The organism is Rhodococcus sp. 4CII, assembly GCF_014256275.1.
GTDB classification, from domain to species: domain Bacteria; phylum Actinomycetota; class Actinomycetes; order Mycobacteriales; family Mycobacteriaceae; genus Rhodococcus_F; species Rhodococcus_F wratislaviensis_A.
Genome location: NZ_JACCFE010000002.1, coordinates 2,971,635 through 3,065,000, shown reverse-complemented (window position 1 = coordinate 3,065,000; position 93,366 = coordinate 2,971,635). Strand labels below are relative to the sequence as shown.

The 93,366-nt window shown below is 66.7% G+C and carries 90 protein-coding genes, 2 rRNA genes, 1 pseudogene and 2 riboswitches (2 of these 95 running past the window's edge); of the genes and pseudogenes, 58 read left to right on the top strand and 35 right to left on the bottom strand.

What is annotated here, in order from left to right; genetic code table 11:
* From H0B43_RS14895 to ehuA, 6 genes are all read left to right on the top strand, one after another.
* Positions 1–2,716 (top strand): 23S ribosomal RNA (locus H0B43_RS14895) (it extends 418 nt beyond the left edge of the window).
* A gap of 123 nt (positions 2,717–2,839) precedes the next feature.
* Positions 2,840–2,956: ribosomal RNA gene (gene rrf / locus H0B43_RS14890) — 5S ribosomal RNA — on the top strand.
* 224 nt (positions 2,957–3,180) lie between these two features.
* The gene (ehuB, locus tag H0B43_RS14885) at positions 3,181–4,065 is read left to right on the top strand and encodes an ectoine/hydroxyectoine ABC transporter substrate-binding protein EhuB (RefSeq protein WP_185727213.1); all 885 of its coding nucleotides are present in this window, start codon (positions 3,181–3,183) and stop codon (positions 4,063–4,065) included.
* A gap of 19 nt (positions 4,066–4,084) precedes the next feature.
* Positions 4,085–4,816 carry an ectoine/hydroxyectoine ABC transporter permease subunit EhuC gene (gene ehuC, locus H0B43_RS14880; protein WP_185727214.1) on the top strand — a complete coding sequence of 244 codons (732 nt, stop codon included), beginning with the start codon at positions 4,085–4,087 and terminating at the stop codon, positions 4,814–4,816.
* On the top strand, positions 4,813–5,457 hold the full coding sequence (ehuD, locus tag H0B43_RS14875) for an ectoine/hydroxyectoine ABC transporter permease subunit EhuD (protein ID WP_185727215.1): 645 nt from the start codon (positions 4,813–4,815) through the stop codon (positions 5,455–5,457). The genes ehuC and ehuD overlap by 4 nt, the downstream gene beginning before the upstream one ends.
* A gap of 19 nt (positions 5,458–5,476) precedes the next feature.
* On the top strand, positions 5,477–6,238 hold the full coding sequence (gene ehuA / locus H0B43_RS14870; RefSeq protein ID WP_185727216.1) for an ectoine/hydroxyectoine ABC transporter ATP-binding protein EhuA: 762 nt from the start codon (positions 5,477–5,479) through the stop codon (positions 6,236–6,238).
* Between the two features lie 7 nt (positions 6,239–6,245).
* On the opposite strand, the gene H0B43_RS14865 is transcribed toward ehuA, so the two are convergent.
* The gene (locus tag H0B43_RS14865; RefSeq protein ID WP_185727217.1) at positions 6,246–7,250 is read right to left on the bottom strand and encodes a bile acid:sodium symporter family protein; all 1,005 of its coding nucleotides are present in this window, start codon (positions 7,248–7,250) and stop codon (positions 6,246–6,248) included.
* An 84-nt stretch (positions 7,251–7,334) separates the two neighbouring features.
* Between H0B43_RS14865 and H0B43_RS14860 the strand changes: the two genes are divergently transcribed.
* The 3 genes from H0B43_RS14860 to H0B43_RS14850 all read left to right on the top strand — a co-directional run bounded on the left by H0B43_RS14860 (position 7,335) and on the right by H0B43_RS14850 (position 10,284).
* Positions 7,335–8,195, top strand: a complete 861-nt coding sequence (locus H0B43_RS14860) for a LysR family transcriptional regulator (protein WP_185727218.1) — start codon at positions 7,335–7,337, stop codon at positions 8,193–8,195.
* 113 nt (positions 8,196–8,308) lie between these two features.
* Positions 8,309–8,956, top strand: a complete 648-nt coding sequence (locus H0B43_RS14855; protein ID WP_185727219.1) for a GntR family transcriptional regulator — start codon at positions 8,309–8,311, stop codon at positions 8,954–8,956.
* Entirely contained in the window at positions 8,953–10,284 is a 1,332-nt protein-coding gene (locus H0B43_RS14850; RefSeq protein WP_185727220.1) for an MFS transporter, read from the top strand. The genes H0B43_RS14855 and H0B43_RS14850 overlap by 4 nt, the downstream gene beginning before the upstream one ends.
* Here the strand turns inward: H0B43_RS14850 and H0B43_RS14845 are convergent.
* Both H0B43_RS14845 and H0B43_RS14840 read right to left on the bottom strand, forming a co-directional pair.
* Complete coding sequence (locus tag H0B43_RS14845) at positions 10,215–11,543, bottom strand: M1 family metallopeptidase (protein ID WP_312033742.1); 1,329 nt, start codon at positions 11,541–11,543, stop codon at positions 10,215–10,217. The genes H0B43_RS14850 and H0B43_RS14845 overlap by 70 nt on opposite strands.
* Positions 11,528–15,418 (bottom strand): Pls/PosA family non-ribosomal peptide synthetase, encoded by a 3,891-nt coding sequence (locus tag H0B43_RS14840; RefSeq protein ID WP_185727221.1) that lies wholly within the window; start codon positions 15,416–15,418, stop codon positions 11,528–11,530. Before H0B43_RS14840 ends, H0B43_RS14845 begins: the two co-directional genes overlap by 16 nt.
* A gap of 219 nt (positions 15,419–15,637) precedes the next feature.
* Here H0B43_RS14840 and H0B43_RS14835 point away from each other — a divergent pair, with 219 nt between their 5' ends.
* Together H0B43_RS14835 and H0B43_RS14830 are read left to right on the top strand one after the other, a co-directional pair.
* A complete protein-coding gene (locus tag H0B43_RS14835) occupies positions 15,638–16,348 on the top strand; it encodes a YciI family protein (protein ID WP_185727222.1) in 711 nt (236 codons plus the stop codon).
* Positions 16,348–17,574: an RNA polymerase sigma factor gene (locus H0B43_RS14830; RefSeq protein WP_185727223.1), complete on the top strand. Its 1,227-nt coding sequence runs from the start codon at positions 16,348–16,350 to the stop codon at positions 17,572–17,574. Before H0B43_RS14835 ends, H0B43_RS14830 begins: the two co-directional genes overlap by 1 nt.
* On the opposite strand, the gene H0B43_RS14825 is transcribed toward H0B43_RS14830, so the two are convergent.
* The 4 genes from H0B43_RS14825 to H0B43_RS14810 are packed head-to-tail and all read right to left on the bottom strand — an operon-like array spanning position 17,571 to position 21,721.
* Positions 17,571–18,596, bottom strand: coding sequence for an agmatine/peptidylarginine deiminase (locus tag H0B43_RS14825; protein ID WP_185727224.1), 1,026 nt, complete (start codon positions 18,594–18,596; stop codon positions 17,571–17,573). The two genes, H0B43_RS14830 and H0B43_RS14825, sit on opposite strands and share 4 nt — an antisense overlap.
* Positions 18,593–19,591, bottom strand: a complete 999-nt coding sequence (locus H0B43_RS14820) for a nitrilase-related carbon-nitrogen hydrolase (protein ID WP_185727225.1) — start codon at positions 19,589–19,591, stop codon at positions 18,593–18,595. The genes H0B43_RS14825 and H0B43_RS14820 overlap by 4 nt, the downstream gene beginning before the upstream one ends.
* On the bottom strand, positions 19,588–20,211 hold the full coding sequence (locus H0B43_RS14815; protein ID WP_185727226.1) for a TetR/AcrR family transcriptional regulator: 624 nt from the start codon (positions 20,209–20,211) through the stop codon (positions 19,588–19,590). The genes H0B43_RS14820 and H0B43_RS14815 overlap by 4 nt, the downstream gene beginning before the upstream one ends.
* A 28-nt stretch (positions 20,212–20,239) precedes the next feature.
* The gene (locus tag H0B43_RS14810; RefSeq protein ID WP_185727227.1) at positions 20,240–21,721 is read right to left on the bottom strand and encodes a cytosine permease; all 1,482 of its coding nucleotides are present in this window, start codon (positions 21,719–21,721) and stop codon (positions 20,240–20,242) included.
* Positions 21,722–22,017: 296 nt separating this feature from the next.
* Here H0B43_RS14810 and H0B43_RS14805 point away from each other — a divergent pair, with 296 nt between their 5' ends.
* From H0B43_RS14805 to H0B43_RS14795, 4 genes are all read left to right on the top strand, one after another.
* Complete coding sequence (locus tag H0B43_RS14805; protein WP_185727228.1) at positions 22,018–23,265, top strand: MlaD family protein; 1,248 nt, start codon at positions 22,018–22,020, stop codon at positions 23,263–23,265.
* A gap of 80 nt (positions 23,266–23,345) precedes the next feature.
* Positions 23,346–23,460, top strand: a riboswitch (SAM riboswitch).
* A gap of 51 nt (positions 23,461–23,511) precedes the next feature.
* Positions 23,512–24,807, top strand: coding sequence for an aminotransferase class V-fold PLP-dependent enzyme (locus H0B43_RS14800; protein ID WP_185727229.1), 1,296 nt, complete (start codon positions 23,512–23,514; stop codon positions 24,805–24,807).
* Positions 24,808–24,811: 4 nt separating this feature from the next.
* Complete coding sequence (locus H0B43_RS43140) at positions 24,812–24,904, top strand: putative leader peptide (protein ID WP_368680942.1); 93 nt, start codon at positions 24,812–24,814, stop codon at positions 24,902–24,904.
* Between the two features lie 49 nt (positions 24,905–24,953).
* Positions 24,954–25,580, top strand: coding sequence for a hypothetical protein (locus H0B43_RS14795; protein WP_185727230.1), 627 nt, complete (start codon positions 24,954–24,956; stop codon positions 25,578–25,580).
* 5 nt (positions 25,581–25,585) lie between these two features.
* On the opposite strand, the gene H0B43_RS14790 is transcribed toward H0B43_RS14795, so the two are convergent.
* From H0B43_RS14790 to H0B43_RS14780, 3 genes are all read right to left on the bottom strand, one after another.
* Positions 25,586–26,095 carry a flavin reductase family protein gene (locus H0B43_RS14790; protein WP_397517513.1) on the bottom strand — a complete coding sequence of 170 codons (510 nt, stop codon included), beginning with the start codon at positions 26,093–26,095 and terminating at the stop codon, positions 25,586–25,588.
* 165 nt (positions 26,096–26,260) lie between these two features.
* Positions 26,261–26,734 carry a YbaK/EbsC family protein gene (locus tag H0B43_RS14785; protein WP_185727232.1) on the bottom strand — a complete coding sequence of 158 codons (474 nt, stop codon included), beginning with the start codon at positions 26,732–26,734 and terminating at the stop codon, positions 26,261–26,263.
* A gap of 34 nt (positions 26,735–26,768) precedes the next feature.
* Positions 26,769–27,860, bottom strand: a complete 1,092-nt coding sequence (locus H0B43_RS14780) for a hypothetical protein (protein WP_185727233.1) — start codon at positions 27,858–27,860, stop codon at positions 26,769–26,771.
* Positions 27,861–27,912: 52 nt separating this feature from the next.
* On the opposite strand from H0B43_RS14780, the gene H0B43_RS14775 reads away from it, so the two are divergent.
* The gene (locus H0B43_RS14775; RefSeq protein ID WP_312033745.1) at positions 27,913–28,563 is read left to right on the top strand and encodes a TetR/AcrR family transcriptional regulator; all 651 of its coding nucleotides are present in this window, start codon (positions 27,913–27,915) and stop codon (positions 28,561–28,563) included.
* On the opposite strand, the gene H0B43_RS14770 is transcribed toward H0B43_RS14775, so the two are convergent.
* Both H0B43_RS14770 and H0B43_RS14765 read right to left on the bottom strand, forming a co-directional pair.
* On the bottom strand, positions 28,494–29,609 hold the full coding sequence (locus tag H0B43_RS14770; RefSeq protein ID WP_185729954.1) for an alpha/beta fold hydrolase: 1,116 nt from the start codon (positions 29,607–29,609) through the stop codon (positions 28,494–28,496). The two genes, H0B43_RS14775 and H0B43_RS14770, sit on opposite strands and share 70 nt — an antisense overlap.
* Before the next feature lie 75 nt (positions 29,610–29,684).
* Positions 29,685–31,001 carry a monooxygenase gene (locus tag H0B43_RS14765; RefSeq protein WP_185727234.1) on the bottom strand — a complete coding sequence of 439 codons (1,317 nt, stop codon included), beginning with the start codon at positions 30,999–31,001 and terminating at the stop codon, positions 29,685–29,687.
* Positions 31,002–31,083: 82 nt separating this feature from the next.
* Here H0B43_RS14765 and H0B43_RS14760 point away from each other — a divergent pair, with 82 nt between their 5' ends.
* Both H0B43_RS14760 and H0B43_RS14755 read left to right on the top strand, forming a co-directional pair.
* Positions 31,084–31,914 (top strand): crotonase/enoyl-CoA hydratase family protein, encoded by an 831-nt coding sequence (locus H0B43_RS14760; protein WP_185727235.1) that lies wholly within the window; start codon positions 31,084–31,086, stop codon positions 31,912–31,914.
* 125 nt (positions 31,915–32,039) lie between these two features.
* Positions 32,040–33,698 carry an MDR family MFS transporter gene (locus H0B43_RS14755; protein WP_185727236.1) on the top strand — a complete coding sequence of 553 codons (1,659 nt, stop codon included), beginning with the start codon at positions 32,040–32,042 and terminating at the stop codon, positions 33,696–33,698.
* Between the two features lie 66 nt (positions 33,699–33,764).
* Here the strand turns inward: H0B43_RS14755 and H0B43_RS14750 are convergent, their stop codons facing one another.
* Positions 33,765–34,256 (bottom strand): inorganic diphosphatase, encoded by a 492-nt coding sequence (locus tag H0B43_RS14750; protein WP_185727237.1) that lies wholly within the window; start codon positions 34,254–34,256, stop codon positions 33,765–33,767.
* Between the two features lie 131 nt (positions 34,257–34,387).
* Between H0B43_RS14750 and dacB the strand changes: the two genes are divergently transcribed.
* The 4 genes from dacB to hpt are packed head-to-tail and all read left to right on the top strand — an operon-like array spanning position 34,388 to position 38,364.
* A complete protein-coding gene (gene dacB / locus H0B43_RS14745; protein WP_185729956.1) occupies positions 34,388–35,773 on the top strand; it encodes a D-alanyl-D-alanine carboxypeptidase/D-alanyl-D-alanine-endopeptidase in 1,386 nt (461 codons plus the stop codon).
* A complete protein-coding gene (locus tag H0B43_RS14740) occupies positions 35,773–36,819 on the top strand; it encodes a zinc-dependent metalloprotease (RefSeq protein WP_185727238.1) in 1,047 nt (348 codons plus the stop codon). Before dacB ends, H0B43_RS14740 begins: the two co-directional genes overlap by 1 nt.
* 8 nt (positions 36,820–36,827) lie before the next feature.
* The gene (tilS, locus tag H0B43_RS14735) at positions 36,828–37,805 is read left to right on the top strand and encodes a tRNA lysidine(34) synthetase TilS (protein WP_185729957.1); all 978 of its coding nucleotides are present in this window, start codon (positions 36,828–36,830) and stop codon (positions 37,803–37,805) included.
* A gap of 4 nt (positions 37,806–37,809) precedes the next feature.
* Positions 37,810–38,364 carry a hypoxanthine phosphoribosyltransferase gene (hpt, locus tag H0B43_RS14730; RefSeq protein WP_005244976.1) on the top strand — a complete coding sequence of 185 codons (555 nt, stop codon included), beginning with the start codon at positions 37,810–37,812 and terminating at the stop codon, positions 38,362–38,364.
* A gap of 10 nt (positions 38,365–38,374) precedes the next feature.
* Here hpt and H0B43_RS14725 read toward each other — a convergent pair whose 3' ends face one another.
* Positions 38,375–40,516: a serine/threonine-protein kinase gene (locus H0B43_RS14725; RefSeq protein ID WP_185727239.1), complete on the bottom strand. Its 2,142-nt coding sequence runs from the start codon at positions 40,514–40,516 to the stop codon at positions 38,375–38,377.
* Positions 40,517–40,679: 163 nt separating this feature from the next.
* Here H0B43_RS14725 and H0B43_RS14720 point away from each other — a divergent pair, with 163 nt between their 5' ends.
* The 18 genes from H0B43_RS14720 to H0B43_RS14635 all read left to right on the top strand — a co-directional run bounded on the left by H0B43_RS14720 (position 40,680) and on the right by H0B43_RS14635 (position 58,986).
* Entirely contained in the window at positions 40,680–42,023 is a 1,344-nt protein-coding gene (locus tag H0B43_RS14720) for an amidase (protein ID WP_185727240.1), read from the top strand.
* 211 nt (positions 42,024–42,234) lie between these two features.
* Complete coding sequence (gene ftsH / locus H0B43_RS14715; protein WP_185727241.1) at positions 42,235–44,550, top strand: ATP-dependent zinc metalloprotease FtsH; 2,316 nt, start codon at positions 42,235–42,237, stop codon at positions 44,548–44,550.
* A 60-nt stretch (positions 44,551–44,610) separates the two neighbouring features.
* Positions 44,611–45,228, top strand: a complete 618-nt coding sequence (folE, locus tag H0B43_RS14710; protein ID WP_043826734.1) for a GTP cyclohydrolase I FolE — start codon at positions 44,611–44,613, stop codon at positions 45,226–45,228.
* Entirely contained in the window at positions 45,225–46,082 is an 858-nt protein-coding gene (folP, locus tag H0B43_RS14705) for a dihydropteroate synthase (protein WP_185727242.1), read from the top strand. Before folE ends, folP begins: the two co-directional genes overlap by 4 nt.
* Positions 46,075–46,437 (top strand): dihydroneopterin aldolase, encoded by a 363-nt coding sequence (gene folB, locus H0B43_RS14700; RefSeq protein WP_185727243.1) that lies wholly within the window; start codon positions 46,075–46,077, stop codon positions 46,435–46,437. Before folP ends, folB begins: the two co-directional genes overlap by 8 nt.
* Positions 46,434–46,946 (top strand): 2-amino-4-hydroxy-6-hydroxymethyldihydropteridine diphosphokinase, encoded by a 513-nt coding sequence (folK, locus tag H0B43_RS14695; protein ID WP_185727244.1) that lies wholly within the window; start codon positions 46,434–46,436, stop codon positions 46,944–46,946. Before folB ends, folK begins: the two co-directional genes overlap by 4 nt.
* Before the next feature lie 20 nt (positions 46,947–46,966).
* The gene (locus H0B43_RS14690) at positions 46,967–47,434 is read left to right on the top strand and encodes a DUF3180 domain-containing protein (protein ID WP_185729958.1); all 468 of its coding nucleotides are present in this window, start codon (positions 46,967–46,969) and stop codon (positions 47,432–47,434) included.
* Between the two features lie 70 nt (positions 47,435–47,504).
* Entirely contained in the window at positions 47,505–48,467 is a 963-nt protein-coding gene (locus tag H0B43_RS14685; RefSeq protein WP_185727245.1) for a DUF6779 domain-containing protein, read from the top strand.
* A gap of 144 nt (positions 48,468–48,611) precedes the next feature.
* Positions 48,612–49,538 (top strand): Rossmann-like and DUF2520 domain-containing protein, encoded by a 927-nt coding sequence (locus H0B43_RS14680; protein ID WP_185727246.1) that lies wholly within the window; start codon positions 48,612–48,614, stop codon positions 49,536–49,538.
* 5 nt (positions 49,539–49,543) lie between these two features.
* A complete protein-coding gene (gene panC, locus H0B43_RS14675; protein ID WP_185727247.1) occupies positions 49,544–50,479 on the top strand; it encodes a pantoate--beta-alanine ligase in 936 nt (311 codons plus the stop codon).
* 18 nt (positions 50,480–50,497) lie between these two features.
* Complete coding sequence (gene panD / locus H0B43_RS14670) at positions 50,498–50,944, top strand: aspartate 1-decarboxylase (protein ID WP_185727248.1); 447 nt, start codon at positions 50,498–50,500, stop codon at positions 50,942–50,944.
* Positions 50,945–50,947: 3 nt separating this feature from the next.
* Positions 50,948–51,763, top strand: a complete 816-nt coding sequence (locus H0B43_RS14665) for a type III pantothenate kinase (protein ID WP_185727249.1) — start codon at positions 50,948–50,950, stop codon at positions 51,761–51,763.
* Between the two features lie 122 nt (positions 51,764–51,885).
* The gene (locus H0B43_RS14660) at positions 51,886–52,419 is read left to right on the top strand and encodes a cysteine dioxygenase family protein (RefSeq protein WP_185727250.1); all 534 of its coding nucleotides are present in this window, start codon (positions 51,886–51,888) and stop codon (positions 52,417–52,419) included.
* Positions 52,416–52,838, top strand: a complete 423-nt coding sequence (locus H0B43_RS14655) for a rhodanese-like domain-containing protein (protein WP_185727251.1) — start codon at positions 52,416–52,418, stop codon at positions 52,836–52,838. Before H0B43_RS14660 ends, H0B43_RS14655 begins: the two co-directional genes overlap by 4 nt.
* Before the next feature lie 63 nt (positions 52,839–52,901).
* Positions 52,902–54,413 (top strand): lysine--tRNA ligase, encoded by a 1,512-nt coding sequence (gene lysS / locus H0B43_RS14650; RefSeq protein ID WP_185727252.1) that lies wholly within the window; start codon positions 52,902–52,904, stop codon positions 54,411–54,413.
* 138 nt (positions 54,414–54,551) lie between these two features.
* Positions 54,552–54,902, top strand: coding sequence for an Lsr2 family protein (locus tag H0B43_RS14645; protein WP_005244957.1), 351 nt, complete (start codon positions 54,552–54,554; stop codon positions 54,900–54,902).
* 100 nt (positions 54,903–55,002) lie between these two features.
* Positions 55,003–55,944 carry a triacylglycerol lipase gene (locus H0B43_RS14640; protein ID WP_185727253.1) on the top strand — a complete coding sequence of 314 codons (942 nt, stop codon included), beginning with the start codon at positions 55,003–55,005 and terminating at the stop codon, positions 55,942–55,944.
* 504 nt (positions 55,945–56,448) lie between these two features.
* Complete coding sequence (locus H0B43_RS14635) at positions 56,449–58,986, top strand: ATP-dependent Clp protease ATP-binding subunit (protein ID WP_185727254.1); 2,538 nt, start codon at positions 56,449–56,451, stop codon at positions 58,984–58,986.
* Positions 58,987–59,053: 67 nt separating this feature from the next.
* On the opposite strand, the gene H0B43_RS14630 is transcribed toward H0B43_RS14635, so the two are convergent.
* Positions 59,054–59,635 (bottom strand): TIGR03086 family metal-binding protein, encoded by a 582-nt coding sequence (locus H0B43_RS14630; RefSeq protein ID WP_185727255.1) that lies wholly within the window; start codon positions 59,633–59,635, stop codon positions 59,054–59,056.
* A 62-nt stretch (positions 59,636–59,697) separates the two neighbouring features.
* Here H0B43_RS14630 and H0B43_RS14625 point away from each other — a divergent pair, with 62 nt between their 5' ends.
* Together H0B43_RS14625 and H0B43_RS14620 are read left to right on the top strand one after the other, a co-directional pair.
* On the top strand, positions 59,698–60,648 hold the full coding sequence (locus tag H0B43_RS14625; protein WP_185727256.1) for a YafY family protein: 951 nt from the start codon (positions 59,698–59,700) through the stop codon (positions 60,646–60,648).
* Between the two features lie 40 nt (positions 60,649–60,688).
* Positions 60,689–61,126 carry an OsmC family protein gene (locus H0B43_RS14620; RefSeq protein WP_005244949.1) on the top strand — a complete coding sequence of 146 codons (438 nt, stop codon included), beginning with the start codon at positions 60,689–60,691 and terminating at the stop codon, positions 61,124–61,126.
* Between the two features lie 10 nt (positions 61,127–61,136).
* Here H0B43_RS14620 and H0B43_RS14615 read toward each other — a convergent pair whose 3' ends face one another.
* The 5 genes from H0B43_RS14615 to H0B43_RS14595 are packed head-to-tail and all read right to left on the bottom strand — an operon-like array spanning position 61,137 to position 63,114.
* Positions 61,137–61,472: an SH3-like domain-containing protein gene (locus tag H0B43_RS14615; protein ID WP_185727257.1), complete on the bottom strand. Its 336-nt coding sequence runs from the start codon at positions 61,470–61,472 to the stop codon at positions 61,137–61,139.
* Entirely contained in the window at positions 61,469–62,158 is a 690-nt protein-coding gene (scnC, locus tag H0B43_RS14610; RefSeq protein ID WP_185727258.1) for a thiocyanate hydrolase subunit gamma, read from the bottom strand. The genes H0B43_RS14615 and scnC overlap by 4 nt, the downstream gene beginning before the upstream one ends.
* A complete protein-coding gene (locus H0B43_RS14605) occupies positions 62,155–62,457 on the bottom strand; it encodes an SH3-like domain-containing protein (protein ID WP_185727259.1) in 303 nt (100 codons plus the stop codon). The genes scnC and H0B43_RS14605 overlap by 4 nt, the downstream gene beginning before the upstream one ends.
* Complete coding sequence (locus H0B43_RS14600) at positions 62,454–62,897, bottom strand: SH3-like domain-containing protein (protein WP_185727260.1); 444 nt, start codon at positions 62,895–62,897, stop codon at positions 62,454–62,456. The genes H0B43_RS14605 and H0B43_RS14600 overlap by 4 nt, the downstream gene beginning before the upstream one ends.
* A gap of 22 nt (positions 62,898–62,919) precedes the next feature.
* Complete coding sequence (locus H0B43_RS14595) at positions 62,920–63,114, bottom strand: CbtB domain-containing protein (RefSeq protein WP_012691521.1); 195 nt, start codon at positions 63,112–63,114, stop codon at positions 62,920–62,922.
* 236 nt (positions 63,115–63,350) lie between these two features.
* Here H0B43_RS14595 and H0B43_RS14590 point away from each other — a divergent pair, with 236 nt between their 5' ends.
* Positions 63,351–64,025 carry a DsbA family oxidoreductase gene (locus tag H0B43_RS14590; protein WP_185727261.1) on the top strand — a complete coding sequence of 225 codons (675 nt, stop codon included), beginning with the start codon at positions 63,351–63,353 and terminating at the stop codon, positions 64,023–64,025.
* Between the two features lie 123 nt (positions 64,026–64,148).
* Positions 64,149–65,090, top strand: coding sequence for a DUF5996 family protein (locus tag H0B43_RS14585; protein ID WP_185727262.1), 942 nt, complete (start codon positions 64,149–64,151; stop codon positions 65,088–65,090).
* An 8-nt stretch (positions 65,091–65,098) separates the two neighbouring features.
* On the opposite strand, the gene H0B43_RS14580 is transcribed toward H0B43_RS14585, so the two are convergent.
* From H0B43_RS14580 to H0B43_RS14570, 3 genes are all read right to left on the bottom strand, one after another.
* A complete protein-coding gene (locus H0B43_RS14580; RefSeq protein ID WP_185727263.1) occupies positions 65,099–65,893 on the bottom strand; it encodes a CbtA family protein in 795 nt (264 codons plus the stop codon).
* Positions 65,884–66,078, bottom strand: coding sequence for a CbtB domain-containing protein (locus H0B43_RS14575; RefSeq protein ID WP_005244930.1), 195 nt, complete (start codon positions 66,076–66,078; stop codon positions 65,884–65,886). Before H0B43_RS14575 ends, H0B43_RS14580 begins: the two co-directional genes overlap by 10 nt.
* Before the next feature lie 22 nt (positions 66,079–66,100).
* A riboswitch (cobalamin riboswitch) is annotated at positions 66,101–66,234 on the bottom strand.
* Positions 66,235–66,285: 51 nt separating this feature from the next.
* Complete coding sequence (locus H0B43_RS14570; RefSeq protein ID WP_185727264.1) at positions 66,286–66,600, bottom strand: antibiotic biosynthesis monooxygenase; 315 nt, start codon at positions 66,598–66,600, stop codon at positions 66,286–66,288.
* Between the two features lie 32 nt (positions 66,601–66,632).
* On the opposite strand from H0B43_RS14570, the gene H0B43_RS14565 reads away from it, so the two are divergent.
* The 4 genes and pseudogenes from H0B43_RS14565 to H0B43_RS14555 all read left to right on the top strand — a co-directional run bounded on the left by H0B43_RS14565 (position 66,633) and on the right by H0B43_RS14555 (position 69,804).
* Positions 66,633–67,397 (top strand): alpha/beta fold hydrolase, encoded by a 765-nt coding sequence (locus tag H0B43_RS14565; protein ID WP_185727265.1) that lies wholly within the window; start codon positions 66,633–66,635, stop codon positions 67,395–67,397.
* Positions 67,398–67,434: 37 nt separating this feature from the next.
* Positions 67,435–67,755 (top strand): annotated as a pseudogene (locus tag H0B43_RS42840) (methyltransferase dimerization domain-containing protein); the annotation flags it as partial.
* Between the two features lie 68 nt (positions 67,756–67,823).
* Positions 67,824–68,555, top strand: coding sequence for a methyltransferase (locus H0B43_RS41540; RefSeq protein WP_312037641.1), 732 nt, complete (start codon positions 67,824–67,826; stop codon positions 68,553–68,555).
* A 55-nt stretch (positions 68,556–68,610) separates the two neighbouring features.
* Positions 68,611–69,804, top strand: coding sequence for an ATP-grasp domain-containing protein (locus tag H0B43_RS14555; RefSeq protein WP_185727266.1), 1,194 nt, complete (start codon positions 68,611–68,613; stop codon positions 69,802–69,804).
* Positions 69,805–69,832: 28 nt separating this feature from the next.
* On the opposite strand, the gene H0B43_RS14550 is transcribed toward H0B43_RS14555, so the two are convergent.
* The 5 genes from H0B43_RS14550 to H0B43_RS14530 all read right to left on the bottom strand — a co-directional run bounded on the left by H0B43_RS14550 (position 69,833) and on the right by H0B43_RS14530 (position 77,439).
* Positions 69,833–71,089, bottom strand: coding sequence for an acetyl-CoA carboxylase biotin carboxylase subunit family protein (locus H0B43_RS14550; protein ID WP_185727267.1), 1,257 nt, complete (start codon positions 71,087–71,089; stop codon positions 69,833–69,835).
* Positions 71,090–71,208: 119 nt separating this feature from the next.
* Positions 71,209–72,063, bottom strand: a complete 855-nt coding sequence (locus H0B43_RS14545) for an aminotransferase class IV (protein ID WP_185727268.1) — start codon at positions 72,061–72,063, stop codon at positions 71,209–71,211.
* Complete coding sequence (locus H0B43_RS14540; protein ID WP_185727269.1) at positions 72,064–72,990, bottom strand: hypothetical protein; 927 nt, start codon at positions 72,988–72,990, stop codon at positions 72,064–72,066.
* A complete protein-coding gene (locus H0B43_RS14535) occupies positions 72,956–76,393 on the bottom strand; it encodes an ATP-binding cassette domain-containing protein (protein WP_185727270.1) in 3,438 nt (1,145 codons plus the stop codon). Before H0B43_RS14535 ends, H0B43_RS14540 begins: the two co-directional genes overlap by 35 nt.
* Complete coding sequence (locus H0B43_RS14530) at positions 76,387–77,439, bottom strand: cupin domain-containing protein (protein WP_185727271.1); 1,053 nt, start codon at positions 77,437–77,439, stop codon at positions 76,387–76,389. The genes H0B43_RS14535 and H0B43_RS14530 overlap by 7 nt, the downstream gene beginning before the upstream one ends.
* A 238-nt stretch (positions 77,440–77,677) precedes the next feature.
* Between H0B43_RS14530 and H0B43_RS14525 the strand changes: the two genes are divergently transcribed.
* Both H0B43_RS14525 and H0B43_RS14520 read left to right on the top strand, forming a co-directional pair.
* Positions 77,678–78,934 (top strand): hypothetical protein, encoded by a 1,257-nt coding sequence (locus H0B43_RS14525; protein WP_185727272.1) that lies wholly within the window; start codon positions 77,678–77,680, stop codon positions 78,932–78,934.
* A 2-nt stretch (positions 78,935–78,936) separates the two neighbouring features.
* The gene (locus H0B43_RS14520; RefSeq protein ID WP_185727273.1) at positions 78,937–79,932 is read left to right on the top strand and encodes a methyltransferase; all 996 of its coding nucleotides are present in this window, start codon (positions 78,937–78,939) and stop codon (positions 79,930–79,932) included.
* A gap of 5 nt (positions 79,933–79,937) precedes the next feature.
* Here H0B43_RS14520 and H0B43_RS14515 read toward each other — a convergent pair whose 3' ends face one another.
* Complete coding sequence (locus H0B43_RS14515; RefSeq protein ID WP_185727274.1) at positions 79,938–80,816, bottom strand: A/G-specific adenine glycosylase; 879 nt, start codon at positions 80,814–80,816, stop codon at positions 79,938–79,940.
* Positions 80,817–80,916: 100 nt separating this feature from the next.
* On the opposite strand from H0B43_RS14515, the gene H0B43_RS14510 reads away from it, so the two are divergent.
* Together H0B43_RS14510 and H0B43_RS14505 are read left to right on the top strand one after the other, a co-directional pair.
* A complete protein-coding gene (locus tag H0B43_RS14510) occupies positions 80,917–81,543 on the top strand; it encodes a carbonic anhydrase (protein ID WP_185727275.1) in 627 nt (208 codons plus the stop codon).
* 59 nt (positions 81,544–81,602) lie between these two features.
* Positions 81,603–82,355 carry a hypothetical protein gene (locus H0B43_RS14505; protein ID WP_185727276.1) on the top strand — a complete coding sequence of 251 codons (753 nt, stop codon included), beginning with the start codon at positions 81,603–81,605 and terminating at the stop codon, positions 82,353–82,355.
* On the opposite strand, the gene H0B43_RS14500 is transcribed toward H0B43_RS14505, so the two are convergent.
* The 3 genes from H0B43_RS14500 to H0B43_RS14490 are packed head-to-tail and all read right to left on the bottom strand — an operon-like array spanning position 82,348 to position 86,213.
* Entirely contained in the window at positions 82,348–83,310 is a 963-nt protein-coding gene (locus H0B43_RS14500; RefSeq protein ID WP_185727277.1) for an asparaginase, read from the bottom strand. The genes H0B43_RS14505 and H0B43_RS14500 overlap by 8 nt on opposite strands.
* 15 nt (positions 83,311–83,325) lie before the next feature.
* Entirely contained in the window at positions 83,326–84,768 is a 1,443-nt protein-coding gene (locus H0B43_RS14495) for an amino acid permease (RefSeq protein ID WP_185727278.1), read from the bottom strand.
* The gene (locus H0B43_RS14490; protein ID WP_185727279.1) at positions 84,765–86,213 is read right to left on the bottom strand and encodes an aspartate ammonia-lyase; all 1,449 of its coding nucleotides are present in this window, start codon (positions 86,211–86,213) and stop codon (positions 84,765–84,767) included. Before H0B43_RS14490 ends, H0B43_RS14495 begins: the two co-directional genes overlap by 4 nt.
* 220 nt (positions 86,214–86,433) lie before the next feature.
* On the opposite strand from H0B43_RS14490, the gene H0B43_RS14485 reads away from it, so the two are divergent.
* On the top strand, positions 86,434–87,153 hold the full coding sequence (locus H0B43_RS14485) for a FadR/GntR family transcriptional regulator (protein ID WP_185727280.1): 720 nt from the start codon (positions 86,434–86,436) through the stop codon (positions 87,151–87,153).
* Entirely contained in the window at positions 87,143–87,994 is an 852-nt protein-coding gene (locus tag H0B43_RS14480) for an HpcH/HpaI aldolase/citrate lyase family protein (RefSeq protein ID WP_397517514.1), read from the top strand. Before H0B43_RS14485 ends, H0B43_RS14480 begins: the two co-directional genes overlap by 11 nt.
* On the opposite strand, the gene disA is transcribed toward H0B43_RS14480, so the two are convergent.
* Positions 87,991–89,076, bottom strand: coding sequence for a DNA integrity scanning diadenylate cyclase DisA (disA, locus tag H0B43_RS14475; protein WP_185727281.1), 1,086 nt, complete (start codon positions 89,074–89,076; stop codon positions 87,991–87,993). The genes H0B43_RS14480 and disA overlap by 4 nt on opposite strands.
* Positions 89,077–89,161: 85 nt before the next feature.
* Here disA and H0B43_RS14470 point away from each other — a divergent pair, with 85 nt between their 5' ends.
* Positions 89,162–89,725 (top strand): PaaI family thioesterase, encoded by a 564-nt coding sequence (locus H0B43_RS14470; protein ID WP_185727282.1) that lies wholly within the window; start codon positions 89,162–89,164, stop codon positions 89,723–89,725.
* Positions 89,726–89,786: 61 nt separating this feature from the next.
* Here H0B43_RS14470 and radA read toward each other — a convergent pair whose 3' ends face one another.
* Both radA and H0B43_RS14460 read right to left on the bottom strand, forming a co-directional pair.
* Positions 89,787–91,169 carry a DNA repair protein RadA gene (gene radA, locus H0B43_RS14465; RefSeq protein WP_185727283.1) on the bottom strand — a complete coding sequence of 461 codons (1,383 nt, stop codon included), beginning with the start codon at positions 91,167–91,169 and terminating at the stop codon, positions 89,787–89,789.
* A 46-nt stretch (positions 91,170–91,215) separates the two neighbouring features.
* On the bottom strand, positions 91,216–91,848 hold the full coding sequence (locus H0B43_RS14460) for a hypothetical protein (protein ID WP_185727284.1): 633 nt from the start codon (positions 91,846–91,848) through the stop codon (positions 91,216–91,218).
* 263 nt (positions 91,849–92,111) lie between these two features.
* On the opposite strand from H0B43_RS14460, the gene carD reads away from it, so the two are divergent.
* The 3 genes in view from carD to ispF are tightly spaced (at most 13 nt apart) and all read left to right on the top strand, a layout consistent with a single transcriptional unit that may run on beyond the window.
* Entirely contained in the window at positions 92,112–92,600 is a 489-nt protein-coding gene (gene carD, locus H0B43_RS14455; protein WP_005262216.1) for an RNA polymerase-binding transcription factor CarD, read from the top strand.
* A gap of 13 nt (positions 92,601–92,613) precedes the next feature.
* On the top strand, positions 92,614–93,294 hold the full coding sequence (ispD, locus tag H0B43_RS14450) for a 2-C-methyl-D-erythritol 4-phosphate cytidylyltransferase (protein WP_185727285.1): 681 nt from the start codon (positions 92,614–92,616) through the stop codon (positions 93,292–93,294).
* Positions 93,294–93,366, top strand: partial view of a 2-C-methyl-D-erythritol 2,4-cyclodiphosphate synthase gene (gene ispF / locus H0B43_RS14445; protein ID WP_185727286.1) — the 5' portion only. Its footprint extends 404 nt past the window's final position; only the first 73 of its 477 coding nucleotides appear in the window; the start codon lies at positions 93,294–93,296; the stop codon falls past the right edge of the window. Before ispD ends, ispF begins: the two co-directional genes overlap by 1 nt.

Sequence of the window (93,366 nt, the reverse complement as noted above, 5' to 3'; positions counted from 1 at the left end):
CCGTACACGAAAATGTGACGACTGTTGTGATGGAAACCCAAGTAGCACCGGGCCCGTGAAATCTGGTGTGAATCTGTCGGGACCACCCGATAAGCCTGAATACTCCCTGGTGACCGATAGCGGACTAGTACCGTGAGGGAAAGGTGAAAAGTACCCCGGGAGGGGAGTGAAATAGTACCTGAAACCGTGCGCTTACAATCCGTCAGAGCCTTTGCACACTTCGGTGTGGGGGGTGATGGCGTGCCTTTTGAAGAATGAGCCTGCGAGTTAGTGGCATGTCGCGAGGTTAACCCGTGTGGGGTAGCCGTAGCGAAAGCGAGTCCGAATAGGGCGTCCGTAGTGGCATGTTCTAGACCCGAAGCGGAGTGATCTACCCATGGCCAGGTTGAAGCGACGGTAAGACGTCGTGGAGGACCGAACCCACTTAGGTTGAAAACTGAGGGGATGAGCTGTGGGTAGGGGTGAAAGGCCAATCAAACTCCGTGATAGCTGGTTCTCCCCGAAATGCATTTAGGTGCAGCGTCGCGTGTTTCTCACCGGAGGTAGAGCTACTGGATGGTCTAGGGGGCCCACAAGCTTACCGAAATCAGCCAAACTCCGAATGCCGGTGAGTGAGAGCGCGGCAGTGAGACTGCGGGCGATAAGGTTCGTAGTCGAGAGGGAAACAGCCCAGATCGCCAGCTAAGGTCCCTAAGCGTGTACTAAGTGGAAAAGGATGTGGGGTCGCGAAGACAACCAGGAGGTTGGCTTAGAAGCAGCCACCCTTGAAAGAGTGCGTAATAGCTCACTGGTCAAGTGATCCTGCGCCGACAATGTAGCGGGGCTCAAGTACACCACCGAAGCTGCGGCATTCACACAATGCACCCCTGCGATTCTGCGGAGTCGTGGGCAGTGGTGTGGATGGGTAGGGGAGCGTCGTGTGGCCATGGAAGCGGCGGGGTGACCCAGCCGTGGAGGCCACACGAGTGAGAATGCAGGCATGAGTAGCGAAAGACGAGTGAGAAACTCGTCCGCCGAATGACCAAGGGTTCCTGGGCCAGGTTAATCCGCCCAGGGTGAGTCGGGACCTAAGACGAGGCCGACAGGCGTAGCCGATGGACAACGGGTTGATATTCCCGTACCCGTGTGAACGCGCCCCTGGTGAATCAGTGATACTAACCATCCTGAAGCGTCCTTACGTCCCTTCGGGGGCCCTGGACGTGGATGCATGGGACCTGATCTGGTAGTAGCCAAGCGATGGGGTGACGCAGGAAGGTAGCTGAGCCAGTCAGTGGTAATACTGGTGTAAGCCTGTAGGGCGAATGGTAGGCAAATCCGCCATTCACACAGCCTGAGAGGTGACGCATAGCCGAATGAGGCGAATTCAGTGATCCTATGCTGCCGAGAAAAGCCTCTAGCGAGCTTTCACACGGCCCGTACCCCAAACCGACACAGGTGGTCAGGTAGAGAATACTAAGGCGATCGAGATAACTATGGTTAAGGAACTCGGCAAAATGCCCCCGTAACTTCGGGAGAAGGGGGGCCTCGTCCGGTGATCACTCTTGCAGTGTGAGCTGGGTGGGGCCGCAGAGACCAGTGAGAAGCGACTGTTTACTAAAAACACAGGTCCGTGCGAAGTCGTAAGACGATGTATACGGACTGACGCCTGCCCGGTGCTGGAAGGTTAAGAGGACCGGTTAGCTCCTCGGAGCGAAGCTGAGAATTTAAGCCCCAGTAAACGGCGGTGGTAACTATAACCATCCTAAGGTAGCGAAATTCCTTGTCGGGTAAGTTCCGACCTGCACGAATGGCGTAACGACTTCTCAGCTGTCTCAACCATAGACTCGGCGAAATTGCATTACGAGTAAAGATGCTCGTTACGCGCGGCAGGACGAAAAGACCCCGGGACCTTCACTACAGCTTGGTATTGGTGTTCGGTTCGGTTTGTGTAGGATAGGTGGGAGACTGTGAAGCGCTCACGCCAGTGAGTGTGGAGTCGTTGTTGAAATACCACTCTGATCGTATTGGACCTCTAACCTCGGACCATGATCTGGTTCAGGGACAGTGCCTGGTGGGTAGTTTAACTGGGGCGGTTGCCTCCCAAAATGTAACGGAGGCGCCCAAAGGTTCCCTCAGCCTGGTTGGCAATCAGGTGTCGAGTGCAAGTGCACAAGGGAGCTTGACTGTGAGACTGACAGGTCGAGCAGGGACGAAAGTCGGGACTAGTGATCCGGCACCGGCAAGTGGAAGCGGTGTCGCTCAACGGATAAAAGGTACCCCGGGGATAACAGGCTGATCTTCCCCAAGAGTCCATATCGACGGGATGGTTTGGCACCTCGATGTCGGCTCGTCGCATCCTGGGGCTGGAGTAGGTCCCAAGGGTTGGGCTGTTCGCCCATTAAAGCGGCACGCGAGCTGGGTTTAGAACGTCGTGAGACAGTTCGGTCTCTATCCGCCGCGCGCGTTAGAAACTTGAGGAAGGCTGTCCCTAGTACGAGAGGACCGGGACGGACGAACCTCTGGTGTGCCAGTTGTTCCACCAGGAGCACCGCTGGTTAGCTACGTTCGGAAGGGATAACCGCTGAAAGCATCTAAGCGGGAAGCCTGTTCCAAGATGAGGTTTCTCACCCCCTCGAGGGGGTAAGGCCCCCGGCAGACCACCGGGTTGATAGGCCAGAACTGGAAGTCCGGTAACGGATGCAGGTGACTGGTACTAATAGGCCGAGGACTTACCACAAAGAAGCTACGCGTCCACTGTGCGGTATCTGAAACAACACACGTTTCGGAGCAGACCACGAAGAACACCACCACCTGGGTGGTGGGATCTTCGCCGATGTTCCGTGTGACAGTTTCATAGAGTTACGGCGGCCATAGCGGAGGGGAAACGCCCGGTCCCATTCCGAACCCGGAAGCTAAGCCCTCCAGCGCCGATGGTACTGCACCCGACAGGGTGTGGGAGAGTAGGACACCGCCGAACATCCGTTACCGAAAGCCCCCCAACACCGTTGGGGGGCTTTCGGCTTTTCTATAGCCCTGTCGGACCTCTGCTTGATAACGCTGAGGTAACGTCCCCACGGTTCGCCTATGGCGAGTCGTTCGCCTGCGTAACGTGGCCCGGGCAGATCCGGTGGGATCGTGCCGAGCGTGCGCACCCGCCCGGATCACCCGAGGTGACGAAGGGAATCTGTGGTGACGAGCGCGATGTCGAAACAAGGTCCGACGGTCAGAGCCGCTGTCGCCCTCGCCGGCCTGATGGTGGCGGCCGGTTCCCTGGCGGGGTGCACGAAGACCGACACGTCCAGCGGCGGGTCACTCCTTCAGCAGCTGCAGGACAGCGGAACGGTGACCGTCGGTTTCGCCGGCGAAGCGCCGTACAGCTTCGAGCAGGACGGACAGCTGACCGGAGCCACCGTGGCGCTGCACCGGGAAATCTTCAAGAACCTGGGCATCGACAATGTCGAAGGCGTCAGCACCGACTTCGGCGCACTCATCCCCGGACTTCAGGCTCGGCGCTTCGACGTCGTCAGTGCCGGCATGTCGATCCTCCCGCAGCGATGCGAACAGGCAGCGTTCAGTGAGCCGGAGTTCAACTACACGACCGCGCTGATGGTCCCCAAAGGCAATCCCGCGAACCTCACGGACATGCAGTCGGTGCAGCAGAGCGGAGTGCGAATGGCAGCGATGACCGGGGCGATCGAATCGGACTATGCGCAGGAACTCGGGATCGACGCGATGCAGGTGGCGTCGCCGCAGGACGGAATGGACGCCGTCGCAAACGGAAGAGCGGATGTCTTCGCGCTTACCGGAATCTCGCTGAACTGGCTGGCGCAGAACAATCCACAGGTGCCGGTGGAGGTCACCAACTCGTTCGTCGCCGTGATCGACGGGGTGCCCCAGGTGGGTGCGGGCGGCACCGTCTTCCGTAAGGAGGACACGGAGTTGCGGGACGCCTACAACGCCGAACTGGCGAAGATCACCTCTGACAAGGACAAGTACCTGTCCATCGTCGGACCGTTCGGATTCACCGCGGAGGAACTGCCCGACCCGAATCTGACGACGGCCAAACTGTGCGGCGGGGCCGGCTGAGCGCCTTGGTCCACTGCCTGTGAAGGAGAACATCGACGCGCTGCTGGATGCGTGGCCGAGCATCCAGGAAGGCATCGTCGTCACGCTCGAACTGACGGCGGGTGGTGCGCTCCTGGCCTTCGTCCTTGCGCTGGCCCTCGGGCTGGCGGCACGTGCGCACAACATCGTGATCAGAGGCTCGGCGCGTGCATTCATCGAATTCTTCCGAGGCACTTCGCTGTTGGTGCAGCTGTTCTGGTTGTTCTACGTGGTCCCGCTGTTCGGCTATCTCCTCGATCCGGTGCTGTGCGGGATCCTCGCGCTCGGACTGAACTATGGCGCCTACGGAGCCGAGGTGGTTCGAGGCGCCATCAACTCGGTGCCGCAGTCGCAGTGGGAGGCAGCGACGGCGCTGGACTTCAGCCACTGGCAGCGGCTGCGCCGGGTGGTCCTCCCGCAAGCGTGGGCGGAGATGATTCCCCCACTGACGAACCTCCTGATCCAGCTCCTCAAGGGAACGGCGCTCGCGAGCTACATTCTTCTGCAGGACTTGACCTTCGAAATCGACCAGCTCCGGCAAACAACCGGGAACACCCTCTTCGCGTTCGGCGTCGGACTCGTCATCTATTTCGTCATCGGCTACGTCCTGACATTGCTGATGAACGCGCTGGAGGTGCGCGCCAAGAATCGCCTCGGCACCGGGCCGTCGCTGCGTGAGATCTTCAGCCTCGCCCCCTCCGATCCCAGGGGACTGGAGGCCGCGAAACAGTGAGCGTGCAATGGAGTTGGGATCGTGCGTTCGAGGCTCTGCCGGTGCTGCTCGACGGATTCAAGATCACCTTGATCGCAACGGTTCTCGGGTTTCTGATCTCCGTCGTCCTCGGACTGGTTATCGCGCTGATCCGGCAGGCGGCACCGCGATGGGTCGGCATGCCGGTCCGTGCGATCAGTGAGTTCATCCGGCTCACCCCGCTCGTCGTGCAATTGCTGTTCGTGTACTACACGTTCACCGGACTCTCGCCGCTGCAGATCGGTGTCGTGGTGCTGGGAATCCACTACTCGACGTACATGGCGGAGGTGTACCGGGCAGGGATCGAAGCGGTGCCCGTCGGGCAGTGGGAGGCGGCGCAGGCGCTGTCGATTGCGCCCACTCGGACGTGGCGGGCGATCATCCTCCCGCAGGCCATCCGTCGCGTCGTCCCGGCGCTGGGCAACTACGCGGTGTCGATGTTCAAGGACACGCCGTTCCTGTTCGCGATCACGGTCGTGGAGATGGTGACGGCAGCACAGCAGTTCGGCGCCCGGCATTTCCAGTACCTCGAACCACTGACCCTGGCAGGTGTGATCTTCCTGCTGGCCAGCTACCCGACGTCCCTGCTCATACGGCGATTGGAGAGACGTCTTGCCCGATGATGCGAGTGCAGCAACCCCGATGATCCGATTCGACGACGTCGTGAAGCAATTCGGCGACCACGTCGTGCTCGACCATCTGGATTTCCAGGTCGCACGCGGCGACCGGGTGACCCTGATCGGTCCGAGCGGTTCGGGAAAGACGACCATCCTGCGACTGGTCATGACGCTCGAGAAGGTGAACGACGGAGTCATCTGGGTAGACGGAGACCGCCTGACGCACGAGGAGAAGGGAAACAAACTCGTCCCGGCGTCGGAAAAGTACACCCGCCGGATACGTCGCCGGATCGGCATGGTCTTCCAGCAGTTCAACCTGTTTCCCAACATGAACGTGATCGAGAACATCACCGAAGCGCCGATTCACGTCCTCGGACTCGACAAGGCCGCTGCGGTGAAGCGTGCACGCGAGTTGCTCGAGATGGTAGGGCTCTCGGACAAGGAGACCGCGCACCCGACGCAACTGTCCGGTGGTCAGCAGCAGCGGGTCGCGATCGCGCGAGCCTTGGCCATGGACCCCGACATTCTGTTGCTCGACGAGGTCACGTCGGCGCTGGATCCGGAACTGGTGGCGGATGTCCTCGACGTACTGAGGAACGTGGCCCGCACTACGGACATCACGATGCTGATCGTCACGCACGAGATGCAATTCGCGCGGGACGTCTCGAACCGGGTGATGATGTTCGATGCCGGCCGGATCGTGGAGGAAGGCGACCCGGCGACGATCTTCACCGCGCCGAAGCACGAGCGCACCAAGACCTTCCTGAAGGCCGTGCTGGCCAACTGAGTTCCGGCTAGCGCGACGTCGTCGCGAGGTCCGGTTCTTCGGACGCGGCGCGCCGTGCCAGCCTGCCCGCCATCCACGCGCATACCAGCAGCTGCAACTGGTGGAACAGCATGAGTGGCAACACGATCAGGCCGATCGGTTGGCTGGCGAACAGGACGGTGGCCATCGGGAGCCCGGTCGCGAGGCTCTTCTTCGATCCGCAGAACGTGATCGTGATCTGGTCCGCCCGGTCGAAACCGAGACGCTTCGACCCGAACCAGGTGAGGGACAGAACGATCGCGAGCAACACCGCGCACACCGCCAGCAGTGCGAGCAACCGGCCGACGGAGAGCGTGCCCCAGATGCCCTCGTTCATGCCCTCGCTGAACGCGACGTAGACAACCAGCAGAATCGACCCTCGGTCGACGAGTTTGAGCGGCGCGCCGTGCGCCGTAACCCAGGTCCCGATCCACCGTCGCAGGACCTGGCCGGCGATGAACGGGAGCAGGAGCATGACGAGGATGCCGATCGCGGAGGACGCGTCGAAACCCGCCCCCTCACTCGTCATCAGCAACGCGACGAGCAGCGGGGTGACGACGATGCCGAGGATGTTGGAGAACGAGGCGCTGACGATCGCGCCGGGCACGTTGCCGCGGGCGATGGACACGAACGCGATGGACGACTGGACCGTCGACGGCAGCAGGCAGACGTAGAGGAGGCCGAGGTACAGGGGTTGCGTCAGGACCGTCGGCACCAGGACGCGCGCGGCGATCCCGAGCAGGGGAAAGATCACGAACGTCGCCGCGAGGATGGTGACGTGCAGACGCCAGTGCCGCAGACCGTGCAGCGCCTCCTGGCTGGACAGTCTTGCGCCGTAGAGGAAGAACAGAAGTCCGACGGCCACTTTCGTGGCCCAGGTGAACGCGGTCAGCGCCGTGCCGTCGGCGGGTATCAGGCTGGCGATCCCGACCGTGATCAGGATGCCGACAATGAAGGGATCGAGACGTCCGAGGAGCGGGATCTTCGTCAGCATGGGGTAAACCCTAGGCACGCTGCCGATATTCCGGAAGGCGATAGTCACGATTACTGTAATGCTGAACCGTGATAACAATGGGACATGTTCGATCCCGTCCAACTTCGGAGCTTCCTGGCAGTGGCGCGCACCCGCAGTTTCACCGCCGCGGCCCGGCGTCTGAATCTGCGGCAGTCGACCGTCAGCCAGCATGTGGCAAAGCTGGAGATCGCTGCCGGGCGGCGCCTGTTCCTGCGCGACACGCACTCGGTCGAATTGACCGCGGACGGCTCCGTGATGGTGGGTTTCGCGACCTCGATACTCGAGCGGCATTCGGATGCCGAGCGCTACTTCACGCAATCCGGTGTGCGTGGACGCGTCCGGTTCGGAGCGTCCGAGGATCTGGTCCTGCACGAACTCCCTCGGATTCTGGGGGAGTTCCGCCGCAGTCACCCGCTCGTCGATCTCGAGCTCACCGTCGCGTTGAGCGAAGTGCTGTTCCGGCAACTGCACGACGGCAGCCTGGACCTGGTCTTCGGGAAGCGTCGCCGCGGGGATCGGCACGGTGAGCTCGTGTGGACCGACCGGCTGGCCTTCTTCGCCGCACCCGATTTCGTTCTGGACACCGAGGGACCGGTGCCGCTGGTGGCGTATCCGCCGCCGTCGATCACGAGGCAAGCGGCGCTCGACGTCCTGGAGAAGTCCGGACGCGGTGCGCGCGTGGCCTGTGTGACCGACAGTTTGAACGGACTCCGCGCCGCGTGTCTTGCCGGTCTCGGCGTCGTATTCCACGCCGAGACCCTGCCCCCTGCCGGATTGGTCCCGGTGCGGATGCGCTCGCGTGAGGACTGGGGGCCCGCGGTCGACGTCGAATTCGTGCTGGAGGCCCGCCGGAGTGTTCTCAGCGAGCCGGAGCAGGCGCTCCGCGCCGCGATTCTCGAGAATGCGGATCGCCTGCGCGCGTGACCTCGGCGTGGACACCCCCCTGCCGTCCGGTGCACCTCTGGAGATAGAGCTCACAGTCGCCGCGGCGCCATAGACGCGACAGCGGGTGCGCGGTATAAATACATCTTGTGTCTATGTTGTATTCCGCTGCGGAGCAGGCCTATCGCGAGGTCAAGGAGCTCATCCTGTCGGGCGGTCTGCCCGGCGGTGAGTTGATCAGCGAGGGCGAGATCGCCGGACGCATGGGCCTGAGCCGCACCCCCGTGCGCGAAGCGTTCCTCCGGCTCGAGGCCGAGGGCTGGATGCGGCTGTACCCGAAGCGGGGCGCGCTCGTCGTACCCGTCGCGGACGGCGAGGCGGAACACGTGGTCGACGCCCGCCAGCTGGTCGAGACGCACAGCGTCCGGCTGCTCGCCGACCAGCCCCGCCCACGGGAACTCCTCGTCGCCAGGCTCCGCGAGAACCTGGTCGAACAGCGGGCGATCGCCGAGCGGGGCGACGTCGCCGCCTTCAGCGCCGCCGACGCCGACTTCCACCGGATGATCGTCGAGGCCGGGGAAAACCCGTTGCTCGCCACGTTCTACTCCAGCATCCGTGAGCGGCAGCGCCGGATGACGGCCCACTCGATCGCGCGCGATCCGGGACAGCTGCCCAAGATCATTGCCGACCACGAGCGTCTGACCGAACTCGTCGCGGCCGGGGACGTCGCCGGGTTCGACGCCGCCGTGCTCGTCCACATGCGCCAGGTCCACGCCCTCAATCCGAGAGGAGTTGCGCGATGACGGTCGTCCGCGAATCCCCGGCGAAGGTGCCCGAGGCCCTCGCGTCGCCGCGCGCCTGGCTGCTGGTGGCCACGACCATGTTCGCGGTGGCGTGGGGCGGCAACCAGTTCACGCCGCTCCTGGGCATGTACCGCGCCGACCACGGTTTCGCACCGGTGACGGTCGATCTCTTCCTGTTCGCCTACGTCGTCGGGATCGTGCCCGCCCTGCTCCTGGGCGGCCCACTCTCCGATCGGCTGGGACGTCGGCCGATCCTGCTGCCGGCACCATTCCTGACGGTGGCCGGCTCCGCACTCCTGGCCCTCGGCGCCGACTCGGCGGCGATGCTCATCGTCGGGCGGGTCCTGTGCGGCGTCGCGCTCGGCCTCGGCATGGCCGTCGGCGGCAGCTGGGTGAAGGAACTGTCGACCGCGCCCTGGGACCCGGTGGCCACGGACGGCGCCGGGGCGCGGCGGGCCGCGATGAGCCTGACCGGTGGTTTCGGCCTCGGCGCGGGCGTCGCCGGTGTTCTCGCGCAGTGGGCGCCGATGCCGAGCGTCCTGTCCTACGTCGTGCACAGCGCGATCGCCGTCTCCGCTGCCGTCGCACTGTGGCGTGCCCCCGAAACCCGCGCGGCACAGCCTGTCTCCGAACGGGTTTCGCTCGTCCGCGACCTCGCGATCCCGTCCGCCGCACACAAGCGATTCCTGTTCGTGATCGCCCCGCTCGCACCCTGGGTGTTCGGTACGGCGGCCGCGGCCTACGCGGTGCTCCCGTCGCTGATGTCCGGGCACACCGGCGGGTTGCCGCTCGCGTTCTCCGCGCTGATGTGCATGCTCGGCCTCGGAGCGGGCTTCGCCATCCAGGCACTCGGCCGCAAGATCGACACTCCCCGCAGCGCACGCGCCGTCGTCGTCTCGCTCGCCGTCGTCCTCGCAGGCATGGTCGCGGCCGTCGCCGCCGCGTCCGCGCTCACCGTTCCGCTCGCGCTCGTGGCCGGCGTCGTGCTCGGCTGCGGATACGGCATGGCCATGGTGTCGGGACTGCAGGAGATCCAGCGGATAGCGGGACCGGACGACCTCGCCGGACTGACCGCCGTCTTCTACTCGCTGACGTACCTGGGATTCGGGATGCCCGCCGTGATGGCCTACCTGTCCGAGACGTTCCCGGCGGTGACATATCCGCGAATGTTCGTGTTCGGCGCGGTCGCGGCCGCGGGATGCCTTGCGCTCGCAGTTGCGAAGTGGCGCTCGCACCTCCCGAATCAGGAGGCGGCGGATCACATCGACGGCAGCGTCTTCTCCCCGAGCCAGGAGTCCCACAGCCGGCGCAGCGGCTCGTCCGTGTAGTGGGTTGCCAGATCGGTGAACTGCTCACTCGTGACCGTGGAGTAGCGGTGGGCCAGCGTCCACTCCCGGAGCAACGCGAAGAACTTGTCGTCGCCGAGCCGGCGTCGTAGTGCGTGGAGCGTGAGCGCACCCCGCTTGTAGACGCGGTCGTCGAACATCAATTGCGGTCCCGGGTCGGCGATCACCAGATCCTGCGGTTTCCGGGACAGACCCTGATGCGCCTGCAGAGCCAGCCGATGCGCCGACGGCCCACCCGAATTCTCCGACCAGATCCACTCCGCGTAACAGGCGAATCCCTCGTGCAACCAGATGTCCCGCCACTGACCGAGCGTCAGGCTGTTGCCGAACCACTGATGGGCGAGCTCGTGCGCCACCAGACGTTCGGACCAGCGCCGGCCGGTGCAATGGTTGGCGCCGAAGATCGACAGTCCCTGCGCCTCGAGCGGGATCTCCAACTCGTCGTCCGCCACCACCACCGTGTAGTCGGCGAACGGGTACGGTCCGAACAACCGGCCGAACAGGTCCATCATCTGAGGCTGCCGGCCGAAGTCCACGTCGAACGACGCACGCAGTCGCGGCGGGTGGACGGCGAACATCGGAACACCACCGGACCCGAAGCTGCGGCGCTCGTACGGCCCGATCTGGACGGTGGCCAGATAGCTCGACATCGGCTCGGTCTGCTCGTACACCCACGTGGTCTGACTGGCCCGGGTCTGCTTGCTGACGAGGGTGCCGTTGGCGACCGCGTAGTACGGTGAATCGGTCGAGATCGAGATGCGGTAACTGGCCTTCGAACTCGGATGGTCGTCGCAGGGAAACCAGGACGCCGCGCCGTTGGGCTGGCTGGCGACGAGCGCTCCCTCGGACAGTTCCTCCCAGCCGACCTCGCCCCACACGCTGCGGATCGGTTTCGGGGAACCCCCGTACTGGACGGTGAGCACCAGAGCGGCGCCGGCCGGAATCTCCCGGGCCGGAGTGACGATCAGCTTCCCGTTCCGGTGCAGCCATTTCGTGCTGCGGGACCCGTTGGCCGCGACCTTGGTGACGTGCAGGTTGGCCGCGAGGTCGAGGGCGAACCGGGACCGTGTCTCGGTGGCCACCGCCGTGATCGTGGCTTTGCCCGCCAACCGGTTGCTGTGGACCTTGTACGTGAGTTCGAGGTCGTACCGCGACACCCGGTATCCGCGGTTGCCGTTCTGGGGGAGGTACGGGTCGACCGGCTCGTCGATCCCCTTGGCGGGCTTCACGCGCCCGGCCACGGGGCGATCGGGTTGCCCTGCCAGCGCGTGGACGGCGGCACCGTGTCGCCGCGCATGACGAGGGAGGCCGGGCCGACCGTGGCTCCTTCCCCGATCCGGGCGGCGGGCAGCGCGACGCAGTGCGGGCCGAGGGTGGCGCCGGCCCCGAGGATGACGGTGTCCATGGACATGATCCGATCATGGAACAGGTGAGTCTGCACGACGCACCCCCGTTCCACGGTCGCGCCGTCGCCCAGCGTCACCAGATCGGCCTCGGGAAGCCAGTAGGTTTCACACCACACGCCCTTGCCGATGGTGGCGCCGAGGCCCCGCAACCAGACGTTAAGCACGGCGGTGCCGGTGGCGGCGCGGGCGAACCAGGGCGCGGCGACGGTCTCGACGAACGCGTCCGACACCTCGTTCCGCCACACGAACGAACTCCACAGTGGGTGCTCGATCTTCCCGATGCGTCCGACGACCAGCCATTTCGCGATTATGGAGATCAGCCCGGCGACCGCACCCGCAACGAGGAGGACGATGCCGCCGGCGAGCCCCGCGAGCCAGAAACCGACGCGGTCGGCCATGACCTGCAGCGCGAACAACACGCCGAGCCCGATCCCGAACGTCACCATCACCGGAATGAGGCGGCACGTCTCGACGAAGGCGCGCGCCACCTTGAGCCGGTACGGCGGGCGGAACGTGCGGCTGGCGTCGGTGTCACCGGGCGCCCTCCGGAGACGGACGGGGGGACTGCCCAGCCAGGACGAACCCGATTTCGCCTTCGACGGTGTGGCCGACAGCACCGCGACGAGCCCGTTCTTGGGAACCCGCCGACCTGGACCGGTCATCCCGGAATTGCCGAGGAACGCGCGCTTGCCGACCTTGGCGTGTTCGATGTGCATCCAACCGCCGCCGAGTTCGTAGCTCGCGATCATCGTGTCGTCGGCGAGAAACGCGCCGTCGGCGACGGTCGTGAACTTCGGCAGCATGAGCACGGTCGACGCTTCCACGTTCTTGCCGATCCGGGCGCCCAGCAACCGCAGCCATCCCGGCGTCAGCAGGCTCGCGTACAGCGGAAACAGGAAGGTGCGGGCGGAGTCCATGAGCCGTTCGGTGGCCCACACCTGCCAGCCGATGCGACTGCGGACCGGGTGGTACCCCTCCCGCAGCCCGATCGACAGCAGCCGGACGGACACGACCGTGAGGCCGGCGAACACGGCGAGGCTGACGAGCGTCGCGGCGGGCAGGATCACCAGCGACTGGAGCACCGCGGACCCGAGCGTGCCAGCGTCGCGGATCCACCACCCGATGAGCACGATTCCGGCGACGAGCGCGAAGATCGGCAGCCCGGCGATGAGCATCGACGTCCCGCCGAACACGGGAACCCAGTACGACGCACGCCGCGGCGTCTCCTCGGGCCACGGGTGGACGGCCTTGCCCACCTTGACCGCGGGTGAACCGGCCCAGTGCTGATTGGCCTTGACGCGCCCGAACACGGCGGAGCCGGCCTCGACCTCGGCGCCCCGCCCGATGGCGGCGCCGGGCAGCAGCGTCGATCGGGCGCCCACCGACGCGCCGGGACCGATCTTGATCCCGCCGATGTGGACGACGTCGCCGTCGACCCAGTGCCCGGACAGGTCGACCTCGGGTTCGACCGAGCAGCCGTCGCCGAGTTCGAGCATGCCGGTGACCGGCGGCAGGGTGTGCAGGTCGACGCCCCTGCCGACCGTGGCGCCGAGTGCCCGCGCGTAATAAAGCATCCAGGGGGCGCCGGACAGGTTCGCGGCGCCGCTGGCCTCGGTGAGGCGCAGGGCCACCCACAGTCTCAGGTGTTCACTGCCCCCTCGGGGATAGGTTCCCGGTTCGAGCCCCCGCAGCAGGATCCGTGAACCGAGCACCGAGATCGCCATCCGGCCCACCGGGCTGATGAACGCGAAGAAGGCGAGCAGAATCCACCACCACGACACCGTCGGCGCCCAGGACACGGTCGTGAACCACGAGAAGACGTTGTTCGCAATCGCCAACCAGGTGACCCACTGCAGACCGGTGAGGGTGGTGAGCGGAACGGTCGCCGCGATCTGCGCGAGCTGGCTTCGACGCGGAGTCGGGACCACCACGCGGGGTTCGGCGGCGTCGATCGGCGCCAGCTGGTCGAGGTATTCGGCGAGTGAACCGAGCCGCGGATGGTCGTAGAGTTGCGCGACCGTCACTTCGGGGAACCGTTCGCGCAGCGCCGTGACCAGTTGGGCGGCGGAGAGGGATCCGCCGCCGAGTTCGAAGAAATCGTCGTCGGGCCCCGTGATCTCGGCGCCGAGAATCGACGCCCACAACCCCGCGACCCACGCCTGCGTGCCCTCGAGACCCAATTTCTCGGCGGCGTCGTCGACGCCCGGCGGGGGCCAGGGGAGGGCGTTCCGGTCGACCTTGCCCGACGTTCGGGTGGGCAGTTCGTCGACCAGCACCAGCCGGGGGACCAGCGCCGCCGGGAGCTGCTCGACGAGCGCGGCGTGCGCGGCCTTGAGGTCGAAGTCAGGGTTGGTGCTGGCCAGATAGCCGACGAGGATCTGGTGACCGGCACCGGTCCTGCGCACGGCCGCGGCCGCACCGCCGACGCCGGGAAGATTCTGCAGGGCGTTGTCGACCTCGCCCAGCTCGATGCGCCTGCCACCGAGTTTCACCTGATCGTCCGCGCGACCCTGGAACAGCAGCCCGCTGCGGTCGAGTCGGACGAGGTCGCCGCTGCGGTAGGCGCGCTCCCAGCCGAGCGTCGGCATCGGGGCGTACTTCTCGGCGTCCTTCGCCGGGTCGAGGTACCGGGCCAGGCCGACACCGCCGATGACCAGTTCACCCACCTCACCCTCGGGCACGGGTTCGCCGGCCGCGTCGACGACGGCGAGATCCCAGCCGTCCAGCGGGAGTCCGATGCTGACCGGACTCTTGCCGTCCATCAGCGCGCCGCAGGCCACGACCGTCGCCTCGGTGGGCCCGTACGTGTTCCACACCTCGCGTCCGTCGACGGCCAGCCGCTCCGCCAGTTCGGGCGGGCAGGCCTCGCCGCCGAAGATCAGCAGGCGCACGGCCTCGAGGGCCTCGGCGGGCCACAGCGATGCCAGGGTCGGCACCGTCGAGACGATGCTGACGTCGCGTGCGACGAGCCACGGGCCGAGATCCATGCCGCTGCGGACCAGGGACCGGGGCGCGGGAACGAGGCAGGCACCGTGCCGCCACGCGAGCCACATCTCCTCGCAGGACGCGTCGAACGCCACCGACAGTCCGGCCAGCACCCGGTCTCCGGGCCGGATCGGGTCTTCACGCAGGAACATCCGGGCCTCGGCGTCCACGAAGGCCGCCGCGTTGCGATGGTTCACCGCGACGCCTTTGGGGGTGCCGGTGGATCCGGAGGTGAAGATGATCCAGGCGTCGTCGTCGACGGTCGGCGGGCGGGCGCTCGGCGACTCTTCCCTGTCGGGGGCGGTGCCCGCGGTGATACCTGAGCCGGTCACCACACACCGGACCTGCGCCTCACCGAACACGAGTTCGGCGCGTTCCTCGGGGTCGTCCGCGTCGACCGGAACGTAGGCGGCGCCGACGGCGAGCGTCGCGAGGATCGCGACGTACAGCGAGCAGGACCCGGACGGCATGCGGATACCGACCCGATCGCCGGCCCCGACGCCCGAATCGGCGAGGACCTCGGCCGTCTGTCGGATCTCCTCGAGCAGTTCGCGGTACGTCAGCGAAGTCGTGCCGTCGTCGATCGCCGGGGCTTCGGGGTTCGCCTCGGCTGTCGCGACCAGGATGTCGACGAGGGTGCGCGGCGCCGGCGCGAATTCGCGGCGGAGGAATTCCCGGGGTATACGGAGCGACAGGTCCGAATCCGTCGGCGACTGGAGAGACAATCCAGGATTCCTTCTCTGAGCGGTGGTGGTGCGTACGGCCCGTTATCTCACGATCACGTGACCAGATGGTGAACAGTTGGTGGTGGGTAGGGCTTCGTCGACCATTCTTCACCTGTCGTTCGCAGGTTTCTCGCCGCACATGTAGAAGTCCGCCCGACTTCTTCGTCGTCTGGTCAGAAGGAGCACCCGAGTTCCTTCGAATCGCGGAAGGATGACGTCATGTACTACCTGGCATTGCTGGCGGGCGAGACGAACGCCACCGAATGGGGTCCGGACAGCCCGGAGTTCGCCGTTGCACTGGGCCGCCATCGGGCGTTCTGGGAGCGCGCCGGTTCCGCGCTCGCGGGCGGCGGAGCCCTGTACCCGAGCACGGAGGCGGCGACCGTCAGAAACGAGGACGGGCGTGCGCTGATCACGGACGGCCCGTTCGCGGAAACGGCGGAGGTGATCGGCGGTTTCTACGTTCTCCAGGGATCGGACCTCGACGAGGTGCTGGAGATCGCGCGGCACATTCCCGAGGCCGCCGAGGGGTCCGTCGAACTGTGGCCGATGGTCGAGTGGATGCCCGTGACCGATCAGAAGGGCTGCTGGCTGGCGCTGCTCCGGGAACCGGTGGCGGCGGCGGTATCGCCGGGCACGCCCCAGTGGGACGAGGGCATGGCCGAGCACGAGAAGTTCGGCCGCCTCGCCGGGTCCGCGATCCGCGGCGGTGGAGCCCTGCACACGCCGGACTCCGCGACCACGATCCGCGTCCGGGACGGGGAACTCCTACTCACCGACGGACCCTTCGCCGAGACCGCGGAAGTCGCGAACGGCCTCTACGTGCTCGCCGCCGACGACCGTGAGGCAGCGATCGCGTGGGCGGCGAAGATTCCGGTGTCGCCGAAAGGATGCATCGAACTCCGGCAGATCGTCGCCGACGGCGAGTAATGGACGACAACACTCTGAGCCGCATCTTCCGGGAGGAATCCGGCCGGGCTCTGGCGACGGTGGCGCGCATGATCGGCGACCTGTCCCTCGCGGAGGATGCGGTGCAGGACGCCTTCGCCGAGGCGCTCCGCAGCTGGCCGGATGCGGGTCTGCCGAGGAACCCGGGCGCATGGATCACGACCGTCGCCCGCCACCGGGCACTGGACCGGCTGCGCCGGGAGTCGTTGCGCGGCGACAAGGAGCACGATGCGGCGCGGCTCGTTCCGCCGCCGGACGAGGAAGAGGTGTGGCCAGTGCGTGACGACCAGTTGCGGCTCATGTTCACGTGCTGCCACCCGGCGCTGTCCCCGGAGTCGCAGGTGGCGTTGACGCTGCGGCTGGTGGCCGGACTGCGGCCGGCGGAGATCGCCCGGTTGTTCCTCGCCCCGGAACCCACCGTGTCCCAGCGACTCACCCGCGCCAAATCGAAGATCCGGACCGCCGGTATCCCGTTCCGGGTCCCGCCCGACCATCTGCTGCCCGAGCGCACCCCGCAGGTGCTGGCCTGCATCTACCTGGTGTTCACCGAGGGCTATTCGGCCACGGCCGGCGACACCGCGATCCGGGACGAACTCTGCGACGAGGCGCTGCGGCTCGGCCGGCTGCTGTGCGAGCTGATGCCGGACGAGGGGGAGGCGTGGGCGCTGCTGGCGCTCATGCTGTTCCACGACAGCAGGCGGGCCGAGCGCACCGACGATGGCGGCGATCTCGTCACCCTCGAGGACCAGGACCGCAGGAGGTGGGACCGGACGAAGATCACGGAGGGCGTCGTGTGCCTGCGGGCCGCGCGGCGCCGGGGAGGCGGTCCGTACGGCGCGCAGGCCGCGATCGCCGCCGCCCACGCCACCGCGCCGAATTGGGCGGCGACCGACTGGAACGCCGTGGTCGCTGGATACGACGAACTCTGCGCGTACGGGAACTCGCCCGCGGTCCGTCTCAATCGTGCTGTCGCGGTGGGATTCCGGGACGGTCCCGACGCCGGACTCGCCGAGTTGGACGCGCTCGCCGGGAACCCGCGGCTGGCGCGGACGCACACCCTGCACGCCACTCGTGCCGACCTGCTGCGCCGAGCAGGCAGGCACGCCGAATCGAGCGAGGAGTACCGCGCCGCAATCGGACTGGCGGCGAACGAACCGACCCGTCGTTTCCTCGCCAGGCGACTGGCGGAGGTGGACGGTGCCCGTTAGATTCGCCCGCGCGGCTGGTGCTGGGTGATGCAGTGGATGCCGCCGCCCCGCGCGAAGATCTGCCGTGCGTCCACCGTCACGACGCGGCGTCCGGGATAGACGCCCGACAGGATGTCGCGGGCGACAGCATCCCGGGGGTCGTCGAAGCCGCACGCGATGACACCGCCGTTGACGACGAGATGGTTGATGTAGCTGTAATCGACCCAGCCGTCCTCGTCGCGCAGGACGTTCGGGGCGGGCACGTCGACGATCTCCCACCGCGCACCGGAACGGTCACGGCTGTCGGCGAGTACCTTCCGGATCTCGGCGGTCACCTCGTGGTCGGGATGGGATCGGTCGCGCTGGGCGTGCAGCAGCACCACCCCGGGCGCGGGGAGCGCCGCGACGATGTCGACGTGCCCCTTGGTGCCGAACTTCTCGGAATCCCGCGTCAGACCACGCGGCAGCCAGACGACGTGTTCGGCGCCGATCGTGCGCGCGAGTTCCGCCTCCACGCCGGCCGCGTCCAGTGCCGGGTTGCGCAGCGGGTCGAGTTGCACCGTCTCGGTGACGAGCACGGTTCCGCGCCCGTCCACTTGGATACCGCCGCCCTCGTTGACCATCGACGACGGCACCGGCCGGGCCCCGGACCACGCCGTGACGGCCGCACCGATCGACTTGTCGTGGTCCCAGGTGGCCCAGTCCTGTTGTCCCCAGCCGTTGAACGTCCAGTCCACGGCACCGAGGCGGTTCTCCTCGTCGAGGACGAACGTGGGTCCGATGTCGCGCATCCAGGCGTCGTCGAGGGGAGCTTCGACCACGTCGACGTCCGAGGACAGGTACTTCCGGGCGGCATCGCGGTCCCCCGGATCGACGACCATGGTGACCGGTTCGAATTCGGCGACTGCGTGAGCGACCGCGGTCCACGCGGTCCGCGCCTCGTGGGCGTCTGTCTCCGTTGCGGTCATCGACGCCCCGAGAGGCGGGAACGCCATCCACACCCGTTCCTGCGGTTCGGTCTCGCTGGGCATTCGCCAGGTCATGACCGGATCTCCGCGGCCGCCACCGTCGCCGTCAGTCCGTAGGGGTGCTCGTGGTCGACCGGGTCCGTGAGCCGGGTGTATGTGTCGGGCCTGCGGGTGGCGAGGAACGGGAAGAGATCGAGCCAGTCCTTGCGCTGATCCAGGTCGAGGTCGGCCACCAGGACCGCCTCCTCGTCGCGGGGAGCGGACACGAGCACGCGGCCATACGGGTCGGAGATGAACGAGGAACCGTAGAAGTCGATGCCGCCCTCGTTGCCGCAGCGGTTGGGGACCACCATGAATGTGCCGCTGGTGATGCCGTTTCCGACGATCACGTGCTGCCAGATCGGCTGGGTGTCGAACGCGGGGAAGCTCGGCTCCGACCCGATCGCGGTGGGGTAGACCAGGATTTCGGCGCCGCCGAGCGAATACATGCGGGAGACCTCGGGGAACCACTCGTCCCAGCACGTCGGCAGTCCGATGGCGGCCCCGTCCAGTTCGGCAGGCCGGTAGACGGGGTAGGCGTCGTCGGCGGGACCGCCGCGGAAGTAGGTGTCCTCGTAGTAACCGGCGCTGACGGGGATGTGCAGCTTGCGGGTCCGGGAGAGCAGTTCGCCGGACGGGGCCACGAGGATGGCGGTGTTGAATCCGAGACCGTCAGGGCCGTCGGCCTTCTCGTAGAGCGAGGCGTGGACGCAGACCTGGTGGCGGGCGGCAGCGGCGGCCGCGAAACTGTACGTGCGTCCGGTCGTCAGGTCCTCGGCGTCACGACCGGGCGTACCGCTTGCGCGGACGTCGGCGGGGTACTTCGACAGCGTGAGTTCGGGCAGGAACACCACCGTCGCACCGAGTGCCGCCGCTTCGCCGATCGCGTCGGTCAACCCGGTGCGCAGGGCGTCCGGATCGGCCAGCCAGCGGTGCTGTACCAACCCGACGCGCAGCGGAGTGCGCGCGGACTCCGTGGAGCGTGCGGGGGAGGAGGGTGCGGACGGCGCGGTGATCGTGCGGATGGTCATTGTTCTTCCTTCGGTCTGGTGACGGGGGTGTCGGTGGTGCGGTGGGTGGGCTCGGACATCACGACGTCGATCGCGCCGAGCAGGTGGGAGTGGGCGTCCGCGGTGGTGATCTCCTTGCAGAGCCACCGCCCGGACAGTCCCTCGACGAGGGCGGTCATCGTGACCGCGGTGGGCTGGGGGTCGAGTGAGCGGGAGATCTCGCCGGTGAGTTGCGCCTGCGTGATCGCGTCGGCGATCTCCGCGACCCAGGCCGCGGTGGTCCGCGCGAGTGGCTCCCGCAGGGCCTCCTCGTACACGGCGGATGCACGTAATTCGTTCCAGGCCAACGAGTTCTCCACGACCTCCGGGCGGTCCTGGATCTCACCGAGGAGGGAGCGGGTGAGCCGGTCGCGCGCGGAGTCGCTGGACTCCTCGCCTTCGCTGCGGTAGGCGCGGGCGCGGTCGTTGATGTAGTTCAGGGCGGCCTCGAGGAGGCCGATGCGATCCTTGAAGTGGTAGTACAGCAGGCCCGGCGACACGCCCGCGACTTCCGCGACATCGTTGACGCGAAGCCCGCGGATGCCTCGTTGGGCGATGGCCGTTGCGCTGGCCTTCAGAATCGCATCGCGTCGCTCGCTCATCGGGAAATCTCCTTCGGTTCGTGCCGTCTCAGGGTGTCGGCGCCTCGACCGGGGCCACGCGTTCGGGCCACAGTCGCAGCGCGACGAGGTAGCCGGCCACGGCGAGGGCCGACGATCCGACAAGACTGACATCGACACCGTGCGCGATGTCGGCAAGGGGCCCGGAGTACAGCGACGTGTCGACGGCGAGAACGCCGAACAGGGATCCGGCCGCCCAGGGGATGACGGCGCGCAGGTTCCATCCGCCGGTGAACCAGTACCGCCCACCCTTGCGTCCGAGGTTGAAGACCTGGAGGTCGACGGGGTCGTACCGTCCTCGCCTCGCCACCAGGAACCCGGCGACGTTGATCGCCACCCAGGGGGCGGCGAAACCGTTGAGCACCAACGTCATCGCGGTGATGGAATCGACGGCGTCGACGACGAAGACGCCGATGTAGAGCAGTGCGACGGCGAGCGCCGACGTGATCAGGGTGGTGTGGACGCGCCGCAACCGGGGGATCAGCGCTTCCAGGTCGAGCCCGCTGGCGTAGACGTTGAGGACGCCCTGCCCGAGGCCGCCCGCGAGGGCGACGAGGACGATCGGCAGCACGTACCAGCCGGGCGCCTCCGCGACCAGGTCGGCGACGTAGGAGTCGCTGAGCGTGGTGAACGTCGAGGCGGTGAACGACCCGAACGCCGCGGTGAGGAACAGTCCGAAGAAGATGCCGGCCATGGTGGCCGCGACGATGGAACGGTCGGTGAACCGGACGCGGGAGATCCGCCTGCTGTAGTCGCCCAAGGTGGGGGCGTACGACAGCGGGCCGCCGACGGCCAGCACCACGGCCAGGATCCAGGTGGGCCAGAATCCGCCGAGCAGATAGTCACCGCCCCCGTCCGCGCCGTGGAAGTGCCCACCGAAAGCGAACACGCCGAGGAGAAGGAGCGCGGCGACGACGGGCAGCACGAACTTCTGGAGCGCGACCACCGTGCCGTGGCCGAACAGCGCCACGGCGACGATTTCGGCGGCGATGATGCCGTAACCGAGCGCGAGCATGCCGTTGTCGATCGGTGTGCCGAACAGGCGGTGCGCGGCGGCGATCAGTGCGTCACCCGAGGTCCACACGGCGATCGCCGCATAGGCGAGGGCGAACAGCAGGGTGAGGCCGGAGCCGATCATCCGCCCGCTGACTCCGAAGTGCGCGCCGCTGGACACGGTGTTGTTCGTGCCGGTGCGCGGACCCAGGAGCGACAGCGGCGCGATGAGGAGGGTGCCGAGCCCGATGCCGACCGCGCTGGCCGCGACCGCGCTGCCGAAACCGAGTCCGAATGTGATGGGCAGCCAGCCGAACACGATCACCGAGAACGCCAGATTGCCGCCGAAGAACACGGCGAGCATGTTGAGCGGTCGCGAATCGCGCTCCGATTCGGGGATGTACTCCACCCCGATCGTCTCGACGTGTCCGAAGCGGTCCTCCGGTGGGGAGGGGGCGGTGTCGTCGAGGGGCGTCGTCGGGTCGAGGTTCGTGGACACTGCGGACCTCACTTTCGGTGGCGGAGGTGACCGTCATCACGTCCTGTTGGGTACCGAAGATATTCCAAACTGAAAATTCAGTCAAGACCGGTGAGTGACGTGCGACACCGGCGCCGGTGCGGAGTTTGCGCAGCTGACGAGTTCGGACTAGATATATGTGTGACCGTTAGTCTCATGTATGTCTCTGTCATCGGAGTGCCTGTGTCTGCCGCCAACGTCAACCGTCGTTCCGCGAGCCGGTCCCGACTCGCCGCAGCCGGGAGGGCGCTCGGTTCATGTGGCATGGACGGTGGACGGTGAGGTCGCCGCTCGTCCGGTGGCAGCTGATCGGGTTCGTTCTCGTGGCCCTCGCGGGCCTCGTCTACGTCGGTGCCAACTACGTGCGCCTCGACAATCTCCTCGGCTTCGGTGAATACACCGTGAACCTGGAGTTGGAAACGTCGGGCGGAATCTTCACCAATGCCGAAGTCACCTACCGCGGCGTGCCGGTGGGGCGCGTCGGGGAGATGTCCCTGACCGCGGACGGCGTCGTCGTCGAACTGAAGATCGACAAGAGCGCCCCCGACATCCCCGCGTCAGCGAAAGCCGTTGTGGCGAACAGATCCGCGATCGGCGAGCAGTACGTCGACCTCCAGCCGGACACGGACCGCGGGCCGTTCCTGGCGAACGGATCCCGCATCGCCGCGGTCGATACCTCGACACCCGTGCCCGTCGAAGAATTGCTGGCGGGCACACAGGGATTGACCGAGTCCGTGCCGATCGACGCGCTCCATACCGTCGTGACGGAACTCGGCGCGGCATTCGGCGGCAGAGGGGACGACCTTCGGTCGCTCGCGGACTCGCTGTCCGGGATGTCGGAATCCGGCATCGAATCACTCGACCGGACAGTTGCTTTGGTGCGCGACAGCCGGACTGTTCTGGAGACGCAGTCCGAACAGTCCTCGGCGATCGAGGATTTCAGTGCAGATCTGGACTCGCTTGCGGATCGCTTGCGGATCAGCGACCCCGACGTCCGGCGGCTGATCGACAACGCAAACCCAGCGAGCGAGCAACTGGGGCAACTGGTCTCGGACGTCGGCCCCGGCCTCACGACGTACCGTGCCAACCTCTCGGTGACGGCGAAGACGATCTCGGCGCAGGCCACGGCCCTGCAGACGCTGTTCGTCTATCTGCCGGGGGTGGCGGCGGCGTCGTCGACCATCGCGCCCGACGACGGGACCGTCCACCTCGGTCTGGTGGCCGAGACCGGCAACCCCCCGTCGTGCACCGTCGGCTACGAGGGCACTCGGGCGATCCTCGCCGACATGAAGCGGCAGGACCCGAACTTCGACGACACGGAGCAGGACTTCCCGCAGAACACCGCCGCGTCCTGTGCGGCCCCGCAGGGCAGCCTCACCGGCGTCCGCAGCGCGAACCGGATCGTGTTCGGCGACCCTGCCACCGTTCAGCCGTGGGACTCGAAACCGAAGAAGGACCCGAACAGGCTGGACCTCAACCCGATTGCGAATCAGCTGGCGCCGCTCCTCGGGGTGACGCCTCGCTGACGCGAGTTCGCCTCCCCGACTCCGGGTCCTCTCGACGTTCGGGTTGACATCTGCGCGCCGATCCTGCAATCTTCGAAACAGGTCACGAGTACCAGCGTCAAGCCCCGGCTAGCTGGTCGGCAACCCTCCACCGCGGCGGGGTGCTCCGGGTGACGACCAGGCTGTGGTTCACACCGGACCCGGCAAGCGCGGACTCCGAGAGGGCACCGACCCTGCGACGAGTCCCTGACTACGAGGGATGTCGTGATGACTGCTGTATTGACCGCCGACGTGTGTGTAGCCCCGCTGGCCCAAGTTTCGGGCTCCGACCTGCGGGTTCCGCTGGTGCAGGGCGGCGACTGCGCCTACGTCAACTTCGACTACGCGGCGAGCGCGCCTGCCCTGGCGCAGGTCACCGACCGGATCGCGGCGCTGCTGCCCACCTATTCGAGCGTGCACCGCGGCGCCGGCTACGCGTCGCGGATCTCGACCGAATGCTACGAGAAGGCCCGCGACTCCGTTGCCCGGTTCGTCGGTGCGGACGACGACCAGGTGGTGGTGTTCACCCGGAACACGACCGACTCGCTGAATCTGCTCGCCGGATGCGTTCCCGGCAGCACCGTGGTTCTCGACATCGAGCACCATGCGAATCTGTTGCCGTGGAAGGGCTCTCGCATCGTGAGGGCTGCGGACACTCTGGCGGAGACCGTCCGGCTGCTCGTCGCGGAACTGTGCTCGAAGCCCACCGCCCTGCTCGCGGTGACGGGTGCCTCCAACGTCACCGGTGAAGTGCTGCCGATCGCGGCCCTCGCCGAGGTCGCGCATCGTTGCGGTGCACGGATTCTCGTCGACGCCGCGCAACTCGCACCGCACCGCCGCATCGACCTCGCGGAGTGCGGTGTCGACTACCTCGCGTTCTCCGGGCACAAGCTGTACGCCCCGTTCGGCGCGGGTGTGCTGGTGGGCCGCCGGGACTGGCTCGACGCCGCCGATCCCTACCTCGCAGGCGGCGGAGCGGTGCGCAACGTGACCGTCGAATCCACCCAGTGGGCACCCGCTCCTGCCCGGCACGAGGCCGGCACGCCCAACGTGCTCGGTGCCGCGGCCCTCGCCGCCGCGTGCGACGCGCTGTCCGCGCTGGACTTCGGCGCCGTGGCCGAACACGAGGCCGCGCTCACCGCCCGGCTCCACGACGGACTCGGCTGCGTCGACGGTCTGGAGTTCCTGCGGCTGTGGTCGGACGCCCCCGACACGGTCGGAATCGTGACGTTCACGATCGACGGCTTCGAGCCGGGGGAAATCGCCGCCTACCTGTCCGCCGAGCACGGCATCGGGGTACGCGACGGCCGCTTCTGCGCGCATCCGCTGCTGAGACGCCTCGGGCGGCCCGACGGTGCCGTCCGGGTGAGTGTCGGGCTCGGCAGTTGCTCCGCAGACGTGGATCGACTGGTCCAGGCCGTGCGCACCCTGGTCGCCGGCCGTCGGAACTGGGACTACGCCAAGGAGAGCGGACAGTGGAATCCGGTGCCGGAGACTCGCTTTTCGCGGGACGCGCTAGTATGAGCCCATGGCATCGCAGGCTGGGAGCACAATGATTGCTCACTGGTGCCGTCGGCATGTAGATCTCTGCCGAACCGCCTCGGGTATGTGTTCGAGCTGACCGTTCTGCCGGCTCCGTTTCATTCACACGTCATTCCCGAGGAACCCCAATGTCTCGAGACAATGCCTTCGTTTCCCGTCCCCTTCGCGTCGCCGTCGAACTGACCGGATCGGGTCACCACCCGGCGGCCGAGGGCGCCGCGGGCACACGGCCCATCAACGGTGCCGACTACTGGGTGGACCTGACCGCCGATTCGACGGATCAGCTCGACCTCACGTCGTTCCCGCCGAACGTCGTCCGGATCCGGGCGTCCGATCTGCGCGAGGCGCAGCAACAACGCGCACGGATCCGCGCCGAACTCGTCGCGGACGGCCGGAACCCCGACGGCGTCACCGTGCTGGTGGACCTCGAGGTGCTCATCGCCACCGAAGCCCGTGCGGCGCGCAAGGAACTCGCTCTCCTCGACAGTGCGCTGGAGACCCCGCGCGAACCTGTGTCGCTGCAGTACGTCGGAACTCCGGTGGGTCTGGCCGGGCTCATCGCCGACATCCAGGCGGCCGGCGTCGCCGACGGTGTGACGCTGCTGCCGCTGTCGCTGCCCAGGGTTCTGGAACAGCTCGTCGACGGCACGCTTCCGTGGCTGGAGGAACGTGGCCTCGTCACCTCCGCCGACGCCGTCGACGAAGCGCTGCGTCGCTTCGACCTGCCCAGCCGCGAGCGGGTACTTGCTTCCTGATCCGGTCAGTTGCCGTTGTTCGTCGAACCCAACGGCGTGGGCCGGTAGTACCGGCCCTCGTGGTAGAGCAGGGGAGCGGACGCGGAATCGTCGTCGGCCTCGGCGTGGACCCGGGTGACGAGGCCGATCACGAGCGTGTGGTCGCCGACGGGAAGCAACTGGTCCACGACGACCCGCAACCAGCTGGGAGTCCCGTGGAGGACCGGTTCGCCGGTGCCGAGCCGCGCCCACAGCGACTCGTCGCTGAACCGCTGGTCGGCGCTGCGCGAGAACCGCTGAGCCAGGTGCTGCTGGTGCTCCCCGAGAAGGTGGATCACCAGCGACTCCGCTGAATGCAGCGCCTCGATGCTCGACGACGTGTTCGCGATGTTGAACGACACCAGCGGCGGATCCAGGGACACCGAGGAAAACGACGACGCGGTGAAGCCGACGGGGCCGGATCCGGCGTCGAGGGTCACGATGGTGACCCCCGCGGGGTGACGACGCAGGGCTGCGCGGTAGTCGTCCGCGCTGATTCCGGGCGCGGGTCGGGGGTCGCGGGGGAGACGCGAACCATCGACGGTATCGGCGTTCTCGGCTCTGTCGGACACATCATTCTCCGGGTCGGCCCGTGTGGGTCACTGTGCCACTCGCGGTCACGAGATGTGCCGTCAACTATAGGGGCGCTGCAGGCAGGGGATTCAGTCGACGTCGATCGCGAGGCCGGCGGTGATCCGCACCAACTCCGAGAACGACGTGCGGAAGACCGTGTCCGGGTGCCCGGCGGCCGCCCACAGTTCCGCGTGCTCCGACAAGGCGTTGTCGACGTAGGTGGGGAGATTGGTGGGATGGCCGAGCGGGGCGATACCGCCGATCGGCTGGCCGGTGGCCATCCGCACCATGTCGAGAGGTGCCTGGGTCAGATTTCCCTGCAGTCGCTTGCCGGTGTTCGCCAGATCCACCTCGTGCGCCCCCGACACGAGAATGAGGATCGGATCGTCGTCGAGAAGAAACACCAGCGACTTGGTGATGGCCCCGATGTCCACCCCCAGGGATTCCGCTGCCTCGGCCGCGGAGTGGGTGGAGTCGGGTTGGGTCACGATCACCCCATGGTGTCCTCGCGCGATCAGTGTCTCGGCGACATGCGCGGCGTGGGGGTGCAGGGGCGTCGGCATGAACCAAGAGTAGGTCCATTCCCCCGGAACGACATCAACAAGCGTCGTCCGACACGACATCGGAACGGGGCGTAGTCGATTCCGCCTTCCGGAGACGTCTGGCGGTGAACCCGAACAGCAGTCCCAGACCGATCGCGGAGTACAGCGAGAGCGCGAGCGCCGGTTGCCCCAGCCCGACGCCGTCGAAGTACACGATGCTCCGGATTCCCTCGGTACCCGCGCCGGGAGTGATCCAGCGGCCGATGGCCGAATAGAAGGCGGGAATGACGTTGGAACCGAACGCCCCGCCGGCGCTGGGGTTGCCCAGAATCACGAAAACGGCGATCGCGAGGGGTACCGCCAGGATGCCGACCGAGGCGCGCAGTCCGAGGGTGAACACGGCCGTGCCGAAGACGACCCCGGTGCCGAGGAGCCACAGCGGGAACCAGTGACCCGCGAACGTGCCGAGCACGTGCGTCGTGATCAGGGCGCCGAGAGCGCCGGAGACCAGGGCGTAACCGAACAGCGCGGCAGTGTGCGCGGCGGCCTGGCGCAGGGTCCGCGGGGCGCCGATGAACAGGCCGATCGCCGCCGCGAGCAGGTAGCCGCCGACCACCCACCCGACCGCCAGATAGAAACCGGACAGGCCGCGGTTGTCGTGCGCGCCGACGGGGATCTCGTCGCGAACCGTGAACTGGCGACCATGACTGTCCTCCACCTGGGCGAACACCGACTCGAGTGCGCTGGAGATGGAGCTGCCGCCCGCGCTCGCCGTGATGAGAGTGTCGGGGCCGGCGGGATTCACGACGAACGCGCCCTGGATCTCGCGGTCGTGGAGGAGGCGGCGGGCTTCCGTGGTGTCCGAGACGACGCGTGCGCGGACCGGTCCGCCTTCGATCGCGTCGAGCCGGTCGGCGACCTGCTGGTCCATCCCGGCGGGCAGTCCCGCCGCTGCGACGACCCCGATCTCGATGTCGCGGGGCGTGGGCTGATGGAACGCGGCCACGTAGCTGAGGATGAAGCCGAGCTGGAGGAGGAGGACGCCGAAGACCAGCGCGGCCATCACCTTGGGCGCGCCGTGTTTCGACACCGGACTGTCGTGGTGCACGGGAGCCGAAGTGGTGGGTTCGCTGGCGGTGGTGGTCATCGGACGTCCTCGATCCTTGTCGATACCGTGGGTATTGAATACCCTAGGTATCGTGACTGAAGATCGTCAACCGGACCGTCGTCACACCGAATGGGCGCCCACGACGCGTCCCGGTCGTGACGTCGTGCGTCAACGCCTCCTCGACGCCGCGGCGGAGGAATTCGCCGAACGCGGCTTCAGCGCGGCCAGGCTCGCCGAGGTCGCGCGCCGGGCCGGGTTCACGAAGGGCGCGGTCTACTCGAACTTCGACTCGAAGCAGGACCTGTTCGCGGAACTGTTCGCGGCGCGCTCACTCGAACTCGCGGGACGCGTGCTCGCCGAGATTTCCGGCATGAACCCGTCGGACGCCGCGGGCAAGGGTGGCGAGGCCATCGCGTCGTGGATGGTGCGCGAGCCGGGATGGTCGCTGCTGGTCCTCGAATTCGGAGTGCTCGCCGCCCGCGACCCGCAGATCGCGCAGGCCTATCTGCGCGAGAGGCGACAGTTGCGGGGCAGGCTCGTCGAGTTGATCGGCGAGCGTGCGCGGGAGTGGGGAGTGAATGAGGGCTTCGACGTCCGCACCACCGCGATCTCGCTGATGGCGCTCATCTCGGGACTCGTCCTGGAGCATTCGGTCGACCCCGAGGAGGTGGATCAGCCCACGATGGGCGCCGCGGTCACCGCACTGTTCGCGGGCGCCGTCGCCCGGGCCGGGCTGATCTGATCACCGCCCAGGAAACCGTCGATGTGCGCCCAGGTGGTGTCTTTCGCCTTCGGGCCCGCGACGAGACCCAGGTGGCTGCCCGGCGCGGACTCGAACCGCACCGACGGGGAACCGGTGAGCACGTCCGTCGCCGCGCGCACCGAGGCGATCGGGGCGATGACGTCCTCGGTGCCGCCGATCGCGAGGACCGGCACCGTGAGATCGGCCAGGGCGATCGCGCCGTTCCGGGTCTCGAAGCTCCCCGTGGCGAGTGCGTTTCCGAGGATCAGCTGAGTGCAGACCTGTCGGAAGAAGCGCGCGGGGTAGCCGGGCATGTCGGCCATGAACCGGTCGATGGATTCCATCCGGGCGAGGGTCTCGGTGTCGTGCAGATTCCGCGCGATGAACCACGGTTTGGTGAGTTCGCGCTGGAGTGCGGTGAATCGGTAACTGGCCTGGACCAACGGGGCGGGCAGGCCACCCATAGCCCTGGTGGCGGTGGTCAGGGGGCGATCGCCGGTGAACCGGCCGACCACGCGGAGCGGCGCGATCATGGTCACCGACTCGTAGTCGATGGGCGTGCCGATCGCTGTCACCGAACCGATCGGCAGATCGGTCCGGCCCGCGGCCGTCAGCAGCGACATCGTTCCGCCGAGGCTCCAGCCGATCAGGTCGACGGCCGACCCGTCGTGGAGGCGGGACACGCGGTCGACGGCCGCCGGGATGATGTCGTCGATCCAGTCCTCGAACCCGAGACCGCGGTCGGAGTAGCCCATCGTGCCGTAGTCGACGAGATACGTCGCCTTGCCGGTGCCGGCGAGATGCGCGGCCAGGCTCTGGCCCGGCCGCAGGTCGAAGCACTGCGCGGGCGCCGCGAGCGGGGGCACGAGGAGGATGGGCCGGCCACCGTCGGCCTCGCCGTCGAACCGGTAGAGGTCCTGATGAGGTGCCTCGTGGATGAGTGTCGACGGGGTCCGCTGGACCGGCGCGATCCCGCCGCCGAACGACAGTCGCCAGGCGTTGCGGGTCAGCGTGTTCAGCGTGGGGTTCCAGGCGATGTCGAGCACGGTTTTCCTCTCGGGGCGGCGCAGAGTCTGCATGTATCTGTTACGAAAACATACAGGTAATACCGTGGTCGCTCGTCAGCGGGACGCGAGCAGAACCCGCAGCACCGTCGACGGCCGCAGTAACGTTCCGGGACGGTCGAGGAGATGCGTCACCCGCAGGAACGCGGACCCGACCGCCGGGTCGACGGCCGCCGCCCGGTCGATCCGGGACGCGTACGCGTTCGCCATCCGCACCCGCGCCGACCGCCGTCCGGGCACCGCCGGAATCCGGAGGTCGTTGTCGACGGTGAGGTTCCACGCCGCGTCGATGCACCGATTCGCTCCGCGCAGGAACCGGCGGGCGAGCTGTGTACGCCCCGACCGCAGGCAGTCCCGCAGGACGGTCGCCTCGACCGCGGCGACGCTCATCCCCTGGCCGTAGATGGGATTGAACGAGCAGATCGCGTCCGCGAACGGCAGATAGTTCGACGGCAGATCGTCCGCTGAAAAGTGCCGGCGGATGGTGGTCGGGATCCGGTAGCGCACGCCGTCGTCCACCGGCGCGGCGGTGCGCAGCGCGTCGTACATGTCCGGGGCGGGAAACGACTTCACGAAGTCGAGGAAGCCGCCCGCGTCCAGCGGCGGCACGTCGTCGCCGTACCCGGCGAGGGTGACGATCCAGGTGCCGTCCTCCTGCACACCCATGAATCCACTGCGCGGATGCGACGGTCCCGGCGCCATCCCGATGCCGGAATCCCCGTCCAGGTGCGGTGGCTCGAGCCGGAAGTGCCGCGTCGCGTACGTGACGTCGACGGCCACCCGCGACTCGGACGGGGGCGCGAACCCCAGCGCGCCGAGCCGGGCGACACTCTGCGAACTCCGGCCCGACGAGTCCACGACGAGATCGGCCGCGACGACCTCCGGAAGGGCGCCACCCCGGTGCTGCACGGACACACCGGTCATCCTCCCGTCTTCGACGGTGAGGGCCGCGACGTCCGACCGGTCGAGGATCCGGACATTCGGCAGGGCCCGCACCCGTCGGCGCACGTGCCACTCGACGAGCGCCCGGCTCGCGAGAATGCCGGGAACCCCGCTGGTCTCGCGGGCCATCCGGTGCCCGTCGACGACCCACCGGATGTCGCCGAGTGCGTCGCCTCCGGTGGCACCGAGAGCGAGGAGTTCGGCCACGAACCCCGGCAGGAGATCCTCCATCGCGGCCTGCCCGCCGGCGAGAAGGGCGTGCACGTGCCGGGCCTGCGGGACGCACCTGCGGGGGATCGCCGTCTCGGGTAGGACGTCGCGTTCGAGGACGGTGACGGTCCGGTAGATGCCGGCGAGAGCGGCCGCGGCCAGCAGACCGCCCATCCCGGCGCCGATGACGACGGCGCCGTCGGGGCTCGTCGGGTGAGTCATCGACGCGGTCCGTTCGCACGACGGTGCAGAGACCTCCAGGGTATTTCGCCTGGCCTGCTCGGGCGGTGGTTACTCTGGAGTAATGACCGAACAGAAGACCTGGAATGCGTTCACCGTCGAGCGCAAGGATCACGTCGCGCAGGTGACGCTCATCGGGCCCGGAAAGGGCAACGCGATGGGCCCGGATTTCTGGAGCGAGCTCCCCGAAATCTTCGGTGAACTCGACGCCGATCCGGACGTGCGGGCCGTCGTGATCGCCGGTTCGGGCAAGAACTTCTCCTTCGGTCTCGACCTGCCCGCCATGAGCGGCAGCTTCGGCTCCGTCCTTGCCGACAAGGCGCAGGCCGGTCCCCGCACCACGTTCCACGACATGATCAAGCGGATGCAGTCGGGCATCAACGCGGTGGCCGATTGCCGCAAGCCGGTGATCGCGGCCGTCCAGGGTTGGTGCATCGGCGGCGGCGTCGACCTGATCTCCGCCGCGGACATCCGATACGCGAGCATCGACGCAAAGTTCAGCATCCGTGAAGTCAAGGTCGCCATCGTGGCCGACATGGGCAGCTTCGCGCGGCTGCCCGCCATCATCGGTGACGGTCACCTGCGCGAATTGGCGCTCACCGGCAAAGATATCGACGCCGCCCGCGCGGAGAAGATCGGTCTCGTCAACGACGTCCTCGAGGACGCCGACGCGGTCCTCGCCGCCGCACACGCGACCGCCGCCGAGATCGCGGCGAACCCGCCGCTCGTCGTGCACGGCATCAAGGACGTCCTCGGCCACTCGCGCGCCGCCGCCGTCGACGACAGCCTGCGCTACGTCGCCGCGTGGAATGCGGCGTTCCTGCCGTCGCAGGACCTGACCGAGGCGATCACCGCCGTCTTCGAGAAGCGCACCCCCGACTTCAAGGGGGAGTGATCCGTCCGCACTGTCGGGATCGGACACTTATCCGCAGGTAAAGCCCAGTCCAACAGTTGCCCGAATCCTCGCCGCGCTCGCATACTTGCCGACTACAAGTAAACGAACAGTGCAGCGAGGACACAGTGGCGAATTCGGTCGAAACGCCGGTGGCATACACGCACCGGCAAATCCTGGCTGTACTCAGCGGGTTGATGCTCGGCATGTTCCTCGCCGCACTCGACCAGACGATCGTGGCGACGGCAATCCGCACCATCGCCGACGACCTCGACGGGTACTCGCTGCAGGCGTGGGCCACCACCGCGTACCTCGTCACCGCGACGCTGGCGACGCCGCTCTACGGCAAACTGTCCGACATCTACGGCCGCAAGCCGTTCTTCATGTTCGCGATCTCGGTCTTCGTGATCGGTTCGGTGCTGTGCACGTTCTCGACGTCGATGTACGTCCTCGCCGCGTTCCGTGCGATCCAGGGACTCGGTGCCGGCGGCCTGTTCTCGTTGGCGCTCACCATCATCGGCGACATCGTCTCCCCCCGTGAGCGAGCCAAGTATCAGGGGTACTTCCTCGCGGTGTTCGGGACGTCCAGTGTTCTCGGTCCCGTCCTCGGCGGTGTGTTCGCGGGGCAGGACGTCATCCTCGGAATCGACGGCTGGCGTTGGGTTTTCCTCGTCAACGTGCCTGTCGGGCTGGTCGCGCTCACGGTCGTCTCCCGGGTACTGCATCTCCCGAAGCGCCCGACCGGAAATCAACGGATCGACTGGTGGGGCGCCGTCGCTCTCGCGATCGGCGTGGTGCCGTTGCTGGTGGTGGCCGAACAGGGGCACAGCTGGGGATGGGACAGCTCGAAGTCGTTGGTGTGCTACGTCATCGGAGTGATCGGGGTGCTCGCCTTCGTCCTCGTCGAATTGGCGATGAAGGACGCCGCACTCATTCCGATGCGCTTCTTCCGCAACGGCACGTTCGCGCTCGGCGTCGTGATCAGTCTGGTCGTCGGTGCCGTCATGTTCGGCGGCATCACCCTCCTGCCCCAGTACCTGCAGGTGGTGAAGGGCTCGAGCCCCACCCTCGCCGGCTTCCAGATCCTGCCCATGGTTCTCGGACTGATGGCCGGATCGGTGGTCAGTGGTCAGATGATCTCTCGCACCGGGCACTACCGGTACTTCCCGATCCTCGGGACCGCTCTGATCGTGATCGGCGCCTTCCTGCTGCACACCGTGGCCGCCGGCACCCCGATGCCCGTCGTCATGGCATTCATGCTGATCCTCGGGCTCGGCCTCGGAAATCTGATGCAGCCACTGACCCTCGCCATTCAGAACGCGCTGCCGCCGCAGGACATGGGGGTGTCGACCGGCGCCGCCACGTTCTTCCGCCAGATCGGCGGCACCGCAGGCGTCGCGATCTTCCTGTCGATCCTCTTCTCGCGCCTCACCCCTGCTATCGGCGAACGTGTGACGGCAGCGGCAGGAACACCCGAATTCCGCCGAGCCGTGGTGGCCGCCGCCCAGAGCAACGACCCCGCCGAGGCCGCCATGGGACAGGGCATGCTCAGCCCCGATCACGCCGGGGTCAGCGGTGTCCTCACGGACAGCTCGGTGATCGGCAGACTCGACGACGTGCTGGCCCTGCCGTTCAAGCAAGGGTTCGCCGACGCCATCGGATCCGTCTTCCTCACCGTCTCGATGCTCGCCGTCGTCGCCTTCGTCCTCACCGTGCTCTGGAAGGAAGTCCCCCTCCGCAGCGAGTCCGGACTCCAGGCAGCGGCGCGGGGGGACGCGGAGGCCTGAGACGCCAACGGCGCCCAACTTCGAGACCGAAGTTGGGCGCCGCTGGTATGGCTCAGTTGCTACAGCTCAGTGCCCGCCGTTGTCCTTCAAACGCTTCAGCGACGCCTCGACCTCGGCCTTCGCCTCGGCCAGCCCAACCCAGTCGGCGGCCTCGACGTGCTTGCCCGGCTCGAGATCCTTGTAGTGGACGAAGAAGTGCTTGATGGCGTCCAGTTCGAACTGCGGGACGTCGCCGATGTCCTGGATGTGATCCCAGCGCGGATCGCCCGCCGGAACGCACAGCACCTTGTCGTCGCCGCCGGCCTCGTCGACCATCTTGAACATGCCGACCGGGCGTGCCTCGACGATGACGCCGGGGAACACGGACTCGGGGAGCAGGACCAGCGCGTCCAGCGGGTCGCCGTCCTCGCCGAGGGTGTTGTCGATGAAGCCGTAGTCGGCCGGGTAGCCGAACGCGGTGTACAGGTAGCGGTCCAGCTTCACGCGACCGGTCACGTGGTCGACCTCGTACTTGTTTCGCTGACCCTTGGGGATCTCGATGGTGACGTCGAACTCCACGCCGATTCCTCGCTGTCGTGTCGATGATGATTCGGGGAGAGGATATCGGGTCGAGGATAAGGTTGGGAGTCTGACCACCCACGAATCGCAGTGAAGACGGAGGCGCGTTGCCGGGCCAGGGAAAGAAGAAGATGGGCTCGTTGGCGGGACGCCACCGTCGGAACATGCGAATCCTGTTCGCGTCGGTCGTCGTCGTGGTGCTCGCGATGGCGGCTGTTCTGGTGGTCGCGGTGACCGCGCACAACGCGTCGGCGGGCCGGGGAGAACTGACGATCGCCCCGGAACCGGCGCCGATCATCGCGGCCCCGCAGGTCACGCCGGTCCCGGACGACGCACCCATTCCGTCGGCGCAGGGAATCGCCGCGGCCGTCGGTCCGGCCGCCGCCAACCCCGACCTCGGCAAGTTCAGCGGAACCGTGGCCGACGCGGTCACCGGTCAGGTGCTGTGGAGTGCCAACCCGCAGACCCCGATGACGCCCGCGTCGACCACCAAGGTCCTCACCGCGGGATCTGCACTGCTGTCGCTGCCGTCGGACCACCGGGTGTCGACCACGGTGGTGCAGGGGTCGGCTCCCGGACAGATCGTCCTGGTCGCCGGTGGTGATCCCACCCTGACCGCGAAACCGGTCGGGGAGAACGGCTACTACCCGGGCGCGGCGCACATCTCGCAACTCGCCGATCAGATCCGGACCGCGGGCATCCAGGCGACGAGCATCGTCGTCGACACGAGCATCTATTCGGGCGACACCATGGCGCAGGGGTGGTTCCCGACCGACGTCGGTGCCGGATTCATCACGCCCACCGAGCCGATCATGATCGACGGCGGGCGGGCCGACCCGCTCGTCGACGAGTCGCCGCGCAGTTCGACGCCCGCCCTGGACGCCGGGCGAACGCTCGCCGGTGCGCTCGGCATCGACCCGTCCGCGGTCACCTCCGGCGTCGCCGCGCCCGGTGCGGCCACCGTCGCGAGTGTGCAGTCCGCGCCGCTGCGCGACCGATTGCAGCAGATGATGGAACACTCGGACAATGTGCTTGCCGAAGCGATCGGGCGGGAGGTTGCCATGAGTGCGGGCGCGGAAGCATCGTTCACGGGAGCCGTCGCGACCATCGGCCAGACGCTGTCCGGCGCCGGATTCGACCTGTCGGGGCTCACACTGCACGACGCGAGCGGATTGTCCGTCGACGACCGCATCGCACCGCAACTGCTCGATCAGGTCCTGACGGCCGCCGCGGGGGACGGCAAACCCGCGCTGCGGCCTATGCTCGACTATCTGCCGGTGGCAGGCGCCACGGGCAGCCTGTCGGACCGGTACGCCTCCGGAAACCGCACCGGTGCCGGATGGGTGCGCGCGAAGACCGGCACCCTGTCCACGGCCAGCGCCCTCGCCGGGTACGTGGTGGATCAGAACGGGCGGGTCCTCACGTTCGCGCTGATGTCCAACGACCGGCCGCCGGAGGTCAGTCGTCCCGCACTCGACGCACTGGCGGCTGCGCTCCGCACGTGCGGGTGTCAGTGATGGCCGCCGAGGGAAACGCCTTCAGCGGCGCCGTCGACTGGAACCTGGCAGCCAGGACGGGGGTCAAACTCGCTCGCAGCGGCCCGGCCACGTCGAGGTACACGGCCGAGGCCGTGGTCGCGGAACTGGCCGACGCGTCGATGCGCGCCGAACTACCCGTCCGGGAAGTGACCGGCCTCGCGGACGGACTGCCGGTCCCGACCGCGCAGATCCTCGACCGGGCGGGCTGGATCCACGCCGCGGCGCACTCGATGTCGCAACTCACGGGCGGCGACGCCGCTCCCGGTCTGCTGGTCGGCAAGCCGGCAGGCATCCAGGCCGGGGCGATGCTCGCGTACCTGTCCTCGGCGATTCTCGGCCAGTACGACCCGTTCACCGGCGAAGACGGAACCCTGCTGCTGGTCGCGCCCAACGTGGTGTCCGTCGAGCGGACCCTGCGAGTGCAGCCCACCGACTTCCGGCTGTGGGTGTGCCTGCACGAGGTGACGCACCGGGTGCAGTTCTCCTCGTCGCCGTGGCTCACCGGATACATGCAGCAGTCGGTGGAGACCCTCGGATCCGCCGACGACGAATCCCTCGGCGACATCGTCGGCCGGCTCTCCGCGGCGGTGCGCGACCGCGGGCGCACCGAACCGGACGAGTCCGGCGCGCCCGGCGGCATCGTCGGACTGTTGCGCGCCACCCAGGCCGAACCGCAGCGCGAGGCACTCGACCGGCTCCTGGTGCTCGGCACCCTCCTCGAGGGACACGCGGACCACGTGATGGACGCGGTCGGCCCCGCGGTCGTGCCGTCGGTGGCCGCCATCCGCGCCGCGTTCGACAATCGGCGTCGCCGCAAGAGCAACCCTGTGCAGCGCGTCATCCGGGCTCTGCTCGGGATGGACGCGAAGATGGCGCAGTACGTGCGGGGCAAGGCGTTCGTCGACGCCGTCGTGGACAAGGTCGGGATGGAGCGGTTCAACATCGTCTGGACCGGCCCCGACACTCTGCCCCGACTCGCGGAGATCGACCATCCCGACGCCTGGGTGTCCCGGGTACTGGGCTGACACGGGTGATGCTGCTTCCCGAGGAGCCGGCGATCCTCGAGGTTCGTCACGCCGTGCGGCGGTGGATCGCGGCGTACGCCCCGGACGGTGACCTCGCGGTCGGGCTGTCGGGAGGCGCCGACTCGCTGGCGCTGACGGCGGCGGCTGCCGCGGAGGCGCGTTCGGTTCGCGCCCTGATCGTCGATCACCGGCTGCAGCCGGGGTCGGCCGACGTCGCCGGGGAAGCGGCAGCACGTGCGCGGATCCTCGGCTGCGCGTCCGCCGAGGTGCTCCCCGTCGACGTCAGCGGGTCCGGTGGGCTCGAGGCCGCCGCCCGGCAGGCCCGGTACCGCGCCCTCGACGCGGCCCGCGGAACCTGCCCGGTGCTGCTCGGACACACCCTCGACGACCAGGCCGAAACGGTGTTGCTGGGGCTGTCGCGTGGTTCGGGTGGCCGGTCCATCTGGGGGATGAGCGCCTACGACAGCCCGTGGGGACGACCGCTGCTGGACGTGCGGCGCGCGGTGACCCGGCAGGCTTGCGCGGAGCTGGGCCTCGCCCCACACGAGGATCCGCACAATTCGTCACCCGACTTCGTGCGGGTGCGGTTGCGTACCGAGGTGCTGCCGCTTCTCGAGGACGTCCTGGGCGGCGGTGTGGCCGGTGCACTGGCCCGCACCGGTGAGCAACTGCGGGAAGAGGGGGCCGTGCTCGACGCGGCGGCCGCCGACACCGCAGCGAAAGTCGTGGTGGACGGGGAAATCGACGCGGCACGTCTCGCGCTGTCGGCTCCACCCGTGCGGCGGCGGGTGCTGCGGAGCTGGCTGCTGGCAGCGGGCGCGCGCGGGCTCGGAGACACCCAACTGCGAGCCGTGGACGGCCTCGTCGCGCGGTGGCGCGGGCAGGGACACGTGGCGGTCGGGGGCGGAACACCGGACGCGAGGTTGGTGGTCCGTCGACGACGTGGCAGGCTGAACGTCGGATTGGACGACCAACGAAGGGTTTGATCGCGTGTACGAAGGCGACATCGCATCGGTACTGATCTCCGAGGACGAGATTCGTCGACGTACCGTCGAACTCGCCGAGGAAATCGCCAAGCGCTACCCGGAGGGCGCCCCGGAAGGGGATCTGCTCCTGGTGGGTGTCCTCAAGGGCGCCATCTTCTTCATGACCGACTTCGCGCGGGCGCTGCCCATCCCCACCCAGATGGAATTCATGGCCGTCAGCTCCTACGGGTCCTCCACGTCGTCGTCCGGCGTCGTGCGCATCCTCAAGGACCTCGACAAGGACATCGCCGGCCGGCACGTGCTGATCGTCGAGGACATCATCGACTCCGGTCTCACCCTGTCCTGGCTGATGCGCAACCTGTCGAGCCGCAACCCCGCCTCGCTAGAGGTCGTCACCCTGCTGCGCAAGCCCGACGCCATCAAGGTCGACGTCAACGTCGCGAATGTCGGCTTCGACATTCCCAACGAATTCGTCGTCGGCTACGGCCTCGACTACGCCGAGCGGTACCGCGACCTGCCCTACATCGGAACGCTCGAGCCGTCCGTCTACGGCGGCTGAGTTCGACCCGTCAGCGGACGGGGTCGTGGGACACGGCGAGCTCCAGCGCCCGGAGGTCCTGCTCCAACTGCCGGAACAGCCAGTACACGCCGACGAACGCGAAGATGCCGCCGACGCACAGGATGCGGACCGCGATGATCACCAGCGTGATCTCGTCGGGCGACAGGAACGTCACCCCGGCTACCCCGGCCAGCGGAACCGACGCGGCCACGGCCAGGTACAGCGTGCTGCGGCGGTCGAGACCCCGCAGCTTGTGGGCGTCGGCGCTGCTGGCGATGTCCTGCGGCAGCAGGGTCGGGTAGATGCAGCGCACCGCGAAGAACGCGACCACGAAGAACGGGTACGCGACGGACACGGCGCCGCACACGATCAGTGACGCGATGAAGTGCACATACGCCCCCGGGGGCACGTTCCCCGCCGCGAGCTGCAGCGAAATCGGGTACGCGATACCCGCGATGAGCCACAACCCGAACACCACCAGCACCACGCGGTCGCCGAGCAGCAACGTGTCGGTGCGGGCGCGGGCCAGCGTCTGACGGTCGTACGTCTTTCCCTTGCGCAGCCCCCGGGGCACGAGCAGCGGATACCGGCACCAATACAGCAGCAGGATCGCGCCCAGCGGGAACGCGATCGAATTGATGACCAACTGGATCCCCTCGAACGACTGCTGCGCCTCCGGTGTCAGGTTGCTGATGATCAGCATCTTGTTGTGGTGATAGTTGTACGCGCCGGCGAGTGCGTTCGGCACTGCGATACCGAAAACCAGAATCGGGAGGGCGAAGCGGCGCAACCGCATACGCCAACTGTTCGGCGGCGGATCGACGAGATCACGGGCCCGCGGGTTCAGGCACAGGTCGAACTGCTGGGCCAGCTCGGCGCCGGACGACCACCGGTCCTCGGGCTTCGGCGCCAAACAGGTGAGGAGCACCCGCCGCAGCGACGGGGGACAGTCGTGCGGCAACTGGTCGAGGAACTCCGGGTCGACGTCGCGGCTGCGGCTGTCCAGCATCGCCTCGAGTGCGGCGAGCGACTCGCTCGACACGTCCTCGTCCTGGAACGGTCGGCGCCCGCACATCAGCTCCCACAGCATCACCCCGAGAGCGAAGATGTCGCTGCGGGTGTCGAGGTCAGCCGCCGTTCCGGGCATTCCGCGGTGACATGCCTCGAGTTGCTCGGGGGACATGTAGGCCAGGGACCCGCCGAAATAGGCGAGCGGCGAAGCCCCGGTGACGTTGTCGCTGAAACTGATGTTGAAATCGGCGAGCTTGGGCACGCCCTCCGCCGTCAGCAGGATGTTGGCGGGTTTGATGTCGCGGTGCAGGACGCCGCGCTTGCCCGCGTAATCGAGGGCCTCGGCCAGTCGCCGCCCCAGCCACGCGATCGTCTCCGGCCAGGTCAGCGACGCGATCTCATCCCGCACACTCGAGTCGGTGGGCCTGATCTCGCCCTTCTCCCGCATCTCCTCGTCGACCACGTCCAGCAGGAGTCTGCCGGTCCGGTCCTGTTCCGGGGTGACGCGGACGCGGCGCAGAACCCGCAGCAGCGTGCCGCCCGGTAGGTACTGCATGTACAGGAGGCGCAGCTGCCGGTCCTCGAGCAGCCGCTGGTCGAACACCCGCACGATGTAGTCGTGGTCGAGTTGCGCGAGGGTCTGCGGCTCGTTCCCCTTGTCGTGCGAGATCTTCACCGCGACGAGCCGCTGCATCGACCGCTGGCGTGCCAGGAAGACCCGGCCGAACGCGCCGCTGCCCAGACCCATCAGCAGGTCGAAGTCGTCAACCTGCTGCCCGACCTCCACATCGTCGAGAGCCGCGTTGCTCGGCGGCTTCGTGATGAGCGTGTCCGGTTGCCGGGCCGTCACGGTCGGAGCGGCCGTCGCGGCCGTCGCGGCCGTCGCGGTCCGGTCGGCGGCTGCGGTTCGCTCGGCAGCGGCGGTCTGTTCCGCGGCAGCGGTTTGTTCGGACGCGGCGGGTGCGGTCTGCCCGGCAGTCATCGTCCGTGCCGACAGGGTTTGCTCAGCGGTCACCGTCGACGGGCCGGCCGCGACCGTCGCTTCGCTGGTCTGTTCGGAGTTCGTGGCTCCGACGGTTCGTTCGGCAGAGTCCGATCCAGCGGCCGATCCGTCTCTGCCCGACCCGTTTCCTCTGCTCATTGCACATCGAGGGTTCTACTGGGCGGGTTCTCTGGGCACATCGAGTTGTCTGGAGCGGTGTGAAGAGTCCCATCCAGGGACAAGCGAATGGTAACCCCGCAGACCTGACGCATCCAGCGTGAATACTGGAAATCCCTGGTCCGCGGCACCATATACTCGTGAGATGGGGCATTCCCCGTTCACTCCCGCCGCCGTCGTCGCCGAGCAGGTCCGCTCGGGCGTCGCGGGCCCCACGGAGGCCGTGGAGGCCTCGCTCGCCGCCATCGCGGAGCGCGACCCGAAGATCCGGGCGTTCGTCACCGTCCTCGAGGACCAGGCCAGAGCCGACGCGGCAGCGCTGTCACAACGGCCGGATCTGGCCACTCTTCCGCTGGCGGGAGTGCCCGTCGCGATCAAGGACGTCATCCCCGTGGCCGGACTGCCGATGCGCGAGGGATCGACGGCGACCAGCGCCGAACCGAGAGCCACCGACCACGCCGTCGTCGCACGACTGAAAGCGGCGGGAGCCGTGGTCGTGGGCCTGACGACGCTCCCCGAACTGGCAGTGTGGGGATCCACCGACGCGCCCGGCCACATCACCCGCAATCCGTGGAACCTGTCCCGGACCTGCGGTGGTTCGTCCGGGGGCGCCGCTGCCGCCGTGGCCGCGGGAATGGTGCCGCTGTCCCACGGGACCGACGGGCTGGGTTCGATCCGCATCCCCGCGGCGAACTGCGGGGTGTTCGGCATCAAACCGGGCCGCGGGGTCGTGCCGTCCGAACTCGGTGCCACCTCATGGTTCGGGATGGCCGAGAACGGGCCCCTGGCCACGACCGTCGGCGACGCCGCCCTGATGCTCTCCGTGCTCGCCGACCGCCCGGACCTCGCCCGGATCGGCGCGTCGGAGCCGCTGCGCATCGCGGTGGCGGCCGGCTCGCCCACATTCCTGGCCACGGTCGACCCGCAGTGGCGGGACGCGGCCGTCCGCGCCGGGACGGAACTGACCGGTTCGGGGCACGACGTCGAACCGGCGACGTTGCCGTATCCGGTCAACCTGCTTCCTGTCCTCGCCCGCTGGACCGCGGGAACGGCCGCCGACGCGAAAGGGCTCGATCGGCGGCAACTGCAACCGCGGACCCGCAGGCATGTCGCGCTCGGCCGGGCGCTGGGCCGGTTCGTCCGCCCGGAGCAGGTCGACAAGCTCGAGGAGTCGCTGCGCGAGTTCTTCGAGAAATACGACGTCGTCGTCACGCCCGCGCTCGCCCAGCCGCCGCTCGCGGCCACGGCGTGGAGCGAGCGGTCGTGGGCGTCGAACGTCGTGGCCAATGTGCGGTACGCCCCGTTCAGCGCGCTGTGGAACCTCGTCGGCTGGCCGGCGGCGAGTGTTCCCGTCGGCACGCACTCGCACTCGGGCACACCGCTCGCCGTGCAGATCGCCGCGCCGCCCGGCGGTGAGGCGAGAATCCTGGCGCTCGCCGCTCACATCGAGCGGGTGGGCGGCTGGCCGAGGGTCGCGCCCGCCCGGTGAACTCCCGCACATTCGCATCCGGATCGAGTCCCGGGGAACCGATGGGCGTCCGTGTGCGTTGACAGGGGAGAGACCGCTCCCGACAGCGGTTGGCTGCTACCTGGAGTCGCCGGGGTGCCTTCGCGGTAACCTGGTTTGTCCGGTTGGCAGCCGGAAGGCGCACCCGGAAGACCCGCACTCTCGAAAGGACCGGCCAGCTCGGCCGACCTGTATGAACCGTAAGACTGTGTTTCGAAACCTGGCGATAGTCGCCGGCATCCTGCTGGTGATCTACGCCTTCAGCTACTTCGGCAACGACACGCGCGGATTCAAGAGTGTCGACACCTCGGTGGCGATCGCGCAACTCGACGCCAACAACGTCGACAAGGCGCAGATCGACGACCGGGAGCAGCAGGTGCGCCTGTGGCTGAAGGACGGCAACGACGCCACCGACGGCAAGACCGAGATCCTCGCCAAGTATCCGGCGTCGGCGTCCGAGCAGATCTTCAACGAGATCTCCGACAAGGGCCTGCAGAGCTACAACACCACGGTCACGCAGGAGAGCTGGCTCACGTCCATCCTGCTGTTCGTCCTGCCGATGGTGATCCTGCTCGGCATCTTCTTCTTCGTGATGAGCCGGATGCAGGGCGGCGGTCGCGGCGGTGTCATGGGCTTCGGCAAGTCGAAGGCCAAGCAACTGTCGAAGGACATGCCGAAGACGACCTTCGCCGACGTCGCGGGTGCGGACGAGGCCGTCGAGGAGCTCTACGAGATCAAGGACTTCCTGCAGAATCCGGCGCGCTACCAGGCATTGGGCGCGAAGATTCCCAAGGGCGTCCTGCTGTACGGCCCGCCCGGGACCGGTAAGACGCTGCTCGCCCGTGCGGTGGCAGGCGAGGCCGGGGTGCCCTTCTTCACGATTTCCGGTTCGGACTTCGTCGAGATGTTCGTCGGTGTGGGTGCGTCCCGCGTGCGTGACATGTTCGATCAGGCCAAGCAGAACAGTCCGTGCATCATCTTCGTCGACGAGATCGACGCCGTCGGACGCCAGCGTGGCGCCGGCCTCGGTGGCGGCCACGACGAGCGCGAGCAGACTCTCAACCAGTTGCTCGTCGAAATGGACGGTTTCGGTGACCGCACCGGCATCATCCTGATCGCGGCCACCAACCGCCCCGACATTCTGGACCCGGCGCTGCTGCGTCCGGGCCGCTTCGACCGGCAGATCCCGGTCGGCGCCCCCGACCTCGCCGGTCGCCGCGCCATCCTCAAGGTGCACTCGCAGGGCAAGCCGATCGATCAGCATGCCGACCTCGAGGGCCTCGCCAAGCGCACCGTCGGAATGTCGGGCGCCGACCTGGCGAACGTCATCAACGAGGCCGCGCTGCTCACGGCCCGCGAGAACGGCACCGTCATCACGGAGGCCGCGCTGGAGGAGTCGGTCGACCGCGTCGTCGGCGGTCCCCGCCGCAAGAGCCGCATCATCAGCGAGCACGAGAAGAAGATCACCGCGTACCACGAGGGCGGGCACACGCTCGCCGCGTGGGCGATGCCCGACATCGAGCCCGTCTACAAGGTCACCATCCTCGCCCGCGGCCGCACCGGCGGTCACGCGATGACGGTTCCCGAGGACGACAAGGGCCTGATGACGCGGTCCGAGATGATCGCCCGGCTCGTCATGGCGATGGGTGGCCGCGCGGCCGAGGAACTCGTGTTCCACGAGCCCACCACCGGTGCGTCCTCCGACATCGACATGGCGACGAAGATCGCCCGGTCGATGGTCACCGAATACGGCATGAGCGCCAAGCTGGGCGCGGTGCGGTACGGCCAGGAGGGCGGCGACCCGTTCCTGGGCCGCTCGATGGGGCAGCAGTCCGACTACTCCCACGAGGTCGCGCGCGAGATCGACGAAGAGGTCCGCAACCTCATCGAAGCGGCGCACACCGAGGCGTGGGCCATCCTCAACGAATACCGGGACGTGCTGGACATCCTGGCCACCGAACTGCTCGAGCGCGAGACCCTCACCCGCAAGGATCTCGAGAAGATCTTCCACAGCGTCGAGAAGCGGCCCCGGATCACCGCGTTCAACGACTTCGGCCACCGGACCCCGTCCGACAAGCCGCCGGTCAAGACGCCGCGGGAACTCGCCGTGGAGCGCGGTGAGCCGTGGCCCCAGCACCCCGAGCCGGTGTTCGCGCAGCAGCAGTCGCAGCCGGCTCCGCCGCAGCAGCAGTACCCGCACCCGGCGCCCGCCAACGGCTACTCGCAGCCGGCGCCGACCCGGCCGCAGGGTGGGATGCCACAGCCGCGTCCCGACTACGGCGCCCCCGCGGGTTGGTCCGCTCCGGGCTGGCCGCCACGCGATCCCGGCAACCAGAACCCGGAGGGTCAGTACCCCGGTAACCAGCGTCCCGTAAATCAGGGGCCCGGTGACCAGGGTTCGGGAAACCAGGGTCCGGGGAATCAGTGGAACCCGCCGCACGAGCAGCGCGGCACCGGGGACGACGACGCTCAGACGAGGGCCTGGAAAGGACCGGACGGATCGAACTGATCCGCCCGACACTAGGCTGTTGCTTCGGGACGATGGGTCCCGGTACTGGAGGAGTTTCGGTTGTCGGTGAATCATCTCGGTAGTGAGCCCGTCGCACTCGAGACAGGCCGGGTGTTCGATCAGCCGCGGGCCGAGGCGGCGGTGCGCGAACTGCTGATCGCGATCGGTGAAGACCCGGACCGTCCCGGACTCCGCGACACACCGGCCCGGGTGGCGCGGTCGTATCGGGAGGTCTTCGCGGGCCTCTACACCGACCCGGACACCGTGTTGAACACGACATTCGACGAGGGGCACCAGGAATTGGTGCTGGTTCGCGACATCCCGTTGTACTCCACGTGTGAGCACCATCTCGTGTCGTTCCACGGCGTCGCCCACGTCGGGTACATCCCCGGCCGGACGGGCAAGGTGACTGGGCTGTCGAAGCTGGCCCGCGTCGTCGACCTGTACGCCAAGCGCCCGCAGGTCCAGGAGCGTCTGACCAGCCAGATCGCCGATGCCGTGATGCGCAAACTCGACCCGCGCGGCGCCATCGTGGTCATCGAGGCCGAGCATCTGTGCATGGCGATGCGGGGAATCCGCAAGCCCGGTGCGAGTACCACCACCTCCGCGGTGCGTGGTCTCCTCCAGTCCAGCGCGGCCTCACGTTCCGAGGCTCTGGACCTTATTCTGCGGAAGTGACCGTGATCGAGTTGCCCTCGCCGGGCCGAACCGTGGTGATGGGTGTCCTGAACGTCACCTCCGATTCGTTTTCCGACGGGGGCCGTTTCCTCGATCGCGACGCGGCGCTGCAACGCGGTCTCGAGTTGAAGCGCCTCGGCGTCGACATCGTCGACGTCGGCGGCGAGTCCACCCGGCCCGGCGCCGCGCGGGTCGATCCCGACGTCGAGGCCGCGCGGGTCGCACCCGTGATCGCGGACCTGGTGCGCGAGGGCATCTGCGTCAGCGTCGACACGATGCGGGCCTCCGTCGCGGAGGCCGCGATCGAGGCGGGCGCGTCGATCATCAACGACGTTGCCGGTGGCCGCGCGGATGCGGCGATGGCCTCGGTCGTCGCGGACGCCGGGGTGCCGTGGATCCTGATGCACTGGCGTTCGGCTGCCGACTACGTGCACCGCGGCACCGCCGACCACTACGAAGACGTGGTCCGGGAGGTCCGGGACGAACTGATGACCCAGGTCGACGTGGCCGTGAAGGCCGGGGTGGATCAGGGTTCCCTGGTGCTCGATCCGGGTCTCGGTTTCGCGAAGAACGCCGACCACAACTGGGCGTTGCTGAAGGCGCTGCCCGAATTCAACGAGCTGGGTTTTCCCGTCCTCATCGGCGCGTCCCGCAAACGGTTCCTGGGCGCACTGCTGGCGGACGCGGACGGCGATCCCCGGCCACCGGCAGGCCGGGAGACTGCGACGGCGGTCGTGTCGGCGCTGGCCGCGACGCACGGCGCGTGGGGAGTGCGCGTGCACGACGCGCAGGCGTCCCTCGACGCCATCGCGGTGGCCGAAGCCTGGACAAAGGGTGCAGCCGGACGTGAGTGATCGAATCGAGTTGCGCGGCTTGAAGGTTCGTGGCAACCACGGCGTCTTCGAACACGAGAAGCGAGATGGTCAGGACTTCTACGTCGACATCACCGTCTGGATGGACCTCGCGGTCGCGGCCGCGTCGGACGACCTCGCCGACACCCTCGACTACGGCGGGCTGGCCGAGCGCGCGGCCGCGATCGTCGCCGGGCCGCCGCGGGACCTCATCGAAACCGTGGCCGCGGAGATCGCGGACGGGGTGATGACCGATCCTCGTGTCCGGAGCACCGAGGTGGTGTTGCACAAGCCGTCCGCGCCGATCCCGCTGACCTTCGCGGACGTGGCGGTGGTTGCACACAGGTCGAGGCCATGAGCCGCGCGGTGTTGTCGATCGGGTCGAATGTCGGCGACAGCCTCGCCCATCTGCAGTCCGTCCTCGACGGGCTCGACGACGCGGTCGTGGCCGTCTCGGCGGTGTTTTCGACGGCGCCGTGGGGCGGTGTGGAGCAGCAGGACTTCCTCAACGCGGTCGTCGTCGTCGACGATCCCGCACTCGACGGCTACGGCTGGTTGCGGCGCGGGCAGGAACTCGAGGCCGCCGCCGATCGGGTGCGCACCGAACGGTGGGGCCCGCGCACGCTGGACGTCGACGTCGTTTCGTGCGGCGAAGTCCGCAGCGACGACCCCGAACTGACCTTGCCGCACCCGCGGGCGCACGAACGCGCCTTCGTGCTGATTCCGTGGCTGGACGTCGACCCGGAGGCCGTGCTGCCCGTCGACGGGACGAGCACCCGGGTCGACGCGCTGGTGGCACTGCTGGACGAGGACGAACGGGCCGGTGTGCACCGGACGGACCTCGTCCTGAACCGGCGGTCGCGATGAAGCCGGAACCGACGGGCACGATGAAACCCACCCGGATCTGGGATCTGCTGTTCCTGGCCGCTCTCGCCCTCGCCGCCACCTGGATTCTGGTTCGCGTGTTCTACGGGTCGTTTCCCCCCATTCCCGTGTACGCCGGTGCGTCGCTGTATCCGGTCGCGCTGATCGAGGTCGTACTCGCCTTCATGGTGCGATCCCGGGTCAGCAATCATCAGTTGGGCGACGGCCCGCATCAGCTGCACCCCATCACGGCGGCCCGGGTCGCGGCGCTGGCGAAGGCGTCCGCGCTCGTCGGTGCGGCGACGGCCGGCGTGTGGGGCGGTTTCCTGCTGTACCTGCTTCCGCAGCGTTCGGTGCTCCGGGCGGCGGTCTCGGACAGCCCCGGAGCGTGGGTGGGTCTCGTCGCCGCATTGGCGCTCGTCGGCGCCGCACTGTGGCTCGAACACTGCTGCCGCACCCCCGACGACCCGTCGGACGAGCCGGCGCATTAGGGCTGTGGGGGATCGCCGCAGGACGGATGGAATGCGCGGCGCACCCTTGTGGGCCAAGTACCCTGGCACCATGACGAATCCTGGTCGCCTGAAGTCTGCGCGCCGCAACAGGCGCAGCGCGAGCCAGATGATCGTTGCGGGGTTGCTGGCTCTAGCGGTGATCGCGTCCCTGTTCCTGATCTTCAGCGACAGCGTCCAACTCCTGAGAGTGGGCCTGGTGGCGGCACTCTGGGCCGCGACGGTCGGTGCCATCGCGATGACGAAGTACCGGCGCGAGTCGGCGCTGGACAAGGCGAAGGTCAACGATCTGCAGACCGTGTACGAGTTGCAGCTGGAGCGGGAGATCTCGGCGCGGCGCGAATACGAACTCACCGTGGAGAAGCGGGTGCGCAGCGAAGTGCGCGCCGACGCCGACGAACTCGCCGCGCTGCGGGCCGAGCTCGCGTCGCTCCGCAAGAATCTCGAAGCGTTGTTCGACGGTGCGATGCCGACCGAACGGATCGCGCTGCGCGCCGATTCGACGCGTGTGCAGGAACTCGCCGGCGGCTCCTACAGCAGCTATCAGCCGGCCGCGTCCGGCCTGTACGTCCCGGGTGCGGGACACGCCGCCGGGGCGGGGCACCAGAGCGGCTCGGCTCAGCAGTCGCAACCGTTCGCGAATCCGGACGACGATCCGGTCACCGCCGAGACGTCGATCGTGGAGCCCCTCGACGCCGGCCGCGTCGAACCCGAAATCGAGGTCGAGCCGGAACCGGAGCCAGTCGCCGAGGTAGTGCCCGACCGCGCGCCGGAGCCGAAGCCCGCACCGAAGCCCGCACCGAAGCCCGAACCCGAGGTCGCGGCCGGAACGGAACCCGCGATCGAGCCCGAACCGGAGGCGGAGGGACGCCGCGGGCGCCGACGCGCAGCGGAGGACGAAGAACAGTCCGGCGCGCATTCGAACGGGCTGTCCGTCGCCGAGATCATGGCGAACATGCAGTCGACATCGGGGTCCGCCCAGGCCGGCGGAGGCAGGCGTCGCCGCGCCGACTAGCGCCGGACGCGCCCGGGACAACCCACACCGTGTGAGGCATATATCACTCTGCCGGCGCATGGCGGGGTGCGTTCGACCCGGGCTATCCTCACCTGGAACGTCTGGTACCCGCCGAGCGGGACTGGAACGAACGAGAGGACGAAGGTGACCTCTTTCGGGATCACTAATGGCCCTGCGCCTGCGAGGTTGACGGTAGGAATCGTCTCCGCCGGCCGGGTCGGTACAGCAATCGGTGCCGCGTTGGAGCGGGCAGGACACGTCGTCGTCGCCTGCTCGGCGGTCTCCGACGCGTCACGTCACCGGGCACGCACCCGGCTCCCTGAGACCGAGGTCCTGCCGGTGGCGGAGGTCGCCGCCCGCTCCGAACTGCTGATCCTCGCAGTTCCCGACGCCGAACTGCCGTCGCTGATCGCAGGCCTGGCCTCCACCCGGGCGGTGCCGAACCGTGCGATCGTGGCCCACACGTCCGGAGCGAACGGCATCGGAATTCTCCAACCGCTCACCGAGCAGGGCATCGTGCCGCTCGCGATCCACCCGGCGATGACGTTCACCGGGCATGACGAGGACACCGTCCGTCTCGCGTCAGCCTGTTTCGGCGTCACCGCCGCCGATGACATCGGGTACGCGATCGGGCAGTCACTGGTTCTCGAGATCGGCGGGGAGCCCGTCCGGGTCCGCGAGGACATGCGGCCGCTGTACCACGCCGCCCTCGCCCACGGCAGCAATCACCTCGTCACGCTCGTCGTCGACGCCGTCGCCGCACTGCGGGTCGCGCTCGAAGGCCAGGAACTGCTCGGCCAGGAGTTGATCGGCGACGAGCCCAACGGTCTGGCCGAACGTGTTCTCCAGCCGCTGCTCTCGGCGGCACTCGACAACGCCCTGCGGCGTGGGCCGTCGGCGCTGACGGGGCCCGTCGCGCGGGGCGACTCCCAGGCGGTGGCCACGCACCTGCGGGTCCTCGAGGAAGTCGATCCGCAGATCGCGGCCGGCTACCGCGCTCTCTCACTGCGGTCGGCGCAACGCGCCGGCGCGTCACCCGAACTGCTCGACATCCTGGAAGACCGGAGGTGAGTTCCGTGAGCGATCTGCGCGGCGGATACAAGCGCGGAGAACTGACCGTGCACCACGACCCGCAGATTTTGACGCGGGTCTCCAAGGCGCTGCGCGGCGTCGGTCGTCAGGTCGCGCTCGTGCCGACGATGGGGGCCCTGCACACAGGCCACCTGGAGCTGGTGCGTCAGGCCAAGCTGACCGGCGCGGTGGTGATCGTTTCGATCTTCGTCAACCCGCTGCAATTCGGGGCGGGCGAAGACCTCGACGCCTACCCGCGCACCCTCGATGCAGACCTCGAACTACTGCGTGAGGCCGGAGTCGAGCTGGTGTTCGTTCCCACCGCGGCCACCATGTACCCGGCAGGCCCGCGGACGACGATCTTTCCCGGACCGCTCGGCGCCGAACTCGAGGGTGCGTCTCGGCCGACGCACTTCGCCGGCATGCTGACCGTGGTCGCCAAGCTGCTGCAGATCGCCGCACCGCACGCCGCGTACTTCGGCGAGAAGGACTACCAGCAGCTGACGCTGATCCGGCAGATGGTGACCGATCTGAACTTCGACGTCCGGATCTTCGGTGTGCCCACCGTGCGTGAGCACGACGGACTCGCGCTGTCCTCGCGGAACCGCTACCTCGACGAGGAGCAGCGCAACGCGGCGACCACGTTGTCCGCGGCGCTGATCGCGGGGGCGCACGCCGCCGCCGGTGGTGCCGAGGCGATTCTGGCCACCGCCCGCGAGGTGCTGGCGTCGACCCCCGAGGTCGACGTCGACTACCTCGAAGTGCGGGGGGTCGATCTCGGTCCCGCCCCGGAGCGGGGAGACGGCCGGCTGCTCGTCGCCGCCCGGGTCGGAACCACCCGCCTGATCGACAACGTCGGTGTCGCCGTCGGCACCGGATTTCTCGAACGTGACACCGAGGCGTCGGACCCGTCCGCGCCGGACGAGCTTCTTTCCCGCTAGAAGAGTAAGGACCGGAACATGTTTCGCACCATGATGAAGTCGAAGATCCATCGCGCCACCGTCACCCACGCCGACCTGCACTACGTGGGTTCGGTGACCGTCGATCAGGATCTGATGGACGCCGCCGATCTGCTCGAGGGCGAGCAGGTGTGCATCGTCGACATCGACAACGGCGCGCGGCTCGAAACCTATGTCATCGCCGGCGAGCGGGGAAGTGGCGTCATCGGAATCAACGGTGCCGCTGCGCATCTGGTCAAGCCCGGTGACCTCGTCATCCTCATTGCCTACGGCGTCATGAACGAGCAGGAGGTGCGGGACTACGAACCGCGTGTCGTGTTCGTCGACGCCGCCAACGCGCCGGTCGAACTCGGCGCCGACCCGGCCCACGCGCCGGAGGGCTCCGGCCTGATCACCCCGCGCATGCTGTCGACGCTCGACGCCGAGCGCGAATCCAGTCTGGTCTGATCCATGCTCCTCACCGTCGACGTCCGGAACACCAACATTGTTCTCGGACTGTTCACCGGTGCCGGTGAACACTCGAAGTTGGTGCAGGACTGGCGGATGCGCACCGACGCGAGGATGACGGCCGACGAACTGGCCCTCATTTTCCGCGGGCTCCTGGGCCGGCACACCGACCAGATCACCGGTGTGTCCGCGCTGTCGACGGTGCCGTCGGTGCTGCGGGAGATCCGCGTGATGCTGACGCGGTACTGGGGGCATGTGCCGCACGTGCTGGTGGAGCCCGGCGTGCGAACCGGTGTCCCGCTGCTCGTCGACAACCCCAAAGAGGTCGGCGCCGACCGGATCGTGAACAGCCTTGCCGCGCATCACCTCTACGATGCGCCGTGCATCGTGGTCGACTTCGGTACCTCCACGTGCGTCGACGTCGTGTCCGCGAAGGGCGAATTTCTCGGCGGCGCCATCGCGCCCGGTCTCGAGATCTCCTCGGACGCCCTCGCGTCCCAGTCGGCGGCGCTGCGCAAGGTCGAACTGGTGCGTCCCCGCTCCGTCGTCGGCAAGAACACCGTCGAGTGCATGCAGTCGGGTGCGGTGTTCGGTTTCGCCGGCCTCGTCGACGGACTGGTGCGTCGTGTGCGCAGGGAACTGCCCGCGTTCTCCGGTTCCGATGTGGTGGTGATCGCGACCGGTGACCGTGCGCCGCTGATCATGCCCGAGACGGAGACTGTCGACGAGCACGAGCCCGACCTCACCCTGGAAGGGCTGCGCCTGGTCTACGAGCGGAATCAGGCCCGCCGGGGAGCGCGTCGCAGTCCGCTCGAGTGATGGGTTCCCTCTTCGCGGAAGTTATGTCAGAATGGTCCCCGTGAATCTCTGCACGAGTGCTCAGGAGTGTTGTCGAGGCTGAACGCTGCCTTGACCAATTCACACTTCTGGGAGTCTCTCTCGTGCTCGCAACGTATTCTTCTGCATCTGTACCCACCCGTCTTCGCCCGGCCGACCTGCTGCGCATCACCGATCAGGGTGCCTCCGAGGTCCTCGACGGCCGCCACGACGTTCTTCTTCCGCAGAGCTGGCCCACCGACGAGCGCTGGTCGACCCGGCTCTACTCGGACGACGACGTGGATGTCTGGTTGATCAGCTGGGTTCCCGACCGGAACACCGAATTACACGACCATGCAGGCTCTTTCGGCGCGCTCACCGTTCTCAGTGGCACCCTGTCCGAGTTCCGTTGGGCGGGTGACCGACTGCGTCACCGCGTTCTCGACGCCGGCGATCAGGCCTCGTTCCCGCTCGGCTGGGTCCACGACGTGGTGCGGGCGCCCGACGCACCCGGGGCGGAGGTGGTGACACCGACGCTGAGTGTGCACGCCTATTCGCCACCATTGTCGGCCATGTCCTATTACGAGGTCACCGACCACGGCACCCTGCGCCGTACCCGGACCGAGCTCACCGATCTCCCCGAGGGTGGTTCGAAGTGAACATCGACCAGATGCTCGAAGAGGCCCGCACCAAGATCGACCGCATGTACGCGTTCGAACTGCCCGAGGCCGTGGCGCGCGGCGCGATCGTCGTGGACATCCGGCCGCAGGCGCAGCGGGCGATCGAGGGAACACTTCCCGGCGCGCTTGCCATCGAACGCAACGTCCTCGAGTGGCGCTGCGATCCCACCAGCTCGGCTCACCTGGCGCTGGCCGTCGACCATGACGTCGAATGGATCATCGTCTGCTCCGAGGGCTACACCTCGAGTCTCGCCGCGGCCGCCCTGCAGCAGCTGGGCTTGCACAAGGCGACCGATCTCGTCGGCGGGTACAAGGCGATCAAGGCGGCGGGTCTGCTGGGGTCGCTCATCGCGACCCGGCACTGCGCGCGGGAGCTGGCCACCGTCTCGGCTCACTGACTCGTCGAGTGGGGCTGACCTCGGAATAGGGGGACGCGGGGCTGTCGATTAGGCTGGTGACCCGTGAGTGAAGTAGCAGCCCAGCCAGTCGACGACACCCCCGAGCAGCTTCGGATCCGCCAGGAGAAGCGTGAGCGCATCCTCGCGGAGGGACGTGAGGCGTACCCGGTGTCGGTGGCGCGCACCCACTCACTGGCGGAGATCCGGGCCAAGTATCCCGAACTCGAACCCGACACGGCCACCGGCGACCAGGTCGGGGTCGTCGGCCGGGTGATCTTCGTCCGGAACACGGGCAAGTTGTGCTTCGCGACGCTGCAGGAAGGCGACGGCACCCAGCTGCAGGCGATGATCAGTCTCGCCGCCGTCGGGGAGGACGCGCTCGCGTCCTGGAAGGCCGACGTCGACCTCGGTGACTTCGTGTTCGTGCACGGTGAGGTGATCAGCTCCCGCCGCGGTGAGCTGAGCGTCATGGCCGATTCGTGGCAGATCGCGTCCAAGTCGCTGCGGCCCCTCCCGGTTGCGCACAAGGAGATGAACGAGGAGTCCCGCGTCCGGCAGCGTTATGCCGATCTGATCGTGCGCGCAGAGGCGCGGGAGAATGCGCGTAAGCGTGTGGCGGTAGTTCGCGAACTTCGGAACGCGCTCGAGCGTCGCGGGTTCCTCGAGGTCGAGACGCCGATGCTGCAGACGTTGCACGGCGGCGCCGCGGCGCGGCCGTTCGTCACCCATTCCAATGCGCTCGACATCGATCTCTACCTTCGAATTGCGCCCGAGTTGTTCCTCAAGCGGTGCGTCGTCGGTGGTATCGAGAAGGTGTTCGAGATCAACCGGAATTTCCGCAACGAGGGTGTCGATTCGACGCACTCGCCGGAATTCGCGATGCTCGAGACGTACGAGGCGTACGGCACCTACGACGATTCGGCCGTCATGACTCGCGAGCTCGTCCAGGAAGTGGCGCAGGCCGTTTTCGGTTCACAGATCGTCACCCTCGCGGACGGCACCGAATACGACCTCAGTGGTGAATGGAAGACCCTCGAGATGTACCCGTCGCTGTCGCAGGCGATCGGTGTCGAGGTGACCCCCGATACGACGGTCGAGGAATTGCTGGCTCTCGCCGAGAAGGTGGGCCTCGAGGTCCCCAAGGGCAAGGGCTACGGGCACGGCAAGCTCGTCGAGGAACTGTGGGAGCACCAGTGCGGTGATCAGTTGTTCGAGCCGACGTTCGTCCGTGACTTCCCGGTCGAGACGTCCCCGTTGACCCGTGACCACCGCAGTAAGGCGGGGGTCACCGAGAAGTGGGACCTGTACGTTCGCGGATTCGAGTTGGCCACGGGCTATTCGGAATTGGTGGACCCGGTCATCCAGCGTGAGCGGTTCGTCGATCAGGCGCGGCTCGCGTCGGCCGGTGACGACGAGGCGATGGTCCTGGACGAGGAATTCCTCGCGGCAATGGAGCAGGGAATGCCGCCGACCACCGGTACCGGAATGGGAATCGACCGTCTGCTCATGGCTTTGACTGGATTGGGAATCCGGGAAACAATCCTGTTTCCCATTGTTCGTCCTTCTTCTCGCTGATTCACCAGGGTGAATTCGCGCGGTTGAATTAGATCCATTCCTCGTATTCCGATTCGGAAGAACAGGGGTATGGTTACCTCCGGGTCGTAGCTCACGTTGACGATGAGACGTCGCTTCATTCGAGAGGAAATTCATCCCATGGCAAAGAAGGTCACGGTCACCTTGATCGACGATGTCGATCAAGAGGCGTCTGCCGACGAGACGGTCGAGTTCGGACTCGACGGTGTTCAGTACGAGATCGACCTTTCCTCGGAGAATGCGGCGAAATTGCGCGAGCAGCTCGACGTGTGGGTTTCTCACGCCCGCAAGGTGAGCTCGCGCAAGCGCGGCAAGGCGGTGGCAGCTCCCGCGGCCACCAAGTCCAGAGTTTCGGTCGATCGCGAGCAGAGTGCCGCGATCCGTGAATGGGCGCGGAAGAACAACAAAAAGGTTTCTGCCCGTGGCCGTATCTCCGCCGAAATAATCGACGCCTACAACAAGGCGAACTGAAAGTTAGCTGGGAACGAAATTCTCTGATCCGCTCCGCGAAGCGACCTGGGCTGTTACCGTCCCGCTCTGATCCGATAATCGGGTAAGGCTGGGGGTAGCTGTGCGTCGCTTCGTGTCCGTATCGGGAATCCTGATCCTGGCATTCGTGATGTGGGCGGGCGCGGGGGTGGCGACCGCGGCGCCCGTCTATCCGGTTCCCGATTCCTTCCTCGCCGGTGTGCCGCTCGAACTGGGGAATCCGGGCGGTTCGGCGCCCGGTTCGAACGACTGGTCCTGCCGGCCGAGTGACGCCCACCCCGAACCCGTGGTCCTCGTCCACGGCACCGGGGGCGCACGGCAAACCAACTGGGCGGTCTACTCGCCGCTTCTCGCCAACGCGGGCTACTGCGTGTACGCCCTCACCTACGGCAATTTCCCCGACCTGCCGTGGCCGCTGGATGCGATCGGTGGGATGACGCCGATCGACGAAGGCACCGCTCAGATCGCCGCCTTCGTCGACGAGGTGCTGTCGAGCACGGGGGCGTCGAAGGTCGACCTGGTGGGACATTCCCAGGGCACCGTGCAGGCGAACAACTACGTGAAGTTCTTCGGCGGTGCCGGCAAGGTGGCGAAGATCGTGTCGCTCGCGCCGCCGTGGCACGGCACGTACGGAAACGATCAGGTCAGTGCCGGCCGGTTCATGCGCTCGCTCGGCATCGACGACGAGGTGGCGGCCGGTTTCCCCGTCTGTGGGGCCTGCCCCGAGATGCTGCAGGGTTCGGCGTTCATCGACCGGATGCGTGCAGGTGGCGTCTACGCTCCCGGCATCGACTACACGAACATCACCACCCGCTACGACGAACTCGTCGTCCCGTACACGAGCGGCATCGAACCGGGACCGACCACCACCAACATCGTCGTGCAGGACGGATGCGAGCAGGACTACTCCGACCACGTCGCGGTGGCGGGTTCGGCACGCGCCGCGGGTTTCGTCCTGAATGCGCTCGATCCCGGGCATCCGCGCGACGTGCCGTGCCGGTTCGTCGCGCCTGTCGCGGGGTAGCCCGCCCCGGACTTCATCCTGCTGCGCTGCCGGTTACCGGGGGAGTTCGGACCAACCCGCTGGTATGGACGACGACACCGACGGAAACGAACGGGTAGCGAATTCACAGCTCGCCGACATACCCTGTCCGGATACGCAGGCCTCGCGCCCTTCGGGGCGCGGGTCGCCGACCTCGATCACTCCGGTGGCTACGAAATGGTGGTCCGATCGCCTTTGCCCGACCTGTTCGCTCCAGGCGTACAGCGAAAGGGAAACGATTGCCGGAGCTGGGGCGTTGAATACGGGTAAGCAGGCCTGCTCCCCCACCTAAAGGGGTGGAGGGGCAGCAGGTCGATCGGCAGCCAACTACAGTAATAGATGGGGTCGTGGAACCTTCGTCGGTTCGAGGCTTCTGCCCTCGGAGCAGGCGTTGGCGATCTGCTTGTAGTGCCGGAGCGAAACGCGGCGAACAGGGACGAGACACCCGGTCTCGTGACTGCACGTCGGAAAGTGTGAGGGAGAGCGATGTTCGAGAGGTTCACCGATCGCGCACGGCGCGTTGTTGTCCTGGCTCAAGAAGAAGCCAGGATGCTCAACCACAACTACATCGGTACGGAGCACATCCTGCTCGGCCTCATTCACGAGGGCGAAGGTGTCGCTGCCAAGTCGCTGGAGTCGTTGGGCATCTCCCTCGAAGGAGTGCGCAGCCAGGTCGAGGAGATCATCGGCCAGGGCCAGCAGGCCCCGTCCGGCCACATCCCCTTCACCCCGCGTGCCAAGAAAGTCCTGGAGCTCAGCCTGCGCGAGGCACTGCAGCTCGGACACAACTACATCGGTACGGAGCACATCCTGCTCGGCCTCATCCGTGAGGGTGAAGGCGTCGCGGCGCAGGTGCTGGTCAAGCTCGGCGCCGACCTCAACCGGGTGCGTCAGCAGGTCATCCAGCTGCTCTCCGGGTACCAGGGCAAGGAGCCGGCCGAGTCCGGCGGCACGCGCGGCGAGGCGGGCACCCCGTCCACGTCGCTGGTGCTCGACCAGTTCGGTCGTAACCTCACCCAGGCAGCCCTCGAGGGCAAACTCGACCCCGTCATCGGCCGCTCGAAGGAAATCGAGCGTGTCATGCAGGTGCTGTCGCGCCGTACCAAGAACAACCCTGTGCTGATCGGCGAGCCCGGTGTCGGTAAGACCGCCGTCGTGGAGGGTCTCGCTCAGGCCATCGTCAACGGCGAGGTCCCCGAGACGCTCAAGGACAAGCAGCTGTACACGCTCGACCTCGGGTCGCTCGTGGCCGGCAGCCGTTACCGTGGTGACTTCGAGGAACGCCTGAAGAAGGTCCTCAAGGAGATCAACACCCGCGGCGACATCATCCTGTTCATCGACGAGCTGCATACCCTCGTGGGTGCAGGCGCGGCCGAGGGCGCCATCGACGCGGCCTCGATCCTCAAGCCGAAGCTCGCCCGTGGTGAGCTGCAGACGATCGGTGCCACCACCCTCGACGAGTACCGCAAGTACATCGAGAAGGACGCCGCCCTCGAGCGCCGGTTCCAGCCGGTGCAGGTCGGCGAGCCGACGGTGGAGCACACCATCGAGATCCTCAAGGGTCTGCGCGACCGCTACGAGGCACATCACCGCGTATCCATCACGGATGGTGCTCTCGTCGCCGCCGCCACCCTCGCCGACCGCTACATCAACGACCGCTTCCTGCCGGACAAGGCCATCGACCTCATCGACGAGGCCGGAGCCCGGATGCGCATCCGCCGGATGACCGCACCGCCGGACCTCCGCGAGTTCGACGACAAGATCGCCGACGCCCGCCGCGAGAAGGAGTCCGCGATCGACGCGCAGGACTTCGAGAAGGCCGCGAACCTGCGCGACAAGGAGAAGACCCTCGTCGCTCAGCGCGCGGAGCGGGAGAAGCAGTGGCGTTCCGGTGACCTGGATGTCATCGCCGAGGTCGACGACGAGCAGATCGCCGAGGTCCTGGGTAACTGGACCGGCATCCCCGTGTTCAAGCTCACCGAGGAGGAGACCACCCGTCTGCTCCGCATGGAGGAGGAGCTGCACAAGCGGATCATCGGTCAGGAAGACGCGGTCAAGGCTGTCGCCAAGGCCATCCGTCGTACCCGTGCCGGCCTGAAGGACCCGAAGCGTCCGTCCGGTTCGTTCATCTTCGCCGGCCCGTCCGGTGTCGGTAAGACGGAGCTGGCCAAGTCGCTCGCCAACTTCCTGTTCGGCGAGGACGACGCCCTCATCCAGATCGACATGGGCGAGTTCCACGACCGCTTCACGGCGTCGCGGCTGTTCGGTGCCCCTCCCGGCTACGTCGGCTACGAAGAGGGCGGGCAGCTCACCGAGAAGGTGCGTCGCAAGCCGTTCAGCGTGGTCCTGTTCGACGAGATCGAGAAGGCACACCAGGAGATCTACAACACCCTCCTGCAGGTGCTCGAAGACGGCCGTCTCACCGACGGTCAGGGCCGGACCGTGGACTTCAAGAACACGGTGCTCATCTTCACCTCGAACCTCGGCACCTCGGACATCTCCAAGGCTGTGGGTCTCGGCTTCACGTCCGGCAAGGGCGACGAGTCGAACTACGAGCGGATGAAGCTCAAGGTGCACGACGAGCTGAAGAAGCACTTCCGTCCCGAGTTCCTCAACCGCATCGACGACATCGTCGTGTTCCACCAGCTCACCACCGAGCAGATCGTGCAGATGGTGGACCTGATGGTCGCGCGCGTCGAGGTGGCCTTGAAGAACAAGGACATGACGATGGAGGTCAGCGAGAAGGCCAAGGCACTGCTGGCCAAGCGTGGCTTCGATCCGGTCCTGGGTGCACGGCCGCTGCGTCGCACCATCCAGCGCGAGATCGAGGACCAGCTGTCGGAGAAGATCCTCTTCGGCGAGGTCGGACCCGGTCAGATCGTGTACGTCGACGTCGACAACTGGGACGGTGAAGGTGCGGGCGAGGACGCGAAGTTCACGTTCCGCGGCGAGACCAAGCCGGTCACGGTGCCCGACGAGGTTCCGGTCGACCTGGCGAAGTCGGGCGCAGCCGACTCGGAGTAAGCAGGCAGTAGTCGAACGAACGGGCCGCCGGTGGTTTACCACCGGCGGCCCGTTCGTGTGTGCGGGGTCAGACGCTCTTGCGCCCCGACCAGTTGGCGAGCCGCTCGGTGGGGCCCGCCGTCGGCAGCGGTTCGACGACCTCCGCGAACGGCACGTGCCCACCCCGGGTCTCCGCGGGGACCGCGTGCCGTGCGACTTCGAGCATCGCCTCGGCCAGTTCCGGGCGGGTTTCGGAGGGTTGCCCTGTGGCAATCGCCAGGTCCCAGCCGTGTACCAGGGTCTCGTTGATGTAGCCCCAGATCGCGGCCCGGCCGGGCACAGAGCCCCACGGTGCGGTCACCGTCGCGTCCAGGCGGTCGTCGCCGGTCCAGACGGGCCACATGCGTTCGGTCGCGGAACGATACGCGTCGCCGTACCCGCCCGCCGGGATGTCGGTGACGACCAGCGGAACCGTGCCCGGGTCGCCGCCTTCGCCGATCACTCGGGCGCGTTCCACTGTCGCGACCAGGTGGCCGAGGAGGGTGCGGACGTCGAAGTCGGCGCACGGTGTCGACGCCGTCAGCTGGTCTTCACGCACGGTGTCGATGAGGCCGGTGGTCCAGGCGAGGGCGTCGCGGTACAGGGGTCGGGGATCTGTCATGTTTGTCATGAGGCAACTATCGCGGCAATACATGACATCTGCTGTCATGTATTTCTGCGAGACTTTGTCGCATGCGCGCCGACCGCCTGCTCTCGCTCGTCCTCCTGCTCCGCAACCGCGGGCGGATGTCCGCTTCGGCCCTGGCCCGCGAACTCGAGGTGTCGCCCCGCACGGTGCTGCGGGACATCGACGCGTTGTCGACGGCGGGAATCCCGGTCTTTGCCGAACGGGGCCGGGACGGCGGTTTCGAACTGCTTCCGGGATTCACCACCGACCTCACCGGTCTGACGGTCGACGAGGCGAAGGCACTCCTGGCGGCGGGTTCGGCGGTGACATCGGAATCGCTGGGCATGGCGCCCGCGTTCGCGTCGGCGATGCGCAAGGTGGTGGCGGCGATGCCGGACGCGCACCGCGCGGCGGCGACGAAGGTGGCTGAGCGGGTATTCGTCACTCAGGGCACGTGGCTGACCGATGCGCAACAGGTCGACGACCATCTGGGGTTGATCCAGCAGGCGGTGTTCGTGGGACGGCGGCTGAGCATCCTCTACGCGTCGCGGGGCGACGATGCCGCCTGGCGCGTCGTGGACCCGCAGGGCCTGATCCACGCGGCGGGACGGTGGTACCTGGTGGCGACGGACGCCGGACGAGACCGGACCTATCGGCTCGACCGGATCGAGGACGTTCGCGAACTCGACGAGCCCGCCCAGCGATCCGCCGACATCGACCTCGCCGCGATCTGGGAACGTCGCCGCGCGGAATTCCGGGCGCGGGGGACACCGGTGCTCGCCGACATCCTCGTCCGCCGGGAGCGACGCGACGATCTGGTGGAGCGCGTCTTCGACGTCCGATCCGAGGGACCGTTCGACGACGACCGGGTGCGCCTGGAAGTCGTGTTCGGCGACGACGCCCACGCGAGTGGGGTGCTGTGGTCGTTCGGTGCGGACGCGGAAGTGCTGGCACCGGACGATCTGCGGGCCGCCCTGCGTTCTCGGGCGCTGCGGATGTCCGCCCGGTACGAGTAGGTTCGACACGTACACCCGAAGAATCACGAGAGGATGTGGCATGCCGACACGTACCGCACGGACTGCTTGGAACGGATCGCTCGAACAGGGAAGCGGCCAGGTGGAACTCACCAGTTCCGGTGTCGCGACCTTCGACGTCTCGTTCCCGAAGCGGGCGGCCGAGGAGGCGGGTGGAACCACCAGCCCCGAGGAGCTGATCGCGGCGGCGCATTCGTCCTGCTACGCGATGCAGCTGTCCGCACTCATCGCGGAGGCCGGCGGAACCCCGCAGAGCCTGGAGGTCAAGGCCGATGTCTCACTCGGGCCGGACAACCCGGGTTTCAAGCTCACCGGCATCAAGCTGACGGTCCGTGGCGAGGTGGACGGTCTCGACGCCGACGGCTTCGCCAAGGCCGCGCAGGCCGCGAAGGAGTCGTGCCCGGTGAGCAAGGCACTCACCGGCGTCGAGATCACGCTGGACGCGGCACTCGAATCCTGAGTGCAGACCGCTACTGCCGGTTGAACCGAGCGCGCACTTCCTCCATCTTCGCCTGCAGTTCGTCCGGGCTGATGACGCCCTTGTCCATCAGCGCGTGAGCGGTGGCGACGACGGACCGGGAGCGGACGGGGAAGTCGCGGTAGATGGTTTCGCCCAGCTCGTCCTCGGTGTGGCGCCTGTCGAGATTGTCCCAGGCGCCACGCCAGGAGAGGCATTCCGCGGTGGCCTGCATGCTCGATTCCCACGGGTCGGGTTTGCGATCGAGGTCCGGTAGCGTCACGTCGTCGCGAGTTGTTTCCGGCGTCAACGTGTTCAGGATGACGTCGTAACCTTTGTCCGTCATCATCGTGCGGTTCCTCCGTTGTCCGAGGGTGGTGCGGTTGCCGTCCAGTCGACCTGCGGGACGGCAACGCCGATCATGGTGTCGCGGGTGACGATCGAAGCGAGCTGTTCCTCGCTCCACCCGTCGGTGCCCTCGGGGCGCATCGGCATCACCATGAACCGCGATTTCTGATTCGAATCATGCACGCGCACTTCGACGTCCGCCGGGAAGTGCAGGCCGAATTCCGCGATCACCTCGCGGGGCCAGCGCACCAGCCGGCGGCGATAGTTGGGTGTGCGGTACCAGTCCGGAGACATGCCGAGAACCGGGCGCGGGTAGCACGAACACAACGTGCAGACGATCACGTTGTGGACCTTCGGGGTATTCTCCAGCACGTAGAAGTACGTGTAGTCGCTCGGCGTGCCGGACCCGGTGGGGTCGCGCCAGTCGATCCCCACCTCCTTGCAGGTCTCGGTGCCGTCGGCCAGCAGTCGCTTCTTGAATTCCGGATCCACCCACGCCTTCGCGACCAATCGCGAACCACCCGACGGCCCTACCGATTCGGCCCATTCCGAAAAGCGGCGGTGATCCTCGCGGGAAAACAGCCCCTTGTCGATGGACAGTTCTCGGATGGCGGTCTCCAGGACCTCGAATTCGCTGATTTCCTCCGAGGCCTGGATCGGTGCGTGATCGTCGTGTGAATGCGTCATGTGTCCGCCTCTCCTGCCGGCTCGAGCCAGCGCTCGGAGCACTCGGTTTCCAAAGTGTCGATCTCGAATCCGGTGTAGCGGGGCCACAGGTCGGTCTGCTGGAAGCGGACGACGTAGAACGGTTCGGTCCGTCCGTCGTCCACCCGCCCCCAAGCCTCGTCCTCGGGAATCACCCACTCCGGGCGGTGTTCGACGACGACGCCGGTGTGTCCGCGGATGAATGCCTGGGTCCGGGTATGGAACATCGACGTCGCATGCTTGACGGTGACGCGGTCGCCGATCTCGAACTTCTTCGTCATGACCGGCCTCCCGCCGCTGTCCCGCCGGCGGTCCGGGCCCGCACCTCGTCGATCTTGGCGGAGAGTTCGTCCGGTGTGATCAGGCCCTTGTTGATGAGGGTCTTGGCGGCCACCGTGATCCACCGCGCGTAGTACGGCAATCCGAAGTAGAGCGTGGCACCCAGGTCGTTCTCGGCCCGGCGGCGCTCCTCGGAGTTCCACACTCCCCGCCAGCCGAGGCATTCGCAGGTGACGTACGTGCTCATCTCCCAGTCCTCTTCGACCTTCTCCTCGTACTTGACGGGGAGGGCGGGCTGGCCGCCGACATCGTGCAGGACGTGCCGCAACGCGTCGAACGCGGAATTGGACAGGTAGTACGGCGAATCCATCTCTTCGTGATGGACGGGGTTGTAACCCGCCACCCTGTTCGCCTGTGCATCGAAATCTGCTGGAGAGTTCATCGCGTGCTCCGTTGTGGTGCAACTAGTGACAGGGAACTCCCAGGAGGTGGCGACCGTCGTGCATCAATTCGTGCAGGTACATGCCGCTTCGGGAGATCGCACCCTGGTCGAAGCCGACCAGGTAGAGGGTGAGCAGTGCGAGCAGGACGACTCCGACGGCAATCAGCACGACTGCGAGTGATTCGACGGACTTGCTCGGTGACGAGACGTAAACCATGGCTACTCCTGGAGGAGTTCGGGTTCCGCAACCATCGGCCGTCGATTGTCCGGGCATCGCGACGAGCGCCCCTCGTTCAGCGGCACGATCGATACGACGTTACTCTCGCCGTGTCGACACCCTCACCGTACCGTTCGGTCGAATTCGGCGGGCGTAAATGCACCATGGGAAACCAAGACAATCTCTGCGCGGAACGCGCCGGAACAGAATGCGGCACCGATCTGTTCTTCAGAACTGTGACTACACAGCAGAACGCCGGCGGCGACATCGAGATCGAAATCTGGTCCGACGTGGCCTGTCCCTGGTGCTACATCGGCAAGCATCGCTTCCTGTCGGCCCTCGCCGAGTTCGAGGAGCGCGACCGCGTGACCGTGGTGTGGCGGTCGTACCAATTGTCGCCGGACACCCCGGCAGGGCAGCGGCGAAGTGAACTCGACGCCCTCGTGGAGAGCAAGGGAATGGCGCCGGAACAGGTCCGGCAGATGTTCGGCCACGTTGCGCAGACGGCGGCCGACGAGGGCCTGCGTCTCGACTTCGACTCGACGATCGCGGCCAACACGTTCGACGCGCACCGGCTGATCCATCTCGCGGACGACCGGCGAGATGCCGTGGTGGAAGCGCTGTTCCGCGCCCATTTCGCCGAAGGTGCCGTGATCGACGACCGCGAGACCCTCGTTGGCATCGCGTCGCGCGCCGGGCTCGACGCCGACACCGTGCGCGCCGCGCTCGCGTCCGATGCGGCGGCGGACGCCGTCCGTGCCGATCTCGACACGGCGCGTGCGTTGCAGGTGTCGGCGGTGCCGTTCTTCGTCGCCAACCGCCGCGTCGCGGTGTCCGGTGCACAGCCGAAGGACGTGTTCCTGCAGCTTCTGGCGCAGGCGAGCGCGGACGATCAGGTGCGCGCGACGTAGCGATTCGCGTGGGGCCGAAACATGCAGCGCGGCGACTACCGCGACGAGATGCGTGACCCGGCCTCTTGCCAACACCCGGAACGGCGGGCAGATTGACAGGCACGTCGTCAGCAGGGAGGCACCGTGCACGAGCAGACAGGAATCCGAGATGCATGGCCCGCATTGAAGGTGGACGACTGGACGTCCACGAGGGAGACCCTGCACATGTGGACGCAGATCGTCGGGAAGATCCGGCTGGTGCACGCGCCGTTGATCAATCACTGGTGGCAGGTGCCGCTGTACGTGAGTCCCCGTGGCCTGACCACGTCGACCGTTCCGTACGGCACCGGCTGTTTCGACATCGAATTCGACTTCTTCGACCAGCAACTGGTGATCCGCACGAGTGAGGGCGCGAGGGGGACGGTCGCACTCGAACCGAAGTCGGTGGCCGACTTCTACGCGGAGACGATGGACACGCTGGCCGAATTGGACGTGCCGACGACGATCCTGGCCCGGCCCAACGAGGTGGAGCCCGCGGTGCCGTTCGCGCAGGACACCCAGCACTGTTCGTACGACGGGGAGTCGGTGCGCCAGTTCTGGCGGCAGCTGGTGCAGGCCGACCGTGTTCTGCACGAGTTCCGGTCCCATTTCATCGGAAAGGTCAGCCCGGTGCACTTCTTCTGGGGTGCGCTGGACCTGGCCTGCACCCGGTTCTCGGGACGGACCGCGCCGACTCACCCCGGGGGAGCACCCAATTGCGGAGACTGGGTGATGGTGGAGGGCTACTCACACGAGCTGAGTAGCTGTGGGTTCTGGCCGGGCGGCGGCGCGGAGGGAGCGTTCTATGCGTACGCCTACCCGGAACCGGATGGTTTCGCCGACTACCCGGTCGGGCCCGACGGCGCCTTCTACAGCGCGGAGTTCCGGCAGTTCCTGCTGCCGTACGAGACCGTCCGCACCGCAGACGATCCCGATGCCGTCCTGCTGCAGTTTCTGCACGGCACGTACGACGCGGCCGCCGACCGGGGTGGCTGGGACCGGGCCGCCCTGGAGGCGGACCCGGCCCGATGGGACAACTCCCGCTGACGCCGAACTCAGACGGCGTTGGCCGCAACGGGCGCCTTCGCCCGGCTGGCCCGCTCCGTGAGGAACGCGAAGCCCAATCCGAGCACCAGCCACAGCGTCGCCTGGGTCGCGAGCGACGACAGACGGAACTGCCACAGCAGCACTGCGGGGAAGTCGTCGCCCACTTCGTTGACGGTGGGCAGCACGAGGTATCCGATGGTGACCACCACGAGAAAGGCGAGCACCGGTGCCGCGATCCGCACCGACAGGAACTCCTGCGCCGCGACTGCCTTCGACGCGAACACCGAAGCCACCACCGCGAGCAGTCCCAGCACGACGGCGGCGAGCCACAGCCAGGTGCGCTGGTTGATCGTGTCCGGGTCCCCGACCGCCGGCGGGTTGGCGGGGTACTTGAAGAACGGCACCGCCTCGATGGCCAGCCAGCCCAACGTGGCCAGCGTCAGACCGAGTACCGGCCCCGACAGCGTGGTCACCCGTCGCGCGTAGTGGGCGACGACGGCGAAGATCGCGCCGAGCGCGAGCCCCGCGAGGGAGGTGGCGAGAAACAGCCCGAAGCGCTGTCCGTTCCGACTGACCAGCGCATCTTCCTCGTCGTGGGAGTGCCCGGCCGGCTCGTCCGCCGCAGTGGCGTCGTGCGTGTGCTCCGGAGCTTCCGCTGCGCTGTGCGACTCCTCGATCGCGATGGCCGCGTCGATGTGCGACTCACCGAGGACGAACGCGACGCCACCGGCCAGGATGCCTGCGATGAGGCCGGCGAGCAGACCGCGGACGAGGAGTTTCGTGAAGGAATCGGTCAGTGGCATGGCAGACCCAGGAGGTGGCGTCCGTCATGCATCAGTTCGTGCATGTACATGCCACTGCGCGAAATCGCGCCCTGGTCGAATCCCACGAGGTAGAGAGCGAGCATCGCGAACAGAACGATCGCGAAAGAGATGACGGCGAGACGGGTCGTGTCGACCGACGAGCCGGGTGCGTAGGCGAGTGCCATAGTTCCTCCTGGGATTTCGCGTCCCCTAGGTCCAGGCGATGGCCGCAGTATCTGGCTGTCGAGGTGGTTCCCGTGAGGGACTACTCCGATTTACAGTGGCGCGACCGCTCCGGGATTACACCGGATTCCTGCCGAACCATCGCATTGTCCTGCGAACTTTTGCACCCGGCGGGCCGTCGTGTCAATCTTTCCGGCCCGCCTCACCGCTCAGCTCTTGTTCGCCGCCGTGACGTCGAGAACGACCTCGAACTCCAGCAGCGACGCCCCGGACGCCACCGGCTTCTGCCGCTCACCGGCGTGCGCCTCCCTGGCGGGACCGTCGCGCCACGCCGCGAAAGCCTCTTCGCTCTCCCACTGCGTGACGACGAAGTAGCGGTTCTCGCCCTTCACCGGACGGAGGAGCTGGAAGCCGAGGAAGCCGGGAGAGTTCTCCACGGCGTGCGCGCGCCCCGCGAAGCGCTTCTCGAGTTCGGGGCCCGCGCCCTCGGGGATGTCGATTGCGTTGATCTTCACCACTGCCATGCGGGCGAGGTTACTCCGCTAGCGTCGGAGTGGTGGCGAGTGAGAGTGCGTTGCACGACGAGGGTGGAACGGGACAGCCGATTCTGCTGCTGCACGGACTGATGGGCAGCGCCCGGACGTGGGGTCGGCAGGTGCCGTGGCTCCGCGAGCACGGCCACGTCTTCACGTTCGATGCCGCCGGTCACGGACGTCCCACACCTCCGGAACTGACCACCGAAGCTTTCGTCGACGACCTCGCCGCCGCCCTCGCCCCCGTCACCGAGCCATGGGTGGTGATCGGCCACTCGATGGGCGCTCTCCACGCCTGGTTCCTGGCGGCCGAATACCCGGAGAAGGTCGCGGCGCTGGTACTCGAGGACATGGCGCCCGACTTCCGTGGCCGCACTGCAGAGAACTGGGCGGCGATGATCTCGAACTGGCCGCAGCCGTTCGCGACACGGGAGGACCTGTTCGAGTTCTTCGGTCCGGTTGCCGGACAGTATTTCCTGGACTCGTTCGAGAAGCGCGCCGACGGGTGGTACCTGCACGGGGACGTCGACACGTTCCGCGACATCTCCGAGGAGTGGGGCGGCAGGCACTTCTGGGACCAATGGGGGGCGGTCACGGTTCCGGCGCTCCTGATCGAGGGCGAGTTCACCATCACCCCCGACGGCCAGATGCTGGCCATGGCCGAGCAGCATCCCGGCGCCCGGTACGTCCGGATCGAGCAGGCCGGGCACCTCGTCCACGACGACCAGCCGGAGCAGTACCGGAAGGTGGTCGAGGAATTCCTCGAGGGGCTCCGCGGAGAGCCGTAATTCCGTAGCCAGCTGCCGCGATGTCTCTGCGGGGTGAATGGTTGCCAGCCCCGGGGTGTCTATCGCGCGACGCGGTGAAGCCTCACGCTGGTTGGAAGCCCGGGAGTCCGGGACCTCAACCGCTAATCGAAGGCGCGCAATGTATTTCGACTTCCGAGATAAGCCCGAACGTCTCTGTGTCAAAGAGATGGTTCACGGCTACAACATATCCTGCTGCCTATTCGTGGCCGTCGAGCTGGAGCTCGCCGATCTGCTGGCGGAGGGCCCGCTATCGCTTCTCGATCTCGCCCAACTGAGCGGAACTGATCCCGATGCGCTGAAGCGGATCCTCCGTCTGCTGATGAGCGCCGGGATCTTCGCCGTGGACGAGCAGGACAAGTACGCACTCACGCCGCGAGCCGAGTATTTGCGCAGGGATGACCCGGAATCGATCGCAAGCGAGGTGGAGCTCTTTGCCGGCGCAGAAACGTACCTGGCCTGGAGCGAGCTGCTCCACTCCGCTCGGACGGGACAGACGGGATTCGGTCAGTTCTTCGGCAACCCCTCTTCGAGTACCTGGCCGATCACCCCGATTCCGCCCAGCGCTTCCATCTCGGCTGGCACGAGATCTCGATCCGCGCCGGTCTCGAGACCGCGGAAGCGATTGATTTCACGGACAATCGGCACGTCATCGATGTCGGCGGTGGCTACGGCATCGTGACCGCCCAGCTGTTGCGCAAATACGGTCATCTGCGAGGCACGATCTACGACCTGGAGTTCTCGCTGGCCCGGGCCGGCCACACGTTGCGGGAATATGACGTCGACGAGCGCTGTGACATCGTGCCCGGCGACGGCCTGGCAGAAGTGCCTGGCGGGGGTGACGTTCACCTGCTCAAGAGCGTTTTGCATACGATGAACGACGACGACTCGGTACGCATCCTCGCCAATTGCGCGAACGCGCTCGAGCCCGGCGGCCGGATTCTGGTCCTGGAGCGGGTGATCAGCGAGGATGGCGGATACGTCTGGGGAAACGTGGTAGACGTCGCCATGCTGGTCATGACGGGCGGCCGCGAGCGAACGATTCAGGACTACGCGCGCCTGTACGAGCGCGCCGGCCTCGAGCTCACCGGCAGTACGCTCCTGCCCTGCGGCTTCAGCGTAATCGAGGGCGGGAAGTGAGACCGGCGCACGAGCTCCTGCATCGCTCCAGCGGACGTCGAGGAGCTGGGTCGGCATGGCTCACATATTGATCGTCGGCGGCCATGACGAGACCTTCCGAATGATCGAGGATCTACCGGTCGAGCTATCTGTTTTTCAGAATTCCGAATCGGTCACAGTGCGGCAGGAGAGGCGCGCCCACCGGCTGTGCGTATTCGACTACCGCAACCAGACCGAGGCGCTCCGCATGGCGCGGGCGCTGCACGAAGTCGAACCCGTCGATGCCGTCGTGTCATTCACCGAGCACGGCCTCATGCCGGCCGCCGTGATCAAAGAGGCTCTAGGCATCAAGGGCAACACGCTGGAAGCCGTCCGGTTGACCCGCGACAAAATCGCCATGCGTGAGCACCTGGCCGGCCGTGATTTCGGAGCTGTGCTGACCCGAAGCTGCCATTCGGCCTCCGAGGTACGGAGCTTTCTTCGCGCAGTGGGCGGCCCGATCGTCGTCAAGCCGGCCGCTGGCTCCGGCAGCTCCGGCGTTTTTCGCGTCTCGAGCCTCGACCAGGTCGAATCCGCATTCGCCCGCTCTCGCGGCGAGTACCCCGGGCCGACCCTCGTCGAAGAGTTCATCGACGGCCCCGAATACAGCGTCGAATCCTTCAGCACGGATGGCCGGCACGACATCATCGCAGTTACCCATAAGACCACGACCGGCCCGCCACGGTATATCGAAACCGGTCATCTGATGCCGGCCGTGCTCGCAGCATCGGCCCTTGCCGAGATCCGCGGTCTCGTCACCGATTTCCTCAGCTCGATCGGTCATTCCTTCGGGCCGGCCCATACCGAAGTGCGTTTCGGCCCGGCCGGGCCCCGGATCATCGAGGGCAATACCCGCCCGGGCGGCGATTTCATTTGGGAGCTGGTGCTCCGTGCGATGGGACGCGACCTGGTCCGGGAGTCGATCTGTCATCTCGCCGGGCTGCCGCCGCAGACGCGAACACCCGGGCGCGGTGCGGGCTGCGTCGCATTCTTCGCCTACGAGAATGTGGTAATCGAAGGCGTGCAGGGCATCGAGGCCGCGCGTCGGACCGAGGGGATAATCCGATTGCAGTGTTCTCTCGAACCGGGGCAACACCTCGGTCCGCTCCGGTCCTCTGCGGATCGACAGGGCGTCATTGTCGCGGTCGGCACCGATCTCGTGGACGCGGAGCGCCGGCTGGCCGACGCGCAGGCTCAGATTCGGGTGGCGACGAACCCGCTCTCGCACTGACAGGGCAGATCCACGTACTGCCCGGTCATCAGGGTGTGGGGCATTGCGTGGACTGCTCGATCGGCATTACACGCACGGTCGTTAAAATTTCGCGAATGAGCGATGTCACTTCGGAGCTCGACCGACCAGCGACGATGCCGCTGACGGGTAATTCAAAATCGAAATAGCTCACGGTATCCGGAAGAGAAGCGCCTGCATCCAGCTCCTTCCATCGAACAACATCCGGGTGGGTGTGAAATCTTTCCCCGCCCGATATCGAGCAGTGCCGCGACCGAAGCAGGTGACCCGGGAACATGAAGTCCCCGTAGACCTTGCTACTCGCCGTCCTTTCGAACCACCGGCTCAGTGGATTGATTTCGAGAGGTGACCAATCGAGGTTGCAGGCCAAACCGGCTGCGACCAAGTCGATGCCCGTGGCAAGCCGGAACGTTTCCTTGATATGTCCGCCGCCGGCGCGGGCGCCGACCTCCAGAAACACCATTCCATCTGCGGCCTCGATCATTTCGAGATGAAACGGGCCATTGTCGATACCCACGGCCCGAAGGTACTCGACCGCTACCTTGCAGCGCCCACCGTCGTCGTCGACTTGAATCGATCCCTGCGGAACTCCCTGGGCGAATTCGAGGCACGTGCCCAAATATCTGCTGGCGACGATCGCCACCGGCGCACCGGCAAGCATCACGCCATCGAAGTGGAAGATCGGCCCCTCCACATACTCTTCGAGCTGGAAGCGCTCCGGAACCCAGCCCTCCAGACCTGGCGGGCTGTTGAGAATCGCAGTGCCCGCGTCAGCGTAGGTGGCGAAAACGAAAACATCCTTGCTGGCGGTTCCGTCGAGTGGTTTGAGCACCGTCTTCCCAACCCAAGGAGCGACATCGGCGGACGAAGCGGTGAGCGCCTCATCGCAGCGAACAAATCTGGGCACGCGAAGCCCGCATCCCGCGACCGCGGCTTTCATCGCTACCTTGTCGTTCACGATGTGGACCTGCTCCGGTGATACCCCTTCTACTCCGAGGCTCCGCCTTATCTGCGCTGCTTCCATCATCTCGTATTGGGAGACGCTGATGACTCTGTCGAACGAATCGTCGGAGGAGAACAGGGTGCAAACCTCCTCGGCCAGACCTGCTCGACCCGGCCGTTCAACTTTTCTGCAGGGAAGGTCGGGCGGCACGGTTGCGAGTTGCGCGCTGGTGCCCACGTAGACGACATCGTGAGTTCCATGATCGATTACACGATGGTATTCGATGAAGGAATAGGGAACGCGATGGAGGATCAACAGTTTCATTCAGATGCTCCGCTGGATGGAATACCGATCGACGTAATGGACTTTCGCTCTACTATCCCGAGCCGACGGGCGTGGGGCAAGTAACCCTGGGGGGATAGATCGCCCACCTCTCGTGGTCGTTATCGAATCGCGGACCTGCCGCGGGTCAAGTGCCGATACTCGGTTGCAATCGCATCGACCAATGCGGACTTCGCGTACCGAATCTCGTCGATGCAGGCAAGCCCCATGATTTCGATCGCAGTGCCACACAGAAATGCGGCGTCGAACGATCCGATCTCGCCGTATGCGATGTCGCGTTCCGTTACCGAGAGATTCAGTCGCGGACACAGCTCATCGATGATCACCCGTCGGGTGATTCCGTCGAGCGCCAATTCGGCAGTGGGCGTGAACAATGCGTCTCCCTTGGCGAAGAACACGTTCGAACCGCTCGACTCGCAAACAATGTCGGCTGTCGAGAGAAAGAGCACATCATCGTAGCCGGCAGCCCGTTGGTGGTGGCTCAAGTAGCTCAACGCGTAGGTGGACGACGTTTTCGCCTGATACGGGTGACACGAGGCGGGTGCACGCCGCCACGTTGCCGTCGAGAGTCGATACCGCTCCGCGGTCGAATTCGACGGAAAGGGCAGGGCAAACAGGACCACCTTGCTGGAGGAGCCCTGCGCCTTGAAGCTCACATCGGTGTCGTCGTAGAAAACCAAGCACTTTATGTACGCATCGGCGAGATCGTTGGCCCGCACCAATTGGCGGCAGGCATCGGCCAAGTCCGCATTCGTATATTGCAGGGTGTGCCCGAACAACTCGGCGGACCGCCGCAACCTGGCTATATGGTCGTCACATCTGAAGATGCTTCCGCCGTACGTCCGTATGCCGTCGAATACCGATGTGGCATACGACAACCCATGGGCGGCAGGCGACAGGCGCACCTCGTCGAATCGGACGAATCTTCCATCTGCCCAAGCTGTTTCGCTGATCATCTAGTCTCCATGTCGCGATCGCGCGTATTCCTGCATTGCCTGTCTACGCCTTGTGTTGACCGGAATCAGCCAATTGTCCAGGTCGACAATGTGAATTGCGCCCACCCGGACCTTGGCGTCGATGGCGCCTCGCCCGAGGCAGATGTCCGTGAAGCCCAGCCGATCCGCGAAATGATACATCTGATAGTAGTCGGCGATATACAGATTCAACCCACGCGGAATTCGGTCATGGTCCAGTCCCCGAACGAGCTTGGTGAACACGCCACGGTGATCGTCGGCGTAGCTCAATGATCCGGCCAATGGGGTATTCGAAGACTTGTCGTAGTCCAACTTCACGAAGTATTTCTCACCTTCGGACGAGCGTGCCAGCATCCGCAGCACATCGCTCGTGTAGAGGTTCCGGGAGTGTCCATATTTGGCCACATTCAATGCCTGAAGGCCGGCGAAATCGCTCAGAACTCGATCGTGTTCCGCCACTTCCGAGAGACGGTGTATCTCGGTTGTGCACGCCGCCTCAGCCTTCCTCGTGAGCCTGACGATCGATTTGTATTGACTGGCTCCTACCGCTGTTCGCAAAGCGGCGTCCACGCTTCGCGAAGATCGGAAGAATGCCGCCTGCATGAATGGAACGGTAACGACGCCGGCGCGCCGACCGTGATCGTATCTGCGAACGGAAGGGACCAGCAACCAGTCGGCGGTTGATGCCAGACTCGACAGTTCCGCCAGTGTCCGATCGTCGGGCTCGTCGCACACGGGCATGTAGAAGTATCCGGGTGCGACGTACGCTCGCTCGTGATGCAGGGCGTCATCGCTGCTCGTACCTCGCTGGAGCACCGCGTTCCAGTGCGCGATGTTCCTCAGCGGAAGTTGTGGCCGTGGAACGTTGTGACTGTTACAGAACGCATCGCGTTGGGGCAGCCATTCCATGGTCTTCCTCCTTTCCATTCCAGTTCCGATCGGGTGTCGTGTGCGACTGGCCAGAATTCTCGACGAGACGCCGCTCACCGTTGAAGTGGAAGACTCGATTGGCAAGTGTGGTCAGCTCGGGATTGTGCGTGATGATGAAGAAAAGCGTGTCCGGCAGGGCGGAGATCAAGGTCCGCAATAGCGAGAGCTCTGCTTCTGCGCTCAACTCGGAAGTCGCTTCGTCGAGAATTGCGATCGCCGGGCGATTGATCACAAGGTCGAGGAGCGCCAGCCGCTGCAGTTCCGTCTTGCTCAGATTCAACTGGCCGGTGGCGGGGACGGGCTCGTCGAATCCGGAGTGTAGTCGCCTGACGACGTCTGCCACGTCGAGATAGTCGACCGCGCAGGCTAATTCGAGCGGCAACGTGCTGTTGAAGTGTTCGATCAGTCGTCCCGGCTTGAAGATCGGAGTAGACGTCAGTAGGAGGATGTCCTCGGCGTGGGAATTCGAAACGTATCCCGTCGTCCGGCCCAATGTCGAGATGACGCCTGTTGTCGGCTGCAGACTGCCGACGACCAGCTTCGCAAATGTCGACTTCCCGACCCCGCTCGGGCCCATGACGACCACGACGTCTCGGCTGGCGAACGACTCCGAAAACTCCTCCAGCAGCACCGCCCCGGTGCGCGGCGCGACGTATGCGACCTCCGACAACGACACGAGCGGTGCGTCTTCGACTGCTGAGCCGGTCCAACACGGCACCGGTTCGATCAAAGGCATGTGGAGACGATCCGCGCTGTCGAGAACCTGCCTGAGATCTACCAGGCAGCGGCCCGCGCGCGCGAAAACAGCGATGAGGCTGTACGAGAGACTGAGCGCGAGAACACTGGTGAGGCCGGGTCCGCCGCCGACATGGACAAACACGGTCGAACCGACAACGACAGACAGGAAGAGCACCCCCATCAAATCGAGCTTGTAATTGAACCAGCGGCGCGCGCCCGCATTGTCCATCGATGCGAAGGCGCGATTCATCAAACTCTTGTTCAGCCAATTTACGAGGGCCGAGTTGTCGCGTGCCAAGTCGAATCTCGCTGAGCTCCAGGTAATGGCCTCGACCCGCTCCATCACTGTCGACGTCGTACCGATCTCTCTGTCGTTGAAGTCCTGCAGTCGCCTTCCGGATCGCTTCGAACTGTGCCAGTAGGCGAAGCACATCGCAGCAAGGGGCAACAGTACGAAAATGTTCTTGCTCAATACGAATGCCGCGGTCGTGAACAGCAGCGTGGCCGCACCCAGCGTATTCAGAAGTACTTCTGGCAGAACTTCGTCGATACGTCGTTGATCCCATGTCAGTTTGCCTTGATAGTCCTGATTGGCCTCGTCGAAGGCCGGCCTGGACGGCTTTGAACTCGTGACTGCCGTGAAGTATCTCCGACACTTCACGGATGCCGCCAAGATGCTGCGCTTGACTATGAGCAGAGAAGTGAACATCGACAGCAGTGCCCCAGCCGACAGTGCTGCGATGAGGGCTATCGCTGCTGTCCGCGCATTCGTCGTCGAAATTCCGCTGGCAGCGATGTAATCACCGACAATCGTCAGAACGTCTCGGCACGCAAACAGGACGCATGCGACAACCGCGACCTTCGCGACGCCCAGGTTCATCAGACTGCGGCGTGACGAGGTCGCGAATTCCGGTCGGTCCATGGCCTGGGGACGGCGCGACCGATCCTCTCGAGCGAGCCGCTTCTTGCGGTCGTGAACAGGATTCGCCGCATGTGGTGTGAGGTTTGGCATCACCTCCACTACCTCGCCTCCGGCCACCACCCATATCTCGTCTGCAGCGTCTATTTCATCGCGCTTGTCCGTTGCATAAACGACCGTGGTGTCGCGCCATGGGCCACGCAGAAGCGAGGCCAACAGCCCACTCGCCAGGTCGTCGTCCAGCCCTGCTGTGGGCTGATCCAGGTACACGAACATCGGTTCGGCCAATATTGCCCGTGCCAGTTCCAGCCGCTTCCCCTGCCCACGGGACACGTCCCAGCCCTCGGTCCGGTCGCGTGACTTGCTTGCGAGGTAGTCGTCGTAGAAGGTTTCGGGAAGTCGGGACAGGTTCAAGGCTCGGCGGGCCTCGTCGTCCGCGAATTCGCTTCGATAGAGACACAAATTCTCGTAGAGCCCGCCAGGGAATATCCACGGTTCGTCCGGTACGAAGAACGTTTTGCTGCTCACTTGGCTGCTGCGGCGTGCACCGATTTTCAGAACGGAAGTCTTGCCACTGCCTGCCCCGCCGACCACGGCGATGTGCTTCGCCGTTGTTGCCGGTAGGCGCGTTGCCGTCGAATCGGTGTTCAGCGGGTGGGGACTGGATAAATACTTCGCGACATTGGTGTGCCCGACGATGCCCTGGGAAAGGCTCTGAACAATGAAGGGAATATTGTTAGCGACGGATTTCAAACCTCCGACCAGCGCCATTGCGGACAACAGGCCCGCTGGATCGACGTACCCGACGTGGGCCAGCTGGGTAAATACCGCGGCAAGCATGGCAACGACCGGAGTGAGCGTCGATATGAGGTTGATCCGCGCGACAAGACGCGCCGCTTTCAGGAGCGCGCGCTCCTCACCGTCTCGCTTGTCGGCATAGCGCCGAAAAAGTTCGTCGTTCCAGTTCTTGAGCCACGCGAGTAGGCGATTGTTCATCGAAAACAGGCCGACTTCGATGCGATCTGCCGCCATCGCCGATAGTGCGGCATGCGCGGCATTCAATTGTTTGGCGTTCCAGTAGATCACCCCGGAACTGATGAGAATCACCGACAGAGCCGCCAGAGCACTCAACCCCAGCGCCACGAAGAAGTACGCGGAGGTAAAGGAGATGGTTGCGAGTGCCAGAATGATGAAAATCAGTCCTGACCAGGCATTTTCGACGCGTGATGCCTCCCGGTCCAGCATTGTGACAAGGTCGACTGGTTGGTCGGAAGGGGAAACGCTGCGTTTCTTGTGCAGCAGCCTTTGTTCGACGTACGTCCGGGCTCCGATGCCTACCACGTCGGCTTGCATGAAGGTGTGATTCAACGCAAGCCACGCCAAGTACGTCAGCACGATGCAGGTGATGCCCAGCATGAGGTTCGTCGTGAGCGCTGAACCGCCGGCGACGAGGTGCTGGATCAGCGATTTCAGCGTGATCGCAGCACCGAAGGCGCATCCTGCATTGATCGCGATGGCCACGAGCCCGAGCATGATGTCACGACGGAGCCCGCCGAATACGGATCTGCTGAGTCGCTCGCCTCGGGGCGCGTTCACGCTGTCCCGCTGCGCCGCATCACACCACCGGTGCCACCTGGCGAGGTGCGCGGCGTTGGGCGATGGGTCGAGCCGAGTTCGAGGTTTGGGAACCTCGAACCAGACCATTTTCCTGAGGACGCTCAGCATGTGGAGTACGTGGGGACCGCCGTGTCGGCCAGGGCGATCGACGCGATTCTGTCGCACAATTGCGTGATCATCTTCCATCCCTCGGCGAGTGCTTCGCGGAGTTCTCGGATCTCGGCCGGCGTTGCTCGATCGAGCAGATCCATACCCATGCTCACGTGCTCGCCGTCGTCGTCTCCGTGTTCTTGGAAGTGCGGGATTGCCGGAAACGCGCGCGCCGCTTCCCGGTGCCAGATTTCGCCACTACCTTCCAGCACCACATGCATCAGAAGAGTGCGCACCATGTCGCTCCGGTACAGCATTTGATGCCTGAACCACTCCATTGTCGATACGAACGTCGCATCGGTGACCGGTGCGTGAGCTGATCCCCGTTGGTTGCGCAGGTTGTCGTTATGGCCCAGTTCCTCGACCAGATGGTCGAGCGCTACCTGCTTGTGCGCCGCATCGGTGGTCATCGCGACACGCAGGTGCAGCAGGTCCTGAAACACGTCCGACCAGGTTTGCTGGCAGTCGAGCAGCCGTTCCCGAACTGATGGGTTGTCGAACGAGGGGTCGTCGATCAGCTGCAACAGGCGGCTGGTTCCGAATTGCTGCAGGTAATTCTCGTTGTCTGCCAGGAGCACAGCCGCCCGATTCGGTACCTCGCTTGCAAACACCGCGTTCGGCTTCTCGGCGTCCTCGTAGAGGGCCTTGCCGTTGAACTGGATCGAGAGCGCCCAGAAACCGTTCTGGGTTCCTTCGAAGCCGTGCCAGGAGTCGCCGGGTACGAGGATCATGTCTCCCGCAACGACCTCCTGCTCTGCATCGCCCATCGTTCGTCCGGAACCTTCGCAGATCAGGATCAGGCTGGACTCCGGGTGCTTGTGCACCGCCAGCACCTCACCGCACTCCAACCGGACCCAGCTGATCGCCAGATTGCTGGAAGTGGGAATGAATTGCGCCAACTGAGGGTGCCGGCTGAATATCTTGACGACACCCAGGTCGTGTATGTTCCCGCCGACAACCGCTTCGTTGATCGTCTCGAGTGCGTTTCTGGCGATTATGTGCATAGATTTCTTCCTTCTGTGAGGCACGTGCGAACGAAATAGCTGCTATCGACCTGGCTCGAGCTCTGTGTCGTTCCCAATCCTGGGCACGTGTGTGCCGGATGGACAGCCACCCCAGGGTTGAAATCGTCACCCCCAGTAGAAGGGTGCCGGGAAATCTCCCTAGGGTGTCTATCCGCATTCGCCGCGCGCCGTCGAAGATTGCTGAACACCGCAGTAAGGATGAAAGGCGAGTTTCGCATTGATTTCCGAAACGATGCTCGAAGCCGAGGAGAAATTCGTTCGTTCCGGCGTGATCGGCGTCGGGGGCACGTGTCTTCAGGCTGCTGACGCGACGACCGAAGAATTGGCCGGCCGCAATATCGAGAATGCGCTCAGACAATGGGAGGCGGGGTACTCGGAGTTTCCCCGTGCGGCTGTCGCGGACCATTACCGGACAGTCGGGCGTCACGGGGTCCGGCCCCACCTGGTCGCCATGCTGCGAAACTTCCACGGCAACAACCGTGCGAATCATGTTCTCGGTGCCTGGCTACCGATGACGTTCGATGCGCAGGACGGAGACTATTTCTCATACGTCGGGCTCGACTATTTCGACCAGGTCGTCGGGTCCGATGACGTGCAGCGTGTCGACGCATTCGTAGCTGCCGCGGCCCTGGACCTCGCGTTGCTGGAGGCGCGAGCCCTCGGGAGGTCGCCACACTCACCCCAGGCTGTCAGGGCGCGTGCAGCGACGCGGGTCGTGACACAACTCGCGAGGCTCGCACCCGATTTCTCGCTCGACCCTTCCGTGGCTGCGGCCGGCCTCGAGGCGCTTGCTCAGCCGGGCACGAACTACAGTTCTTTTGCGTCAGTCGCCGCGCCGGCTCTCAACGGTGTCCCCGACGAGATCGGAACTGCCGTTCGGCTGACGTTGTTGCCGACGACTCGCCTGCACGACGAGCAGATGTTCATCCGCTGCATCCAGATCTTCGAAGGTCTGTATCGGCAGGTTGCGACGGCGATTTCGATGGCGATCAGTGACGTGCACCACGGTCTGGCCGTAGCGGCAAAGGAGCGCCTCGACCAGGCATCGATCCGTCTCGAAGCGGTGCCTGCGCTCTTTCGGGTTCTGACGACGATGCCGGTCGACGCCTTCTCGATTATTCGCGGCTTCACCCATGGGCGGAGCGCGGTGCAGTCGCGCGCGTTTCGTGAAGTCGAGTTCGCGTGCGCTCCAATTGATCCTGGCGACTTCGAGCACAGTGCGAAAATTGATGTCGGGGAGGCTACGTTGCAGGACGTCTATCTCGCGATGCCGAAAAGGCATCCGGATGCAAGCGTTCTCGAGGCATCGATGCGGCGCCTGGACCGTGCGTGGGGTGCGATGAAGCGAGGCCACTGGGGCATCACCCTGAAAGTCATCGGATCGGTACCGGGCACCGGCGGGACGGCAGGCGCTTCGTATTTGCAAAGTACTGCCACGAAGTCACTCTTCCCGCGGCTGTCCGAGGTGGCGTGAACATGAGCGACATCATCCACCGAGTCAGAAAACAAATCATGGGATACATCGTTTCCCAATCAATTTCAGCCGTCTGTGGACTGGGTGTGCCCGACCGGTTGGCGGACGGCGCGTGCGTGCTCGACGATCTCGCGGCGAGCGTGGGAGCCGACGCCGACGCGCTTGGCCGATTCTTGCGGGTACTCGTCGCGGAGGGATTGCTCGAGGAAGACGGCGGAGGACGATTTGCGTTGACGGAGGCCGGTGAGCTCCTGCGGGCAGACACTCCGGGCTCGCTTCGGCACTTGGTCGGCTTGATGTCGAACGAGGCGTACCTCGTGTGGGGGCACGCAGCCCATTCGATCCGAACGGGGAAGGAATCGTTTTCAGCGGCTTTCGGGAAGCCGTACTTCGAATGGTTGTCCGAGAATCCCTCGGCCGCCGATGAGTTCGCAAAGGGCCAAGCAGGGCTGGTCGAGCTGCGTTTGTTGCCCTTGCTCGACCACGACTGGTCTGACGTGGGGACGGTCGTGGACGTCGGAGGCGGGACGGGCGCACTGATCACCCGGTTGCTCGGTCGGCACGCGCATCTACGCGGAATTCTGTTCGATCTGCCTCATGTGGTCGCGGAAGCGCCGTCGAAGTTTGGTTCGGCCGGCATCGGTGAACGAACGACAGTGGCGGGCGGAAGCTTCTTCGACGACGTTCCGGGGCATGGTGACGTTTACGTGCTGTCTCAGATTCTGCACGACTGGGATGACGCGTCCGCAGGCAAGATCCTCGGCAGTTGTCGGCGAGCGATCCCGGCACGCGGACGACTGATGATCGTCGAGCAGGTCTTGCCCGAAGCAGCGACAACCCACCCCATGGCGCTGCTGGATCTCCACATGTTGGTTCTCCTGGGCGGTCGCGAGCGCACGATCACCGAATGGCGCCGACTGTTGACCGACCACGGATTCATGCTTGATTCGATCACGCACGGTCCCCGGTCATCGGTGATCGAAGCGGTTCCGGTGTGAGCCCGCTAGCTGCCCTCGCCTGCGAGGGCGAAGAGGCCGTCGTCGGTCTGCTCGACGAGCCCGTCGACGAGCAGCGAGTGCAGGGCGCGGTCGCGCTGCCCGGGGTCGTCGAGCCACACCTGGTCGAGTCGGACCCGCTCGACGGGGGTGGAACTCTCGCGGAGCACGGCCATCAGCTTGCCGCGGACCTGACGGTCGGTGCCTGCGAACTTCTGGACCTTGCGGCGTTCGCCGGTGTGCGCGGGACGTCCGGCGTCGACCCAGGCGCAGGACGGCAGCGGGCAGCGTTCGCAGCCGGGTGTCCGGGCAGTGCACACGGTGGCGCCGAGTTCCATCAGGGCGGCGGAGAACGTGGCGGCCCGCACGCGGGTGCGGGGGAGAAGCGTCGACACGTCGGCGAGGTCGCGGGTGGTCGACGGATTGCCTGGCTCGGCGCGTCCGTGCACGGCTCGCGCGACCACGCGGCGGACGTTCGTGTCGACGACGGGGACCCGCTGTCCGTAGGCGAAGCAGGCGACGGCCCGCGCGGTGTAGGCGCCGATGCCGGGTAGGCCGAGGAGGGTGTCGACGTCACTCGGAACCACGTCGCCGTGTTCCGCGGCCAGCACGCCGGCGCATTCGTGGAGTCGCAGCGCGCGACGCGGGTAGCCGAGCTTGCCCCAGGCGCGGAGCACGTCGGCCTGGCTCGACACGGCCATGCGGGACGGGACGGGCCAGCGTTGCACCCATTCCTCCCAGATCGGGGCCACCCGGACGACGGGTGTCTGCTGCAGCATGATCTCGCTCATCAGGATGTGCCAGGCGGTGACGCCGTCGCGGCGCCACGGCAGGTCCCGGGCCTGCGCCTCGTACCAGCTGATCAACGCGGAGGAATCAACGGCCACTTCGCCCTCACAGGTCCCTTCGTTCACGTGGGATACGGAATTTCCGCGGTCGTCATGTTGCCGTCGCGACGGCCCGACACGCCCGGTGCACAATGGTCCCATGCCGAATTCCAACCCCATTTCCGCCTGGAAGGCCCTGCGACAGGGTAATGAGCGATTCGTGAGCGATACCTCGCTCCATCCCAGCCAGGGCATCGCCGATCGGGCGAAGCTCGTCGGCGGCCAGCACCCCACGGCCGTCCTGTTCGGATGCGGAGACTCCCGTGTCGCCGCCGAGATCATCTTCGACCAGGGCCTGGGCGACATGTTCGTCGTCCGCACCGCAGGTCACGTGATCGACGACGCCGTGCTCGGGTCTATCGAGTACGCCGTCGGCGTCTTGAACGTGCCGCTCATCGTCGTACTCGGTCACGACAGCTGCGGCGCAGTGAAGGCGACGCTCGACGCCCTCGACGACGGCAACGTGCCGCCCGGGTTCATCCGCAGCATCGTGGAACGGGTCGCCCCGTCGATCCTCAAGGGACGCCGAGAGGGCCTCACCACCGTCGACGAACTCGAAGGTCGCCACGTGGTGGAGACCGGTGCGCTGCTCATGCAGAGGTCGCGCATCATCGCGGAGCGTGTCGAGGCCGGCACGTGCGCCATCGCCGGTGTCACGTACCAGCTGTCCGACGGCCGCACCCACCTGCAGGGAGCGGTCGGGGACATCGGTGAGCTCGTCGACTGATGGCGACACGCCGCGCCCGCTGAGCCGCTGCCGCGCGACGCCGAACTACCGTTGACGTCGTGCTGGAACCGAATGGACCGTTGCCCCCCGAGATTTACTGGCGCCGCAGGGCGCTGGCGATCGGCGGCGCCATCGTCGTGTTGCTGCTCGTCGTGTGGTTGATCAACTCACTTCGCGGTGGTGGCGACTCCGAGACGGATCCGGCAGCAGCGAGTTCGTCGTTGACCACTCCCGTCTCGATTTCCCCGACGGCGTCGGGTTCGTCCACGTCCAGCGGCGGGTCGGGCGGCGGGGGTGGCGCGGCGGCAGCCGGCGGTGAGGCCTCCTCGGGGACGTCCGGTTCGTCCGGGGCGTCGAGCAGTGGCTCGTCGAGCCGCACGGCGCCCAGCGGCCAGCCGGTTGCCGCGGGGCAGTGCCCGGACCAGTCGCTGGCCATCAAGGTGGCCGCGGACAAGCCGACGTACCTGGCGGGCGAGGAGCCCAGCTTCACGACGGTGGTCACCAACATCGGCACGACACCGTGCGAACGTGATCTGGGCAGCAGCCTCCAGCAGGTGCTCGTGTACACGATCGACGGCGCCGTGCGCCTGTGGTCCAACATCGACTGCTTCCCGCAGTCCGCGGCGGACGTTCGCACCCTCGCGCCGGGTGAGCAGGCCCAGTTCACCGTGAAGTGGTCGGCCAAGACGTCGGCTCCCGACTGCCTGACGCAACCGGAACCCCAGCGTGATCCGGTGGGGCCCGGTGCGTACACCGTGGTGGGCCAGCTCGGTCAGCTCCGCAGCGCGCCGGAGCCGTTCAACCTCAGCTGATCCTCGGTGCGGGGTCGACGCGGGAGCGCCGGTCGAACTCCTTGTCGAGGTCGCGGAGATCGGGGTCGGCGAGCAGCGCCGCGAGGAGGATCCGGGCCTGACCTGCCCGGAGGTCGGTGGAGAACAACGCACCCGCCGAGACGAGGTCGTGCCCGCCGCCCCCGCCGCCGTACGACGGGGAGATCGGGCCGTGGGGCACCCGGGTGGTGACCACCACGGGTATCGCAGCGGACACACAGTCCCGGACGGCCTCGACGACGGCGGGATTCGCGTTCCCCGATCCGAGCCCGTCGAGCACCAGTCCCCGGGTTCCTGCGGCCCGGCACGCGTCGATCTGGACGCGGTCCGCCCCCGGATAGGCGGCGACGATGTCGACGCGAGTTCCGGAAATCGGATGCCACGGCAGCGGATCGAGACTCCGCGGCGAAATACCGCCGTCCGGTCGGACGGAGCGGAACGCGTCGAGTGACGTCGTGTCCGTCTTTCGCGTCCCCGACGCCGAGTGGAGGGCACCGCCGAACGCGATCAGGACACCCGCGCCGCGCAGGGCAGGGTCTGCTCCCGCGGCGATCGCGTCGGCGAGGTTGGCCGGTGCGTCGGACTCCGGGTGGTCGAACGTGCGCTGTGCGCCCGTGAAGACCACCGGTCGCGGGTCGGCGTGGTGGAGGTCGAGGAGGTACGCGGTCTCCTCCATGGTGTCGGTTCCGTGGAGCACGACCACCGCGTCGAGGCCGGGATCGCGCAGTTCCCAGGCGACGGCGTCCCGGACCCGGTCCATGTCGGCGAACGTCATGCTCGAACTGTCCTTCGACATCAGGTCGACGACGCGGAGTTCCGTCCCGGTCTGCGCGGTGCCCAGCAGATCCGGGCCCGCGACCACCGGTCTGCTGACACCGTGCCCGTCCTGCCTGCTGGCGATCGTGCCTCCGGTGGTGACGACGGCGACTTTCGGCACTGTTGTCCTTTCTTGCTAAGCGGTGGGGCGGTCCGAGGCGAGGGTGCGGATGCGGTTTCTCGCGCCGAACCAGCCGATCACCAGCAGCGGGGCGATGATCGCGATGGACCCGACGGTCCAGGTTCCGACGGGGTGATCGAACGCCATCAGTACGACGACGCATCCGAGGAAGGCCAGGGTGAGGAGCCCGGTGTAGGGGGCGCCGAACATCCGGAATCCGGGCCGGGCGAGTTTCCCGTCCTTGGAGAGTTTCCAGAGTTTCAACTGGCACAGCACGATCACGGCCCAGGCGCTGATGATGCCGAGTGCGGCAAGGTTGAGGACGATCTCGAACGCCTGCGCGGGAACGACGGCGTTGAGTCCGACCCCGAGCAGGATCACCAATCCGGTGAGGGCGATGCCGCCGTACGGGACGCCGGACTTGTTCATCCGGGCGGCGAACGCGGGCGCCGATCCGGCCATGGCCATGGAGTGCAGTATTCGGCCGGTAGAGTACAGGCCCGCGTTGAGCGAGGACAGCGCGGCCGTGAGGACCACGAGATTCATGATCGCGTCGGCGCCCTGCACATCGATGGAGCCGAAGAACGTGACGAACGGACTCTCGCCGGCGTGGTACTCGGTGTAAGGGAGAAGCAGCGACAGCAGCAGGACGGATCCGACGTAGAAGACGAGGATGCGGACGATGACCGTGTTGATCGCCTTGGGGATCACCTTTTGCGGATTCTTCGTCTCTCCCGCAGTGGTACCCACGAGTTCGATCGAGGCGTAGGCGAAGACGACGCCCTGGATCACGACGATCGCGGGCAGGATTCCGTTGGGGAAGAGACCTCCGTTGTCGGCGATCATGCTGAAACCCGGGGAGTGGCCTTCGATGGGCGTGCCGAACAGCACGAAATAGATGCCGAAGCCCAGGAACGCGGCGAGGGCGACGACCTTGATCAGCGCGAACCAGAACTCCAGTTCACCGAACACCTTGACGGAAACGAGGTTCAGGCCGAGGACGAGTACGACTGCGGCCAAGGCGAACACCCATTGGTCGACGTTGCCGAGCGGTGCCCAGTATTTCTTGAAGAAGTTCATGTACAGCGCGACGGCGGTGACGTCGACGACTGCCGTCATCGCCCAGTTCATCCAATACAGCCAGCCCGCGGCGAATGCCATCTTCTCGCCGAAGAATTCCCGCGAGTACGAGACGAACGAACCGGACGTGGGTCGGTGCATCACGAGTTCGCCGAGAGCCCGCAGGATCAGGAAGGCGAAGAACCCGCACAGGGCGTAGACGAGGACGAGTGCGGGACCGGCCTGCTGGAGACGGCCGCCCGCGCCCATGAACAGTCCGGTGCCGATCGCTCCGCCGATCGCGATCATCTGGATCTGTCTCGGGCCGAGCGCTTTCCGATAGCCGAGGTCTTCCTCGACGAAGATGTCTCCCGAGGTGTCGTCCTTCTCGATCGTCACGAGACCACCTCCGCGGCCGCGGCGACGGGTGCTCTCCGGTCGGCACCCGAGGCTCTCAGATTGGCGAGATGCTCGGGGCTGAGGAGGCGGTCGAGTTCGTCGCGGTCGAGCAGGCCCGCCTCGATCACGAGGTCGGCGACCCGGCGCCCGGTGACCAGGGCCTCCTGCGCGATCCGGGTGGACGCGGTGTATCCGATGTACGGGTTGAGTGCGGTGACCAGTCCGATGGAGTCCTCGACCCGGGCCCGCAGGAGATCGGTGTTGGCGGTGATGCCGAGCACGCAGCGGTCGGCCAGGATCCGGCAGGCGGCGCCGAGGTGCCGCATCCCCTCGGACAGGGAGTGCACGATGATCGGCTCGAACGCGTTGAGTTGGAGCTGTCCGGATTCGGCGGCCATCGTGATGGTGACGTCGTTGCCGATCACCTCGTACGCCACCTGGTTGAGGACTTCGGGGATCACCGGATTGACCTTGCCCGGCATGATCGACGAACCGGCCTGCACCGGAGGGAGGTTGATCTCGTTCAGGCCGGCGCGCGGTCCCGAGGACAGCAGGCGGAGGTCGTTGCAGACCTTGGACAACTTCACCGCGATCCGCTTCAGCACGCCGGAGAGGTGCACGAACTGGCCGACGTCCTGGGTCGCTTCGACCAGGTCTGTGGCCAGGACGAGGGGGAGCCCGGTGAGTTCCCGCAGCGTGTCGCACGCCGCTTCGGCGTAGCCGGCGGGCGCGTTCAGGCCCGTGCCGATCGCGGTCGCACCGAGGTTGATCTCGTGGACGAGGAGAGCAGCCTCGCCGAGACGGGCCCGGTCTTCGTCGATCATCACCGAATACGTGGCGAACTCCTGGCCGAGCGTCATCGGGACCGCGTCCTGGAGTTGGGTGCGTCCCATCTTCACCGTGTCTGCGAACTCCACGGCCTTGGTCGCGAACGCGTCCTGCAGCACCCGCAATGCGTCCAGCAGGTCGTCGATCGCGAAGATCGTGGCAATGTTGACCGCGGTGGGATACACGTCGTTGGTCGACTGGCTGAGGTTGACGTGCTCGTTGGGGTGAAGTTCGGCGTACTCGCCACGCCCGTGGCCGAGGATCTCGAGTGCCCGGTTGGCGATCACCTCGTTGGCGTTCATGTTGGTCGAAGTCCCCGCACCGCCCTGGATGACGTCGACGACGAACTGCTCGTGCCAGCGGCCGTCGATGATCTCCCGGCACGCCTGCCCGATCGCGTCGGCCCGGCGGTGATCGAGGATCCCGAGCTTCTCGTTGGCGCTCGCGGCGGCCCATTTGACGAATGCGAGTCCGCGGATCAGGTAGGGGTTGGTGGAGATGGCGCGGCCGGTGATGGGGAAGTTCTCCACGGCCCGCAGCGTGTGGATTCCCCAATAGGAATCCGCGGGTACTTGGCGGTCGCCGAGCAGATCGTGTTCTGTTCGCGTTTCGGGCACTTGATCATTCCTCACAGGGATTCGCGCGAGCGTGTTCCGCACGATGCGGTGGACGGAGTCTGTTTGCCCGAGGAGGGGTACATTTCTCGGTCGAGCCACCCGGCTATCCACCTGCCAGGCTGTCAGACAGGTGCAATTGTTACCGCGCTCACTCGCAGCCGTCAACCCCGGGCGGTGTCCCGTGTTGACGGCGACGCCGGGGCGTGAGAACAATATCCTCATGAACCTGTCAGACAGCTGGGCAGCCAGGCGTCCCGTCACGGCGCGGGTCAGCGCCGCTGAGGCCGTCCTCGCCGATCTCCGTGAGGCGATCACGTCCGGCGAGCTGTCGGTCGGGGAGCGACTCCCGTCCGAAGCGTCCCTCGCGGCACGGCACGGCGTCAGCCGTTCGGTGATCCGGGAGGCGCTCCGCTCGTGTCATGCGCTCGGACTCACGGAGACGAAGTCGGGCCTCGGCACGTTCGTCGTCAGCGATTCGATCGCCCGCGACCTCGACTTCGGGAACTACGCGGCGAACGAACTCGTCGAGGCCCGGCCGCACGTGGAGATTCCCGCCGCCGGCTGGGCGGCCCAGCGGCACACGGAGGAAGACCTGGCCGCTCTGCGCGGTCTGGTGGATCAGATGCGGGAAGAAGACGATCCCCTCGTCTGGGTGTCCCTCGACGCGCAATTCCACGCATGCATTGCCCGGACCAGCCGGAATCGCGTGTTCGAATCCGTGATCGTCGACATCCGCGAGGCCCTCACCCGGCAGTCCGAGACGCTGAACCTGGTGGCGGGGCGTCAGCAGAAGTCGAACGACGAGCACGACCGAATCGTGGACGGAATCGCCTCGCGCAGCTACGACAAGGCGGCCCGGGCCATGGCGGAGCATCTGGACGCCGTCCGGGTCGCACTGGAATCTGTGGTCGGAGAAGCCGATCCGGACCATCGACAGTAAGGAAGACACCATTTTCACAGCGATTCCCCTCGACGCCCGGCACGCGCGATCGTGGCTACTGGTGTCCGCTTCGCGACCCGAGGATTTCGACCTCGCCGACCGGTGCGACGCCGATGCCGTCATCCTCGACCTCGAGGACGGCGTGGTCACGGCGGAACGATCCGACGCCCGGCGGTCCGTCGCCGAATGGCTCTCGGGCGGCGGTGCCGCCTGGGTCCGGATCAACGCGGCAACCACCGACGACTGGTCGGCCGACGTGGACGCGCTCCGGGGCCTGCCCGGACTTCAGGGCGTCATGCTGGCGAAAAGTGAATCCGGGCAACAGGTCCGGGACACCGCTGCCCGCCTCGGCGGTGCGGTTCCGGTGCTCGCTCTGGTCGAATCCGCGCGGGGAATCGAGTTCGCGTACGAGATCGCTTCCGAACCCGCCACACTGCGATTGGCCTTCGGCAGCGGCGACTTCCGGCGGGACACGGGCGCCGGTGCAGAACCGGACGCGCTCGCGTACGCCCGGGGCCGCCTCGTCGTCGCGAGTGGCGCCGCCGGAATCGCGGCACCGATCGACGGACCCACGCTGGCCGACGATCACGAAACCCGGATCGAGGCGCTGGCCGTCACACGGACGATGGGGATGTCCGGCAAGCTGTGCATGAAGGCCGCGCACACAGGCGACGTCAATCGTGAGCTGAGCCCGACGGCCGCGGACGCGGCATGGGCGGACGAGGTGATCGACCGCCTCGGCGTCGACGGCGCGGGTGTCCGGAGCGGCAGCGACCGTCCGCAACTCGCGCGTGCCCTGACCATTCGCACCCGCCTGGACGCACTGCGACTGTCGTACTAGTCGTACGGGCCGGAGATCGACGTCTCGGCCAGCCGGGACAAGCCCTCGCGGATGTGGCGCGCCCACAGCCCGCCGATGCCCTCCACCGACTGCAGGTCGGCGGCCGTCGCGGCCAGCAGCGACTGCAGCGTCCCGAACGAGCCGACCAATCGGTGGATCTGATTGAACTGCAGTCGGGGAACGCGGGTGAGCACCCGGTAGCCACGGGGACTCATCGGCGCCTCGAGCGCCTCGATGGTGCCTGGGTACCCGAAGGCGCGGGCCAGTGTCGTGAGGTCGAGAAGGTCTGCGTCCGTGATCCGGTCGAGCGCGGTGAGCGACTTCTCGACGTCGTCGGCGGGTGCGGGGCCGGTGCCCGCCAGGTAGTCGCGCACGATGAGTTCCCGCGCCACGTCGTTGTCGCCGACAAGTTCCTCGAGCTGGAGCGCGAGCTGACGCCCGTCCGTGCCGAGTTCGAGCACGTCCTGCTCGATCTCGACGGACACCCGCCGCACCATCTCCAGTCGCTGCACCACGGTCAGCGCGTCGCGGAGCGTGACGAAATCCTCGATCTCCACCACCGACAGCTGGCGGGTGACCTCGTCGAGCCGCGCCTTGTACCGCTCGAGGGTCGCCACCGCCTGATTGGCGCGCGAGAGGATCGTGGCGGAACCGTCGATGACGTGCCGGATGCCGCCGACGTACACGCTGACGATGCTCATCGACTGGCTCACCGACACCACGGGGTAACCGGTCTGCATCGCCGTCCGCTCGGCGGCGCGGTGGCGCGTACCGGACTCGACGGTGGGGATCTTGTGGTCGGGAACGAGCTGGACGTTGGCCCGCACGATGCGGGAGCCGTCGGTGGACAGGACCACGGCGCCGTCCATCTTCGACAGCTCACGCAGCCGGGTGGGGGCGAACTCCACGTCGAGCTCGAAGCCGCCGTCGCAGATCTCTTCCATCTGCTCGTCGTAGCCGAGGACGATCAGTGCACCCGTGCGGCCGCGCAGGATGCGCTCGAGGCCGTCCCGAAGTGCCGTTCCGGGAGCCAGCCGGGCAATCGTTTCACGCAGCGCAGACGACGACTCGGCATCGTTCATCGCGCAATACTCCCGCTGAGGTAGGCGTCACTTGTCGGGGACCGCCGTGGAAAGACGTCCGGACCCGCGTTTAGATTACCTATCCATGAGTGGTACCTGGACTTTGCCCGACGACCTGACCCTGCCGGAACTGGTCGACAGCTTTCCCGCCGCAGGTCAGCCCGTGCCGCAGCACTGGTCACGGTGCTTCGGGTGCGGTGACGAGTCGCCCGCGGGCATGTCCATGAGCTTCACTGCCGGGCAGGGACTCGACGTGTGGGGACGGCTCGAGGTGGCGCCCCGCTACCAGGGCGGTCCGGGAGTGATCCACGGCGGCATCCTGTCGACGGCGTTCGACGAGGCGCAGGGCATGGTCTGCCGCGCCGCCGCCGACGGTCCGGTGGTCACTGGTCACCTCGAGATCGACTTCGCCCGGCCCATACCGCTGGGGTCGGTTCTCGAGTTCCACGCCCGCATCGACGGCACGATCCGCCGCAAGGTGTACACCAGCGCCGAGGCACGGATCGTCGAGGGACCGACGGCCGACCCCGATGTGGTGGTGGCGACGTCCCGGGGACTGTTCCTCACCGTCACGGCCGCGCACTTCGAGAAGACGATGGACTTCGTGGACGGTGTCCCGGAGCGACCGTTCGGCACCTCGTCGATCTGAGCGTCACCGCAGCGACGCAGTCCACGTGAGCGTCACCGCAGCGACGCAGTCCACGTGAGCGTCACCGCAGCGACGCTATGGCCGCGCCGAGGTTCCCGACCTCGGTGACCCTCATTCCCTTGGGTGCGGCCCCGGAATCGAGGGGCACGATGGCGCGGCCGAATCCGAGCCGGTGGGCCTCCGCGAGCCGGCGCCCGACCCCGGGTACCCGCCGCACCTCGCCGGCGAGCCCCACTTCGCCGAGGATCACGAGCCCGTCCGGCACCGGCTTGTCTCGCACCGCCGACGCGACGGCGAGGGCCAGCGCCAGATCGGCGGACGGTTCGGTCATCCGCATGCCGCCGACGGTGGCCGCGTAGACGTCGTTCTTCGCGATCGGCACGCCGCACCGGCGGTCGAGCACGGCCAGGACCATGGCGACACGGGCGCTGTCGAGGCCGCTGACGGCACGCCGGGGTGCAGGCATGGACGTGGCGGCCACGAGGGCCTGCACCTCGCCGAGGAGGGGCCGCTTGCCGTCCATCATGACGGTGACGGCGGTTCCGGGGACGGCCTCGGCGCGGTGGTGGAGGAACAGCCCGGACGGGTCGCTGATGCCGGCGATGCCGTCTTCGCGCAGTTCGAAGCAGCCGACCTCGTCGGCGGCGCCGAAGCGGTTCTTGACACCGCGCACCATCCGCAGCGTGGAGTGTTTGTCGCCCTCGAAGTGCAGCACCACATCGACGAGGTGCTCGAGCGACCGCGGACCCGCGACCGCGCCGTCCTTGGTGACGTGGCCGATGAGGAGCACCGGCACGCCGCTGGCCTTCGCGAGGGACGTGAGAGCGCTGGTGACGGCTTTGACCTGGGTGACGCCACCGACCACGCCGTCGACGTCCGCGGCCAGCATGGTCTGCACGGAGTCGACGATCAGCAGGGTGGGGCGGACCTGCTCGACGTGACCGAGGATGGTCGCGAGATCGGATTCGGCGGCGAGGTAGACCCGCTCGTGGACGGCGCCGGTGCGGTCGGCCCGCAGCCGCACCTGCCCGGCGGATTCCTCACCCGTGACGTACAGGGACCGGTCGTCGGGACCGCGCCGGGCCCACTGGTGGACGACCTCGAGGAGCAGGGTCGACTTGCCGACGCCGGGCTCGCCGGCGAGGAGGACGACCGAACCGGGCACCACGCCGCCGCCGAGAACCCGGTCGAGTTCGTCGATGCCGGTGGGTTTGGCGCGGGTGGACGTGCTGTCGATGCGCGTGATCGGGGTCGCGGGGGTGGACGGAAGTACCGCCCCCGCTCCGGCTTTCGCGAGGGAGGCGCCGGGGCGGCTGGCGACCGCCGCGACGACCGGGGCCTCGTCCATCGATCCCCAGCTACCGCACTCGGGGCACCGCCCGACCCATTTGGGGACCGTGCACTGGCACGACGAGCATCGGAAACTGGACTTGAGTTTGGCCACCGGGCCAGCCTAGGTACCGGGTCCGACAGCGGACCCGGTCCGGTTGCTAGTGTCCGCCGCCATCGGCTTCGGTGCCCGGCGACGTGTCCGACACGTGGCGCTCGGTCTCGTGGCCCGCGTCGACGGGAACGGAGACGGTGACGTTGCCGGCCTTCTCGAACGCGAACGTGACGGGGAAGGTGAGGCCTGGGCGCACGCCTTCCTTCAGGTTGTTCAGGGTGACGAGGACGACGTCGGTCGGTGCGTCGGCATCGCCGGCGGACTGGCCCGCGGCCGCCGCGCTCTCGGCGGCGTCCTCGCCCGGCAGGCCGGCGACGAGCGCGGTCTGCGGCGCGATCTCCAGTCCACCGGTCTTGTCGCCGAGGGTGACGGACTGTGCGTAGTCGGTGCTGATCTTGGTCAGCTTGTCCGGGGTGTCCTCGTTGTTGTTGATCGCGGTGAACGCGAGGACGGCGTTGCCGCCCGGCGCGAGGCTGTACTCCGCGGAGTTCGGGTAGACCACGTGGACGTTGCGCAGGGCGATCGACCCGACGTTCGCGCTGTTGCCGTTGACCGCGGCGACCTGACTCGACGTCTGGGTGATCTGGCCCGCACTGCACGCGGACAGCACGAGGGCTGCGCCGGCAGCGAGAGCGACGGCGGTGGCGACTCGGCGAGTCGGCTTGTCGAGAGCAGTCACGAGTTGTCCTCCGGGGTCAGGTTCGCACTTCAACTAGGCAGAGTAGTAGTTCGTCCGCGTGGCCTGCTCGCTGGGTAGTCACAACGGTTGTCTGCGTGCGGTTTCGGCGCCGGAGAACCGCCCGATCGGGGTGTCCGGAATGCACGTATCGGGGGCCCTGTCAACCCCTACGGTCAGGCAACGATGCCCCTGACCTGCACCGTTGATGCGACCAGGATCCGGACACGTGTTAAACTCGAATGATCGAAAGGGGCACGGGACAGATGATTTTTAAGGTCGGAGACACCGTCGTATACCCCCATCACGGTGCGGCGCTGATCGAAGCAATTGAAACCCGCACCATCAAGGGTGAGCAGAAGGAATATCTCGTTCTCAAGGTTGCTCAGGGCGATCTCACCGTACGGGTTCCCGCAGACAACGCAGAGTACGTAGGCGTACGCGACGTCGTCGGCCAGGAAGGCCTCGACAAGGTCTTCCAGGTGCTGCGGGCACCGCACACGGAAGAACCCACCAACTGGTCACGTCGCTACAAGGCGAATCTCGAAAAGCTCGCGTCCGGTGACGTCAACAAGGTCGCCGAGGTCGTTCGCGATCTGTGGCGTCGTGAGCAGGACCGCGGCCTGTCCGCGGGAGAGAAGCGCATGCTCGCGAAGGCACGGCAGATTCTTGTCGGCGAGCTCGCACTGGCCGAAGGCACCGACAGCGACAAGGCCGAGACCATTCTCGACGAGGTCCTCGCGGCCGCGTCCTAGACAGTCGCGATCAGTGGCCGAGGGAGAAGGTCCTGTAGTCGCACTGGTCCCCGCCGCAGGTCAGGGCGTTCGTTTGGGCGAAAATACGCCCAAGGCGTTCGTTGATCTGGGCGGGACGACGATGCTGACACGCGCGGTCGACGGGCTCCTCCAGTCGGGGGCTGTCGACCGCGTCGTCGTCATCGTTCCGGGGGAACTCGTCGAGTCGACGCGAACCCTCCTCTCCGGAAACGTCACCGTGGTGGCCGGTGGCAACGAGCGAACCGATTCGGTTCGGGCCGGACTCGCCGCAGCGGACGACGCCGAATACGTGCTGGTGCACGATGCCGCCCGCGCGCTCACCCCGCCGTCGCTCATCGCCCGCGTCGTGGCCGAGCTGAGGTGCGGCCGCAACGCGGTCATCCCCGTCCTTCCGGTCACGGACACCATCAAGACCGTCGACGTCCTCGGTGCGGTCACCGGCACACCCGAGCGGTCCGAACTGCGCGCCGTGCAGACCCCGCAGGGTTTCACCGCGGAACTGCTCCGACGCGCCTACGACGCCGCCGACGGCATCGCCACCGACGACGCGGGACTGGTCGAGCGGCTCGGGGAACGGGTCCGCAGCATCGTCGGAGAACCCACGGCATTCAAGATCACCACCCCGCTGGACCTGGTACTGGCCCGCGCGCTGGTGGAAGAGGGAGCGCACTAGTGCGAGTCGGAATCGGGACGGACGTCCACCCGATCGAGCAGGGCCGGCCGTGCTGGATGGCCGGCCTGCTGT

What these genes read in the sequence shown, in the direction of transcription:
- H0B43_RS14645 (WP_005244957.1), top strand. Translation starts at nt 54,552, where the DNA reads ATGGCAAAGAAGGTCACGGTCACCTTGATCGACGATGTCGATCAAGAG.
- H0B43_RS14580 (WP_185727263.1), bottom strand. Translation starts at nt 65,893, where the DNA reads ATGCCACTGACCGATTCCTTCACGAAACTCCTCGTCCGCGGTCTGCTC.
- H0B43_RS14630 (WP_185727255.1), bottom strand. Translation starts at nt 59,635, where the DNA reads ATGACAAACATGACAGATCCCCGACCCCTGTACCGCGACGCCCTCGCC.
- H0B43_RS14800 (WP_185727229.1), top strand. Translation starts at nt 23,512, where the DNA reads ATGACTGCTGTATTGACCGCCGACGTGTGTGTAGCCCCGCTGGCCCAA.
- H0B43_RS14815 (WP_185727226.1), bottom strand. Translation starts at nt 20,211, where the DNA reads ATGAGCGAGCGACGCGATGCGATTCTGAAGGCCAGCGCAACGGCCATC.
- ehuA (WP_185727216.1), top strand. Translation starts at nt 5,477, where the DNA reads ATGATCCGATTCGACGACGTCGTGAAGCAATTCGGCGACCACGTCGTG.
- H0B43_RS14605 (WP_185727259.1), bottom strand. Translation starts at nt 62,457, where the DNA reads ATGACGAAGAAGTTCGAGATCGGCGACCGCGTCACCGTCAAGCATGCG.
- disA (WP_185727281.1), bottom strand. Translation starts at nt 89,076, where the DNA reads ATGAACGATGCCGAGTCGTCGTCTGCGCTGCGTGAAACGATTGCCCGG.
- H0B43_RS14575 (WP_005244930.1), bottom strand. Translation starts at nt 66,078, where the DNA reads ATGGCACTCGCCTACGCACCCGGCTCGTCGGTCGACACGACCCGTCTC.
- H0B43_RS14835 (WP_185727222.1), top strand. Translation starts at nt 15,638, where the DNA reads ATGTACTACCTGGCATTGCTGGCGGGCGAGACGAACGCCACCGAATGG.
- H0B43_RS14535 (WP_185727270.1), bottom strand. Translation starts at nt 76,393, where the DNA reads ATGCTGAGCGTCCTCAGGAAAATGGTCTGGTTCGAGGTTCCCAAACCT.
- H0B43_RS14470 (WP_185727282.1), top strand. Translation starts at nt 89,162, where the DNA reads ATGAGTGGTACCTGGACTTTGCCCGACGACCTGACCCTGCCGGAACTG.
- H0B43_RS14665 (WP_185727249.1), top strand. Translation starts at nt 50,948, where the DNA reads ATGCTCCTCACCGTCGACGTCCGGAACACCAACATTGTTCTCGGACTG.
- H0B43_RS14720 (WP_185727240.1), top strand. Translation starts at nt 40,680, where the DNA reads ATGGGGCATTCCCCGTTCACTCCCGCCGCCGTCGTCGCCGAGCAGGTC.
- H0B43_RS14595 (WP_012691521.1), bottom strand. Translation starts at nt 63,114, where the DNA reads ATGGTTTACGTCTCGTCACCGAGCAAGTCCGTCGAATCACTCGCAGTC.
- H0B43_RS14635 (WP_185727254.1), top strand. Translation starts at nt 56,449, where the DNA reads ATGTTCGAGAGGTTCACCGATCGCGCACGGCGCGTTGTTGTCCTGGCT.
- H0B43_RS14600 (WP_185727260.1), bottom strand. Translation starts at nt 62,897, where the DNA reads ATGAACTCTCCAGCAGATTTCGATGCACAGGCGAACAGGGTGGCGGGT.
- H0B43_RS14830 (WP_185727223.1), top strand. Translation starts at nt 16,348, where the DNA reads ATGGACGACAACACTCTGAGCCGCATCTTCCGGGAGGAATCCGGCCGG.
- H0B43_RS14725 (WP_185727239.1), bottom strand. Translation starts at nt 40,516, where the DNA reads ATGAGCAGAGGAAACGGGTCGGGCAGAGACGGATCGGCCGCTGGATCG.
- H0B43_RS14545 (WP_185727268.1), bottom strand. Translation starts at nt 72,063, where the DNA reads ATGATCAGCGAAACAGCTTGGGCAGATGGAAGATTCGTCCGATTCGAC.
- H0B43_RS14860 (WP_185727218.1), top strand. Translation starts at nt 7,335, where the DNA reads ATGTTCGATCCCGTCCAACTTCGGAGCTTCCTGGCAGTGGCGCGCACC.
- H0B43_RS14855 (WP_185727219.1), top strand. Translation starts at nt 8,309, where the DNA reads ATGTTGTATTCCGCTGCGGAGCAGGCCTATCGCGAGGTCAAGGAGCTC.
- H0B43_RS14540 (WP_185727269.1), bottom strand. Translation starts at nt 72,990, where the DNA reads ATGGAATGGCTGCCCCAACGCGATGCGTTCTGTAACAGTCACAACGTT.
- H0B43_RS43140 (WP_368680942.1), top strand. Translation starts at nt 24,812, where the DNA reads ATGGCATCGCAGGCTGGGAGCACAATGATTGCTCACTGGTGCCGTCGG.
- H0B43_RS14760 (WP_185727235.1), top strand. Translation starts at nt 31,084, where the DNA reads ATGACCGAACAGAAGACCTGGAATGCGTTCACCGTCGAGCGCAAGGAT.
- H0B43_RS14865 (WP_185727217.1), bottom strand. Translation starts at nt 7,250, where the DNA reads ATGCTGACGAAGATCCCGCTCCTCGGACGTCTCGATCCCTTCATTGTC.
- H0B43_RS14765 (WP_185727234.1), bottom strand. Translation starts at nt 31,001, where the DNA reads ATGACTCACCCGACGAGCCCCGACGGCGCCGTCGTCATCGGCGCCGGG.
- folK (WP_185727244.1), top strand. Translation starts at nt 46,434, where the DNA reads ATGAGCCGCGCGGTGTTGTCGATCGGGTCGAATGTCGGCGACAGCCTC.
- dacB (WP_185729956.1), top strand. Translation starts at nt 34,388, where the DNA reads ATGGGCTCGTTGGCGGGACGCCACCGTCGGAACATGCGAATCCTGTTC.
- H0B43_RS14685 (WP_185727245.1), top strand. Translation starts at nt 47,505, where the DNA reads ATGACGAATCCTGGTCGCCTGAAGTCTGCGCGCCGCAACAGGCGCAGC.
- H0B43_RS14620 (WP_005244949.1), top strand. Translation starts at nt 60,689, where the DNA reads ATGCCGACACGTACCGCACGGACTGCTTGGAACGGATCGCTCGAACAG.
- ehuB (WP_185727213.1), top strand. Translation starts at nt 3,181, where the DNA reads ATGTCGAAACAAGGTCCGACGGTCAGAGCCGCTGTCGCCCTCGCCGGC.
- scnC (WP_185727258.1), bottom strand. Translation starts at nt 62,158, where the DNA reads ATGACGCATTCACACGACGATCACGCACCGATCCAGGCCTCGGAGGAA.
- H0B43_RS14510 (WP_185727275.1), top strand. Translation starts at nt 80,917, where the DNA reads ATGCCGAATTCCAACCCCATTTCCGCCTGGAAGGCCCTGCGACAGGGT.
- ftsH (WP_185727241.1), top strand. Translation starts at nt 42,235, where the DNA reads ATGAACCGTAAGACTGTGTTTCGAAACCTGGCGATAGTCGCCGGCATC.
- H0B43_RS14740 (WP_185727238.1), top strand. Translation starts at nt 35,773, where the DNA reads ATGGCCGCCGAGGGAAACGCCTTCAGCGGCGCCGTCGACTGGAACCTG.
- H0B43_RS14485 (WP_185727280.1), top strand. Translation starts at nt 86,434, where the DNA reads ATGAACCTGTCAGACAGCTGGGCAGCCAGGCGTCCCGTCACGGCGCGG.
- H0B43_RS14555 (WP_185727266.1), top strand. Translation starts at nt 68,611, where the DNA reads ATGGCTCACATATTGATCGTCGGCGGCCATGACGAGACCTTCCGAATG.
- H0B43_RS14570 (WP_185727264.1), bottom strand. Translation starts at nt 66,600, where the DNA reads ATGGCAGTGGTGAAGATCAACGCAATCGACATCCCCGAGGGCGCGGGC.
- H0B43_RS14520 (WP_185727273.1), top strand. Translation starts at nt 78,937, where the DNA reads ATGAGCGACATCATCCACCGAGTCAGAAAACAAATCATGGGATACATC.
- tilS (WP_185729957.1), top strand. Translation starts at nt 36,828, where the DNA reads ATGCTGCTTCCCGAGGAGCCGGCGATCCTCGAGGTTCGTCACGCCGTG.
- H0B43_RS14795 (WP_185727230.1), top strand. Translation starts at nt 24,954, where the DNA reads ATGTCTCGAGACAATGCCTTCGTTTCCCGTCCCCTTCGCGTCGCCGTC.
- H0B43_RS14785 (WP_185727232.1), bottom strand. Translation starts at nt 26,734, where the DNA reads ATGCCGACGCCCCTGCACCCCCACGCCGCGCATGTCGCCGAGACACTG.
- H0B43_RS14550 (WP_185727267.1), bottom strand. Translation starts at nt 71,089, where the DNA reads ATGAAACTGTTGATCCTCCATCGCGTTCCCTATTCCTTCATCGAATAC.
- panD (WP_185727248.1), top strand. Translation starts at nt 50,498, where the DNA reads ATGTTTCGCACCATGATGAAGTCGAAGATCCATCGCGCCACCGTCACC.
- H0B43_RS14780 (WP_185727233.1), bottom strand. Translation starts at nt 27,860, where the DNA reads ATGACCACCACCGCCAGCGAACCCACCACTTCGGCTCCCGTGCACCAC.
- H0B43_RS14820 (WP_185727225.1), bottom strand. Translation starts at nt 19,591, where the DNA reads ATGACCATCCGCACGATCACCGCGCCGTCCGCACCCTCCTCCCCCGCA.
- H0B43_RS14850 (WP_185727220.1), top strand. Translation starts at nt 8,953, where the DNA reads ATGACGGTCGTCCGCGAATCCCCGGCGAAGGTGCCCGAGGCCCTCGCG.
- H0B43_RS14615 (WP_185727257.1), bottom strand. Translation starts at nt 61,472, where the DNA reads ATGATGACGGACAAAGGTTACGACGTCATCCTGAACACGTTGACGCCG.
- H0B43_RS14530 (WP_185727271.1), bottom strand. Translation starts at nt 77,439, where the DNA reads ATGCACATAATCGCCAGAAACGCACTCGAGACGATCAACGAAGCGGTT.
- carD (WP_005262216.1), top strand. Translation starts at nt 92,112, where the DNA reads ATGATTTTTAAGGTCGGAGACACCGTCGTATACCCCCATCACGGTGCG.
- H0B43_RS14690 (WP_185729958.1), top strand. Translation starts at nt 46,967, where the DNA reads ATGAAACCCACCCGGATCTGGGATCTGCTGTTCCTGGCCGCTCTCGCC.
- H0B43_RS14625 (WP_185727256.1), top strand. Translation starts at nt 59,698, where the DNA reads ATGCGCGCCGACCGCCTGCTCTCGCTCGTCCTCCTGCTCCGCAACCGC.
- H0B43_RS14825 (WP_185727224.1), bottom strand. Translation starts at nt 18,596, where the DNA reads ATGACCTGGCGAATGCCCAGCGAGACCGAACCGCAGGAACGGGTGTGG.